Raw genomic sequence first — 115,343 nt, 5'->3', positions numbered from 1 at the left:
TTCTTCCCGGATCCGTTTAGCAAGTCCCGTGTAGTCGCTATCACTTGAAACAATGCAAAATCCGTCGACGCTTTTGCTATGCAGAATATCCATTGCGTCAATAATGAGCGAGCTGTCAGTGGAATTTTTCCCGGTTGTGTAGGAAAATTTCTGTATCGGACTGATTGAGTGATTGTTGACGGTTTCCTTCCAGCTGTTCATGCCAGAACTTGTCCAGTCGCCGTAAATCCTTCTGATGGTAGCTTTTCCGTATTTGGAAACTTCTTCCAGCATTTCCTTCATGAACTTCGCCTGCGCATTGTCGCCGTCGATCAATACTGCTATGTTGAATTTAGTTTCGCTCATCTGATTCACATTTAACTAAGTTGAGTCGCTACCCAGCCACCAAAAATCAGTGATTGGGTAAACATATGAGGTTCTCCAAAGCCAGCTTCTTTAAGCAACTCCGTAAGCCTTTCCTGCGAGATCGGAAACAGTGATTTTCTAATATGACCAATGCCGCCTTCCACCATTTCGGGCTCGAATCTTTTGCTCAACAGAAAAGCATGAAGCAACGACAAGTTGTATTCAAAAGACTGTCCTTCGCCAAATATATCAACCAATAGGAGAGGAGCACCTTTTTTCAACCGTTGGGCAATGTTTTTGAGCAAATGTAATTTTGATCCGTCGTCCGGAAGGAAATGAAAAACCAGAATCGAAAGGGCAGCGTCCCATTTTTGTTCCAATGGCAAATCGGTGACGAGCCCGGTGACGAGTTCGTAGTTATCAGAAGATCGCAGTTTTGTTTCAGCCTGAACAATCATTTCAGGTGACGGGTCCACACCAGTTATTTTCCAGGTATCTGAAAATTGCAGCAGGTTCACTATTTCGGCACCTGTGCCACTTCCAACAACCAGGACATTCTTATCATTATTAATTCCAAGATGGTAACCGAGCAAAGAAGGCAAAAGTCCCTGGATCGCATCATAATCAGGACACCAAAGCCGGATAGATTCGTCATAAGTTTTGGCTCTCGGCCCTTCAAAGATCTCGACTGTTTTCATAAAGTACCAACTTGCGCGATAAACTGATTTTGCTTCCTCACACAAGGTAGGTTTTTTGGCAGATATTTGATTTCCAACCGAAAACTTCTTTGAGGATGTTCATAGCGTTTCCGAATCGAAAAACTTATTTTTTTTCACATGATCGACACCATAAATTTGGGCTTTTGCAATTTATTCCAACATTGAAATGAACATTATATCGCATACCGTAAATGAAGTCCAGATTGGCGAAGTCACATCGGAGGGGCTGATTATTGAAACGGCCGAAGACGGACTGGACCTCCTTGGCAACCTCTATTACCAGGGATTTGACAGCATTATCATTCATGAAGAGAACATTGCACCTTCCTTCTTTGATCTGAAAACGGGTATCGCCGGAGAAATACTTCAAAAATTCTCAAACTACCGCATGCGCCTGGCCATCATCGGCGACTTTGAAAAATATCCTGGGAAAAGTATACGTGATTTTATATATGAGAGCAATAAGGGTGGGAGGGTTAATTTTTTGGAGAGTGTTGGGGAGGCTTTGGAGAGGCTTTCAAAAGTGTAGTGAGTCCTTGCCATATGGAATGTTTTCAAGTTCATTTAAAACCAGATCCTGGCCCAGATCCTTAATAAATCGTTCAACGTCGGATCTAACCTGCCTATCAAGACTACATTGGCAGTTAAAAAATATCCCCCCACCTCAATTTGCATTTCTCCAAATTTCTTCTGAACCTTCAAGCTCCTAATCAAATGTAACATATGAAGAATCTTGCAAGAAATGCCCTGTTATGGTGGGGGTCGGCGAAAGCTCCCCGAGCGGTGTTACATCTGCTAGGACACCTGTAGACAGGGCGCCCTTTTTCGAAGTTGAAACCTAAAAAATGTAACACTAATGAACACACAACCAAATTCCGACGAATCTCCGGATTCGCGGCACCTGGCTTATGGCCGGGAAGTCGCAGAGTTGCTCAGTCAAACGTCTGCCGCCGCTTGGGCCAATGACCTTTGGGACATTTATAGCGGCTACATGCTGGCCCAGAAAGAAATGGGTTACAATCACCGGGCAAGCGACATTTTCACGTCTTTTAAAGAGCTGCTATTTTTCTTCCAGCGGGTGGAGGCAGTGAAGGGGATGAGGTAGTTAGCTGCCCGTTTTCAATCGCAAAGCCAGGTGATCTTGATGATCGTCTGGCTTTGTTGTGATTATTATTCCTTAATATTAACTTCGGAAAGTCACTGGTTATCGACATATCGACAAAATTTCCGCATTATCAATCAACAAGCTATGAAAAAACACTTACTGCTCGCATTTGGAATGTTTTTGTTTCAACAATCAATCGCTCAGGAAATACAGCCATTACCCGGCAAAATGTTGACGGTTAATATGGGCACCAGCAAAACAGGAACGGGCGATTTGTATGGCATAGTTTTGGGTTTCGAATACGAGAAAATGTTTCGCCCCAAGCTATCCTGGTCGTCGGAACTGGGAATGACGATTCACGATGGATCTGATATGATGATCGTGACCTGGGATGACGGAACAAAGGAGGATTTATCTTTTCGCCACACCACCGCGGGAATCCAGCTTGCCGGAAAACTAGGCTACCATTTTGTCAAGTCAGCGCACATGGATGCGGGTGTGAAACTTGGCGGCCTTGTGCGTTACCAATCTTCATCGCTTCCCAACGATCGCACGATAGTCTTCCCCTTAGCCACAGGCTACCCATTACCGCTCACGCTCATTCGCAACACTGAGCCCCAGCGTACCGTCGCTGTCGGAGGCTTGTTACAACTTTTTGCACGATATACATTCGGAAAAAACATCGTGGCCGGACTTTCAACAGGTTTTCAGGCGGATTCGAACGGCGATGTGTTTTTCCCTTCATTCGCGCTGAGCATCGGGAAGCGGTTTTAATGAGCCTTCAAGCTTCGGGTATCTTCTGCACTGTGAGACGCTTCTATATGTGGGTGTAATGTGTAGCCCCTACAAAACCTTCCTGAATGTAAGATTGATCCTCGCTTTCATTGGTACAGCCGATTTGGCGATCCTGTGTTCCCAATATTTTTGCAGATCTCCCTTCATTAAAAGCAGTGAACCATTTCCCAGTTCCAGGGAATATTGTTGCCTGTGATTTTCCTTATTCCTGAAATCAAAGTTGCGCGCCTGCCCAAAACTGACAGACGCTATCTCGGTTTTCAGGCCCACGATCGTGTCTTTGTCACTGTGCCAGGCCACGGAATCGTTCCCATCGCGATAATAATTGAGCAGTACCCCATTGAAAATAATTCCGGTATAGTCCTCTACTTTGGTTTTGATTTCCCATAATTCATCTGTCCACGGAATTGGCGGTCTTTTGTCATCTTGCCTGATCGGGCGGTCTCCAAACCATGCGCATAGTCTCGGAGTGAGCACCTCTTTATCATACATCATCACCTTGGTTTGCTGCCAGGTAATGGTTTCGAGGAAGGTATTCAGGTAACGGTCGCTTTCTTTTCTGTCGAAAAAACCGTGCTTATATTCCATCAAATGCTCCGGAAGCAACAAGTGCTCCCGGTCATCAAATAGCTTGAACTGCTCCATTTTACGTTTCCTTACTGTTTCTTTTTAATCCGCTTCGGATCTTCACCTTTCGTTACTCTTCTAATACTTTCTACACTGGGAAGTTCTTCCGGCATAGTGCCTCCGAGCTCTTGGATAGTTTGGCGAACTTTCTGACCCACTTCAAAATGCGTTTTGTTCGCCTTCTGCTTTCCAGTAATGTTTTCCCTTCTTAGTTTGTCATCCGTTTGTGTAGTACGGAACAGATTTGCCGCAAGCTCAGAGCTGCCCATGTGGTCCAGAATGTGCTGGCTCTTTTTAAGTTGCTTTCGCTCATGTATGGCTTTGGCATCCATTCCGCCATACAATCCCATATAACCATGATTTTGAAAAATGGCGTAGTCAATCGGCTCAACAACACCGGCAATTCGGGCAGAGTCTGCAAGCAGTAAGTTGTGTCGTGTAACCTCTCCCCGCAGGAAGATCCGCTTTTCATTTTCGCCAGGGAGGTTTTTGTATTCCTCCATTTGGCGGATTTCCTGCAAGCGGGTTTGAACAGCAAAGTAGGTTTGGCCTAGCGCTACTACTTCTTTGGAGGGATCGGCGTTTTGAACGATAAGGTAACAGGCATACCGGGATAGCTTCACATTATCACTTTTCCGTTTTGCTCCGTTTCCCAGTCCGATCATTTCGTGCAAATCCCCGAAATGATCTGAAACGCTCTGTTCGCTGTTTTTGCATGCTTCTTTGGCTCTTTCGATAACTGCTTTGAAATATCGGTACTCCGTATATTCTAGTACTTTTGCAAGTTCACGGGCACTCCAATATTCGTTTCCTTCATCGTCTGTTCTTCTGACTTTTTCAAAAAGCGAGCGTTCTTGTCCTGCGGTCATGGTCATTTATTTAGGTGTGTAAAGTTTATTTCTGTCTCGAAAACAAAGTAAGAAAAAACCGTGCACTTACACAACTAAATTGATATTAATAAAAACAAATATTTGATATTAATAATATCATTCGGCCGCCTCACTATTTCCCCAAGTACCCATTGTCTCCCAGCCAATCTGCCATTCGCTGTGGCCAGGACTTGATGCTTTGCCATTGTGAGCGGTTTCCCATGTTGAAGCCGTGGTCGCCTTTGGTGTAAAGGTGTGCTTCCACAGGACGCTTGGCTTCGCGGTATTTGACGAACAAGCTGGCAGTTGTTACGCCACAGCAAGGATCATCGTTGGCGGCGAGCAGGAATGCTGGCGGTGCGTCGGCAGGGACAGTTTCGGGTATTCCGAGAGGGCCGGGGTACACCAGCATTTGAAAATCGGGTTTTCCATCAAGGCGATCGATCGGATCTTTGGCGGCGGGATCACCTTTTCCAGAAGCGTATGCCACCGCTGCTACCACTTCTCCGCCGGCTGAAAAGCCGAGCATACCTACCTTGCTTGGATCGATACCATACTCTTTGGCCCGGCTTCGCACTTGCCTCATAGCGCGCAATGCATCCTCGCGAGGCGCTTTTTCTAATGAATAAGGCGAGCCTTCTTCCCGCGGCAGACGATATTTGAGGATAAAAACAGTGATACCCAATTTGGCCAGATACTCGGCGGGCTCAGTGCCTTCTGCATTGTAAACCAGCAATCGGAAACCGCCGCCCGGGCAAACCACCACCGCCGTACCATTGGCTTTTCCGGCCGGCGGCAACACCACTTGCAACGATGGGTTGTTGATATTTTTAACCCAATAATCTTTCGCCTGCTCAGGCTCAGTCCTGCGGTTTTCGAAGCCTGGAACGCCGTTTTCCCATAATGGAAACACTTTTTTTGCTTCTTGTGCGAAATTGAATGTAGGGCATAATATAAAAGTCATCAGCACTGCAAGCGCCGTGGCGTCGAGTCGGAACTTCGGGGTTGTCATAAGTTAATGTGATTTAGTTGTCGTCCATCAGGTTGAATGGGCCTGAGTCAAAAGCCTAAAACAGACGGACTTTACCCGCCGGGTAGTAATCCGAAACTCCACATAACCCGGACGACGGGCTGCTTTCCCGTTTGCGGGAGGGTAACAGGGATGCCTTTGCTCAGCTTTACAAAAAGTACTGGCGGCGATCGTTCGACTCGGCCTATAAACGTTTGCAGCTGAGGGAAGAGTGCGAGGAAATCATCCAGGAAATTTTTATTGACCTTTGGACTAAGCGCGAAAACCTCCTCATTACGGTTTCTTTGGAAGCTTACCTTTTCGGTGCGCTGCGGTTTGGTATTTACAATTTTATCCGCTCACGGAAAATCAGCGATAGTTACCTGGATCATTTGTTACACACGGCTAATCCCGAGCAAAACTACATTGAAGACTGGCTGTACTATGAGGAATTGTCGCAGGCACTGGAAAAAAGCATTCAAAATCTGCCCGACAAATTTCGAAAAGTGTATCTGCGCAGCAGGAGTGAGAATATGACCTACAGGGAAATCGCGGCACAGCTGAATTTGCCCATGGACACGGCCTAACCCAAGGCTTTGGCCTTGGGGTGGACGCCCCGCACACAGACGCCCGCCCGCGCTAACGTCAGAGCGTGGACGCGAGTACTGAGGCGCGCTACTTGCATGTCGTGACGCATATACATGCCTGGTACCCAGGGTTGAAACCCTGGGTTGGGGGTGTTTTTTTCTTTTTAGTCAGGGCTGCCTGGCGAAATTGGCAGGGCAACTCGCGAAACCTCCTGGGCATTGCTGGCGCGTGTTTATTGTTTTTTGCCAAAGACGATGCAAGCCTTTTCGCGAAAGCAAAAGACGCGGCCAAGAAAGTCATTGATTCCAAGGCTTATGCATTGCATCCACAGTTTCAAGAGATCTTTATGGAGCATGAATGAGCTTTTCTCTGTTCCGCAGGTTGAGATCGATCGCTCCGGTGGCTCCATTACCCAAAACCCAAATTACTGGCACTTGCCAGGTTTTCAAAACCTGGCAAGTCTTATTTCATTTACACTTTATATAAGCATTAACACCTGATGGTGTTTTTAAATAAAATAAATTATTAAGTTTAACAGGTGAAAAATATCAGAACTTGTATCGGGTTATTGTTGGTGGGGGCCGTCAGCATGGCTTCTGTTTCAAAGCCGGAGCAGCCGCTGTTCAGGAAGGTAGGGGATCAAGGGGCTAGGGCAATGGAGGTCAGCAAGCAAGGGCCGGATTCCAGCAGATTTACCTACCAAACACTCGTTTCCGGGTTGGACGAGCCTATGGAAATGGCTATTTTGCCAAATTACGATCTGGTAGTGGCCGAGCGAAAAGGTGCCGTTCGCTATTTCAACAATGCTACCAAAGAACTTTCAACCATTGCGCAGTTCAATGTGTTCAGTGGCATCGAGGACGGTTTGCTGGGTGTCGCGGCCGACCCGGATTTTAAAAATAACCATTGGATTTACTTTTATTACGGCATAGCTGGCGACCGGCACGTGAGCCAGTTGGCGCGGTTTGAATTGAATGGGCAAAACCTCGATCAATCGTCCAGAAAGGTGTTGCTGGAAGTGCCCACCCAGCGCAAATATTGCTGCCATTCAGCAGGTTACCTTACTTTTGATAGCGACGGGCTTTTGTATCTGTCGATAGGTGACAATACCAATGCAGAAGAAATTGAAGGCCATAACCCGACAGACGAACGTCCGGGCCACGAGCTCGCAGACGACCAGGGAGCGACGGCCAATAGTAATGATTTCAGAGGTAAAATATTGAGGATCAAACCGAAGGCGGATGGAGCATATAGCATTCCCGACGGTAATTTATTTCCCAAGGACGGGTCAGCAGGCAAGCCTGAGATTTTGGCAATGGGTTTGCGAAATCCATTCAGGATATCGGTGGACCCGAAAACCAAATATGTGTACTGGGGCGACGTAGGCCCGGATACTGAGATTCCAGCCAGTGAAGGAAAGCTGAGTTATGACGAGATCAATCAGGCACGCAAGCCAGGATTTTTCGGTTATCCTTACTTTTTGGGCGATAATGAGGTTTTTCCAGACTATAATTTTGAAACAAAAAAAGAGGGGCCTGGAAAAGATCCGAAACGTCCGATCAATGATTCTCCTAACAACACGGGTGTGAAAGAGTTGCCGCCTGCGCAGCCTGCATTCATTTGGTATGGTAAAGTTCCTTCTAAAAAGTGGCCGCTGGTTGGTAAAGGCGGGGCGAGCGCCATGGCCGGGCCGGTGTATTACAGTGACTTATATCCCAATTCTCCATATAAGCTGCCGGACTATTACAATGGGAAACTGTTCATTTTTGAATGGATCAGGAAGTGGATCATGGCGGTGACCATGGATAGTAATGGCAACTATGTGAATATGGAGCCGTTTTTGCCGCAACTCAAAGTGGTAGCGCCGATGGATATGCAGATCGCGCCCGACGGAGCTGTGTATTTGCTTGCGTATGGTACCAACTGGTTCGCCCGAAATACGGATTCAGGTATCATCCGGGTGGAATATTCAGAGGGGAACCGCAATCCTGTGGCTGCATTGAAAACGAGCAAAACCATTGGCTCAGCGCCATTTACCGTCACATTGTCGGCCAAAGGTTCCAAAGACTACGACCCGGGCGACAAGCTTTCTTATGAATGGAAGGTAGGCGATAAAAAATTGACCGGACAGGAGTTGATACATACATTTACCAAAGCCGGAACTTACAATATCGTGTTGACCGTCTCCGACCAGAATGGCGGGAAAGGTACGGCTACGGCTGAAATTAAAGTAGGAAACACACCTCCTGACGTTAAAATCGCCACAAAGGCGAACCGGAGCTTTTATTGGGACAACACCACATTGGATTATCAGGTAAAGGTTGCCGACAAAGAGGATGGTAAAATTGATCCCGAAAATGTGAACGTAAGTTTCAATTATCTGCCATTTGGGAAAGATCTCGCCGGTGCACTGACATCTGCCGGTGAAAGCGATCTGCGTTTTGCGGCGACTCAGAAACTGTACGCGACACTGGATTGCAAGGCTTGTCACACCATGGAAACCAAGTCTATCGGCCCGGCATTGAAGGAGATTTCTAAAAAATATATGGGCAAGGAAGATGCAGAGGCCACATTGTCCCGTAAAATTATCACTGGCGGAAGCGGAAACTGGGGTACTTACCCGATGCCGCCACATGCGGATTTGCCGGAAAAAGATGCCAGCGATATAGCCGCATATATTTTGTCATTGGCCCAAAAACAAACCAAAACGCCGCTTGCCAATACCATTAAATTGACGGAGCACGAAGGCAAGGGCAACGAAGGAGCGTATGTACTGCTAGCTGCGTATACAGATAAGGGTGCAAATGGCATTGAACCGATAAAATCCAGCAGTCACATTGTCCTGAAAAATCCATTAATCCAGCTGGAAGACTACCAGGAGGGGAATGTGGGTGTGGTGATCGCGACACAGAACACAGGTTTCATTTCCTACATCGCCAACATTACGAATGGAAAGTACGTCCGTTTTAATGCGATTGATCTCACGCACATTACTGGTATACGTATGCGGGTGCAGGAGCAAGGCGCGGGCGGGACGATCGAGTTGCGGCAGGGAGCAAAAGATGGCCCATTATTGGGTGAAATCGATGTTCCGGCAGGTAAGGTACAAGATCCGAAAACGGATTGGAAAGATGTTTTGCTGAAAGTAAACCCGGTATCAGGGACGCATGATCTGTTTTTTGTTTTCAAAAATCCGGAGACAAAAAGTCCGCTGTTCCACATCGATCATATGTATTTTCAGAAATAACCTAACCCTTAATACAAAGCCAAAGATCCCGGAAGGGTCATTCTGGGCTATCTGGCCAATCATGGCGGCATGACTTTACCCTGGCTGCCGATCAAAACCGCGATCAACAAATATTCCCTCAGCCTGGTCAACAACGACACCCAACTCAAAACCTCCAAACTGAGAGAAGAAGCAGGCTTGCTGGGTGCGTGCCTGCTGGTACGGGACCGTTTTTTGGAGGTTTAGGGGTCTATGTTAAATTATAGTGAACATTTGCTGCTGTCCGGGTTCGGAAAAAAGGTATTTGGTACCTTTCCGAATCTAATACAGCAACCACTAAAAAATGAAACTAAGGCTACTTATTTTGACTTTGCTCTCGATCAGTTTTTACAGCTACGGGCAGAGAAACAAAACCAAAAATATCGTCATGATCTCCATTGACGGCTATCGCTGGCAGGAGATTTTCAACGGAGCAGATTCCGCTATTTTCTTCAATAAAAAATATCACAAACAGGATTCGGCTGCATTCTCGGCTAAATATTGGGCGAAAACAAAAGACGAAAGGAAGAAGAAACTGATGCCGTTTTTCTGGAATACGATAGCGACCCAGGGGCAACTTTATGGAAACCGTGAGTTTGGCAATGAGGTTTACGTCAGAAACAAATACTGGTTTTCCTACCCCGGTCGCAGCGAGACTTTGTGCGGTTTCTATGATCCTCAAATCAATAGCAACGAATACCCGGACAACCCGAATGAGAATGTGCTGGAATTCATTAATAAGCAAAAAGATTACGCCGGAAAAGTGGTCACATTCGCTTCCTGGGATGCATTATCGCGAATCGTGAACCGAAACCGTAATAAAATGCTTGTGAACATTCCAGGCGAAGACATTAAAGATCCCAAACTGACAGAAGCTCAGTCGCTTTCCAACGAGCTGCAATATTACATGCCCCAATACTTTGGCAAAGAGGTGCGATTTGACGCCAGTACTTACGCCATGACCCAGTCGTACATAAAAGTGCATCATCCCAAAGTACTCCACATCGATTTTGCGGACCCTGATAGTTTCGGTCACGCAGGCGAGTACGATTCGTACCTGGACGCAGCGCATTACCTGGACGCAATGATCGGTAAACTATGGAATACGATGCAGGCGGACAAATTTTATAAAGGCAGCACTACATTCATCATCTACCCGGATCACGGTCGCGGCGTAGGTGATCTTTGGACAACCCACGGAGGTTCAGGACCTCGCTCCAATGAAACCTGGATGACGGTAATCGGCCCGGATACCCCAGCCAAGGGCGAAATGAAAACGCAAGGGCAAATTTACCAGGATCAAATAGCTCAGACTGTGGCGCAATTACTGGGCTTCAAGTTCACAGCGAACCACCCCGTTGGCGAACCAGTGACCACCGTTTGGAAGTAGCGATCATGTACTAATCCTTCCTCACCAGCTTGATCACATAACCACCACCCGGTGCCAAATGTATTTTCAGTGCTGATTTATTGGTCAATGTATCGGAAGATATTTTATAATCCGCCGCGTAACGGTCTGCGTTGATCCCGTCTGCGCAGATCGTGGCGGTATAATTTGCATTGTCCAGAAAGTCGAGCGGCAGATTTAAGTCGCGGGCGGAGGAATCGGTCATTGCGCCAATGTACCAGTCGTTTCCCTTTTTTCTGGCAGTAATAATGTAGTCGCCCAGTTTTGCATCTACGATCCGGGTTGTGTCCCAGGTCGTCGGAATGCTGCCCAGCAATTCCATAAATGCGGGTTCGGCCAGTCCCTGGGAGGGGTTACCGTCGAAAAACTGTATCGGGCTTTCATATATAATGTACATCGCGAGCTGCTGCGTACGGGTAGTCATGGACATCACACTTTCCGGGATCGCCCTGAACCCTTTCGGCGTAGCATTATTGAGTAGCCCCGGCTCATAATCCAGCGGTCCGCTGAGCATTCTGATAAACGGCAGCCGCAGGTTGTGTTCAGGCGTCGGCTTGTCGCTCCACATATTGTACTCCGAACCCAAAACCGCCTCTCTGGCCACCGCATGCGGGAAAGTCCGGTTGAAACCGGCCGGTTTGAATGCACCATGAAACATGAGCATCAGTTTGTGACGGGCGCAGGCTTCGGCGATTTTGTAAAAAAGCTGCACCGCTTTCTGGTCGTCACGATTGATAAAATCGGTCATAATAAAGTCTACGCCCCATTTATTGAACTGATCGAGCGCAGGTTCCAGTTGCTTTTCCAATGTCAATGCAAGCGTCCACATACTGATTTTTACATTCCTGCTTTTGGCATAAGCAACAATGGTATCCATATTGATCTCCGGGTTGATTTTGAAAAGGTCATTATTGTCACTCCACCCGGCATCCATCATAATGCGTTCAAAACCAAATCGTTTGGCGAAATCAATGTAGTACTTATAAGTTTCGGTATTGATCCCGCTTTTGAAAGGCACGTTATATACATTGGAAGAAATCACCCATTCGTCCGTCGCTTTGCCGGGCTTCACCCACGACACATCCGCCACGCGGGAAGGCGACGCAAGCCTGTAAACCAGATCATTACCGGGCAAGTCCTTGTCTTCAACAGCTATAATCAAAACCCGCCAGGGGAAATCGCGGCTGCCCTTGGTGCGGGCCAGGAAATCGGCCCGTTTCGTCACAAACCTCAGGGAATACAGTTCGTGACTTTCTTCTTCTTTGAGCGGATAGGCCGCGAAATCTCCGATTAAAGCATTGCCGGAGTCGCACGTGAGGAACATGCCGGGATAATCTTCCAGGTCGGATTCAGTGATCACCACTTTTGGAGCTTGTGCCGGTGTAACCAAAACCGGTGTAAAAATCAGACTTTTAGTCGAGATGCTATCCAGGGACTTGACCGTGTACAGTTCCTCAAAACTGGTGTGGTACTTGTCCATATTGCCCGGCGGCGTTACCTCGGGGTAGTACACGGTCGGGTTAGTGGGAAATTGGAAGCGGGCGGTTTCTGTTTTAACCTGAATATCCTCTTTGAATGCGGTACTGATCCGGTATGCGACGCCATCATTGTAAACCCTGAAAATTACGGCAAATGAATTGGGCAGCGTCACTTTCAATTCCTGATAATGATCTGGTATATGCGTCCGTTTCTCAGGAACCGGCGAAATGATGGTTTCATTCACCAGTCTTTGTGCAAACTTTGGTTTTGCGAGGCCGTCCGAAAGTTTTTGCCCGCCAGAGAGCTCCATATCAATTTCCGACGGAGCAAGGAGCAATGTATTTTTATAATAAATGCTGTAAATGAGCTTCTTATTAATATTCACGGACAAGCGAATCGTCTGATCCGGCGAACTGATTTCCCTGACAGTAGCTGCCTCTGAAATCAGGCAGATTACGGTCAGTATTGTAGTTAAAAAGTAGGGTTGCTTCATGTGCTTTTCGTTTACCTTTTCGCAGGTTTGGCAAGAAAACTGAACGATGCAGAAAGATAAACGGATCATTGATTAAATGCTAATAACCAGGATTTTGGGCCGCAACGCCACCCGCGGCACGCCAGCGGATAACGTCGCGATTACGCACCTGTACTATTACTTTTTCATGACCTGTTCGTGCTCACCACAATGTTTCCAACCGGGATGCCCCGACCCCGGGAAACCATGGCCGGAACGAACGATGAATATGTTCATGAAGATGAAGGCGACGATTATGGTGATGGAAGCTATTTTGGTGAAAAGTACCAATGTTGGTCTTTGGGAAAAATTGCCGAATACATATCCCAGGATGAAAACCATACAGGTTACGAAAAGTAGTCTTGCGAGAATCAGAAATCCGAAAAACATGGCTTTTTGAGTTTAATTGGAACAAAATGAATGAATTGAAAGGCGGCGCATTACTTCAACAGCGCGTCGCTTTCTGCTTTCCCCCAATGTGGTGCGGTCGAAAATACGACATTGGATAGCTGCTGACTGACCTTTCCGGCCAGTTCCTTTGCCAGCCCTTTGTCGCCTCCCCACAGTTTGGGCGTGTAGAATTTGGTCCAGGCCTGTACGTACATTCCTCTTGGATTTTCGGGGTCAAGCGCCTGTGCTTTTTTGAGAAATTGGTCAGACAGCGTTCCGAATTCACGTCCCATCGTCATCGGGTTGATGAAGACTTTGGTACGGTAAATCATGCTTTGAACCACGTAAATCTCGGCCAGCGCCTTCTTGTCAGCTTTATCGGCCAGCGACTCGCTTTTTTTAATCTGTGCTTCACCTTTCACGCTGAACGGTTCGATCTTTTCACCGTCGTCTTGCAATAGGAAACCGGTTTTTGCATTGCAGAAAGCAGCATAGTAGTAAGGTAGCCAATCGGTTTTGGCGGCATTGCCGATTTGCACAAATGTCTTTTCAAGCGATTGATAGTCAGCCACTGTTTTGGCTTGATCGAGTTTTTTAACTACTCCGTCTAGTGGAGTGTTGCCCGACGTTTGCGCCCAGGTAATGAGGCAGGTACAGGCGAGCAAAATGATACTTAGCGTTAGCTTTTTCATGGTTTGAATTGGATTGATTGGTTATAAATTATTGTCCAAAAGGTCGTCGGTGCGGTCTACGCCCAGGCTCATGAATACGCCTATGAAGTAGGTGCGGGTGGCGGGTAATGTGACGGGCGTTTTGTACTGACCATTATAAGAGTAATTGTATCCAAAGATCTGGCGGGTACCGAGCAGGTTATTAACCCCGAATGCAAAACCCGAAAAATCCTTGATCTTCGATTTCTTGAAAAGCTTCATTAAATGCGCCACATGCAGGTTGAGGGCGCTATATGGGCTGGCTTTGCCTGAATCGTAGATGTTCGTTGCATCATCATTGCCCGGGCGGATGTCGTAGTAGGGGCGCCCGGTGGCGTAGGAGTAGGACACATTCACGCTGGTGTTGATGTTCTGGAAAAACCGCTTGATAGCGACCGTGAATGTATGTGGCGTCGTGAATGCAGGCCGAATGCTTTCCGGGTAGTTGAGGTAATTTCGTTTGCTGTCGAGATAGGTGTAGGTGACCCAGTAATCCAGGTTTTTGACTGTTTTTTTGTCCCGCCAGAACAGTTCAATACCTTTTGCATACCCGGTACCGTCATTGCTGAGCCCGGGATAGGTGCGGATCAGGTTTTTGTATTTTTTATAATAAATCTCTGTTCTGAAAAACCGGTTGTTTGCTTTTTTTGAATAATTCAGGACATAATGTTCAGCATTTGAAGAATTCAGGTCTCGGTTTTGGTACAGGTACACATTTTCCGGTTTTTGGTAAAAAATGCCATAGGCAAAATTGAGTTGTTCGCCGCGTGCAATGCGATAGCCCACACTCGCCCGCGGAGCTAATGTGGCTTTGCGGAGCAGGGAAGAGTATTCCAGCCTGGCGCCAACCCGGGCGGCAATGTTCTCGCTGATGCGAATGTCGCTTTCGGCAAAAGCGGCGGAAAGATGATCGGTCAATGGAGTGATTTTCTGATTGTAGTTCCACCGGTCGCGGAAGTAAAAATGCTCGCCGCCAAAGCGCAATGATTGATTTCTTTCAAAATTTCTGGTCAGTACCACCCGGCCCTGGGCGAAGTCGGATGTGGTAATGTGTGCGGCATTTTTTGAATCAAATGGAGAGGAGGCAATGCTGACCGGATCGTTTTGCAGATTCAATAATTGGGTCTGAATGTCGTCCTGATTGTAGCTGTACGTTGCACCGGCATCCAGTCGCCAGTTGCTGCCCAGCTCGTCGCGGTAGCTGAGGGTACCATATATATTCCTGCTTTTCAGCCTGAAATCCGACTTTAATGACACGCTGTCCACATCCGCATTCCGCATTCCGATCGTACTTTCTGCGTAAGCCAGGTAGACTTTGATGATCCCATCTTTACCTGTTTTCAATCTTACGTTAGCATTTGCATTGATATACTCCGGGCCGCGGTAATAGTCTGGTTTTTGCGGAATGATGGAGTTGTATGGGTGAAGGTTGGTGTAGGCGATCCCGCCGCCGAAGCTGCTCCGGTTGGATTTGGCCAGATGCTGGAAGCCCGCGCCTAAATTGGAAGGAAAGACACTGAAATTCGCCGCACTTTTTTCGGGCATGTCAATGCTTTCGAGAATGAGTGCGCTGCTCATCGCCTGGCCGTACAGCGCAGAGTACCCACCGGTATTGAACAGCACGCCTTTGAACAAAAACAGGTTCAGCCGCGCCGGTTGCATAATACCCGGAACGGACGTGTAATTGGGGTTTTTGAGTAGGATACCGTCAATGAATTGCTTGGTTTCTTCATTGGTTCCGCCACGGACAAACAAGCCTTCCCGTTCGCCGATCTGCTGAGAACCCGGCAACGATCGCAGCGCATTGGCAATGTCGCCTCCATTTCCCGCCACGGTGTAGGCGTCGATGGGAGTAAGGGAAGCGCCTTTGGCTTTGTCGCTCGCCTCGAAGCTTCCTGCGCTTACGGTCACTTCTTCGAGATCGTTGGCAGCGTCGGGTAACGTGATCAAAACGGTCAGAACAGTGTCTGAAAGCACTATTTTCTCGCTGTACGTTTTGAAACCCAGTGAAGAAACCTGCAATGTTTGCGGGCCTTTTAGCGCAACCGTGAAGCTGAACCGGCCGAGGCTGTCGGCGGTAGTACCGGCTGTGGTTCCTTTGAGGACGATGGCTGCGGAAGGAACGGGGCTTCCCAGCGAGCTAGTCACTTCGCCGGTGATCCTGGTCTGGCCCAATGCTGTCGCACTGATTATCGCAGCCAGTAACAGCAGAATGGTTTTGTCGATGAGTGTATTGATTTTCATGGCTTTGTTCTTTTTCTGAACAAAACTAGCTTCGAAAATGAATGGCTTTCGGGAGAGTAGATGAGCCGGCTAAATGCCGAGACAAACCGGTTAAATGTCGCGACTTAGTCTCAGCCTATATGAAGGATTTTGCGGAGATTTTCTTTGTAAGATTCGCTGACGGGGATCTCATTGGTTCCTATCTCGACAACATCACGCTTGATGGCAGTGATTTTATCCACAGCCACGAGGTAGGATTTATGAATGCGGATGAATGCAGGTTCGGGCAGTTTTTCTTCCAGGGATTTGATGGTCATTCTGGTAATGATCGGCTTGGTCGCCGTGGTAAGGTAGATTTTGACATAATCTTTCAATCCTTCCACCCAGGCCACTTTTTCTATCTCAACTTTGACGAGGGAATATTCAACGTGAACGAAGAAGTCGGTGATTTTTACGTCAGGATCAATGGGTAGTAATTTTGGTTTTTTCAATTGGAATAGCTCGTGGGCCCGGTTACAGGCTTTCAGAAACCGCTCCATACTGACGGGTTTGAGCAGATAGTCAACCACATTCAGTTCAAAACCTTCCAGCGCATATTTTTCGTAGGCGGTCACCAGAATTACGAGCGGAGGATCAGGTAATGTTTTCAAAAACTGCAAGCCGGTGAGACGGGGCATTTGAATGTCCAGAAAAACCAGGTCAATGCTTTCATTTTGCAGGATTTCAATCGCTTCCATTGCATTTCTGGCCGTTTTGACCAAAGTCAGATAGGGTACCTGCCGGATGTTGTCCACCAGAAGGTCAAGTACCAGTTTTTCATCATCTACGGCAATGCAGCGCATCATGTCAGCGTCAGATTTAGGGTCACATGAAAAGTTGAATCGCTTTTGTCAATGCGCAATTCATGTTTTTTAGGATAAAGCAAAGTGAGGCGGGTTCTCACATTTTCGAGGCCGATGCCCGAACTGTCGTCCTTCTGCGCCATACCCTGCTCATCATAATTATTGTTAACCTCAAACTGCAACGCGCCGTTCCTGATTTGTAGCCTTATATATATGTATGGATTTTCGATCAGCCCGACACCATGTTTGAATGCATTTTCAACGAACGGTACCAGCAGTAATGGTTCGATCTCGTGGCCGGCCGCAGTATCATCCACTTCTGTCTTAAAAGCGATATCGACTGTATCCCCAAAACGCAGTTTTTGAAGTTCAATGTAGCTGCCAAGGTATTCAAGTTCTTTGCTGACCGGCACTTTTTCGCCCTTTGTTTCATACAGCATATACCGCATCAGATCAGAAAGACGGAGCAATGCAGGTTCCAGATGTTCGGATTTGCTGCGGGCAAGTGATACCATATTAGTCAACACATTGAAAAGAAAATGGGGGTTGATCTGAGAGCGGAGAAATTTTAGTTCGGCTGCCAGTCGTTGGGCGTGCTGCTCTTTCTTCTGTTTTTCTTTTTGAATGCTATCGGCAACCCGTCGGTAAATGACGCTGGCCATGAACACAAAAACTGATGGCGCAAATACGAATTGTGCCGATCCCGACCGCAACACTTCGGGAAACTGACTGGCGACGATCTGGTATTTGATCATAAATGAAACGACGATCAGCAGTATCGAAGCCAATATGTACAACCACCAGCGCCAGCCATTCGCCAGTTTGGGATACAGGAAAAATGCATTGAAATAAAAGATCGCCATGTGAATGAACCCGGCCATTGTAATGAATGAACCTGGAATCCCGCCGATCATATAATGCTCACCAGCCGAGGAAAGTATATAAGGAAGCAGCAGAATGACAGTCCACACAAGCACATGGATCGCTATTTCCCACTTGACCGGTTTGCTGAGTTCAGCCATACTTAACATTCAGAACAGATAATCGGCAATATTAACTTTTTCCATTCACATTGTCTGAAAACAAGCATGTTCGGCTATTATTTATTTGGGTTACTAGTTGTTTAGCAATCTTTTTCTATATTTACGGGCACGTGCCCGTTTTTCAATCATTTTACGTAAAGTTGTGTGACAGAAGGGTTGGGCACGATGCATTGAAATCTTAAACCTTTTCAAAATATGTCGAGTTTTAAAACTTCCCGCCGACAATTTGTAACGACCGGCCTGGTGGCCATGGCCGGGTTATCTGTTCCGGATGCTGTTTTTGCCCGAAAACCGGGAGCGGCGGACAAGGTCAGGGTAGGGCTGATCGGGACGGGTTCAAGGGGTTCGGGGCTGGCGACTTTGATCAGGGATATACCAGAGCTTGCACTGGTTGCCTGCTGCGACATTATCCCGGAAAATCTGCAAAAGGGAATGAGCCTGGCGGAAAAAGGTGCCAAAGGCTATACCGATTATCGCAAGCTGCTGGAAGATAAGAGCCTTGACGCCGTGATCATCGCGACGCCACTTTATTTGCATTATCCCATGGCAGTGGATGCATTGAAAGTCGGCAAGCATATTTATTTGGAAAAATCCATGACCTATGACATTCCGCAGGCCATAGATCTGGTGAAAAAAGTACGGAGTTCGGGCTTAGTATTTCAAATCGGTTACCAGTACCGCTATTACGGTTTGTACCACAGGGTGAAGGAGATCATTAATCAAAACTGGTTGGGCAAGATCACGCATTTTGAATGTCAGTATAACCGAAATTCCAACTGGCGGTTTCCGGTAAATGATCCAAAGCAGGAGCGGGCGATCAACTGGCGCATGTACCGCGAATACTGCGGAGGCCCATTATCGGAACTATGTGCCCACGAAATTGATGTGGTGAATTACCTGCTCGACAGCCATCCGCTGAAAGTAGTAGGCCTGGGCGGCATTAATTATTGGAAGGACGGGCGCGATACGTATGATAACATCCGTACCGTGTACGACTATCCAAATGGCGTAAAAGCCAGCGTGACTTCGGTGCTTTCCAATGCGTATAACGGTTATAGCATACGTATTTTGGGGGATAAGGCGACGGTTGAAATTCTTCGAGATAAAGCATACATCTATCCCGAAACTACCAACAATGCCAAAGGCGTGGTCGACGGCGTGAGTGGGGCCACATTGGCGGTAACCACCCAGGGCAAGGGTGTAGAGGTAGCCTTTGGGAAACCGGGCGAAGAGGGCCTGGAACCGACAGTGTACGCGTTGCAAGATTTTGTTACCTGCATTAAAACAAAGAAAAAACCCATTTCCAATGTCGAAACCGGCCGCGACGGTTCGATTGCGATACATATGGGAAACGCCGCTGCCGACACGGAGTCGGTACAAATTTGGAAGCCAGAGTATTCGGTTTGAAAGGGCTGATTTGTCATCCTGAGCGCAGCGGCCGCCGCTGCGCTCAGGATGACAAATCAACGCTCAGGTGACAGTTGAAGCATTCGTTTTATCGCAGAATTTTATTTGGCAATGGATGTTTTTGTTCTTCAATGGCATTTACGGTAACGTTCTCGCTATTATTTTCGGAGAATATCATTGAAGCATCTTGATTCCTTGTAACATTGTTCTTGCTCAAAATATAGTACTGTAAAGCCGCAGAATGTCGATTGAAAATTTTCACAAGCCGCATTTGTGAAGGAGAATCTTTGTGCCCAAAAAACACCTTAACCCATCTTATATGCGATCAAAACCACTACTAATGAAAATGTCCGGAATCTTCATGCTGTTGTTGATTCTGATGGTACCCTGGGACCTCCGTGCCCAGAGCCTGAAAGACGTAACCGGGAATGTAACGGACAGTCTGACGAACCAGGGACTGCCTGGTGTGACGGTGATTGTGAAAGGTACCCAGCGAGGCACCACTACGAATGCGGAAGGCCAGTACTCCATCCAGGCGGCTCCTTCTGATGTGATTTCGTTCAGTTTTGTAGGGTATGTATTAAAGGATGTACCGGTCGGCAATCAGTCGGTGATCACGATCAGTATGCAGCCGAGCACCAATGCATTGGACGAGCTGGTAGTGGTAGGTTACGGAACGATGAAAAAAAGTGACCTGACGGGTGCGGTAATCCGGATCGACTCCAAAACCTTTAAAAACCAGCCTATGACCCAGCTGACCGACATGCTCACGGGAACTGTGGCGGGTTTTAATGCCAACCAGGCAACGACGGCTGCCGGTGGAAGTTCCATGCAGATCCGCGGCCCCAAGTCACTCAATGCATCATCGAGCCCTATGGTGGTGATGGACGGGGTGATTTTCAATGGAAATATTTCGGACATTAATCCGGCGGACATTGAAACCATGGACATTCTCAAAGATGCCAGCTCGGCGGCGGTTTTTGGAGCACGTGCAGCGGGAGGCGTGATCCTGATCACTACTAAAAAGGGGGTAACGGGGAAGCCAATGATCAATGTGTCGGCCAACGTTGGCGTTACCGAAACGACCAACGATTTCAAACCTTTCGACAAAGACGGGTACCTGACTTTCAGGAGAGATGTATTGCGGGCGACGAATCCGAACAATCCCGGATACTATTACGATAATCCTTCGGCGCTTCCTTCGGGCGTGACGCTGGAACAATGGCGGTCGGCAAGCAACAACCCGCAGACGGACAACACCCAGGAGTGGCTGGGCAGGCTGCGATTTTTTCCAATTGAAACCGAAAATTATCTGGCGGGAAAAACGGTCGACTGGTACAAGGAAGTGGTGCGGACCGGAAAACGTCAGAATTATGATGTCAGCATTGGCGGCGGTGCCAAGAATGTGACTTATTACTGGTCTCTGGGTTATCAGAAGAATGAAGGTTTGATCCGGGGCGATCAATTTGCCACGATCCGCTCCCGGTTGAATGTCGATTTCAAAGTGACGGACTGGCTGAATGTGGGTGTGAACTCACAATTTGCGGACCGAGACGAAAGTAGCGTGACTGCGAACCTGGCGCAAATGTACCTGATGAGCCCCTACGGATCGATGTTCGATGCCAATGGGGACGTATCGTGGTATCCGAACAGTTTTGCGGCTACTTCGAACCCATTGATCAACTACTATGGACAGGACAGGCTGAAAAAAGTGAATACGCTTTTCGCTTCCATGTATGCCAAATTGAAGCTGCCGTTTGGGTTTGATTACAAATTATCGTTTCAACCCCGCTACGAAACCTTGAAGGATTACAATTTCTGGAATTCCAAAACACTGGACGGCGGTGCCTCGCGGTCGGGTGGCTACGGGACCCGGGACGATGCGTCGGCTTATGAATGGATCCTGGATAATTTGCTTCACTGGAACAAAAAGATCGGCATCCATCAGTTTGACGTTACATTACTTTACAGCTCCGAAAGAAAAAGAGAATGGGCGTCAACGACCGGTAACCAGACTTTTGTGCCAAATCAGAACCTGGGTTTTCACGGTTTGCAATACGGAACCAACCCGACGGTAAACTCCAATGATACCCAGATCACCGGCGACGCCGCTATGGCGCGGTTGAACTATACTTTGGCAGATAAATACCTGTTTACTGCTTCGGTACGTCGCGACGGATTCTCTGCATTTGGTACTAAAAAACCGAGAGCAACTTTCCCGGCTGCGGCCATTGCCTGGAAAATCTCGGAGGAGAAGTTCTTCAATGTGGATTTGATCAGCCAGATGAAACTGCGTGTATCCTGGGGCGTAAACGGAAACCGGGATATTGGCCCGTACTCCGCACTCGCACAGCTGCTTTCGGCCATGTATTATGATGGTACCAATGTACAGGTAGGGGTGTACAATACGTCGCTTGCTAACCCGAACCTGGTGTGGGAGAAAACGAAATCCATTAACCTCGGGGTAGATCTGAGCCTGTTGAAAAACCGGATTGATATGAGCATGGAGTATTATGACATGACTACTACCGACTTGCTCATGAACCGCCTGCTGCCTGAAATTACCGGTTTCAAAAACATCACTTCTAACCTTGGCCAGCTTGGTAACAAGGGTTTTGAAATGACGATCAACACCATTAATACTGAAAAACGCAATTTTTCATGGCGAAGCGGACTGGTTGTTTCGTTCAACCGTAACAAGATCAAGCGATTGTTTGGAGACTATAAAGAGGTGACAGTAGATGGCAAAACGGTGAAGACTGAGTTGCCGGATTATTCCAATGAATGGTTTCCCGGCCAGGCGCTCGACCGCGTATGGAATTACGATGTGACGGGTATCTGGCAAACGAATGAAAAGGATGCAGCCGCAGTTTACAAGCTGCAACCAGGGGATTTCAAGGCGACCGACACAGACGGTAATGGTAAATACGAGGCGCTGGCAGACAAAATGTTCATCGGATATCGTCAGCCGAGAATGCGGATCGGGTTAAGGAATGAGTTTACTTTTCTGAAAAACTTTTCGGCATCCGTGTTCCTGCGCAGCGAGCTGGGCAACATTGCACCATTTGCGGAAGGACTTCGCACAGGTGGCTCCGACACTTACGACAGAAGGAATACCAACGATTTTCCATACTGGACACCCGATAATCCGACCAATGATTACGCCCGGTTGAACAACAATACCAACGTTTTTGGTGGCGGGATTAAGGTTTATAAAAAGATTTCCTACCTGCGTGTGCAGGACGTGAACCTGGCATACTCGCTACCCGCCACCTTTGCGGAGAAGATCAAAGTAAGCAATGTAAGGATCTTTGCTGCCGGCCGGAACATTTACACCATCACAAAATGGCCGGGCTGGGACCCTGAATCCTGGGATTCGAGCGGGAATAACATTCCTATGCCGCGCACATTTACAGTTGGTCTGAACCTGTCATTGTAATCAAGAGAAAACAAGAGATTTATGAAAAGTCTTATTCAAATATTCGCCGTACTTTTTGTACTGATCCTGACCCAGTCGTCTTGCAACAAGGACTGGCTCAAACCCGAACCGCTTTCTTTTTACAGCCCTGAGAATGTCTATACCGATAAAGCAGGCCTGGAATCACTGGTGATCACGATGCGTAAAGACCTTAAAAACGAATGCACCGGGACCATGCCCAACCTGGTTATGGAGTTCGCAGCGTCGGACCTGGCTGCACCCTGGTCGCAGCTGGATTTTTATAACCTTACTCCCAATACGGACCAGTACTACCGTTTCCTGGCCATGTTTACGGTCATGTATTCTTCTATCAAAAACACCAATGTGCTCATTTCGAGGGTTGATGACGTGGAATGGGCGTCGGAAGCGGAAAAGAATGCCATCCTTGCGGAGGCTTACTGGCATCGTTCGTACTGGTATTACCGGCTGGTGAATTCGTATGGAGATGTACCTTTTATTCAGGAAGAAATTCAGGGTGCGAAACTTGATTTCCAAACGCACAGCCGATGGACCATTTTGGAAAAAATACAATCAGACGTGGAGTTTGCGGCTGAATGGTTACCTGTGACACCAAAAGCCGGAGGGATTTCCAAAGGCGCTGCCAATCATTTACTGACCAAGATTTACCTGGCCAACATGCAATTTGACAAGGCCATTGAATCTGCTACGAAAGTGATCAATGGCCCATATTCACTGATCACCCAACGCTTTGGCATCGATGCGGCCAAAGGCTACCGCAATGTGATCTGGGATTTGCACCGTGCCAAAAATTTCAGTAATGCCCAGAATACCGAGAGCATCCTGAATGCGATCGACCGTTTCGAAGCGCCTCCTGCGGCACGTTCTGCCGGACTTTACACCATGCGGATGTACAATTGTCAATGGTTCCAGCCACAGGTGCTCGACAGCCAGGGCAAGCCGGGAATGGTTGCAAGTGGCCCAATGTATGATTCACTGGGAAGGGGCAATGCCAATGTACGCTTGACAGGATTTTATCAATACGACATCTGGTCGTACAAAGGCGATACCTGGCGCACGACACCGGATTTGAGGAGAAGCGACATTAACTGGGTGGATATTCATGAGCTTAAATACAACAACCCGGCCTCCGTGGATTTTGGAAAACCATTGAAAATCTCCAATCTCGCGGCGCAAGTGGATACGTTCAAACACGTGTATGCGATGCCACATTATATTATGTACAACCCGCAGGACGATCCGAAGGCGGTACCGATGGGTGGAAACGGCGACTGGTATATTTTCAGACTAGCGGATACTTACCTGTTGCGCGCTGAGGCATACTACTGGAAAAACCAGCTGGCACTAGCCGCCGACGACCTGAACAAGGTTAGGCAGCGTGCGAAGGCATTGCCGGTTTCAGCCAGCGAGGTAACCATTGATTTTCTCATGAATGAACGCGGCAGGGAGCTTTTTGCGGAAGAGCCACGCCACTCAGAGCTGGTGAGGGTTTCCTACATACTTGCAAAATCGGGTATCGGCGGTTATAGTCTGACCAATTTTAGTGAAAAGAATTTCTTCTTCGACCGGGTGACGAAATACAATACAACCTACGCGAAAAAGATCCAATTGTTGGGAAATACGGCTAATATGGCACCTTTCCATGTTCTCTGGCCGATTCCTTCGGCGATCATTACTGCAAATACGCAAGCTGTGATCAACCAGAATGTGGGCTACGACGGAGCGAATAAGAACATTGCGCCGCTAACTAAGATTGAATAAGCTGTAAATAGGTGGTGAGGGGTTGTTCAGGGTATTTTCTTAATTTTGAAACTCATCCTGAAAACTCCTCACGCATTGAATTTGATGAAGCCTGACTTTTTTTCAAAATATGAGTGGCGCTATCACCTGGCCATGATGCCGGTGATTTTCGCAGCAGGCAATTACTACTTCATTGGGCCGGATTATTTTACGAATGCTGGCAGTTTCCTGATTGGTACGGGGCTCATTTTTGTCCTTTACTGGTCGTCTGTCGTTGTTTTGACCATTGCCATTCGCAGGATTATCAGCTGGTACCCGAGCGTCGACCAAACACCGGGAAGGATACGAGCCATGTTTTGGCTGATAGGCTCTCTCACACTTCTTCTAACCATGATCTGCGTTGGGTTATACAGCAGCATCCCCGGGACGACAGTTACATTTACGTGGGCCTGGTTATGGCCTGCTATTATCTTTTGTGAGTTTGCCAATTTCCCGCTTTGCGCATTGCTGGGGCTGATATACACGCTGGATCAATGGAAAAAGAACCAGGCAGAAAGCGAAAAGCTCGAAAGGATCGCATCCGAGCAGCAATTTAATCTGTTGAAAGGCCAGGTTAACCCTCATTTTCTTTTCAATAGCCTCAATACACTTTCGTCGCTCATCGGTGAAGACCCGGAGCGGGCGGAACATTTTGTCGAAGACCTCGCCAAAATTTATCGTTACATGCTACAAGCCGCAAAAACCGATCTGGTTTCACTTAACGCAGAGCTTGGCTTTTTACAAACTTACATCCGGCTGCTGCAAGTGAGGCACGGGGAAAACCTCCAAGTGATGCAGCCTGCACATCATCCGGCAGACATTTATGTTCCGCCACTTGTGCTGCAAATAATGGTCGACCACGCCGTAAAACACAATATCATGTCAGCAAATAAGACGCTGACGATACATATTGAGGTTCTTGACCTTCAAAATCTGCGGGTACGCAACAACATTCAAAGCAAGATTCGCACAATCGGTACTGACAAAGTCGGGCTCGCGGCGCTTAACTCCAAGTATCTGGCATTGAGCAGCAGGCAGGTCCTCGTGGAAGAGACCGCCACTGATTTCACGGTCATACTCCCGCTGCTGTCTGACCGGGTACCCGTTTCTCAGGTCATTGAATGAGCGAATGACAGTTCACCAACTTATTTATGCAGTTGATACAACTATCCTGTCTTGCCGATTGACCTGATTTGGTTTTCACCGTATTTTTAAATTTCGGTTGTACATCCGCATGAAATGTAGGATGGAAATCCCGCGCACTGACCCGCTATGGAAAACTTATCGGTTGAAAATTTTTCAGGAACCTTAAACCCGCAAAGCCGTCGTTATTTCGTGCTGATTTTGCCGGTGTTGCTGCTGGTTTTCAACTATATCGTAAGCGGACCGGCTTATTTTACAAACTGGGAGATCTTTGGGGTAGTTACCATATTGAATGGTGCATTGTTTACAGCCGCTTTATTTGCGGTAAATCAGACCAATCAGGAGATATCAAAACGATATGAAGGTCCCGATCATACCCTAAAACGAGCAACGGTGTCGGTGTGCTGCCATACCATTATTTCCGCGTTTTTCTGGGTGCTGATCACCGCGTTGTATGTCCGGATGGATCTTTTTGGGTCAAAACTGAGTGGAGGTACGGTGGTCACTATGTTTCTGATCAGTCTGGCGGTGATATTGATTACGACGGGCCTGGAAGAAACTTACTATGCGATCGGGCGCTGGAAAATGCACGAGGTTAACAAGGAAAGGCTTCTCAAAGAAAATATCAACGGCCAGCTGGAAAGCCTCAAAGCGCAGATCAGCCCGCACTTTCTGTTCAATACATTAAATTCTCTTTCAGCACTCATCACGGAGGATCCTGGCAAAGCGGAGCAATTTGTGGACGAAATGGCCAGGGTCTATCGCTATCTTTTGCAAACTAATCATTCGTCGGTTGATCAGGGCGATTTCAGCCAGCTCACTACTTTGAAAAAGGAGCTTTCGTTTATTGAATCATACAATCACCTTTTGAAAACCAGGTACGGAGAGGGAATGAAGCTGCACATTCACGTAGAGGACCATTTTTTGCAGCACCGCATTCCACCGCTTACATTGCAGCTACTGGTCGAAAATGCAGTCAAACACAATGTGATACGGGTCAGCCGTCCGCTCACGATCTTTATATTGAGCACCACGGACGGGCAATTGATGATCCGTAATAATTTGCAAAAGAAAACCTTCACCGCCGGTGTCGAAAATCTGGAATCGACGCAGGTGGGACTGGCTAATATCATTTCAAAATACCAGCTGCTGGCAGAATATAAGCCAGGTTTGCCTCAGCCGCGCATCGAAAGCAACCATGAGTTTTTTACAGTTACCTTACCATTGATATCCTGATACCGTAATTAATATGAATGCCTTAATAGTTGAAGATGAAGATTTATCGGTTCGCAGGCTTAAAAAGCTACTTGGTGAAGTGGCGCCGGACCTGGAAATTGCCGGTGTTACCGACAGCATTGAAGGTACTGTGGAATGGGTGGAAAGTAACCGCACGGCCGGAAAGCCCGATCCTGATCTGATTTTTTTAGATATAGAACTTTCTGACGGACAGAGTTTTGAGATTTTTAACCGTACCCGTGTCAATAGCACGATCATATTCACGACTTCGTACGACGAGTATGCATTGCAGGCTTTTAAACTGAATAGCATTGACTATCTGCTGAAACCCGTGCACCGCGACGACTTGCTGCGGAGTTTGCAGAAATACGAAAATATGAAGGCCCAAAAAGCACCGGATTCCCTGGCGGGGATCAGGAAGCTGCTGGAAGATTTTCAGAAAAAGTCTGCGGTCGAGTACAGGCAACGTTTTTTGGTAAAACAAGGACAAAAATTGTTGTCCATAGAAGTAGGCGACATTGCCTATTTTTTTACCGATGACCGGTACAGCTTTTTCATGACCGAGTCGGGCCAGAAGCTATTGGTGGATTTCACCATGGACGAACTGGCCGAGGTACTTGATCCTCAGCGTTTTTTCAGGATTAACCGGGGTATGATGGTTACACACAAATCCATTGACAAAATGGACCCATACTTTGGAAACCGGCTGTCGCTCAGCCTGCGTCCGGTGCATTCAAGAGAGGCGTTGGTAAGCAGGGAGAAAGTAGGGGATTTTAAGGTCTGGATGGGGAAATAGTGTATTTAGCTCCAAATCCATTTCCATATGGCCACCACTGCTGCTGGTACGCCCCAGATGGATATTAACCAAAATACACCCGCCATACCTGCGAAAACGTACACCAGCAAATAGTTGCCTTCCAGATAAACGTCTTCGGGTTTGTTGGGATCGTAATAAAGCTTTACTTCCTGCCCGATCTGGTATTCAGGAGGATTTCGGCCCTCGGAACTGTGAAACACATGCTCTTTCCCATCCCTGGTGAAATACCGGACCGAGGGGGCGACGGGATACTTTTTACGGTCTATCCGGTGCATCCCTATGACAACGCCTTGTGTCGCAATGCCGTTCTTGACAAGGCTTTGGTTCCCTTGATATATATAGTAGGAAATGCCGGCAAACAATGCGCCAACGAGAAAAAAGAACAGGACAAAAAAGTCGCCAAAAGGTATTTTTTTGCTCATGACCAGATCCGTTTTTTAGTATATGGTTCTCTGTTGTGCCAGCGCGGATCAGAAGGGCTTGTAATCTTTGACATTCGCCTGTAATTCTTGCAACAGCGCTTTAAACCTTGCTTCGAGTGCTGCATTAAAGGGTTCTGACTCCTTAGCAGATTTAGAACTGAATGCCTTTAAAGGTGCCAGCTCACCCGTGATGGTGGCCCTGTATTTTCTATTTACACATTCTATGGTAAGAACGTACCGTACAGAGTAAACGCCTCCCGACGAGCCCTCGGAACGCGGAACTGTCAGGGAAAAGCTGCCCTGGCTGGCCAGATCACCTGTTTCTTTGTCGGCTACGAGCATTTTATTGTCAAGAGCAGTCTGTGCGAGATATAGGCGTGCACGGCGAAAAAGATCTGCCTGCGTCACATTGCCGCATTCAACAACTTCGGAGTAGGACTTATTATCCTCGTCGGGAAGCGATATGACGATCGGGTCCATGATAGCAGAGCGGTGGATAGATGTTTTGGCGTGAGCTGCTCCGGCGAAGAAGAGCAGCATGAGAAGCGAGGATGGTTTCAACATAATTAGTGTTTTGTGAATTTGTGATAGTCATGCAAATTTGTAAATATCAGAAAGATATCTACAAATAAACTTAGCTACCGGCTGAAACCTATTGACAAGCCGGTCCAATCATCCCCAAGACATTTATTGAAAACTTAATCCGTTCAGCTTTGCGGTCTCGTAAACGTTTACGAAATTGGCTGCCTGAATATGTCCGCTAAATATTTAGCAATAAAATTTACTGGATATTCCTAAACTCTTCAAGCCGGCCCTCCCGATATTCTGTCAGGAGAGCCGGCGTTTTTATGATCAGGGTATGAGCTTGTAAACAGCACCTTTTTCCTGTTCCAAAAGTCTGGTAAGGACGTACAATTCACCGGAAGTATCTTCACCGAAACTGTAAACATGCCAGTAGCCCGGGTCTCTGGAAATCGAAAGTTTTTCGCGGTTCCAGGTGTTATCAGTTCCTTTGGCCAGCAGCCATACCGGCCCCATCATATCGCCAAAAACATATTTTCCAACCAGGCCGGGGATCGCTTTGCCCCGGTACACGAAGCCACCTGTAATGCTAAGTCCTTCTGGGTGAGCATACTCGAAAATAGGGCTGATCGGTTTCTCAGGCTTTTGATCTTCGGCATTGAATGAATGTAGACCTTCAATGGATCTCCATCCGTAGTTCCCGCCTTTCGTAATGATGTCCACTTCTTCGTATTTGTTCTGGCCCACTTCGCCTGCGAAAAGCTGATTGGTTTGTCTGTCAAAACTCATTCTCCAAGGGTTTCTTAATCCGTATGCATAAATTTCGGGGCGGGCATTGGCCGTATTTTTGAATGGATTGTCTGCCGGGATTGCATAGGGCGCTTTGTTGACATCAATGCGCAGGATCTTGCCCAGCAGCGTATTCAGGCTCTGGCCATTGCCATGCTCGCCATGCTTGTCGCCGCCACCGCCGCCATCACCGCTCGAAATGTACAGGAATCGATCGGCCCCAAATTTAAGATCGCCCCCATTGTGGTTTGACTCCGGCTGATCAAAAACCAAAACTTTACGCATGGAAGATTTTTCAGCTAATTGAGGACTAGCCTTGCTGACGGTATATTCCCGCACTTCGGTCTCATGATCAACACCTTTCCGGCCATCCGATTTGACACTGATATAGACATAAAACCTGCCATTGGAGCCATAGTCGGGATGAAAAGCAAGACCTAACAAGCCACGTTCGTCATAGCCTTGTCTTTTCAAAACCTCGCTTGTGATGTCCAGAAACGGGATTGGGGCCAGTTTGCCGCTTTGAATGATCCTGATCCGTCCTTCCTGCTCGCAGACAAAAACAGTGTTAGGCAAACTTTTCGTCGAAGCAAAAGCAGTAGGCAATGTGAGCTCGTCGGTCACGAGCTGCAGCTTGATCTCAGGCGTTTTCACCTGAGCAAACGATGATGTCGAGACGGCGTACAGAAACGCAGTCAGAATGGGACTTACATACTTTTTGAGCATAATTGAAATTGTCTTTTTGAAATACCGCGTTATGCGCCTGATGGAGTAATAAACAATTGAACCAAAGTTACGTAAACGATTACGGAAACTCGGAGTGCGGTGGAAATTTTAGGCAGGATTTCCTGATTTCATGGAAGACTCCCGCACAATCAATATAGGATCGATGACGGTTTTCACGATTTCGGAAGTTTTTACCGAACCATTTTCAATCATATTATTGAGCATGATAAACGACTCCCGGCCCATCAGATAAGTTTGCTGATCGATGGTGGAGATCGAGGGGGTGGTATGCTCGCTGAAAACGTCGTTGCAGAAACCCAATACCCCGAACTGTTCCGGAATCCGGATCTTGTTAACCTTCAATTCTTTGAGGACACCTAATGCCGTGAAATCTTCGGTGGCAAAGATCGCATCCGGTGGCTCGGCGAGCTGCAAAAACTGCCTGGTAGCTTCTCTGCCCGACTCGATAGAAAGGTCGCCGATGTGCATCAGCGTATGATCAAGTGGGATTTTATTGGCTTGCAGGGCCGCTACGTAACCTTTGTAACGGTCATTGAATGTCTTGATAAACAGTGGGCCGGCGATGTGCGCAATTCTCTTATATCCCTGGTCGATCAGATGCTGCGTTGCCTGATAGGCGCCCCGATAAGCATCCAGCACCACCGTCGGAAATGATAAATCATCGGGTACCCTGTCGAAGAAAACGAGCGGGATATTTCTTTTTTGTACTTCCAGGAAATGGTCGTAGTTCAATGTGTTTCTGGACAATGAAACAATGATCCCATCCACCCGCGCGCCTATAAATGTCTGAATACCCTTCACTTCCAGCTCGTAGTCTTCATCACATTCGTGGATCAGTACAGAGTAGCCGTGCTTGCTGGCGAGCTTGGTAATGCCGTGGATCACCGAGCCAAAGAATGCATTTTCGGCAGTCGGAATGAGTACGCCGACGACATTGGTTTTCCCGGACCGGAGCGAAGAGGCGATTCGGTTGGGATTGTAGTTCAGCTTTTTGGCAGTTTCCTTAACTTTTTCCTTAGTGCTTTTACTAATTTCAGGATGATCGCTCAGCGCCCTGGAAACGGTCGCGGCGGTCATGTTCAGTTCAATGGCAATGTCGCTAAGGGTCGTACTTTTTTTCAATGAGTGAATGTATGAGTTAGTGAGTGAATGGAAGCAAGATAGCTTATTTCCCAAGCATACCTTTCAATTTGAGGAAATCGACGGTCTTGGGTAAGAACTACAATCATTAAAAGCACAAAATCCAGTTCATTTCATACTCTATTTTATTAGCCGGTAAATCACCTATTGTCATTGACAGGTAAAGTTCACAGTCGCGTTTCTTTACTAATGACAACATTCCCATAAAATTCGGAAGATAATTGTTAATTAATTTTGAACCTGATTTATCCTTTTTTTTAATATGACCCTTTGTAAAGTAGTTGCGTTTTCATTTTTAATTCTTGCCAATATTCTTTTCGTAAAGTCAATGGCGCAAACTGTTACCGAACTGAAAAAGTTTGAGGTAGCAGAAGCCAAGCAGGCGGTTGCGGTCGATGAGCAATTCTTTTATGTGATCAATAATAGTACGATCCGGAGATATGGTAAGAATAATGGCAAACTGACCGGCGAATGGGATGGTGAAAAAGAAGGGATCAAACATTTGAACAGCGGTGTCGTGATCAAGGGCAAATTGTACTGTGCCAATTCTAACTATCCCGAGATTCCGATGACCAGCTCAGTGGAGATTTTTGATGTAAAAACATTGCAACATATTGGTAACCATAGCTTTGGTATTGCACAACACGGCTCACTCACCTGGATAGATCAAAAAGACGGCTACTGGTGGATCGGTTTTGCACATTATGGCGGGAAAGAATCGAGCGAGGGCAGGGATGTGCGTTGGACTTCGCTCGTAAAATACGATGCGGAATGGCGGGAGACCGAATCGTGGGTTTTTCCCAAGAACCTGGTCGCACTTTTTACTCCCAAAAGCAATTCCGGGGGCGCATGGGGCACTGACGGACTGCTGTACTGCACTGGTCACGACCGTGAAGAAGTGTACGTGATGCAACTGCCTAAACACGGTTACACGCTCGATCATGTACGCACGCTTACCGCGCCCATCCAGGGACAAGGCATTGCAATAGACCATTCGGTCAAAGGACGAGTACTCTTATATGGAATCAACCGCTCCGCGAGTACAGTCACCTTGTCGGAGATCAGGTAATTATTAAAATTTATGAAAACAATTTTTAGCTTTTTTGCAGGTACTGGGTTGTTCCTGCTGGTTTCGGTTGTGCCTCTGCGTACGTTGGCGCAAAGCAAATCTGGTACAAACCATAACAAAACCCTGATCGTCTTTTTTGATGGATTAAGGCCCGACTACATCACACAGGAACAAATGCCCAATTTGTTTGCATTCAGGCAAAAAGCTTCGTTTGGGAAGCATCATCACAGCGTGTTTCCGACTGTTACTCGGGTCAATTCCGCTTCCTATGCCACAGGTTCCTATCCCGGGACGCACGGGATATTAGGTAACAGCGTCTATTTTCCTGAGGTTAATAAGGTAAAAAGTGTCGGAACTACGTACGAGGATCTTACCAGGGTCAGTAACGCGATTTCCGGTCCATTACTGACCGCCACTTCGCTGGGCGAGGTGCTGGACGCTGCCGGGGAAAGTATGATGGTGTTCAGCTCGGGTACCACGGGCCAGGCCTTTTTGCAAAACCATAAGGTAGGCCGGGGAGCCATTGTAAACCCCGATCTGATATTACCAGAGTCGTTTAAATCGCAGGTGATCGCCGAAGTCGGGGCACCGCCTGCTGATGGTACCGAGGATAGCGAGCGTCACAAATGGATCACCGACGCGTTGCTGACATACGGTCTGGCCGATAAAGGCCCGCTGGTGAGTGCAATATGGTTTTCCGATCCCGACGGTGCGGCGCACGAACACGGCATTGGCTCAGATCAGGCTGTGAACGCGATCCGGTTTGTTGACGGGCAATTTGGAAGAATACTGGAAGCTTTAAAAGCAAAAGGACTGGATGAAAAATATAATATCATCATCTCAACTGACCACGGATTTGTGACCCATATCGGTAAGCAAAGCTTGGCTAATTTTCTAATTCAGCAAGGTCTGAAAAAAAGTAAAGAATCGGAAGATGTAGTCGTTGCAGAAGGAGCTTTATATGTGAAAGACCATGATGAAAACGAGATCAAAAGAATAGTTGCTGCGCTTCACAAACAGGAATGGGTCGGCGCTATTTTTACCAAAGCAAAAAATAAAGGAGAAATGAAAGGCTGGGTCGATGGTACCATCTCATTTGACGCTATTCATTACGATCATCCGCAAAGATCAGGCGATATCCTCGTGGCGACAAACTGGAATAATGAGCAAAATAATAGGGGTTATGCTGGTACTGGCTATTCGGGTGGTGTGGCGGGACATGGCGGTTCCAGTCCTTATGAAATTAACATTGCATTATTTGCCAGCGGCCCCGATTTCAAAAAAACATTTACCGGCGAATTACCGACTTCAAATGTCGATATCGTGCCTACCGTCCTTCATATATATGGATTGCCGCAGCCATCGGTAATGGACGGCCGGGTGATGTCGGAGTTTCTGAAAAAGTCCGTGGTGAGCGCCGGTAAATTGAGAAAAGAAACTGTTACCACTGAGTGTAAATACGACTGGGGTACGTACAAGCTGGTTGTTGAAATGTCACTTATGGGTAAATACCGATACTTTAATTATAGCAGGACGCAACGAATTTCTGTCAGATAAATTTTACCATTTAAAAAGGGAAATTAATTGACCACCTGTGTATTTACGTTCTTTGCATTAAATTGAAATTAAAAAATTGAATATTGATTAAAGCTATTTGAGAGAATTGTTTGTAGCGGAAGTACTATTTTGATGTTAAATCATAATGATTACTTTTACAAAAATAATCCACTTGATTTACATCAATTATCTTATGAAAGCAAAAGCAATTAAATTCTTTTCACCAGAGGAGAATAGCACTATCACTAAGAAAGTACAGCCCAAAGTAGAACTTACCGGTTACATTTCAGGCACCGGAAAAATTGTCCTTCCTTCCAAAACTCTTGAAGAATTAGGAATTGAAGCGGCAACAACGAGCTTCAAAATTGGTACCCAAGAGGGTAAAAGAACTTTGAAATTCCTTTACCTGATCCCTTCTTCTGACCCAACCGGAACTTTTCCATTGGTAAAAAGCGGTCGTGGATTCACGATTCCTCTGGAAGTGATTTTGAAAAAAGGCGGAGTGGATTTTGAAAATAACAAATTCAAATTCACTGTTACTCCATTTAATTACGAAGAAGGTGTGGTGGGATACGAACTGGCACTTTCCAGCTCAGAACCCAAACCGGAATACACCGGCAAACCGAGAGGCCGCAAGAAGAAAGCGGACGTTATCGCTGAATAAGAACAAAAGGAAGTCTTAGCAATGGGACTTCCTTTTTGTTGAATCCTACAAGCCAATCTTTTTGCTATTTTGCATGCAAGGCCTCACCGGTGCCGGTGACTACATGGGTACCTGAGGCTGCGATGGGCTGCCTGTACCGCGGTTTCCGATCGCGGGGAAAAAATATAAATAATTTTCTGTTGATGTCCTATTTTAAGAAAGCTATTTGATATAAGTGTGAAGTACAAATTACACTAATCAAATTCTCACAATTAAAACAGCAGCAAAATGGAAGAGTTCATGTTAATTTTCAGACACGAAGACGGCGGTAAAATTGCTTCACCGGAACAGATGCAGATCTGGATGAAACAAACAATGGATTGGATCGGCGGAATCGCTGCCCAGAATAAATTCACAGTCGGAAACGGGCTGCCTTTTGATGATAGCCGGGTAGTTTGGCATAATAATGTCGTGACCAACGGACCTTTTGGCGACATCAAAGAAACCATCGGCGGCTACATTATTGTCAAAGCGGAATCGGTGGAAGAGGCCGTCGAATTTGCAAAAGGATGTCCCGTTTTGCAGGGCGACGGAAATAGCGTGGAGGTTCGGAAAATCGCCAGAGGAGACGGAACCCACTAAGTAACAAATGTCCCTGTCCCCGCAGGATTTCTGACATGGAAACTCAGCAATTAATACCTCATTTGTTTAGAACAGAGTACAGGAAAATTACAGCTGTACTCTGTAAACTTTTTGGTATTGAGCACATTGAAATTGCGGAAGATATTGCCAGTGAAACTTTTCTGGCCGCCGTCGAAACTTGGAGCTATAAAGGTTTACCTCCCAATCCCACAGCCTGGCTTTACGCAGTCGCCAAGAACAAAGCTAAAAATCATCTGACCCATTATTCTATTTTCAATGATAAGGTGGCGGGCCGCATATCCGAAGATGATTCCCTCATTTCCGAGATCGAAATTGATTGGTCGGAGCATCATATTACCGACAGTCAGCTGCAAATGCTCTTTGCGATTTGCCACCCGGTTATTTCCCCCGAATCACAAATAGGACTTGCACTACGCATTCTGTGCGGGTTTGGGATCGATGAAATTGCCGATGCTTTTTTGACCAATAAAGACCTTATTAACAAACGACTTTTCAGGGCAAAAGAGAAGCTGCGACTTGAAAAAGTGCCGATAGAATTTCCCGGCGCAACTGAAATTGACAACCGCCTGCAAAACGTCGCGACCACACTTTATTTACTTTTCAATGAAGGATATTATTCCGAAAGTAAGGACGCGGTTGTTCGCAAAGACCTGTGCCTGGAAGCAATGCGGCTGACTTACCTGCTGATCGAAAACGAACAAACCAATCAGCCGTCTATCAATGCATTAATGGCCTTAATGTGTTTTTATTCGTCCAGATTTGAGGCCCGGAAAAATGAAAACGGAGAAATGATATTGTATCACGAGCAGGACGAAAATCTTTGGAATGCGGAATTGATTTCGCGTGGAATGCATTTCCTCAGTAATGCTGCTACGGGCGATCAAATTTCAAAATATCACATTGAAGCTAGCATTGCCTATTGGCATACGATCAAGGCGGATACGCCCGAAAAATGGGAGCGTATCCTGCAACTTTTTAATCAATTGCTTTACATGGAATATTCGCCGATTGCTGCGCTCAACCGCACTTATGCGCTTTCCAAAGTGCATGGAAAAGCGGCGGCAATTGAAGAGGCGGAAAAGCTGGATTTGAAGGACAATCGTTTTTACTTCGCATTACTCGGCGAGCTTTACAAAGACATTGATAATTTCAAATCCAAAATGAATTTCCACCGGGCACTCGCGCTCGCCAAGACGCAAACTGACCGGCAAACCATTCAAAAGCAAATCGATAAACTTTAAACCGGCTCGGGGTACAATACGCCCAGGCGTAATGCGCGCAACCCGCTAAGTCCCTGCAAATCTTCCAGTTCGAGACGTTCTATTTTCGCATCCAGTGAATTTGTTTCCTGTAAAAACCTGATAAACGGCAGGTAATCGTCCAGGTCGCGTTCGTGGAAATAGATCAATGCAATGGTATCAGGCTGGGTAAGGCGCTCGTCGGTATCGCGGATATGTACCTTGTCAATACGCTTTTTGATCATTTGGTACCTGATATTATAAGCTCCTTCCACATCGAATTTCCGCTCATCTGCCCGGAAGCTAATGTCGATCATGTGGTTGTGAACGAAAATCAGCTGGGTGGTTTTTAACTTTTTAGGCGTCGTATTCTGCAATTGCTGGGTAAGCCTGGCCACCGCGATCATCGAAGAAAGTTGCCACAGCCGGAGGTTTTTCAGGTGAAAATGATTGAATGGCTTTCTCGGACTGATCGACTGCCCAATGTAAATATCGTACTCAATGCCATCTGTCCTGAATTTTTCAAAATAGCATGGATACGATTCCTGTAAAGTGTCTTTTTCGGATTCAAAATAATCATTTACCGCCGTATTGATCATCTGCATGGTTTCTTCCAGTTCGCGGCGGTTCCTGTTGACCCGTCCGCTTGCAGGACTGACCGCTTCCAGATATGAACTGACAATAGGCTCGGCAGCCGGATTTTCGCGGGAAAGATGTCTCAGGTATTCACGGGTATCCTCTGTCAGGAATGTATTGAGATTGCCCTCGCCGGTGCTGTTCAGTTCCCCCTGCACGAGTACCTGCCGCCACTTGCTGCAATTAAACCGCAATTCCTTCATGAGCGAAGAATTGTCGTGTTGATGCAATGTGGTAAGGGTCTCGTCGAGCAGGCTAATGTGATGATCGAGATCCGCATGGATGGCCAGGTTCCTTTCCAGCGTGGAGTTACGGATATCTATCGCGCCATAAAGCGGGTACACGTCTTCGAAATGAATGTTTTCCGTCACCTCGGGCAGGTTCTTCTTTTTCCGGTGGAGCGAATGCCAGGCCGACTCATTGAATTTCCATTGAACCGACGGCTGAATGGAAGTAAATTTCTCACGGATAATGCCCGCCAGTTCCAGATTGAACTCGTCAATGTAGATCTGCAAAAGCTGCGCGATGGGAGCGAAGGCAGGATCCAGTAAGGCCAGTGTTTTCTCGTCAAAACTTTCCCCGCGCCACGTATGCATGCCTAGTACTCCCACGAGCGTCTGATCAAAAAACAGGGGAATTAGAGCCAGCGACTCAACATTGGCATCCCTGAATGGATTCAGAAATGCCATTTGCATTTCATCTTCCCGGTTAATATCAGGCGAGAAAAATGAATTGGGATTGGACGCATAACCTTCTGCCTGTTTTCGGAATGCTTCCGGAGAGAGCCTTTGCTCGCCCCAGATCGAGAACAATATGCCGGTACCGGCTTGCTCGTAGCCATAAACCGCTTCGTTATTGACCCTCACAAAAGGGAAAAGATCAAACTCAATGCGGCTGTTCTGAACGAGCGTTTTAAGGGACAGCAAAACCTGCCGATAACGCTCGGGCGAATTGCCCGGACTACGGTTGAGCCTCAGCCTGGCAATACTTTCGACCGCCATTTTGGTCGTCACATCCGTTACATTCAGTACTGCGAAGCCCCGGAATTGGAACAGGTCAAGCGGTAGCGCATTTTCCAGCAGCAAGTGACCATTGTCCTGGGTAAAGTGATTGTAAAGTTCGACGAAATTCAATTCTGGGAGCTCGCCTTTGGCAGTCACTTCCACGAAATCGGCGTTTACAGTCACTTCGTAGTAGCGGAGTAAGCCCGATGGCTGGTGCATCCACGAATGGATCTGCTTGATTTTGACCGGTACCTCAAAATTATAAAGCCTTTGAAGGATCAATTTATAAACGGCCTGCAAACGTTCGGTTTTGTAGTCTTCGATCGCCCTGCTGACCTCATTATCCTCCGAGTCAGTGGGTTTCGCTTCCAGCAATTCATAAAGCAGGTCGGTGCCGTAAAAGACCCTTGGTACCAGTGGAAAACTCAATCCCCAGGCCACATTCTTTTCCGATGACAAAGCCGGAGAAAGGCTGGCGTAGACGTATTCAAAAAAGTCGCCGTACTGATTCACTTCGTCCAGCGGAATGTCTCCCTTGGGCAAGTCGTGCGTCCTGAAATATTCCAGGATGCTATGGTAAAAGGATGCTTTGATGCTTTTTTCTTCGTGCAGGCGCTTTTCGAGGCATTTTATAAATGGCATTAGTGAAATGCCTGCGTCGACTGGAAAGCCCAATGTCTTGGTGCCCGTAACTTGCATTAATTCGTTTTTCATGGTGGCTATGCGCTTGAAGCTCAGTATAGCCCAAATATAATACACGAACGCCAACCTGAAACTATTGGTACTTTACAAATACACAGGCACTTTACGATCACACGCCAAACTTGCGGATGTTATAAATGAAACTCACCAGAAAATAGCGTTTCAGCACTTTGCTCTGGACATCTTCCACGTAGGAATCCGACGTATTTCTCACCAGACTGCGATTTTGGTTCAATAAGTCAAAAACCTGCAAACGCACTTCGCCTTGCTTGCCTTTGAGAAATCTCCTGGCCAGCGCAGCATTCCAAAGCGTAAATCGTTGGTTGTAACCTGTCGCCCGGCCCGTAGTGGCAGTATAAGTAAGGTCGCTGGTTAACATCCAGTTAAATGGAAGCTGCCAAAGCACATCGGCAGTCGCATATTGTGACCAGTAGGCAGTGTTTTGTTGGGATGAAATGGAATATCTTGCCCGCTGGTAACTCATTCTCCCGCTGACGCCGTATTCTATTTTATCATTATAATTAGATTGAAGGCGAAGTCCCTGTCCCAATGCAAGGTTTTTGGCAAGGTTACTTTGATCGTTGATCAGCCCGGTACTTTTGGTAAAATTCGCATTAGAAGTCAGCGTAGCGGTCAGTTTCAGCAAATTGATCCTTCGGCTCAATGATAAAAAACCATTTGCAGACCAGTAACCTCCCGTGTTGACCGGCTGGGTAGTTTGTGCACCTGAACTGCTGATTCGGGTTGCGGAACTGATCCTGTTGCCGCTCTGATTCAGGCTTCCAAAGAGGAACACACTCTTCTCGCCAGAGCCCGTGGAACCATTGTAAGTCAGGGTCACATTATTATAGTACTCCGGTTTGAGCAGCGGGTTACCGAGCCTGATATTGAGGGGATTGGAGTTATCGGCGACCGGCTGCAACTGGGTAATGGACGGTGGCGTGACCCGGGTGCGGTATTGGAACCTCAGGGTACGGTTACTTGAAAATGTGTAGCTGAACAATGCGCTGGGCAAAAAATGCGTGTAACTTCTGTTCGCAATGGTATCCACAGAACGGTTTTCCACTTTGAGTCCCGCGTTTTGGAGATCAAAACCGAGTGCATAACTGTACCGTAGTCGCCTGATTTGCAAGGTAGTCCCCGCCTTATGGGTCGCAAAAACGCTGGCAAAATGATTGCTTAGCCCCAAATTCGGCTGATCGTAAGCACCGGTTTCTTCGTCAAGGTCAAAAACGTTCCTTCGCTGCATGTTGCGATTGTTCCCGTAAGCATAACGGAATTCTATTTTCTTGTTCAGCGACAATGGTTCTGTGTATGACAATGTCAGCGTATTTTGAAGGTTTTCACTGCTTTGCTTGTTGCGCTGTTGCACCTTATTCTCCACCGGATCCTGACCCAGCGAATCATAAAACTGCTGGTTGGAAAGGTTCATAGCCGCTACATCCTCATTACCCAGCACGGTATTCACATTGGCCGAAAGCGTGCGGCCCTCGCGTTTGAATTTTCGCATGAGCAGGAGGTTGTTGTAACCATTGTAATTGTCTCCATCAGAGTTGTATTTGGTGTTGCCGGTGTTGAGTGGAGTTCCGTTCGAGAGGTAGGAAGCGCTGTTGCTCAGGCTGTTGTACTTGGTTGACTGCAATCCAATATTCGGGGTAATACGCATACTGGTCAGCGAATCGAGCTGGAACTCGAAGCGACCATTGAACCGGTGCCTAGTCACTTTATTTTGAGAAAAATTAGTCTGATCGGTTGTAAAAGGCCTTTCCGGGAGGATGTTGTCCCTTTTGCTGTTTTGGTCGGTGGTGGTTATGGCCTGATTTGCAAAATAACTGACAGCTACTTCCGCTCTTTTACCCCATCTTACTTTTGCACCTTCATTCCGGTAATTGATCCCTGCGGCACGTATCTCGGTAATATTTGAAGGTGTTTGCGGGTTGACGTTACCCTCTCCACCGCCATCGCCGACCATTACCGGCCCGCCACCGTTAGCACCTTGTAATGTGAAATTCTGCTGGTTCAAATTGTTCGCCTGCCCGATCACAGATAGCTGCCTGCCTGGCCCGCCGTTACGGTTATTGAACCGGTTCACATTGAGCCTGCCCTGGTACCGGATATCTCCCTCGCCCGGACTTTTTCCCGCACCCAATGCATTCTGTCCAAAATATCCCTTACCCTTGTCTTTCTTAATGGTCAGGTTAATGGTGCGCTCGCGGTTACCATCGTCAACGCCGGAAAATTGTGACTGATCCGAAGATTGGTCGTAGAGCTGTACTTTATCGACAATATCAGCTGGCAGATTGCGGGTAGCCATTTTGGGGTCGTTGCCGAAAAATGGTTTTCCATCGACCATTACTTTGCTCACTGCCTGCCCGTTAGCACGAATAGTCCCATCGCGGGCTACTTCCACGCCCGGCAATTTTCGTAGCAACTCTTCCACCTGCGCATTGGGCTCGGTTTTGAACGATCCCGCATTGAATTCGAGTGTATCGTGCTTGATCGTAATGGGCGGACGTTCCTGCTTAACCACCACTTCATCCAGCATTCCAGTCTGTTCCTGAATGCGTATCGTGCCCACGTTCACCGGCGCCGATCCCTGTACCACGACCGGGCGGGAGACATTACGGTAGCCTACAAACGTAATGAGCAACCTGTACGCACCCGAGGGCACGTTTTTGATCCGGAAATGGCCGTCCCCATCCGTGAGCGTCGCGGTAACGTATGCTGAGTCACGTTCGGTGAGCAGCGACACCGAGGCAGTGCGTAATGGTTTGCCGGTCAGCGAATCCGTTGCGGTTCCGGTGATTTCAGCTTTGACAAGCAGCTTTTGAGCCTTTGCGCCAACACCGAGGCAGAGGCAAAGTAGTAAGACGTTCAGTAACTTCATTTGAAATGTATTTTCGGGGAAAAACTTAGTTACCTCCACCGCCGACTACACCTGAATTCATCATTTCCTGATGAAAATCAGCCATTGCTTTCTGGCGAAGGTCAGTTAGTTGCTCGGGCGTTACGTTTTGGGCGTTTGAGGGAGGCTGTACCTCTTTTATATCCACGGCATTAGTATTGATTTTCGTCGCCCGGAACTGTTCCTGGCTTCCTTCGATCAGCAGAACCAGTCCAGTTTCCGGCGTGAGTTCGTGCACTGGCGAGTAGGTAACAGGGATCTCTGTTGTGAACCAGACCGTGTAGGTTTCCTTGTTAAATGGGACGGTTGCTTTCTTACATACATGTCCTGCTATTTTTTTAGTCTGATCGGTGATTTGCCAGCCGGTTGCAGGTTGCAGAGGCTTCTCTGATCTGTAAGTTTTGGCCTCTTTTTCTTTGCCAATGATGAGAATAGTGATGATTTTTCGTGTGCCAAGGTCCACGTAAATATGTTCTTCAAACGGGTTGCCCATATTCGTTGTACGCGGAGGGCCACCTCCTGAAAGCCGGTCCTCAACAACTACCATGCGTTTGACCATGTTTTGCTCGTCGCGGTTTTCTTTCACCAAATTTCCTGCAAACAAAACCTTCTGGCCAAAAGTACGGGAATCGGGAACATCCGTCGGGAAATTAGGATCGCCCACTTTCACATCTTCCCCATTAATCTTAAACCGCAGGCGGCTCTGATCTATCTTGCGTGTAACCTCATAACTAATCTGCCCTGACGACTGTGAACGAGCAGGAAGTGTCGCTGCCAGGAGCATTGACAAGCATAAAATGACATACGTTTTCATAAAAATATCCGGTTTAATTGAACGCATCAAATGTCCGGCGATGCTATGTAAGTCACTGGTAAATAGTGTTAAATAGTGTTAAGTGGCTTTTTTGAATTAAATTTGTTAATTGTCAGTGACCAATGTCAGATCGTAGCGTATAGTAGTAAACATCAAATCATTTTTAATGCACACTATGACACATTCGCTCCCCGCATACAACACGACAATTTCGACCAGGATTTCATGGTCGGTTCGTATCGCAGATTTTCTTGAAATCTTTGCAAAATCAATGTCAGACAGGTTGTCCGTGCGCATCCTGACGGATATTAATAGCCGGACAGTCTTTTTTGAAGCGCAACTGGCTTTAATTCCTGAAATGTCAGTCTCCGAAGCTGAGCAACGCATCTCGATGTTGAGGAAAATCTTGCCATCAATGGAAAAGCTTGACACTGCCATTACAAAATTCAACCATCCCGAGATTGCCAAAAGCTTCAAATTGCAAAAGAAGGCGGTATTCAAAATTGAAGCTAAACTTCACCAGATTATCAATGCAAAGTCAGAAATGATTGAAACGCCGGAGTATCTAAAAAGCGGCATTTCTGACTTGGGCCTTGAATCTCTTCCAACCTCATTGTAATCTCCGAATGCCATTTAATAAGGGAGATATTATTGCTCTGGAATTTGAAATGCCAGATACGGGGAGGTGTCATTTAATTACTTATGTGAGGGAAATTCATATTAAGTCCGACAATGGTAATCCATTTAACAAACTTAAATCACAGGCATTAGAACGGCTGCTGGCTCATATTAATGTTGCTGTATTTGACAATTGACGGTCGACCATTGACCATTGTTCAGCATTTTTTGGTTAAAAGAATCTAAGTTAGTTATCTCTCGGTTAAAATGTTAGCCAGTGTTAAATAGTGTTAAACCCCAGAAAACGTGGTTTTTGACTTGTAGATTTGTGACATGAACAAAAGGATACGGTCGATTTTCTGGTTGATGACTGCGTGCATCGTCGCAATCAACGCTTTTCAGGGCTATTGGCTCTGGACGACTTATCTTTTGAACCGCCAGCAGTTTTTAACGACCGTTCAGGATGCCTGGTTTCAAGCCATGGAGGGACAGCAGGTAGCGTCGGCAAGGCAACTTTTTTTCCAAAAAGATGACAAGGAAGTTGCGGTTCCGGGACAGAAACCCCGGCTGCTGATCAGGTACAAGTCGCAGGAAGTCGAGCAGAACAGATATTTTTATCATACCGAAAAAGATGGCCTCGCTCTGCGCGATTTACAAACACCCGGGTTGCCGGCCACAAACACACCGCCCCTGGACCTGTCAGCCGACACATTGGCTTCCAGGCTCTCGAAAAGGGTTATGCGCGGTTGGGCGAAAAATGGTCGTATTGATCTCAAAAGATTTGAAAAAAATTACCGGGCTGAGCTCAAACGTCGCGGGATCGATGTTGAATTCAAGCTGGATTCACTTGTCATTAAGCCGGAAAAAAGAGAAGGATTTATGGTGGTTTTTGACAGTGAGACTTACAAATCACCTGACGATGGCGTGCTGAGGACTATTCCGTTGCCGATCAATCCGCTGAGGCATTTGTTTGTCCAGGCTAGTTTTTTGCAGCCGGTACCTTATCTGTTACAAAGAATGGGGTGGCTGCTGGGCAGCTCGGTCCTGCTGCTGATCCTGACCACGGGTTGTTTTATGCTAATGCTGACTACGATTTTGAGACAGAAAAAATTGGCCGAAGTCAAAAATGATTTTATCAACAACATGACCCACGAGCTCAAAACGCCGATTTCGACCGTCACAGCAGCCATTGAAGCGCTGTTACATTTCGGTGCGTTGAAAGATCCTGTCAAAACGAATGACTACCTCACGATCTCGCAAAATAATATGCACCGACTGTCGGACCTCGTAGAAAAAGTATTGAATCTGGCCGTCGAAGAAAAACAGGAGCTCGAATTGTATCCTGAGTCAATCAACTTGTCGGAACTCGTCGGTACCCTCGTCGCTGACCATCGCGTGAGAGCAGTGAAGCCGGTCAATTTTAAACTGGATATTCCGGAAGCGGCGACGGTGTCGGTGGATAAAGTTCACTTTGGCAATGTGCTTAACAATCTGATCGACAACGCCATCAACTATTCCGAAGAGCAGGTGGTAGTGCGAATGAACTACCGGCAGGAGCAGGATGGCTGGCAACTCGCCGTGGCCGACAATGGCATTGGCATACCAAAAGTATACCATACCGTTATTTTCGACCGGTTTTTCAGGGTACCGACCGGTAATCTGCACGCCGTGAAGGGGTTTGGTCTCGGGCTGGCGTATGTGAGGCAGGTGGTGGAGCGGCACGGCGGAAGCATTCGCGTTACGAGTGAGCCGGGAAAAGGAAGTGAGTTTATTTTAAAATTCTGAGTAATGTCAACGGTTTTACTGATAGAGGATGAGCCTGCCCTGGGGATGATTGTAAGTGACAGTCTGGGTGTGCGTGGTTTCAAGGTCATTCATGCTGGGAATGGGGCAGAGGGCCTGAACCTCTTCCGGGAGCACCAGCCGGACATAGTAGTGGCCGATGTAATGATGCCGGAAATGGATGGATTTACGATGGCCGAACTGATCCGTAAGGAAAATCCGAACATACCTATTATGTTCCTGACAGCCCGCTCGCAGACCGCCGATGTGGTCCGGGGATTTGAACTGGGAGGAAATGACTATCTGAAAAAACCATTCAGCCTCGACGAATTGATCGTGAGAATCAATGCATTACTGCGCTCCAAGCCAGCAGTGCAGGCTGTTTTGCCCGCATTGTTCAACATTGGCCGGTACCGGTTTGACCCGTCCAGACAAAAACTGATGCTGGACGGACAGGAAGTCCTGCTTTCGCACCGGGAAGCGGAGTTGCTCAGGAGACTTTACGAGCAGCGCAATCAGGTGCTGGAACGCAGCAGCGTCCTGACTGAGCTTTGGGGAGACGACTCATTTTTTAATGGGCGTAGCCTGGACGTTTTTATCACAAGACTACGCCGGTACCTGCGGGAGGATGCCAAAATTCAAATCATTAACATCCGTGGCATTGGTTATAAACTCATCATTTAACGTTCAGACCGGTTTAATGTTCTGATTGGTACAGAACAGGTTATTAGGGTCGTACTTGCCTTTGATTTTTGTCAACCGGTCGTAATGATCGCCATATGTTGCTTTCACACGTTCAGCTCCTTCTTCCATCATAAAATTAACGTAAGAGCCTCCTGCGGAAAACGGGTGCAACTCCTGCCAGTAATTTCTCGCAAAATTGCTGATCCTGTCCTTATTTGCAGCCTCGGGGTCGACTCCAAAAATCACCATTGCCCAGGTTGCATCGCGGTAATTCCAGGCGGTGGCATCTTTGGGAACGCGGGAAGCAGCCCCATTCACAGGATATAGGTGCATGCCTGAGAAGAAGTTGGGGATTTTATTGGCGTTACTAATGTGTATATCAATGACCTCAGGCGTGAGTTCTTTCACAAAATCACCCTTCCAGTACCATTGCATTCCCGGTGTGAAAAGATCGTCGAACAGGCTCTGCATCACCGGCATAGGTAGTAGTCCCACCATGTCAATGTCCGGCTTTTTGAAGGCGCGTATCGGTTCGAAAACGCTTTCGGCCTCATCCAGGTCTCCGGTGTAGCACCATACCACTCCGCACATAATTTCAAGGTGGTGCTCCTCGGGGAACATGGGTGCGGGAGGGATCTGATGGAATGCAAAAAAGCCGTTGATATTGTCAGGGGCCTGTTTAATGAAGTCCTGGTACCAGTTCATCATTTCAGTTGTGTCTTTCATGTTATAAAACATGGGCCCTCCATACACCGTGCCGATAGGGTGGGCGCGAAATAAAAAGGAAGTGATGACCCCGAAGTTGCCGCCACCCCCGCGGATCGCCCAGAACAGATCACTATTTTCGTCGGCCGATGCGGTGACTACACGGCCATCGGCCAGTACTACATTTGCTTCCAGGAGGTTATCGATGGTGAGGCCACATTGGCGGGTAAGGTGACCGAGGCCGCCACCCAGTGCAAGGCCGCCAATGCCCGTGGTGGCATTGATTCCTGACGGTACTGCCAGTGAAAACGGGTGCGTCGCCACATCCACGTCACCCAGTCTGCATCCGCCTCCAACCCGAACGGTACGGGCTTCGGCATTGACCTTAACAGTATTCATGGTCGACAAATCAATGACTAACCCTTGGTCACATACGCCGAGGCCCGCTCCATTATGTCCACCACCCCGCACGGCCAGCGGAAGACCGTGTTCCGCGGCGTAATTAACAGCTTTGCTGACATCTTCGTCGTCAACACATTGAATGATCAACGCCGGAAATTTATTGATCGAACCATTGTAAACCTTTCTGGCGGTCTCATAATCGGGATCCACGGGAGAAATAACTTTGCCGTGAAAGTGAGGCATGGACTGAACGGGGGCATTTGTTTCCATAATCAGGGGGACGTTTAAGTGAAATGAACAGGCATACTGAAATTGTGACGCCAATGGCGACATACCCTTTGATGTGACGTTGAGTGAACCGGATAAGCAGATTACAGAGCAGCTGATCGAACCTGTTCTTTCCGGTAGTTGAGTGGTGAGGCACCGAATTTATCCTTGAACACCCTGCTGAAATGCGAACTATTTTCGAAGCCACATTCCATCATGATATCATTAATGTTTTTCTTGGTCGTATTGAGCATGAGCTGGGCGTATTCCAATCGTTTGTTAATAAGCCACTTAGATGGTGTAGTGTAAAACAGGGACTTAAACTCCCGCTTGAATGTCGCCAGGCTTCGATTGGCAATCTTGGCGTATTCTTGCAACGAGAGATTGTACATATAATTCGTCTCCATCACTTCAAACAGTGACGTTTTCTGCCGGTCGGCCAGGTTATTCAGGTAAGAAACCAGCGCGTGATTGCGCTTGTTGCTCAGTATGGAATAGACCAGCTCACGGAACCGCTCTTCCAGCAATTCTTCGTCCGCAGGAGGCTGCTGTGTAAAAGAAGACAACATCACCTGCCGGAAGTCGGCAGTCATTTCGTTGACTTCCAGTTCAAAAATATAGTCGCTGGGATGGCTGATCAGCGATTTGCCCTTATAATATTTATAATAATCCTTAATCAGCGGTCGCAGGTAGCTGTCAGGGATATACAGGTTCATCGATCGCCAGCCCTCATCCAGATATAGCTCCTGGTTGAAAGCCCCTTTTTTGAAAAAATAGCAGTTGCCCTCTTCCAGCAGCCACGATTTGCCAGGACGGTGCAGGAGTTTTTTACCTTTGATCACAAAGGACAAAATATTGAAATTTGTAAAAATATCTACCCGCTTGACAGCCTGCGGACAGTCATAATAAACAAATGTCATTCCTTTGCAAGTCAGCTGCTTATAGACCTCGGGCTGGTATTTTAGAAATTCATATCCATTAATCATCGCGGCAGTTTTTTAACTGGTTATGAATGAGGGGGAGGGCACTGATTAAATCAAAATTAAACTAATTTTTTGAGCCATTCTTTGCTGTGAGAGTCAAAAAAATGACTGTGAGGGTCAAAATTTCAGAAAAATCCCGCAGGAACAGACGGAACGTTTTTACCACCCGTTCATTTGCGGGGCAGTTTGCCGATAGCCTCTCGTGATGCGGCCGAAAGCTCGCCCGTATGTGCGACATCGTTCACGGCTATCTGGATCGGGACGGATATTTCGGAAGGGATAATGGAATAATTGTAATCTTCACTATTGATCCTTTTATCGGCGAGCAACATGGTCAGTTCAGCGATACCTTCGAGATCCGAGATAATAGGTACCGGCTCAAAAGTGACGTTGTAATCGGTAATGTCGCGGTCGGCGTTGATGCAATTATTGAAAATATGAAAAACAGGCGCACTTTGCGGCGGTACTTCCATCGAAATGCCTTGTACCAGGATCCCATTCTGTGATTCAATACTTTCGGAAATGAAAACGGTGCCGGGAGGAAAGACGACAACTATCGGGCTACCGGTAGTATTGGCAAGCTGAATGCAGAAATGAACCGCAGATCCGCTTCCGAAGACACGCTTTTGCTTCCTTGCTTCGTCAATGCATTCCAGGTCCCAATGCGGCTTTCCTATTACTTTGATACCGGCGGGATAGGTAAATGTTTCACCGTAAGGCCGCATTTTGGATGTACCGAAGTCTGGGGCCGATGCCTTTAATTCGTCCGGGATCGGGGCAGAATGAATGCAGCCGAGCAAAGCGGCCACAACGAGAATAAGATAAATGTAGGATTTCATGGCTATTTTAAGTTGATGGTTCAAAATTAAACAAGGCTTGGTTTTCAACCATTTGGAATCCCGTTCAAGCGTAGTTACGGTGGTATGAAATGCTAAACTGAATGTATAAAGTGATTTTGGGCGGAGTTGGTTAATGACGGAGATCCAGGCGATTGAATATGCAATGCCTCGTATCCTTCAAACCATTTTTTCCTCAATTCATAATGATTTTCTTCCGTTTCAACTCATCTGTGATTGGCACGACGGGGTGTTAAGCTCAAATTTGTAGTGTTAACACAGTCCGGAATGTGCTCTGACACATCACAGTTTAAACTTATCGAAAGCCATGTTAAGAAAAATAATGAAATGGACGGGGCGTGTCCTGCTCCTGCTGTTGCTCCTTGTGATCGGTTACTATACCAAGGCCTACATTTCCGTCGAAAACAGACGTCAGAAAGTATACACTATCAAACCGCTCCACCTCGACATTCCCACCGACTCGGCGAATATCGCGCTTGGTAAAAGACTGGTAACGGTAAAGGGCTGCGACGATTGCCACGGAAAAGACCTGGGAGGCCGCACAATCTTCGAAAAGGAGGGAATGGGAAGGCTTGTTGCCAGAAATCTTACCAAAGGCGAGGGCGGACTACGTCCGGGATTCGGTACCGAAGACTGGATACGCGCCATTCGCCACGGTGTACAGCCCGATGGGAAACCGCTTATTTACATGCCAGCTGGTGATTATAACCAGCTCAGCGAGACCGATTTGAAGGCCATCATTGCATACTGCTCGCAAGTGCCGCCCGTAAATCGCAAACATCCTGATTCCGAAATCGGCCCCGGCGCGACCATAGCAACCGATCTGGGTGCGCTGAGCCTGTTTGAGGCGGAATCCATTGACCATACCTTACCACCTCCACCTGCACAGGAGGAAAAAGTAACGGCTGAATTTGGCAAATATGTAGCGCTGGTTTGCACACACTGTCACCAGCCCAATATGAAAGGAAAGCCTGAGGAAGACGGTACGCCGGATATTTCTTCAACAGGTAAAAGTGCAAAATGGACCGACGAGCAGTTTTTCCGGACATTACGCACCGGAAAGCGCCCGGACGGAACTGCGCTGAAAGCACCTATGCCCTGGCAAATGACCAGCGCATTCTCAGACACAGAAATGCGTGCACTCCGCATGTACCTGAGAAGCATATAGTACCCTGCCGATTGATCACAAATAGTATTAAACGACAATATCAGCCATGAAAGAATAGCTCTCAATTATTTTATCGCTCTTTTTACCAGGTTTTTCAGCCTGTAAAACGACTGACAATGCCATTAATCCCGAAACTGGCCCGAATGAGCAAAGCGGCACAGGCGTTGTTACCGAAGCAGGCAAGCCCGTTGGTGCGCCGGTGAGTGCAACCATAGAGCCGGGTGGTGGAAAGATTTTACGAGCCGGGTTTCTCACATTGGGTATCAAATTATAAATCGAACCTCTCTTAATGTCCCGTATTCTTGATGTTCTCGACCTTAATGTATAGCTCTATCATGGAAACCACTTTCAGTTTTTCAAAGATCCTGGCCTTGTAAGTACTCACGGAGCTCTCGGTAATGTGCAGGGTTTGGGCAATTTCCTTCGTCCAACGGCTGTCAAGAAGCATTTCCATTACTTCCAGCTCGCGCTGCGAAAGCGTTTCCAGTGGATTGGAGTGGCCTTTTTTTTCGAACGAGTTATTGATCAGCTGCCTCTGAGTGCGCTTGCTCATGAAGCCACCTACATTCATCATTGCATGTATCGCATCGCGGATATCATTGTTAGAGGCCGATTTGGAAATAAAACCACTGACACCGGCTTTGAGGTAGTGAATAGCATAAAGTTCTTCGGGCAGCTGGGTCAGCACAAGGATCGGAAGGTCCGGCTGGATTTCGCGGATCCTGGTAATCATGCGGAAACCGTCTCCCTGAGGAATCAAAACGTCCATAATCAACAGGTCCAGCGGGTTGGCTTCCAGTATTTGAATTGCATCGCCGAAAGAGGAGGCTTCATAAAACTCGAAAGAACTTTCGACTTCGCTGATCAGGTACCTTATGGCAAGCCGGACAATGCCGTGGTTTTCAACATGTAATATTTTTTTCAATGTCAGTGTGTTAAATTGCTGTTGTGTGAATAGTGCAGCCAAATTTACAATCCATGAATAAAATCGTTTGTAGAAATATTACTGCATACCGTATAGAGATTTCTGAATGCTATTGGCTTTTGGTATAGTAATTGCAGACAGTGAGTTATTTAACCATCCAAAAAATGAATACAGAGTATAATAATCGCATAAGGCAGGTATTTTTCTTACTGATCGTGGTGGCGCTGGCTATCCTGCTTTTCAAGCAATTATATTCATTTTTTCCCGGCTTTTTAGGCGCGCTCACGCTTTACATTTTATGCCGAAAATACTATTTCTACCTCACTATCAAGCGAAAATGGAACAAGAGTGCAACCGCTATTTTGTTCATGATTTTGTTCCTGAGCTGCATTGTTGCACCCGTTTACTTTTCACTGGATATGGTTTATTCCAAGATTGACAAAATTGTAAGAGAACCACATCAGGTCAACGACGCGATTGCCAAAATGTCGGCCAAGATTAAGGATTGGACTGGCCAGGACCTGCTTACCGAAGAAGCCACGGCAGATATCCGTAAAAAAGCGGCGGGGTTCATTCCAGCCATTCTCAATGGTTCTGCAATGATGCTTGGAAATCTGCTAATGATCCTTTTTCTGGCCTTTTTCATGTTCACCAATGGTTTGCCGGTAGAAAAGAAAATCCGTGAATTTCTTCCCTTACAGCCTAAAAACATCGATCTCCTGGCAGATGAGACAGTTGGAATGGTCCGCGCAAATGCACTGGGCATACCGCTCATTTCGCTCTTTCAGGGCTTGGTAGCCATGCTGGGTTACTGGGTGTTCGGGATCAAAGATTTCGTATTACTGGGCCTGATCACCGGAATATTTGCCTTTTTTCCGGTGATCGGGACTGCATTGATATGGATTCCGCTGGTGATATACCTGTTTTCTTCGGGCGAGAACGGTAAGGCCATCGGGTTGCTGATTTACAGTGCCGTTGTGATTGGTAATATTGACTATCTGGCAAGAATCACCTTCCTTAAAAAGGTTGGCGACGTGCATCCTGTCGTCACTATTCTGGGACTGATCGCGGGTTTGAAACTATTCGGTTTCTGGGGCTTTATCTTCGGTCCGCTACTGATCAGTTATTTATTGTTGCTGATTAAGATTTATAAAAGCGAGTTTTCGACCAAGTGACCTGTTATCAGATCTCAACATCCTTTTGGGATTCGATTTTGTAGTCTGCAAAATCGTTACTATTGTCCGACCATTTGTACACCAACCGTTCGAAGTGCAGGACAGGGCAGTTCCCGTGCGGTTAATTCTTTACTTACCATAATTCCAACAAGAAATGCCATCCGGGCTCTTTTCAGGCGCTCGGGGGCCTTGCTATACCAGTTGCTGGAACGGATTTTGTCGTGCTGGTTTTTTTTAGTAAGTGAATAATAAAATGAAACCTGACCAATTTTATAACAAGGCTTATACGTGGATCCTGAACACGGGACCTGCCTTTTTACTGGGGATTGTGGTACTCGTAACTGGCTTCTGGCTGATCAAAGTGGTGTCGAGGTGGCTTACGAAACAGATGTACAGAAAGGACATTGATCCGTCGCTTACCCCTTTTCTGCTGAGCCTGAGCGTGACTGCCCTACGCGTGCTGCTGATCATATCCGTGATGCAGATCGTAGGTATACAAATGACCGTCTTTGCCGCATTAATCGGTGCTATCGGTGTAGCGGCGGGCCTTGCGCTTTCCGGTACGCTGCAAAATTTCACCAGCGGCATCCTCATTCTGATCCTCAAACCTTTCCACGTCGGCGACAACATCGTGGCACAGGGACAGGAAGGGACGGTAACGGCAATCAGGATATTTTATACCATCGTAACTACCTACGACAATCGGACGGTGGTGATCCCCAACAGCAAACTTTCCAATGAAGTGATCATCAACATCAGCGGGTCCGGTAACCGGCGCCTGGACGTTGAGCTGAAATTCGGTAATGCCATTGAGTTCAACACAGTGAGGACAACGATCAATAATGTACTGGATCATGCCCAAAATGCCCTTAAATTGCCCGAGAGACGCATCGGAATTTCAAGTATAGAGCCAGACGGCTACAAAGTGATGGTCAATGTCTGGCTCGATTCGCACGGATATATTGACACGAAAATGGAGATTCAGGAAAAAATAATGGAGAGCCTGAAATCGTCCGGATTGAAGCTTCCGGGTATGTAAAATATTTTTTTAATAACTCTGCAGCGTTTTTCGGTGGTAACGTGTCTTAACTGATGAATGGGTCGGTGTGTGCCATTCTATTTTGGCACAGGCCACGCGACGTTAGGGAATACTATTAGCCATGAAAAGAATTTGTCCTTGTATAAATTGCCCTAGTATTTTTCTTCTTTCGTCACGTAATTTAGGTGTATTTTATTAACGACATGAAGACCAGGCAAATGCATACAAGATTTACAGCATTTTTGATTTTTGGAATAGGGATGTGTCTGGTATATCTCAACGGGTGCAGTAATGTGAAAGATCTGCCACCGGATGTGAAAAGCGACCTGCCCGATTCGATTATTAAGGTGTTTGACCGCGCATTCCCAACGGCTGAGGATGCTGTTTTTAAAAAGCTTGAATTTGAAAAGGAGAAGTTTTACGAGGTGAATTTTAAGGTAGGGCAGGACAGATTTTATTCCGTACTGAATACCAGTACTATTCTGAAATCATTCAGGTTACTCGACGAGGCGCCCGATTCTTTAAGAAAAAAGGTGGCGGAATTGCCACCTCCCGGCGGGGTCATGACAGATTTCAGGATACCGAGTTACGCAAGCCAGGATACGCTCATGGTTTCCAGATATAAGCTGGATGGTAAAGACTATACCGTAAGCTGGCGCTGGGCGGCCGGAGCAAGCGTAAGACTCGATATGGCGTTTCAGTTCAAACTCCATTATCAGCTGAATGCAGGCGATGTCAACAGGTTACCCGATTGGATCCTTGCCTATCTTCAGCAAAACAACTTAACGTTTTATCAAGCCTGGGTTTATGTAAAGGACGATAACACGGCTCGTTATGATTTTCATGCCCAAAGTGGGAACAGTTTGTATTTTTTTAGTTTCGATACCGACGGGACATTGGAGTACACGACATTTCCTGTCGCAACAAATTACCAAAGCCTTGCTCAAATGCCTGTTGAAATTCAAAATTATGTAAAGAATTCGCCAGTACTTTCGACACGTGGATTTTTTAGTGCGGCATCCAAATACGAGAGAGATGGTAAAACCGCATATAGCCTGGATATGGCCATACAACCCTCCCGGGAGGCTGATTTGTCTGGTTTTTACAGGATCATTTTTGATCAGAATGGTGGCTTTAAATGGTTCTTTTGTCTGGCTTTTAATCCATGATTTAATCAATGTTCGTAGCAATATAAAGTAGAATACATCGACTCAACCCCTGTTAATGAACCTTTTCCGCAGTAAAAAATACAGTTCGCTACCCGATCTGGTCCTTGCTTGTCAAAGGCAGGAGCCCAGTGCGCAGACTGCTTTTTACGACCGGTACAAATCTAAACTCCTGGGGGTATGCGTGCGATACGCGAAGACGAAGGCAGAGGCGGAAGATATTTTCCAGGAAGGTTTTATCAAAGTTTTCAAAAGTCTCAACGAAGTACGGGATCTTGGTGCGATCGACAGCTGGGTGAAATCGGTGGTGATCAGGACGGCGATTAACTATTACAACCGTACTACCAAAGAGCAGCAACTGCATTCGTCGCTCGACAACGTGCAGTATGAACAGGAGTCGGACGACTATGCAAAAATAATTGACCAGCTGAACGTGGAGGTTTTGCTGAATATGATCAGCCAATTACCCGATGGGTACCGGATGATCATCAATTTACATCTCATTGATGGCTATACACATAGTGAGATCGCGCAAATGCTTTCCATTTCGGATGGTACTTCACGATCGCAGTATTTAAGAGGAAGAAATTTACTAATGAAAAAATTACAGGAAAAAGGTATTACGCAATATGAAATCTCCTGAAGAGAAAATCGACGAGGCATTGCGAGAAGCCCTGAAACGCAAGTTTGATAACTTTGAAAGGGTGCCAGATCCTTCATTGTCGGAGAAGGTGTGGCGTGCCCTGAATATTTCCAATAGTCCCGGAATTATTCAGCAGACCATTATTCTTGGACTTTTGTTTCTGATCATTGTGACCGGCACATTATTATTTACTACCATTTCAGAAGATGAAAAGGAAAGTTTTGTAAAAGAAGGCAAGCCGTTTGTATCTAAGCCAAAAGTGCATCCTGGCCCCACAGAGCCGGCTGACCGCATCTCCTCAAAAATAGCCGTTGCGGCCGCAAACCAGAAATCTGCTAAAACCGGGTTGACTGAAAGCCATGTGGCCGGCAGCACAAAAGCTTCGTTTGAAAAGCAATTGAAAATGCGGACTGCGAACATATGGAGTGTCAGGAAATCTACGCCAATCAAAAAATCTGAAACGTTCAAAAAGTCTACTGGACATACAGTCACTCCAATCGCTGAATTTGAAAATACAGGCAATGAAGTTCTCGGCATTACAGCGAACGATTTGGCCGATATACCATCGGATAGTTCAACTGAAATAGATGTTAATGTTAATGAGTTGGAAAACAGACCGCTGCATTTGCCGCAGTTCGCCTGGAAGACAGACAGTATCATTTCGCTTTCGAAATCAAAAGAGCGGATTGATCAGGAAAATAAAAACGACTGGGCGTTCATTGTCAGCGGGGCTCCTTTACGGACATTTCAAACATTGACCATCGGACAAACGAATGGTGTTATCTATCAGAATTTCAGTTTCCCAACGCGTATTTCTGCCGAGACGCTGGGTTACAAATTCACCGCCGGGGTGGAGAAAAATGGATTTCAGTTGCTATTGAACTATGGCCGGTTCAGGCAGTCATTCAAATACGAAATTGCCCGTGACGAGTATCTCCTGCAACCCGACAAATCGGGCGAGTACAGGGTTGTACGCAAGGGTACGCCGGTGGAGGAAAACTCGGTATCTAACCTGCTGGGATTGAGCATTAAAAAACACATCGTGCGCAAGACAGCCTTCCTGCGGAACTATTTCGGCGACGTCGGCATGGAGCTGAACCGCGACCTTACTTCGGGCACCAACATGGTTTGGATCAATGCAGGGTTCGGAAGGGAATTGTTTGTAGATAGAAATACGCGGATTACCTTTGGGCCATACGTTGAATATAGTTTGATGAAATTGCGTAATGACAAAAACCAATTCCGCGTACAGCCTTATCAGATCGGTCTTTCGGTGGGGCTGAAATATCTTAAAAAGTAAACAGAGTACAGTTTGAAGTTTTTTGTAAAAAGAGCCCTTTGGGTGGCCATGTTTTTTTTAATGGCCACAATGCCGGTTGTGCGCTCCATCGATACCGGGCTCGGGCTGCACCAGTACGCGTCACACAAGGCAGCGCTGGCAGGCGACTTTTGGTTCCCCAACCCCTGGAAGTACCGGATTTTTTCTACCTGGATGGTCGAGCAATCGTATCAGGTTTATCTCCGCACAGTCGATAAGGTGATCCCGATCGACGGTATCATGAAAGTGCTGGATGTGAATAGCAGCAAACATTTCGCGGTTACTGCCGACTTGAAGCGGTTCAGTGAAAATGGTCAGGCCATCACAACACCGGAATATTTCGTTCAAAAAGAAAGCGCTGGCAGGTCCTCGTGGGAGGTTACGAAAGAATTCCATCGGTATTTCGTTGTTTTTATTCTGGTCAGGTCATTGATCGGCTTGCTAATACTGGCTGCGGCCTTCTGTTTCTTCCGGATTTTCATTTCAAATCAATGGATGGTCCTGCTGGGACTGGTTTTTCTGGACAATGGCATGAACAATGCATTCAGAGATACGGCATTCGGCTTTGATACCTATGTTGATCTGCTGCTTTTTCTGACGGCCATCGTCATCATTATCAAACGATATGCTCCGGCTTTTCTAATTCCGATCGTCGCCATCGGCATGTTGAACCGGGAAACGGCCATTCTCATTCCAATGCTGTATCTGATCATTAACTTTGTCAGAAACGGCAACAGGCCTAATATTCCAATGACTTTATGGGCAGGAGGGCTGGGTGTGCTGGCTGTCGGGATATTTTTCGGTCTGCGGGAATATTTCGGTTATGAGCCTTATATCGTGCCGTCGGGGTGGTTCAGGGTGGTCGAGAATTTTACGAACTATTCGGTGATCAGTGGAGAGTTTGCCATTATGCTGATCTTTCCGTTCCTGAGCATTATGTTTTTAAAACGGACCGATATAATTTTGAGAACGATCTGGCTGGCACTCATACCGATCTGGTTTGCTGTGCATTACTGGTCATTTGCGGTGCTCGAATCGCGTTATTTTTTAGTACCTTTTTCGCTGGCCATGCTACCAGTAGTGCTATACGAAATTGAAAAATCTTACCTGAATGGACAAAGATCTGGCAATATTTGATTTCGACGGGACCATTACTTCCAAAGATACTTTCCTTTATTTTCTCAAATACACGCATCCTGGCCTACGGGGAATGGTCAACGTTCTTCGGGTGACGCCGCAGCTGGTAGCGTACGGATTGGGTTTCATTTCTAATGAAACAGCCAAGAAGCATCTTTTCAGTTCTTTTTATAAAGGAATGTCCGCCGATCATTTCAATGCGCAGGCGGGCAGTTTTGTGAGCCATATCGACTCATTTGTCAAAAGCAAAGCGATGGAAAGGATTAACTGGCACCGTCAGCAAGGTCATCGGGTGTTAGTAGTTTCCGCTGGCTTCGATAATATTTTGATCCATTGGTGCAAAAAAGAAAACATCGAACTCATTGCCACCGGTGTAGAAATAGAATCCGGCTTGCTGACGGGGAATTTTGGCAGTAAAAATTGTTACGGCATTGAAAAGCTCAACCGCATCAAAGCGTTTCTCGACCCTTCTGATTATGGCAACATATATGTCTACGGTGATTCGAGGGGCGATCTGGAAATGATGCAGATCGCCACCCACCCGAATCACGACAAACGGATTTTTACATAATCCTGATAATTAATTCCAATGTCCGTAAAAGCAGAATAATACGAATACCAGGTACAGTGCCAGTGTTAGTTGTACTGGTTTGTCCTTGTATATCAATGTGGTAGGGTCACCTTCGCCCTGAAATTTGTCGATATCCGCAAGCTGCACAAAGCGGAACAAGCCGTAGACTACGAAGATCAGCGAGTATTTCAGGTAATCATGTCCCACCAGGCCGACGACATTTTTATCAATGGTATAGAACATGTAGCTGATCAATGTCATCGTCGAGCATGAATAAATGAATTTGTCCATCATGCCGATCGAATAGTCGGACAGCACTTTCCGGTGATTTTCTGCGTCCTGGGACAATACTTTCAACTCGCCTTTTCTTTTTACAAAGCCCAGCATCAGCGCAAGAAAAAAGGTTACTACCAGAATAAAATCCGAAGGAAGTACATTAATAGCCTTGCAACCGGCAATGATGCGAAGCTCAAAACCTAATGCAATGAAGAAGCAGTCGATGATGCTGATGTTTTTGAAATAGAGCGAATACAGCACATTGATGACGCAATATGCCAGCAATATCATCATCAGGATACCATCATTCAGCACGACGAGCAGGGTACAGCATAATGCCACGCAAATCAATACCAGCGCTATTCCTATCGGGCGGGACAGCTGCCCGGATGCCAGCGGGCGATGTTTTTTGACCGGGTGAAGCCGGTCAGAATCAATGTCTTTCAGGTCGTTGATCACATAAATGGCCGACGCCGCCAGGCAGTAGGCAAGGAAGGCAAGCGATGCATTTACAAACGCTGTTTGATCGAACAGTTTGCGGGAAAAAATTAACGGGGCAAAAATAAGCAGGTTTTTAATCCATTGATGAATCCGGATCTCACGGAGCACTGACGCAATCATAAAGTGAAGGGGTTGATATAAGAATTACTTGTACAAATTTAGACACATGTTCCGCTCGGAACGTTGCATTGCATTGGATGCTTCGCTTATCCTTTTTAATATCCGTTCATGTATTTGAAATCGCGGCTGTATATTACGTACTGTATATTGCATAGTACCTTGTAAAACATATATTGCCATGAAACTAAAATTACTGACCACTGGAATCCTGATGTTGGCATTGACATCCTGCTGGAACTCACACGATATTGCTATCAAAGTAGAGGATAGTAAGGACACCTATAAATTTTCGGCCAGTTTCAACCGGAGCAAGACCCCGCAGGTGGAGCGGGTGATCAACAAATTCATCGCCCCCACACACGTTGAATCGGATAATGGCTTGGATTTCACCACCATGCTGGATGATCGTACTGCGTTGGACATAGAGTCCTCACCCGGCGAAGTGATGATCAAAATGGATAAGACCGGGCACAATCAGGTTTCCTATATGCGGGTAAAAAGCATGTGTGAGGCCATTAAGGAGGTCATTTCGGAAAAGAAAAAGTAGAACGACATCGTCGCTCTTCGTTTTATTTTTTGCAAAACACTGAAAAAGAGCGGGAACTATTACTACACAGATTAGGGTTTGACGTTTAACGGGAATTTATTGTACTTCCTGGATAATTTAAACCCTACTCTTCGTGAAAAGACTTTACTGCATTTTGGCATTCTTCATGCCGTTTATCGCCAATGCGCAATGCCCAACCTCAGACCATATTTTAACCAGCCAGGCAGAAGTGGCCGACTTTCCGTTGACATTTGCAGGATGCGTTAATCATCCGGCCAGTTTGATCATTGATGGTCCGGATATAGTCGACCTGAGCCCGCTTAGCGGCATTGAAACCATTGGCGGAAGCCTTTCGGTGACAAATAATATACTATTGCCTCTATTGACCGGACTTGACAATGTCACCTCTGTTGGGGGCAGTCTTTACATTGGCAGCAACCCATTACTAACCAATTTGACGGGACTAGGAAGCCTGGCAACCGTTACCGACTCGCTGGGAATAACCGATAACGCAGCCCTGGTGTCGCTGGCAGGATTGGAAAATATTGTCAGCATCAGCCATCTCAATCTGGTCGAAAATCCGAAACTCGCTGATTTACAGGAGCTGGCGAACATTACTACGATCGACAATATATTTATTCATGACAATGCGCTTCTGGTCAGTTTGAATGGCCTGCAAAATCTGGTGACGATAAACGGGAACCTCAAAATTACGAAGAACAAAAAGCTGCTGAGTCTGGCACCATTTTCTAACATCACAACGGTAGGAGGGAACCTTATCATCCGAAACAACAACAAGCTTCCTGCGCTGACCGGCCTGGATAATATCACAACCGTTGTAAAAAATGTGGACATTGCCGGCAATAATAATTTGGTTGACCTTTTGGCACTGCACATTAGTAGCGTGGGCGGGTCGCTAAGTATCGTCAATAACGACTTATTGACGGATTTATCGGGATTAGAAAACATTACAACAGTACCGGGGTATCTTGAAGTGTCGTCCAATTTTGCACTTTTGAACCTTGCAGGCCTGGAAGGCATCACCTCTGTGGGAGGATCAGTGTTTATCGATTTTAATGATAACATTGCTTCGCTCACCGGACTCGATAATCTGGAAACGATAGGTGAAGAGCTCTATCTTGACTTCAATGATAACCTGCTAAGTCTGGCTGGATTGGAGAAACTGGAATCCGTCGGTGACTATGTCACCATTGCCGAACATGATAATTTGCTGAGCATATCGGCGTTGAGCAACCTGACGTCTGTTGGACGGGGACTTAACATTTTTTTCAACACCGTGCTTCCCACGCTCGACGGCCTTCAAGGCGTGACTTCCTATGGTAATGAAGTGATTATTTCCTTCAATGAGGCACTGGTAGACCTGGAAGGCTTGAATTCGGTGACTTCTATCGGGGAACTGGGGTTATTGATTTCAGCGAACTTCTCACTGGCGGATATTACTGCCTTGTCTGCACTGACCAGTATTGACGGAGACCTTCAAGTCACTTTTAATCCATTTCTGACCAGTTTGGCCGGGTTGGATAACCTCGAAGCGATCGGACCGGAAGGATACCTGGCTGTTGCTGTAAACCCGTCATTGGTCAATCTGGATGGGTTGAATAAAATTACGACGGTTGCGGGTCTTTTTATCGAGGAGAATGATGTACTGGAAAACCTGAACGGTCTCGCAAGCCTCACTTCGGTGACCGACACCGTGTCGATCAGCTTTAACGTGCTTCTCCCGGATTTGGACGGATTGAGTAGTTTGGGCACGATAGGTGGCGGTCTCACGATGGTGGGCAATGACTTACTTGTTTCACTGGCAGGAATGAGTGGCCTCAGCTCCATTGGCGGCATGCTGACGATCGTGGACAATCTGGAACTGGAAACATGCGCGATCAGCCCGGTATGTACCATTGTAAATAACGCAAGCCCTGATATGGTCGAAATTTCGGGTAATAAAACAGGCTGCGAAACGCGGGAGGAAGTAGTGCTGGCTTGTGCGGCACTGCCGGTGACGCTGGTCAATTTTTCGGCTGTTCAAGAAGGGCAGGGGACATTGCTTTCATGGTCAACGAGCAGTGAATCAAAGAGTTCGCATTTTGAAATTCAACACAGCGCCAATGCAGGATCTGATTGGAAGACAGCGGGGAAGGTCACGTCACACGGCGAAAGCAGTACGCTTGTCAGCTATCATTTCACACATGCATTTCCAGTGAATGGCGACAACTTGTACCGCCTCAAAATAGTGGACGCAGACGGAAGTTACGCTTACAGCAAGTTGCGGAATGTAACGTTCACGGATCTGGCCGATTTTGAGATCTACCCCAACCCGGTAACCAGCCGATTGTCTTTGAGGGTAAAAGACGTTTCAGCTTTGCGAAAAGTAGAGGTTTTGAACGCTTCCGGCAGCTCGGTATTCTTACAGGAGTCATCGACTTATTTTACGAACACGCCCTTGTATACGATAGAAGCCACCGGACTCCCCGCTGGCCTGTACTTGTTGCGTGCTACTGATAAGCATGGAAAAGTGGAGACCAGAAAGTTTGTCAGAAAATAACGTGAGCTGCTATTACGGCGTCAATGATAGTGATTTGAAACAAAAACCTCTGGTCGCTCAGGTAAGAACCTTCGCGGCCAGAGGCTGTAAAGCTTCCGGGGTGGGCAGCAGGGTTACTTTTTAAGCACCTTCATAATTGTTACTTCACCGTCATACCGCGTTGTTTTGATCATGTAAGTTCCGGCGGGCTGCTCACCAAAGTGGAATTCCTTGATGAGCGGTTCGATGGCAGTCAGGTTCTGCATGTTGCCCATCAATTCGCCTGATGGAGTGAAAATCTCTATATTTTTAATCATTCCCCAGTCTTTGACTTTGATCCGTACTTTTTCAAGGGTGGGATTTGGATAAATGACCGTTTCCATTCCAATCTCAAAATGAACGGCGAGCATTCTGCTATAATGGAAGGACTCGTCTTTGTATACAATTTTGAGGCGGTAGAAATTTTCTCCCAGTGCGGGATACTGATCTGTAAATGTATAATTCCTTGTTGAGCTGCTTTCTCCTGTGGTATATATCTTCCGCAAGGCCACCCATTCTCTTTCATCCGTGCTGTGCTGAAGTTCGAAATGGCTGCTATTGGTCTCAAAAGTGGTGGTCCACTTCAATATGGTTTCACGTCCGCTCTTCTGGGCCACAAAAGCGCTGAGTACGACTGGTGTGCTGCTGTTTCTTTCCATGGCTGTTAGGTTTAAAAGGTTGTTATGGATTGTTATGTGAATTGGATTTTGTTTTCGGACTTACGTCTGTTTAGTTGTAGTTAACTTTTATGGCTTTGTCTCCCACTGCAGTTTCAATTCCCAAAATATATATTCCTTTTGCAGGGAGAAGTATAGTATGTTCGGTTTTGGGGTTGGTAAACTGGTGCAGCAAATGTCCATTAATATCAAAAAGGGAAAGTATTTTGGTTTTAAAGGGCAGTTGAATTTGAATGCGGCTATCGGTTGTTGGGTTAGGAAATGCGACAAGCCTTTCGAGTCTCTCTTTTTCAGGAATAACTGACACGATCCTGCTGAGTGAAAACCTGCCATCAAAGTCAACCTGGCGAAGTCTGTAATAGCTGGTTGTTTCCAGGCTGGTATCGACAAACTGATAGGCCTTTTTTGATTTGCTATCACCTCCTCCGTCAACCCAGCCAAGGGCTTCGAATTTTTTCCCGTCAAGCGATTTCTGCACCTCAAATCCTGCATTGTCGTATTCCTCCGCAGTTTCCCAGTCTAATTGTGCATTCCCCGTGCTAGTAAGGGTACCAGCAAAATGTATCAGTTTTACTGGTAATGCCGACAGTGCTTGTGGTGTCATTGTTCCTAATACCCAGGAAACCGCAATGCCACCCGCCGAAGAACTGTTGGCAGCGCCATAAATACCGGCCGGAGAAATCGATTGGCCGTGGGAACTAGGCGCAACCAACATGCTCATGAACATTAGCAATAGCTTTTTCATGTCGCTGTTATTTTGAAGTGGCGTGTGTTGCATTGGCATCCTTTTTGAGACTGGCTTCCATAGCTTCGAACCTTTTGCTAAAGTTCGACAACTCGGCAACCTGTTTACGCAGCACGGCGATCTCTTCATTCTGATCTTTAAGTTCTTTCACAGACTCGATCAGGTGTGGTATCAAACCAATGTAGTTGACGGCTTTGAAACCTTCCTTGTCTGTGGTAACCAACTCAGGAAACAGTTTTTCTACTTCCTGGGCAATGAGGCCGGTTTGAAGGCTTTGATCGCGGGTTGCATCTTTCCAGTTGTAGTGATGTGCCTGCAAGCCGATGACTTTGGAGAGACTATGATGAATAGAGGTAACGTTAGTTTTTAGTCGCTGATCTGAGGTTTGAATGATGTTGCCACCAAGGTAACCGTTTCCTTGTCTGTTCACCCAGAAGTTCCAACTGCCTAGGTAAAAGCCAACTTCGTCGTTCGTTTTCATTCCCACAAACCCATCGGGATCATTATTTGAAGTATTGAAGTGAATCCCGGCTGTTTGTCCATTATGACGGATTCGTGGACGACCGCCAATGTCTAATAGATACTCTGGGGTTAAAACTGTGCTTCCGATGCCGGTGTTTCCATTTCGAAGAATTGTCATTGCATTCAAGCGATCATTAGCAGCTGTACCTCGCCCTATTTGAAAAAGCCTGTCGGTTGGTTGCCGAACATTGGGATCAGGGTTATCACCAGCTGTATTGAAACTTCCCAAAGCAACTGCTCCTCTTGCCTTCGTGATTGTATTATCACCGATTGCGACTGAGTAATTACCTGTTGTTAAAGCTGAAAAGCCCATAGCAATGGAATAACCTCCATTTGTTTCCGAATTGGGTCCTATGGAAACGGAATTGTATCCTTTCGCCTCACAACTAACTCCGAGAGCAATTGATCCGCCCGCTGATGCCTTTGCAATCGTTCCAAACGCCGTCGAATTGTCAGCATTTGCCTTTGCTCCGTTACCCATGGCTACCGACGCTCGCCCTGATGCCTCAGTGTCCCACCCAGATGCGAACGAATATTCTCCTATCAATGCTTCTTCCCACGAAGGTGATAATCCGGCTCTAAAAGCGGATTTTCGCGGATACCAAATCATTTTGGGTACATTGCCAACACTGGGTAAAATAGCTCCACCGTCTTTCACACCCGTTTGAACAATTGGATCGTCGTTTATCAGTCGATTGGCTTCGGCAGCGCTGAGTGCGAATGGTACACTCAGTAATTGAGTCGCACCCAAATCAGTAAAATCACTCCCACCAGCGACATCAAGTTCGACCTGCATAAAGTAACTGTCCGACTTCCAGTCAACTGCTGCCAATGTTCCGCCAGCACTACCCACTGCCACATTAAATATTCCAGCTCCATTAGTTTGTACATCGTGTGTTTCCTGAAACACGCTGGCACCGGCTGGGTCAGTTTTGCGAATGGTCACCCTAAGTTTTACGGTTGTGTTTATAATTGACTTTCCAGTGATGTCTCTTGCAACGCCTTGAAAATTAAATTGTTGAGGTGCTTGCGCTTGGAGATTGGTAGCAATAAGTAAAAATAAACCCAGAAAAACGGGACGACAAAATATTAGCCCTGAGTTCGATTGGAAAGAACTCCGCTGCCAAGTCAAAAACCATTTCTGCATTTGCAGCCACTGAGCTGCCCGGCATTTTAAAAGTAGAAGTATCTTTTTCATGTTCGTATCAGTATGTGATCGTTTTAGATTTTCAATGACCGAACTTAATACTTACATCATAGCTAATGCATTCCGTTAATCTAACGGTAGTGACTTAGTGATCAAACGGTAAATGGTCCGGGTGTAAAGTCGGGTGATCATCCGTATGCTCATGGATGCTGCCGGTGGATAATCGCCTTGTGCGAAAAATTTACAGTTGCCGTAAGATTGTGGTGTTAACGGGAGCTGCGGCTCTGATTACTTCATCTAATCATTATCAATATATGTACACACGATTACTATGCCGAAAGAGCATATTATTTATGATCTTTTGTATTGCTTTCTTTAACGGGCTTCACCTGAAAGCCCAGTTTTATAAGACCAAGCATTATATTCCGAATGCCACGTCTGATCACCAGGTTGACTTAGGAATTCTATACAATCCCCAACCTTATCTGATCACCAATACGCCGACGACTTACCATGGGAATCAGAACGTATACGCCATTGCGTATCTCCCTTTTATTGAAACGGAATACAATCCTGCAAAACCGGTTCAGTTATTTGGCTCTTATTACACAACTGGGATTGCGCTTGCATCTCCAAGGGATCCTGCGAAGGCGCTTTATGCTCCGGTCCATGTGGTAAACAACATTCCTAAAAGTGATCTGTTTTACCCGTTTGCGTCGACGATTCCATCCAATGCCAACCTTGTCAATTTCAAAGGTCCATTTAACAAGCTAAAACATTTGAATGAGCCCTCAGCTGGCTTTGTCAATCCTGTTCCAAGTGAGTATGGTATTACTGCGTTGGAGACCGCCCAGAAATTCACAAAGTTTTCACATGAGGTTTTGACAGATCAAAATGGGGTTGGATGGAATGGATTTGATAAAGATGGGCTGGTTCCTATTAGCATCGTAGTTAATACTTCTGTTGATGTAAGCTACTATAAACCATCGAAAGCAGTAATAATGTTGCATAAGAACGGATTAGGCAATATGAGTGTCACCCGGGAGGTAATTGGCCATGAGATTACACATGGTATGATTTTTCATAGCGGCAATTACAATCAGAATCTTGCCACTGAATCCAGAAGACAATTAAACGAAGGATTTGCGAATGTGCTCGGTCTCGCATTTAGCGACTGGCTTGAATCGCCCAACTTTGAAAGCCCTCATTGGAATATGTATTGGGAGACCGCTAATGCTACTCCATTCCCGTTTGATGATCCCAAAAGTATCGGATTCCCTAATACTTATAAAGGAGATCTTTATAAGGAGAATTGGCAGCTGGCCGGCTATGATGAACATGACAACGGGTCGGTATTACATTATGTAGTGGCGATGCTTAACCAGGGCCGCGCAGGGCACGTCGATGACAAAGATTCGAACCCAGCTTATACGGTTTTACCCCTCATTCCTGGTAACAAAGCAGAGACTTACAAGCTCGTACTCCGGGTTTTTTTGAAAGCGTTTACTGAAAAATTAACGGAAAAAGCGGAATACCCGGATCTCAGGATGGCATCGTTAGCCGCAATCGAGGATCTGGGATACCCCGAGGGATCACACGCATACACTCAGTTAAAGAACGCGTGGGATGCTGTTGGCGTCGGTCCTACGATTTACAATAAAACTTGCGTGGAGGCTTTCGGTGAAACTCTTTTGAATGGATCTACAGGTTTTGTCGCACAACAGGGAACCAAGTCGCCCGACCCTACCAGCGGAAGAGTAGTTGAGTTAGTTGAATGTAATCAGTCTAATCCGATCCAGACTTTCCTGGGGCCGAAACCGACCGATTATGTTCGCGACTGGGACAAGGATAATATTTATTCAGAGGATAATAATGTCTTTAAATCACAGGTTGCTGTCAGCATCCACAAATTTAGTCAAGTAGCGCGGGACTGGTTTAAAACCAAACTTGGCCTGAATGGCATGACCGGTGACGGCGGATTTGTGCTGAGCAACGAATTAAGCGACTTCAATGAAGAAAAGGCGCAGAGAACACACATCACAGAAGGAGCCAACAGGACTGCCAGATTTGTATATCCCTATAAGATGTTGTCAGCTTGCCGTGATGAAATTGCTTTTAATTATTGCAGCGGGGTAAATTTCTATGCGAAGTTTGAGCAAGTGAAAGTGATGCAGCCCAGTACAGATTGGTACGTGATTCACGCTGGTTTGCTGGATATATTTACACTCGCAATTAAGAAGGATTTTGAAAAGAAATTGCAAAATCCCGGCGCGGATAATATTCGGACACTTTACGAAGATATGTCTGACCCGGCACTTCTTATTAATTTCGAAAACCCCTTGGCCGACGGACGGCCCGTTGTATATCATGGTCAAAACTGGAACGCAGTTTCTCCTTGGAAGAATGCAAGCATACTGAAAAAGTTCTTCGATTTATTGGTTCAGGGAACGGATGACGATGGTTACAAAAACGGAGAGCCAGACAGTCCTACTTACTTTGTTTTCAAGGTCGAACAGGACTTGATTGTCAAAGTTTTGTGGGCTGCATTTAAAGATTCTCCTGTTGATTGCAGTCTGTATGAATTCCGTGACGCCACCCTGAAAGCCCTGCACGGCATGGGCATGCAGTATGACGGCAAATCCAAAGAACACATTGCCTTCTACGATGCCTGGGCGGCGGTGCTGGGCCTGCCCGATTACGCTTCGACTTTGAAGTATGAGCCTGTTGCAGGCAGCATGGCCTACCCCTGGACGGTCAAGGTGGGTGCCGAAGTGGAGTATCCGCTGTATGAAAGTCAGCGCTTGTTCGAGGTCAGCAAGAGTCCCAAGTTTAACCCCAATGAATTTCCCGTCCACCAGTTTGTCAGCAATGCTGCGCCGGATCTGGCCACATCGATGGTATACGGGCTGGTCAATTTGGAACCCGGGCAGACCTATTACATCCATTCCCGGCTGAGCAATGCGGGTGATCCACGCGATGGCTGTGCGGTGACGCCCGATCCTGCATTTTGTGAGTCATTGAAAGCCAAGAAGAAATGGGCTTATCCATATGAGTTCATCACCGACAAAGTCGCTATGGTTTCCAATGTGACCCCGCTTGAAGGGGAGCAAATACCTGCCTGGGATAGCCCGTTAAGCTGGGTGGGGGTACCCGGGGCACGCGGTGGCGCGCTCAATATCACCGACAATGCGTTGACCATGTCCAGCCACATCTTTCCCATTGAATCGTTTTACGATGCCGACCAAACCGCGGCAGTTATCCAGGCTTCCGTTGCGCTTTCCAAAGAGAAAAAGTATACGCATAGCATCGCCCCGTACCAGAAGCTGGGTTCAGAATGGGCGGTGCATGTGTTACCCAATGGCAGCTTGCTGTCCTTCACCGATGCTGAAATAGAGGCCTTTCCTTATTTATATGGCCCCTGGACGCCAGAAGTGATGTTCGAAACGGATTTGCCCAAGATCGTACCGGGCGCGGTGCCCGCCAACGGTGAGCACATATCCCTGCTGGCGCCGCCCTTTACGCTCACGGCCGACAAGATCGACCGGGCTGACGAGTACCAGTTTGAATACAAGGAACCTTACCACAAACAGGCTGCCATGCCCGAGCCTGCGTTTGGCTTTTTGATCAGTAATGTCCCGGCCATCACGGATTTACAGGAGATCAAATGGGCCTTTACGCCCGTCAGGAAAGCAGATACCCTCTTCATCCCCCAGGACGAAATGGGTGCCACCGAATGGCGCAGCTTTGTGGCTGATATGAGTTTGGTGCCTAAACCGGTGATTACTTCGAATATCTGTTTCAACATTGGAGATGGTGTTACAATTAAATGGGAGAAAGTCGAGTTTGCTACCCATTACCATTATGTGCTTAAAGAGCACGGTACAGGCATCATCATAGCCGAAGCGACCACCGACCAGCTCACCACCCCGACCATCGCCAACGCCAGTAACTACCCTGCTCCGGGCAAATACGTCTTTGAGGTCAGCGCGGGTTATAAGAATTCAAACGGTCAGTTCTTTTTTGGGCCCAAGGCATCACTTGCTTACGGGGTGCGGCCACCTGCACCTACGGCGATGGTACCCGACGCCAACAATAATGTGCCACTTGGTCCAGACAATGCCATTACCTTTAAATGGCAGCCAGGCGCCGACCCAAACCTGACAGGGAATCACACGTTCAGGCTTTTCAAGGAAGTGGGCAATGGTGTTGAAGGCATCGATGGCTTTGCACCGGCTACTATTTTGGGCAACCAGATCACCGTGCCTGGACTGGAATTCAATACCAACTATATCTGGGAGATCAATAATCTTTCAACAAAATCGAGTTGCCCGTCTGTCTTCAATGGAGCCAACTTTAGAACCGAGGATGACCCCGAAGAATTTGACCTGGGTTTTACCGTCATGGTAGAAGACCATAAAACCAGTACCGGCACTGACATTGTTGGTACCAGCCTGACCTACAAAGTGAAAGTGACACGCCCCGACGGTACCGTTGATTTTCTGGCAACAGACCGTTATTCGAATGCCGATTCATGGCTTCAGGTCGGTTTTACGCCAGGAGAACCCATTCTCTTCAACGGGGATCCGAATGGCCAGTTGACTGACCAGACCGGGGACTACATCATCGAGCTGGAAATCCTAACCGTTTGCGATAACTGCTCCGAACCGGCAGGAAAGCCTGAAATCACTATCATTGGCAAGGAATACAAGAAAAAGGTTAGCGAAAGTGATTGGACTTTAAATGAAGAATTCTTTCCAATCCCACAGGTCCAAACCTTCCCCGGGCGTGTGGTCGGTACTAAAAAGACACTGGTATTCCATTATGAACTTCCTTAATCAATTCTTATGAACATTCTCAAAGTACTTATTGCCATCGCATTGCTGCTGGCATGCTACCAAAGCAGGGCTCAGCAGGCCAATGACAAGAAAAAACGCATGTTTTTTTATCCCAGTAAGGATACACCGACTGCTCTGGCGATTAAAAACCTGAAAGTTTATCCCAATCCGGCCAGCCAACAAGTCCAGATCGAACTTCCGGAAACACCGGGTAAAGAAGGGTTTATGCTTGAAGTATCTAATATGAAGGGGCAATGTATGTTGTCCCAAAAATGGAATGGCGAAAAACTGAACGTCTCCCAGTTCCAATCCGGCATCTACATCGTCACGCTGCGAAAGGATCGCCAGTATTACTCCCAAAAACTAGTCGTTAAACGAGAGTAGCATAGCTATAAGTCAAAAGTCCAAAAGCCCGGATGTGATAGTCCGGGCTTTGTTAGTTCAACACCAATTTCTTCACCACCACACCACCATTCACCACCACCTTCAAAAAATAAACGCCTGATGCCATCTTTCCCGGGAGGAAAGGCTTTGGTGTTTCTTCAATAGTCAGTTTTTGGGTAGAATGAGTTCGGCCGGAAATGTCGATCAGGGTTAGTTCGGCACGGAGGCTTACTTTGTCTGCGGTTTTGATCTGCATTTGACTGGCGGAGGATGGGTTGGGCACAATTTGTATGTCGGATTGCAGGATTGTTGGGTCGTTGCCGAGAATAATCTCCCGCAGTTTGATAGCCCGAATGGCGGAATATTCAATTCTGCCATCCAATGCTACCATTTTGAGTCGGTAGTAGTAATCTGCTTTCACATCCAGGTCCGGGCTTTCCTGGTCTATATACTCGTAGTTTTTGACTTGCGTGGAATTGGGGCCTCCTTTCACCTGCCCGATTTCCTGGTAATCGACGGCATTGGTGGATCGCTGAATGATAAAGTGGGAAAATTCATTTTCAAATTCAGATATCCATTTGATTGTGACCAAATTGTCTGCATCGGCCGCTGTACTGAATGCTATCAGTTTGATGGGTTGTGGATGTGTGACCTTCACATGAAACACATCATTGACACAATTCTCAGAGTCCTTTACCGTGAAATCGGTATCGTCTTTGGGGCTAACCGTGATCGCCGATGTGGTAGCGCCGGTGTTCCATACATATTTTCCAATAAAAGATGCTTTCAATTCAACACTTTTACCCGCAACAATTTCGAAGCTGGACTCTTTATTGACGTCTTTTTCTATCGTAAACTGGTCATGAATGATCCCGTCGACACCGATCCATTTAGCATCCAGGCGGTTTCCTTCTACCTCCAAAATGAGCCCGCCGCCGCGCTCTGCATCTGAATGGTACATGGCTTTGTGCGGAAATCCGTCGGTAGTGTGGCCGAGCTGGCCTGCTGAACCTGCCACCACGTAAACTGTCCCGTTATTGGTCGCCGATTTTTTAATGTATGGACAAGATTCTGCCGAGCCGTCATATTTACCCGATGAAGAACTGACATTGTGAACAGCCGGATTGAAGGTATCACTCTTGCCGTAGTGGCCCTGGATTAGTCGCGAGCGTTCATAGTCGTGGCTATGGCCGCAGAGAATGAGATCCACGCCGTATCTTTCGAGGATGCGAATGAAATTTTCCCTGACTTTCATTGACTCAGGATCGGTGTCCGAGTTGTGTGAACCTTTTGTATACGGCGGATGATGCCAGTATGCGACCACCCAGTCCTTGTTTTTGTTCGCCGCCAGGTCTTTCTTGATCCATTCTACCTGCCTGCCTAGCGTGTCGTAAAGCCTCGTCGAATTATCCTCCCGGCCATAGGAATCCAATGACAAAAAATGCACATTGCCGTAATCCCACGAATAAAATGCCTCTGTTTCGGAGGGAACTCCGCCAGCTTCTCCCATCGTCGGCATGGTGAAAATCTTGTAGTAGGCTACATTGTGATCATTCTGCCGGTCGAAATTGTCATTATCGTAATCGTGGTTGCCTGGACTTGGAAACAATGGGTTCCGTTTCAGGAAACCTTCTTTGTAATGATTGAAAAAGCCAGACTGATACTCTGCGTCCCGACCAAACGGGTAAGCATTGTCTCCAAGTAACAGCCAGGCATTCATGTAGTTACTACCCAAATATGCGGCTACCTTGTCCCGTACTGTGCCTTGAATTGCCGAGTTCGTTCCACAGTCCCCTAATACGCCAAACCTGTACTTTCCAGTCGCTCCCGGGACTGGTGCCGTCTCAAAATAATTTTCCGGATCACCCTGATACACGGTCGTACTGGATCCAATCGAATAAAAATATTTAGTTTTTGGTTTCAGGCCCGTCAGTTTTATCTCATGCTCGGTCTCAGAAGCGTTGTTGTCGATCACTTCGTTGATAGCGTCAAGCGATAACCCATACTTAACCCGGCTATTGGTCGGCTGGTCTGTCCGCCATCGGATCACCATGGTGGTTGACGTTGCGGATTGAAGATACGGGCCGCGAATCAGCGTTTGTGCCAATCCGTTGAAGTTGAGAAGAAGAAAAAGCGAGAGCAAAAATATTTTCATAGATGGTCTGTTAGGGAATGCAGGAAAGATATCAGATCGGTTTTTTCTTGTTCGTTCAAATTCAGCGCCATAGTAGAAAGCGTCTGACGCGGAACATCTAATCCTAATCCTCCGCCACCGCCCTTGTTATAAAACTCAATGACTTTTTCCAATGAGCCAAAAGTGCCGTGGTGCATGTAGGGTGCAGTTTTTGCAGCGTTTCTGACAGTCGGTGTTTTAAATGCTCCTTTGTAATACGGTGTCGGTCTGATGTCAAAACGGCCATTATCGGGATCATTTACTGGTTTTTCCAAATCGTCGGTCAATGTTGTCCCCAATATTTCAAATTCTGTGAGCTTGTACAGTGGAGGGACCAGACCATTAAAAACGGGCGCAAAATGACATGTACCACATTGTGCCTTGCCCATAAACAGATTGAACCCATTTTTCTGACTTGTCGTCAATGCGCTTTTATCTCCGGCCAGATATTTATCGAAATCAGAATTGAATGGCTTTAATGTTCGGATGAATGCAGCCAATGATCGATACAAATGCTGCTCGGTGAGCTCTTGCTTTTTTTTGATCAAACCGGCCTTTCGAAACAGTTTAATGTAAGTCCGGTCTTTGGAAAGTGACGCCGCTATTTCAGCCGGATTGCCATTCATTTCCACTGAATCCTGCATAACCGTCGCAATTTGTTCCTCCAATGTTTTCGCGCGGCCATCCCAGAACTGATTATGCTGGTAGCCACTGTACAATAATGACGGAGCGTTTCGCCTGACCTCAGAATGATTATTTAGCCCAATGCTTTTGGGTAAACCGTCCGTAAAATACTGCTCGGGTTGATGGCAGGATGCGCAGCTTTTGGAACCATTACCGGACAATTTTGCCTCGGAAAACAGCTTTTTACCTAGTTCAACTTCCAGTTGGCTTGCAGGGACATTTTGGCCAAACGCCCGGTCTTCAAATGCATTGTAGATAAACAGATGCTCCGCATGATAATTCAGTATTCCGGCTGAATTGGTATCCAGGCCCATTCGGCTGATCATCAGACCCAAATGCTTTTGAAGCGGCAATGCATGATCGGTGAGGAACGAGAGCCTGTCAAATGAATCGAAATCGGGGTTTTGTTTCAAAAAATACAATGTGTTTTTCAGGTAATACTGTACACTGTCTTCTTTGGTTTTGGTCAAATACGGTTCGAGTGTTTTTGCAATACTTTGTAATGAAACATAGGATTCATCGATCCCGCTTTTCAGCAATGGTGCATCGAAGCCGCTGATACCGAGCGCAATGATCCGGATTAGTTGAATTCTTACACTTTCCAGTAACTGCTTGTCGCTTGCCTGAAACTGGTACAATAGGGAAGTAAGATCGTCGGCAGCCACATTGAGCAGGTTACATTGGAGCAGCAGCTCTGGCTTTTTTTTTGCCGGCGAATCCTCGTATAGCATCGCTTCCATATACTGCATGCCGGCAGGTTCCTGGTATTCGAGAAACGGTTCTTCTATCTCATTTTTGGGAGCACGATTGTAAATTCGTGACGAGGTAAAAAAGAAGTATTCGAGAAAATATTCAATCTTTTTGTAGGCCAGCCGACTATTCCTGAGTTCGCTTTTGGCTATCGTAACAGTCTCTGATCGTGTCGAATCGATGTTTTTTACTGCTATGGTCAGCTTCTTCAGGCTCCCGGCATATGCCTTACAGTCAGCACGGAACTGTTCGATGCTTTGGTGCACGCCTATACCGGGATTGGCACGGTCGGTAGCGGCCATGGCAATGACCAGTAGTGTGGCGATCAACACAAAAGTTTTTAAATGTGCGGCCATAAAAGCTAGGGGAGTAACGGCACAAGATACAAAGATTTTACAGCCGGAATGTGCTATATTTCCCGGGAGAAAAAGTTTTGAATCGATGCAATCAACCTTTCCACGCCTGGATATCGGCCCGCTTTCTGAATACCGCGACGACGACATTATGGTCGGCAGGTTCTCGGAATATTTGCAGGAACATCAGAACCTTGTCTTTCCACACCGGCACAGCTTTTACCATCTGGTACTTTTTACGGATGGGGGCGGGAAGCATACCATCGATTTTCACCATTTCGAAGTAGTGTCATATCAGATCTACTTCATGCTGCCGGGGCAGGTGCATTCATGGAATTTTGAGGGTGAAATGGAAGGATATGTTGTCAATTTCTCGGAATCATTTTTCCGTTCGTTTCTTTTGAAGCCTGACTATCTCGATTTCTTTTCCTTTTTAAATGGAGACAGCAGGCAGAATGTGGTGGAATTGGCGGTTGATATCAGGCCAAAAATTGCAGAACAATTTGAAGAGCTGCTGCGCCAGTACAGCCAAAGTCCTGCGCTGCGGGAGGATATGATCAGGGTGTTGCTCCTGCAACTTTTCCTGACCATCGAACAAAGCATTTCAACGCAGCAGCGGCAGAAAGGGGTTTTTCATAAGAATGCTGTGATTGGGAATTTTCAGAAATTGATTGAACGGAACTATACGAAGCATCGTCTGCCAGGCGAGTATGCGGAGATGCTCAATGTGACCCCCAATCACCTCAATGCACTATGTAAGGAGCATATCGGCATGCAGGCCGGTGAGCTCATCAGGAACAGGATCACTCTTGAAGCAAAAAGGCTATTGGTCAATCTGGACCTGACGGTCTCCGAAATTGCATACCAGCTCAACTTCAGTGACAATTCATATTTTACCAAATTCTTCAAAAAGGAAGCAGGGATGACACCGGAAGAGTTCCGGAAAAAGTCAGCTGATGAGTAGGTTAGTGCCTCAATTTTACTCAGGAAGCCGTTTTCTTAGACTCTGGTGTGATGAACAATGCAAGCCATGATCTCCTGGCGAGCCTGTAAAAGTAGGGTGTCAGAATGATCAGGATCGGGATGATACTGGCCAGAAAATAGTCAAGGTAGTTCGGAAAAACATTGACGAAGATCAGGAAATAGATCACCATAAATGCGACATAAAACGCATAGCTCATATACAATGCCCCCTGATAAAAGCCGGGCTCGGGAACCAGGTTTTCACCGCAATTAGGACAATGTTTGTTCATTTTGTCAAAATTTTTCAGGTTGTATGCGCTTTTTGTGATGAAGAAATCACCCTCGCCGCACCTCGGACATTTGTTGAATAAAACGCTGTATAATTTATTAGGCTTTGCCATGACTGTAACTGGTTTAAAGAACGGTTCCTGAGTGTCATTCAGGTTTTAACCTGGTACAAATTTCCCCAGAAATACAATCAGAAAGAAGGACCAATGTTATCTTTTATGGTAGAAATCAACGATTACGCAAGATTGTTGATGAAATGCACCATTTGCTGAGGGGCGAAAACATGGTCTACCGCATGGTGTGTCATGGCGTAATGCGGCATGAAAGGCATTTGTGCACTTTCCGGATCTTGCGCAATCGTTCTTCCGCCCGCTTCTTTGATCGTCAGCAACCCGTGGGTGCCGTCTTCATTAGCTCCCGACAATAATAATGCTACAATACCGGGCCCGTATACCTCCGCCGCGGATTCAAAAGTAACGTCGATGCTCGGGCGGCTGAAATTGATTTTTTCAGAATCGTCCAGCGAAAAGGAATGGTCTTTTTCAATTAATAAATGATAATCGGCCGGTGCGAGATAAAGGTGGCCCGGCGCAATCACGTCTTTGTCTTCGACCTCCCCGGTAACAGCGGTGCTTTTGGTAGAAAGCAGTTCGGACAAAGAAGATTCGGCAGAATTCCGGCGGTGGAGTACGAGGATAACAGGGAAGGGCAGTGCCGGTCTCAGCTGGGGAAGCAGCTTAAACAGTACTTCAAGGCTACCTGCGGACCCTCCGATCAGAAGGAGCTCACAGTGCTGGCTTACACTATTTTCTTCCATATTTTCTCCCGGTTCAGTTGCTTGAATTTATTTTGTATAGCCGAAAATTTAAGCGTTTCCTTGGTTCCCAGAGCCAGGTATCCCAGAGATCCCAGGCTGTCGTCGAAAAGTTTCAAAACCCTGTCTTGCAGGTCTTTGTCAAAATAGATCAGCACATTACGGCAAAGTATCAGGTCAAATTCATTGAATGAGCTGTCCGACACAAGGTTATGCGTTGAAATAATGATCTTTTCGGACAGCTCCTTGTCAAATTTGGCCTGACCGTAATTCGCGGTATAGTAAGTTGAAAAATCCCTGTGGCCGCCAGACGCAATGTAGCTCTCAGAATACTGCTTCATCTGGTTCAAAGGAAAAATCCCCTTTCTCACTTTTTCGAGTACGCTCGGATTCAGGTCTGTTGCGTATAGCAATGATTTTTTCAACAGATCAGCCTCTTTAAGCAAAATAGACATGGAGTAGACCTCCTCGCCGGTGGAGCATCCCGCATGCCATATCCTGATAAAAGGTTTTGTCCCGAGAATCGGCAAAACATCCTCTCTCAAAGCCTTGTAAAACAGCGGATCACGGAACATTTCAGTCACGTTCACGGTGATTTCTTCCACAAACCGTTTCAGGTAATGTACGTCCGTACGTACTTTATAACGAAGCTCGGCGAAGCTTGGGAATTTATCGAGCGAGCATAATCGCACAATCCGCCTTTTCAGTGACGCCCGTGAATAGCTCGTAAAGTCGTATCCGTAAATGTCGAACAGATCGGTCAGCAAAAGCTCTATGTCTTCATCTTCAATCATGCCCGTTAAATGTCACGCAGCAGCTGCAATAATTTTTCCACATCTATTGGTTTGGAAATATAACCGTCGGCCCCCGCTCTGAGGCATTTTTCCCGATCTCCCACCATGGCCTGGGCAGTTACTGCAAACACAGGCGTTTCTCGCCTGTTCTCTATCTTTTTAATCAATGGAATGGCTTCATATCCATCCATTTCCGGCATCATCATATCAATAAGTATGGCGTCGGCTGCTGCGTCGGTTTTGAGCAATGCCAGTGCTTCCGGTGCGCCAGAACAGGCCACACAATCGAACCCTTTGGCCTTTAATGTGGCTTTCAGGGCAAAAATGTTCCTCGCGTCGTCGTCTATGATCAGTACTTTCTTCTTATCCATCTTATGGATCTTGTTAATGGGAGGATATTTTACTAAAATTTCTCATAAAGCCAAACTCTCAGCAGCGACATCAGCTGGTCAATGTCCACAGGTTTGGTAATGTAATCGGAGGCGCCCGCATTGATGCATTTCTCCCGGTCGCCTGTCATCGCCTTGGCCGTCACCGCAATAACCGGCAAATTGCGCCATTTAAATTGATCCCTGATTCTCCTGGCGGTTTCATAGCCGTCCATCTGGGGCATCATCATGTCGAGCAAAACTACATCCACCGAAGGATTTTCTTCCAGTTTTTGCAGCGCTTCTTTTCCGTCCAGCGCCGTCAGCACATTCATTTTATAATTTTCAAGAGACTTAGACAGCGAGAAAATGTTCCTCACGTCATCGTCCGCGATCAGTACCGTCTTGTCTTTCAGAATGTCTCCCATACCACCCAGTTTTTTATTGTCTGAGTGCTGGCGGCCTGCCTTTTTGTTTTCTTCAACCACGTGCAGGAACAGGGAGACTTCATCGAGCATGCGCTGGTAAGAATGGGCTGTTTTGACAATAATCGAGTCTGCATATTGCTTGATCCGCAGCTCTTCCGACATGGAAAGGCTTTTTCCGGTGAAAATGATGATCGGGATATTCTCAAATCCGGGGTTCTTTTTAGCCTCCTCCAGTATTTCGTAAGCCTTTTTATCAGGTATGCCCATGTCCAGGATCACACAATCCGCCTCATTATTTTTGAGCGCTTCAATGCCGTCGGTAATGTCACTTTTAAGTTCCGAGTTAATGTCGAAAGTGCCCAGGAAGTAAGACAATGCTTTGGCGTGCATCGAATTGTCTTCAACGATCAGCACTTTTTTGGATTTTTTGCTGATCACATACTCGATCTTTCTGAAAATCTCTTCCATTTTGTCAAACGCCACCGGCTTGTCGATGAAGTCAACCGCCCCTTTCAGCAGACTTTCATTTTTCATGCGGTGCGACGACATAATATGCACCGGAATGTGCCTCGTGTCCGGCGTCGATTTCAGCTGGTCCATTACGTCCCAGCCACTGATGATCGGGAGCTGAATGTCGAGCAGGATACCCATTGGTTTGAAATTCTTCGCCAGCTGCAGCCCTTCGTCGCCCCTTACCGCCACTATCCCTTTGTAGCCCTGCTTCCGGGTATAGTCCAGCAGCGATTTCGCAAAAAGAGTGTCATCCTCGATGATCAGGATGGTTTTGTCCGTCTCCCTTATGTTATTTCTGTCGTCGGCAATGTTCTCGGGAATGACGGTACTGATAAAGCGTGCATCGTCTTCCGGTGTTTTTCGCGTATGATTTTCATCGGCCGCACTGATAAAGAACGACTTTTGCTCCGGCTCATCGAAAGTGTGGGCAATGGGAATAAAGAGCGTAAACTCGCTTCCTTCATTCACCACACTAGTCAGGGATATCTCGCCCCCGAGCAACTTAACGAGCTCTCGGCTGATGGACAGTCCCAGGCCGGTACCACCGTATTTCCTTTTGGTAGAGCCATCCGCCTGCTGGAACGCTTCAAAAATATGCTGCTGCTTTTCCGGTGCCACGCCTATGCCGGTATCGCGCACGGCGAAACATAACATTTTGGCATCACCCTCTTTCAGTTTCACATTGACATGCACTGAACCTTGTGCTGTGAATTTCAATGCATTGGATATAAGGTTTTTAATGATTTGTTCCAATCGCATTTTGTCTGTTTCGATAATCGCCGGAACATCTTTCTGTATCTTGATAGCGAAATCAAGCCCTTTTTCCTTAGCGACCGGAGCGAACAGTGAGCGAATGTCGTCCGTGATTTCTTTAATGGAAACATTCACATATTCCAGCTCCATTTTACCAGCCTCAATTTTCGACAGGTCCAGTATTTCGTCTATCAGCCCCAGCAAGCCATTACCTGAAGACTGGATTACTTGTGCGTACTCAATTTGCTCGCCGGAAAGGTTCTGCTCGTCATTTTCGGCTAGTAACCTGCTCAGCAAAAGGATTGAGTTCAGCGGCGTACGTAGCTCATGCGACATATTGGCCAGAAACTCTGACTTATATCGGGTGGTCAGTTCAAGTTCTTCCGCCTTTTTCTGTATTTCAAGGTTCTTTTCTTCCAGCAGCCCGCTTCTTTCTTCCAGCTCCTCATTGGTTTGTTGCAATTCCTCCTGTTGCACGCGCAGTTCTTCTTCCGATGCCTGCAATTTCTGAGACTGTGTTTCGAGTTCTGCATTCAGGTTTTCAAGCTCATTATGCTGCGTTTGCAGCTCTTCGGCCTGCGCCTGCGTTTCTTCCAGGAAGTTTTGCAGTTTGAGATAATCCAAAGCAGAATTAATACCCGTTGCCGTAGCTTCCAGATTATCTTCCAAGAATCTAATGACCAGTGGATCAGGCGTGTTCAAGAATCCAAGTTCGATCAGCCCGATACATTCATAGGAATAAGTCAGAGGCAGCAGTGCAAGAGCCGTGGGCTTGGTATTTCCCAAGGTCGAACTCACCTTCATATAGTTATCCGGTACTTCGTAGATAATCAATGGTTTTTTATTTTCAATCACCTGCCCGGCCAATCCTTTTCCAGGCTGGATGATTTCCGGGGCTTCCTGTGCCGCATAGCTGCTTGTCAATCTGTAATTCCAATCACTGTCGAGAATGTAGATCGTCCCCAGTTGCGCGCCCGCGTAGTCCGTAATGGTATTAATGAGATTTGTCGCCAGTTTCTTGACGATTCGCTCTCCCCGTATAGCATCACTGATGGCGACTGCGCCGGTTTGAAGCCAATTCCGGTTATTGAGATCGTCAAATGTTTTTTGTAATGACGACGTCATGGAATTCAACGCAAACGAAATCCTGCCAAGTTCGTCTTCGTTTTCGTCGGTGCTGCGGGCCGAATAATCACCATCCGATACGAGCTGGGCAACCTGCTCGATCCGGTTGATCCTCTGTCCAGTTTCTGCGTATTTTTCGGCCTCCCGCTCCTGTTGCGCAATACGCTTGCCCATGTCATTACGAATTCGCATGTATGCAAAAACGGTGATCATGATGGAGATCAGCGCGGCGATGACCAGTAAAACAGGGGTGTAGTTGATGTAAACCAGCTGTTCTTCGAGACGTTTTTCCAGTATTTTATCTTCTTCGGCCTTGATCCTGTCGACAGCCAAACGGAGGTCGTCCATTACCTTTTTCCCCCTGGCCATTTCCCGGTCGCGGGAGCCCGTGTCTGCCGAAAAGTTCGGGTCCTTTTTTGCCATATCAATGATCAGCTGCATCTGGCCAAATTTTGCCTCGTACAGCGCTTTCACTTCGCGCAGATTTTTTTGCTGAACCGGATTATCGATGGTCATTTCCGCCAGATTGTTGTAACTGGCGCTGGTACTCTCATAGGCACCTCTGTAAGGATCCAGGTAGGTTAGGTCATTGGTGAGCAAAAAGCCACGCTGGCCGGTTTCCGCATCTTTCATGTGTGAAATGATGCTCTCAGCCTCGATCAGCACTTTATTGGTATGATTAACCAGCTCCGAATTGTTGATCAGCTTTTGCGTACTGTAATACGAGGCCAGCATGCTGAAAATCAGCAGTAAAATAGAAAATGAAAAAACAATCTGTAATTGTTGAACGATAGAGTTAGACGCTTTTGTCATAGTTTTATTAGCAACTAATATTCTGTTTTTATTGGGGTTAAGGGGGATTCCTGCACCAGTGGAAGCACGAGAATGAACTGTGCGCCCTCATTTTCAATACTCTGCGCTGAGATCAGTCCGTTATGTTTGTCCATTATTTTCTTTGCGATTGCCAGACCGATGCCCGTTCCTTCGTAGCTGTTCAGATTATTAAGTCGCTGAAAGATCACAAAGATCCGGTCCAGGAATTTTTCGTCAAACCCGATGCCATTATCCGATATTACAATCCGGCAAAAATCGCCCGACGGTGATTCCGGGACATCGATATCTTTGGTTGGAATGATATCGGAAGAAATCGTTATCATGGGTGCGACATCTTCCTTGGAAAATTTCAACGCATTGCTGATGAGGTTTTGAAACACCTGCCGTATCTGGCTTGGGATGGCGTCGATAACGGGTAGCTGATCGATGCGGATCACGGCGTTTTTTACTCTGATAATTTCCTCAAAATCCAGCAACAGTTCCTCTATGAGCGCATTCAGGTCTGTTGGCTGAAAATGTGCCGTTACCGACAGCCGTGAATAATCCAGCAAATCGCTGATTAGGCGTGACATTCTTGCTGAAGAATTAATGCTGCGGTCCAGGTAAGAAACAGCTTCTGAATTTTCGCTCAGGTACTTATCTTTTACCAGGTGGCTGAATGTCTGGATCTTACGCAAGGGCTCTTTCAAATCGTGCGATACTACCCAGGCGAACTGCTGCAATTCATGGTTGGTCGTTTCCAGTTCCGTGTTTTTGTCGAGCAATTCCCTGGTACGAAGTTCAACCTTGTGTTCGAGCAGCTCATTGGTCATTTTCTGCTCATGGATGTCGGTAAATGTGCCGACCCATCGGATGATCGTGCCGTTCTGAAGAATCGGGATGATCTTTAACAGAAAATACTTATATTCTTGTGTATCAATGTGTTTTAATCTTGCTTCGCTGCTGAATTCAATGCCCTGTTCGAAATATTTCTCCCACTTTTCGCAAAGGCCGTCTTCCGGATGCGTTTCCGGGAAAACCGATGCATTGGAAGAATAGCGGAACCAATGCTCATTCACATATTCAATACGGCCGTCGACGCCAATGGTGAATGCGATCTGAGGAAGCGATTCGAGGATGAAACGCAGCTCATGCATCCGCGCTGCCAGTTCTTCCTGCGCACTTTTCCGGATTTCTACCTCCTGTTGCAGCGAATTTTGTATGGCTTTTAATTCTTGTTGCTGCTCGTAAAGCTTGTAAAAAGTCTTCACTTTCAGCAACAGAATGTCAGGATCTACGGGCTTGGTCAGGTAGTCGATCCCGCCAGACGAGTACCCACGGGTAATGAATTTTTTCTCGGTATTGACTGCAGATAAAAAGATAATAGGGGTGTCTTTGGCCTTACTGAAACCTGAGATGGCTTCGGCCACTTCAAATCCATCCATACCTGGCATCTGTACATCCATAATGATGACAGAATAGTTGGTTTTAAGGACTTTTTTTAAGGCTTCTTCTCCTGATTCGGCACTGTCGGTGGTGAAATTGTGGAGTTCCAGAATTTTTTTTAAAGGAAGGATGTTTTCCGGTCTGTCGTCGACAATCAGAATCATAGTTTTGGTAAAAAATGATAAGGGACTTCAATCATGTGCCAGTCCGGCACTGTAACAAGCACCTTAGGGTAAGGGACGTTTTGCTGGTGGTACCCACGAGTGTATACGAGCAGCAAAAATCGTTCCTGAATGTGTATTTAAAAGGGATTTTGTAACCTTTTTTACTTATTTCAGTTCCGGCACCTGGCTCAATGTTTCGCTGACCAGGCCCTTCAATTCCGTCACCCATTTCTGGACGGTGATCATTGGATGAACGTATGGTGTTTCAAAATCCTCAGCAATAGAGGTTTTTCCTTTCGCTTTCACCAGAGCGATCAAGTCTTCCACGATCGGATACTGAACAGAGTCGAAAGAAGTGGCCTCATTGTTCTCAGCCGTTTTTTCTAAAAAAGTATACATCTTCAAAAGTGACTCTCGATCCATATCGGGCAGTTTTTAGGGTTCAAAAAATACGGCTGTGGAAAATCTTCCCTGATTTGCATTTCCCTACTTGGCATAATTTTATAGGACAAGGTATCTTCAAATACATTATTTAGTCACCAACATCCATGCCAATGATCAGAACATTAGAAAACTGAATCGGCAATGGAGGTGATTTGAATTTAAAACTGGACGCTATGAAGAAAATTGCCAATAAAAAAGTTGTTGACCAGTCCAGGCTACATGATATCGTGGTGTACCCTGGGGAGCCTTACCCGCTGGGGGCAACCTGGGACGGGGATGGGGTTAGTTTTGCATTATATTCGGAAAATGCAACAGGCGTTGAGCTTTGCCTGTTTGACAGCGCTGACAGCGAAACGGAGAACGTCAAAATAGAGATCAAGGAAGCTTCGCATCACGTGTGGCATGTATATGTGCCGAGGCTAAAGCCCGGGCAATTGTACGGCTATCGGGTGCACGGACCGTTCGAACCGACTGTGGGGCTGCGTTTTAACCCAAATAAGCTGTTAATTGACCCCTATGCCAAAGCGATATCGGGTACTATTCAATGGCACGATGCATTGTTCGGTTACACCATCGGCGACCCCGATGAGGACCTGAGTTTTAATGGTCTCGACAGTGGCTCTTACATTCCCAAATCGGTGGTGGTCAGCCATTACTTCGACTGGGAAGATGTGCCTGCACCGGAAATTCCTTATCACGACACAATTATCTATGAAACCCATGTCAAGGGTTTTTCAATGCTACATCCGGACATTCCCGATGACATTAAAGGTACATATGCGGGCCTGGCGCACCCGTCGAGCATTGCCTACTTGAAAAAGTTGGGGATTAATGCTGTGGAGCTTATGCCGGTGCACCATTTTATCTCGGACCGCCATCTCCAGGAGCGGGGATTGTCCAATTACTGGGGATATAATTCCATCGGTTTTTTCGCCCCCGATGTTCGGTACAGCAGCTCGGGCACGATGGGCGAGCAGGTTTTGGAATTCAAAAACATGGTCAAAGAGCTGCACAAGGCCGGAATTGAGGTGATTTTGGATGTGGTTTACAACCATACCGGCGAGGGTAATCATATGGGGCCTACATTGTCGTTTCGAGGTGTCGATAATATGTCCTACTACCGGCTGATGGACGGGAGATATTATATGGACTATACAGGGACAGGCAATACGTTGAATGCGCGACTGCCTAGTGTGCTACGGCTGATCATGGACAGCCTTCGTTACTGGATCACTGAAATGCATGTAGACGGTTTTCGCTTCGATCTCGCGTCTACATTGGCTCGTGAGCTGCATGAAGTTGACAGGCTCAGCGCGTTCTTTGATATAATCCATCAGGACCCTGTCATCTCTCAGGTAAAACTGATCGCCGAACCCTGGGATATCGGTCATGATGGTTACCAGGTGGGAAAATTTCCGATCGGATGGGCGGAATGGAATGGGCGCTACCGCGATTGCATGCGCGATTTCTGGCGGGGGGCGGACAGTATGCTCGCCGAGTTTGCTGAGCGGTTTACAGGAAGTTCTGACCTGTACAAAGGGGAGTATCGCCGACCGACCGCGAGCATCAATTTTATCACTGCACACGATGGTTTTACACTCAATGATCTTGTATCGTATAATCATAAGCGTAATGATGAGAATGGTGAAGATAATACCGATGGTGAAGATCATAACCGGTCCTGGAATTGTGGTCAGGAAGGCCCGACCGATGATCCGATGATCATTGCCCTGCGAAATAAGCAAAAACGTAACTTTTTGACCACCTTGTTTTTATCGCAGGGTGTGCCCATGCTGGTAGCGGGTGACGAATGGGGCAGGACTCAAAACGGGAACAATAATGCGTACTGTCAGGACAATGAAATATCATGGCTGAACTGGGACCAGGCGGATGAGGAATTGCTTGGTTTTACTCAAAAACTGATCGCCTTTGTCAAAGAACATCACTCTTTCAGACGAAAGCATTGGTTCCGTGGTGTTCCTATTAAGGGCGTCGGGTTGGAGGACATTGCCTGGTTTTTGCCGGAAGGAACCGAAATGCCCGACGACAACTGGAACCATGATTACGCCAAGTCGTTGGGTGTGTTTTTGAACGGAAAGGGTATCCGGCATATGGACCCGAAAGGAGAGGCATTGTATGACGACAGTTTTTATATGATATTCAATGCACATTACGAACCGGTGAAATACACATTGCCACCCGAGAAATACGGTACTGAATGGCGGAAAGTGATCGATACGGCAGAATGTTGCGTGAGCGATGATGGTCAGATTTTGAAACCCGGTGATTCGGTAACTGTCGACAGTCGGTCTATAATGGTTTTTAAACATGCATTGGCAGAGCAAAAAATATGAATTCTAACAATTTGCAATCATTACCACCTAATCGCCGGCCGCCGGAGGGCCGTACCCCGGATCGCCGGCCGCCGGGCGTCCGATTTAATGAATTTGGTGAGGCTACCATTGTCGTTTGGGCTCCTCAGACTGAGCAGGTGTACCTTTTGAAATTGGAAAATGAAGAAGGAATACCATTGGAAAAGGAATTCTACGGATACTGGACGCTCACGACGGATCGGTTGAAGCCGGGAGACCTATACCAGTTTGTGCTCAATGATGATGTTGCCCTTCCTGATCCTGCTTCATTGTACCAGTCACAGGGTGTTCATGGTCCGTCTGAGGCATTTGACCTGAAAGGGTTTAAATGGACGGACAAGGGCTGGCGAAATCCGGAATTGAAAGAATACATCATTTACGAGCTCCATATCGGCACATTCACCGCGGAGGGAACATTTGCCGCCGCGGAAACGCGCCTGGATTACCTGGTGGAACTGGGCGTTACCGCCATTGAGATCATGCCGGTTTCACAGTTTGCAGGGCCGCGTAACTGGGGATACGATGGTGTGTTTCCATATGCGGTTCAGGATTCTTATGGCGGCCCGGCTGGCTTGCAGCATTTGGTGAATGCCTGTCACGGCAAGGGATTAGCAGTAATATTGGATGTGGTTTATAATCATTTGGGGCCAGAGGGGAATATTTTGGGACAGTACGGTCCTTATTTTACGGATAAATATCACACGCCCTGGGGCGACGCATTGAACTTCGACGACGCTTGGAGTGATGGGGTAAGGCACTACTTCATTGAAAACGCGATGATGTTGTTTCGTGATTTTCATATCGATGGCTTGCGGATGGATGCGGTTCACGCGATCAAAGATTTTGGCCCGGTACATTTGCTGCGCGAGATCAGCGGGCGGGTAGAAGAACTCACCGCGCAGACCGGGAACGCGCATTACCTGATCGTGGAAATGGACCTGAATGATACCCGGTTTATTAATCCTGCTGATCAGGGGGGTTACGGGATGGATGCACAATGGATCGACGAGTTCCACCATGCATTGAGAGTATCGTCGGGTCAGCAGCAAAGTGGCTACTACTCTGATTTTGAGCCCATTGTTTCGCTTGCCAAATCCTACCAAGATGCTTACGTATATGACGGCATTTACTCAGAGCACCGGAAAAGGAAGTTTGGCGTTAAGGCTGACGGTCGTCCTGGCGAGCAGTTTGTGGTTTTTTCTCAAAACCACGACCATATCGGTAACCGCATGCTGGGTGAGCGCACCAGCCTGTTGGTGAGTTTCGAAATGCAGAAATTGATGGCCGGCGCAGTACTGGTCAGTCCATATCTCCCTTTGCTTTTTATGGGTGAGGAATGGAGCGAAACTAATCCATTTCAATACTTTGTGAGCCATACCGATCCCGAACTGGCCGAAGCAGTCCGCAATGGCCGAAAGCGGGAGTTTGCAGCATTTCATTTGGAAGGCGATGCGCCCGATCCGATGTCTGAGGAGACATTTGATCAGTCCAAATTGCAGTGGTCACTACACGAAAGCGGGCTGCATCAGGTTATGTTTCAATACTATAAAACGTTGATCCGGCTGAGAAAACAACAGCCTGCGCTACACAATACGGACAGAAATGGCTTGACAGTGGATTATTCGAGGGAAAAAGAACTGATCATCATTCAGCGGGTTTCAGGCGACCAGCAAGTGGTGGTAGTCCTTAATTTTTCGAAATCGGTTCAGGAGGTATCCCTGCCGGTCAAACATTTCCTTTGGCATAAGCTGATAGCTTCATCCGATGCGAAATGGAATGGAACGGAGCAATTGTCGGAGCAGCTAGATTCCGGTGTTTTAATGGTCTGGCCGGAGTCTTTTACGCTGTATACCAATGTTATATATTCCTGATCTTGATCCTGATTTCCTGAGGGGCCACTTCGTCACCGCCGAAGTAGGGTAGCAGCTTATAGGCAATTCCTACGCCGCCGGAGCAGTGGCGCGGCATGATGGTTTCGATCCCGTGGTAGGTGAAAGCGTACGTATGGTCCCGGACCTCGATTTTGAAAGTGGTCGTTTCATTGAGTTCCGCGGTACCCAGTTCTTTTTCCTGACGCTGCCCGTTTACGTACGTATATGCGTAAATGTGCAGGGCGCCTTCGCGCCAGTTCCAGCCAAAGCGGGCACTGTTGCTCTGGTGCTGAGAGCTGCAATCTGAAAATCCGTACAGTTTGTTAATATCGTTCTGATTCTCCGGAATGGCCGATTTGTAAACGCAGCTACTGTCAAACACCGCCTGAAACTTGACTGAGCTGGCGGTAAATGGCGCGTTGAAGTTGTTGTCAACGTCGTGGTTTCCGGCTTTGATGGTGTAAGTAATGAAGTCATCACCAAAGCTCGGGGTATTGCCAATCCATTCGCAGGAAGTGAGATTGAGCAGGATGATTGCGGCTACAATGTATTTTTTCATGAAGGGGGCGTCCGTTGGGTAGTTTTCATTTCACATTCTGCTATTGAACGAGGAATAGTACGAAAAATTGAAAGAAAAAGGATAGAATTTGCGGGGTTTGACTTTGTAAAAGCGGCAGGTCGAGATCGTTAAAATAAAGGAGCGAAGTAGAAGGGTATGTGCCCATGCTCTTCTACTTCGCTCCTTGTGACAAAATTTTAGAAAAACAGCCACTACTACTGCTGTTGATTTTGCTGTTTTCTCAGGTTCTGGTGCTCTTTTTCGTTGTGGGTAATGTGGTTACCCTTCACCATTTCTTCTTCTTTATGCCTGCTGTCCAAATTGTCCTTGTTTTCAGGTCTTGGTCGGGAATTTTGGCTTTGTTGCATGGTTCCCGAGTTTTGTGACTGTTTCATGACAAACTGTAATTGGTTATGCCCTGAATTGTCTAAATACTGTGCCAAACTCAGGCCGGAGTAACGGCGGTCTCCCTTCGCGTACCTTCATAAAGTTCGTATTCCAGCAAACGACAATCGATTTTGCTGGTGTAGAACTCAATCCTGCGCTTTGCTTTCAGGCCGATCTTTTTGGCAAGATCGAGGTTTCCCGTAAAGACATACCCGTAATATCCTCTACACTTTTGTTTCATAAAATCACCGATCCGGGCATAGGTTTCTTCCAGTTCGACGATTTCGCCAAGCCGGTCGCCATACTCAGGATTAATGAAAAATACGCCCTTATTTTCCTGAGGAACTTCCGTATCCGCAAAATCACAAAGCTGGAATTCAATCATATCAGCCACGCCTGCGGCAATCGCGTTTTTGCGTGCATTGGCGATAGCGACATTACTATAATCCGTCGCAATGATGCGCAAACCCGGTACTTCAATAATTTGCGCTTCGAGTTTGTCCTGCTCGGCGTAATAGACTTCCTTGTCGTAACCGATCAAATGCATGAATGCATAATTGTCGCGGAAAAGGCCGGGGCGACTGTTAGTAGCGATCAGTGCGGCTTCGATGGCCAGCGTACCCGACCCACACATGGGATTAATGAACGCTGATTTCCGGTCCCAGCGGCTCGCCAGGATCGTAGCGGAAGCCAGCGCTTCCAGCATTGGCGCCCTTCCCGGAATTTTGCGGTAGCCGTGTCGCGCCAGCGAATCGCCGGAGGTATCGATGAATATCTCAGCATTTTCATTTTTCCAAAACAAATGGATCACTGAACCTGTCAGCTCAGGGCCCGTGGACGGCCTCGTGCCTTTTTTATCCCTGAAACGGTCCACAATTGCATCTTTTACCCGCAAATTGGCAAACATACTATTGTTGATCGTAGGGTTCTGAACATTGCTAGTAACCGAAAAATAACTCTCGTCGGGAATAATATCCTCCCAGGGCATTGTGCTCAGGTACCGGTATACATCGTCGGGATGATGCGCTGTGAAATTGCCGATGCTATACAAAACCTGGCTGGCGCAATACAGGTTCAGGTTCAGCCTGATACAATCATTGATCGTTCCGCGTAGCCTTAACCCGGTTATAAATACTTCATCCACAACGAATCCCAGGTCTTTTACTTCCTGTTCCAGGTATGGAGCAAGTCGTTTGTGACAGGTAATGATGATCGTGGCCGAAGTAGTGTAGAATGACATATCAGAATTTTAAATTAATCGCAACAAACGACAAACTTACCGGTTTACTTTCAGGTTATGAATGTCTTTCGTTGATTAATTCATGATTCATCCGCGCACCGGCCATGGTTCCGGCAGCCATTGCCATCGATAATCCGCGGAACATCGACGTGTTATCGCCCGCCGCGTAAATTCCCGCGACATTGGTTTTTTGTGCTTCGTCCACCTGAATGTAACCTTGCTCACTAATGTTGCAACCCAGGTTTTGTGGAATAGGGCAATGTTGTTCAAATGGCGGCCGGGCATACAATGCTGTTAGTTCCTGCTGCGATTGATCTTCAAAAACAATGGCTTTGAGATATCCATTGTCGTGTTGGATTTCCCGCAGCTTTTTTTCATTGATGCTGATGTCCAGCGAAAGGATTTTTCCACGTACGGCCGAATCAAATGTGGCCGGGCCATTGGTGAAAATGGTCAGATGATTGGTCCAGTTTCTGATGAATTTTCCAAAATCAAGTGCCATATCTCCGTTGATCAATATACCGGTTTCCTGACCGCGATATTCGTAGCCGTGGCAGTAAGGACAATGTACCACACTAATTCCCCAGGATTCGGCCAGGCCCGGAATCGGCGGCATAAGGTCTTTTACACCTGTTGCGAATAGCAATTTTTTCGCAGCGAATTGCCTCTCCTGGGCTGTGGTGACAATAAAATGATTGTCTGTGCCGGTAACCGAAGTCGCCAGATCGTCGAGCCAGATCACGGTCGGGTAGGCCATTACCTGCTTTCTGGCTTCGGCGGAAATTTCCCCCGGGCTTCTTCCGTCATGCGTGATCAGGTTATGTGCGTGCGGGGTTTGTCTGTTACAAGGTTTGCCGCTGTCGATGATCAAAACATTCTGCATTGCGCGACCCAGCGTCATCGCCGCAGAAAGACCTGCATAGCTGCCGCCAATGATCACTACGTCGAAGTTCTTGTATTCGGTCATTATTTGAAGTGTTTGTTTGTCTCAAATGTGAGACATGGGTAGATAAATTTTTTTCAGATCCCTATGCCGCGACTGAACGAAAACCAGGCAAATTTTTTAACATCCTGCTGATTCATTTGTGTCTGGTTCTGAGACGCAATGCAGGCTGTAACGATACCGTTATACAGATTTTGAATCCATTCGGAGGACAAATGTGCGCTGATCAGCCCGGTGGTCTGTAATAACTTTAAATGCGAATTCCAGAGCTGAAAAGTCTGCTCAAACTTGACACAATCCTTATTACTTGTTTCGTGAGCGTGGTCATGCAACTGGTGCAGCTTATGCAAGAAAGTATGTTTGGTACCGCATTGAATGCCGGCATAAAACATGTTTTCAAGCTGAATAACAGGGTCTTCTGAACTGTTATAGGCTTGTGTCATTGCAATTGCGCACGACCTCCGGATCTCTTTTTCGCACCGCTGCATCAGCTCTTTCCGGTCTTTGAAATACCTGTGCAAAGTACGGCGGGTTGTCTCCGCTTTTTCCGCAACCTTCTCCAATGGGGCCGATAAGTCCTCATTGAAAATCAAAATGGCCGCCTCGATAATGCTTTGCTCGGTATCTTTCATACAACACAGTTATAAAACAAAGGTATGTAAATGTCTCACATTTGAGACATTTACATACCTTTTAATTTTGGAATAATGTTTATTGCTTGATAATGAATGGGCTTATAATGTGGCCATACCACCGTCGACGATCAATTCTGTGCCCAAAATAAAGCTGGAATCGTCGGATGCAAAGAAAGCAGCGGCTTTGGCGATCTCTTCGGGGGTACCAAACCGACCGACGGGGATCTGACTGAGAATGCCTTCACCCATTTGTTTCAGCTGTTCGTCGGTAATGCCAAATTTGGCGGTACTGTGAAGCGGGGTAACGACCGGACCGGGGCTGATCGCATTGACACGGATCTTTCTGGAAAGCAGTTCAGCTGAAAGGTTTTTGGCCAGTGAAAGCAATGCGGCTTTCGAAGCTGCGTAAATACTTGCGCCGGGCATACCTACGTGCGCATTGATGGATGTGTTCAGAATAATGGAGCCGCCGTCGTTGATCAGTGGAAGCAGGGCCTGAATGGTAAAGTAGGCGCCTTTGAAATTGATATCGAAACTCTCTTCGTAAAACTCTTCGCTTACCTGATCGACTGATGAAAATTTGGCAATACCTGCGTTGATAAAAAGTATGTCAATCTTTTCAGCATGCGCTTTTACTTCTTCCTGTAAATGTTGAATGTCGGCAAATTTGCTTGTATCTGACACAATTCCGTAAGCTTTTTCACCCAGCGCTGCCGTCGCCGCACCAATGGACTGGGGGTTGCGGCCTGTGATAATGACGTTCGCTCCTTCATTGATAAATTCACTTGCTGTGGCAAAACCAATTCCACTATTGCCACCTGTAATAACTGCTACTTTATTTTCAAGACGTTTCATGATCTGTCAATTTTCGTTGTTTTGTAATGATCAATACAAAACTAAAACAATAATTTGTAATGATCACTATAAAATGAAATGTATATTTTCAGAGGCTGGAAACGACTACCTCCATCGCCGCGTGGAGCAGGTTTTTGTTGGAGTTGGTAGCGGCTACAACACGTACGCCCATGAGGTTGGTAAACACGTAGGCGGCCAGTATTTCGGGGTTTTTATCCCTTGAAATCTCTCCGTTGGCTTGTCCTTTCCTGATGAGAGTCTGCAATATTTCCTGAACCTGTTTTTCATTATCCGAAGCCACGGCAAGGATCTTTTCATCGACATTGGCGAGCTCGGTGACGGTATTTACCATGAAACAGCCCTTTTTTTCGGGATCATTCAATGTGTCTTCTACCAATGTATCCAGCAACAGTTTGATGGTATCTTTGACGGGAACCTCCTTGGTGCTCACATCTTTCATCCAGTCGTGCTGTGAACGCAGGTAGCTCTGGAGTGCGGCTAAAAACAGTTGCTGCTTATCGCCATAGGTATCATACAGGCTGGGCGCATTGATTTCCATCGCCTTCACAAGGTCGGACATCGAAGTACCGGAATATCCTTTTTTCCAAAATACCCGTAATGCCTTTTGGAGGGTAGCGGCTTCGTCGAATTTTTTAGGTCGTGCCATAAGGCGTAAATTTTGTAATAATCATTACAAGTAACAAACTTCGGATAAAAAATGTGCAAAGTCCGTAACAATCTACCCGCCATTCATTACCGATTACTAAGAAAAACAGACAACTTACTTAACGGTTTTATCAATGGGTCATTTAATTGTACAATTTGCGCTGGTAACTCATTTTCATAGTAAATGTATCCCTGTGGTTTTTTTGAGGCAGCTTAAAATCGGTGTCGTTGTTTTGCTGATGACGGCAAAGCAAAGTTGCCTGGCGCAGTTGCCGGATTTCAATGTACAGCTGCTCGATGAAAGCAATGGGATACAGACTACGGACATTTCGACATTGGTCCGCGACAAACAGGGGTTTCTATGGATGATGTCTTCGCGGCATTTGCAGCGTTTTGACGGTCAGAATGTCAAACGCATTGAAACAGAAGGAGAGGACCTCACCGATGTAACGGCCGATACTTCAGGTACGATTTGGACTGTGACAGATTCGGAGATCAGGCGGTACGTAAATGATTTGAAGGGCTTTGAGAAAATAAAGACAATCGGTCCCAAAATTGAGCGGCTCAACAAACTGTACAAGCTGCATGTGACGCCCGATAACCGGGTGTGGGCGAACGCAGGAAAGGGGCTGTATTGCTACGATCCGGCAAAGAATGCATTCATTTTCCACCCCTTGCCAGGCCTCGAAAAGCACTATTTCTACCGCCGTATATTCAGCCAAAGAAGCCATCAGCTGTATCTGGGCGATGTTCATACCATTTTTTGTTACAATACAAGAACCCGAAAAGTCAGAAGTGCACCATTTAAGAATGTCAAATCCGTAGTACCCATTACGGACGACATTGCCTGGGTTACGGACAGTCGTTTACAGACTCACGAAATCAATTTTGCGACGGGTACGGTCAGCAATGTACACGGAAAAGATCAGCACCGCGCCTCGGTATTTCCAGCCGCAAGCCTGATCAGTGTAATTCCGTTCAAGTCCAATACCTACCTGGTCAATACTACCAAAGGATGTTATCTGTTTGATCGTGAGACGGGTGTTCTCAAAAAGGCACTCATCAATGATTCGGGAAAACAACTGCCCAACGACGAGAACTACGCCGATTTTTACGACAAAGAAGGTACCCAGTGGATTCTCTGCCAGGAAGGAATTATGTTTTTCAGGCCATTGGAACATAATATCGGCTGGTTAAGAGGATTTTCGCACGTGGAGAAGGGTTGGAGCAACATTGTCCGGGCCATTACTGAGGACGATCGGGGGAATGTATGGCTCGGTACGGCTTCGGGCCTTTCGAGCATGAACCTGGCAAGCGGGCAAATGAAATCGGTTGATCCCAAGGCGGTGACTCGCCAATTGTTTCCGGGCGGAGCGATTCGCGGGCTGATTTTTGACGGCAAAAACCTCATTGTTGGACCGGAAACGGGCAGGCCATTCATTTTTGATCCCGTGCGGGAAACGTTCATGGATGTGCAGTATCCGGCAGGTGAGGAAGGCCAAAACCTCAAAGCAAAGCTTGATACCGAGCTGATCGCAACGATTTACCCTTTAATTTCCGGCCATTTTTTAGTAGTCGGCGAAATGTCCTGCTACTTGTTGGAGAAGGGCACCTACCGGATTAGTGAAAGGAATTTCAAGGGCGCTGAAAACAACATTCAGGCGGTTAAAGAAGACAAAAACGGTAACTTCTGGATGGGTTCCTACCGTGGGCTTATGTATGTGGACAAGGATTTCAAAACACATTTCCAGGACGCTGCATTTTCGCCCGGCTATCTGGTCAGTTCAGTGCTGATACGCAATGATTCAACGGTTTGGTGTGGTTCGGTTGGGCTTTATGAGGTGGTCAGAAGTAAAAATAAACTAAAAAGAAGACTCATTTTTCCCGAGTTACGTAACCAGCGGATCACCGTTTTGCATCAGGACAAAGGCGGCAGGATCTGGATTGGCGGGGACGATGGCTTGTATCATTTGAATGTGAAGGGCAATAAGTTGGAATGGTTTGACATTTGGGATAATATTCAGAACAAACGACTGAATGCCAACAGTTTGCTGGAATCGAGGAGCGGATATTTATTCATCGGAGGTTTTAACGGACTGAATTATTTTGACCCGGAAAAAATTGAATCGCGTGAAGAGAAGCTGAATGTCAGCATTACCGCGGTGAGGATCAATCAGGACGATTCCCTCTTTATGCTGAAACAAGCGCCGTTGCAATTGAGCTGGAAGCAAAATTCGTTTGAATTTCAGTTTGTTACGGCGTATTTTAGAAACCCGCAAAAGCTTATTTACAGGTACCGGCTGGTGGGACTGGACAATGGCTGGACATTGAATGGGCGTAATAACAGGGTGAGGTTTTCGGCGCTGCCGCCGGGTGAATATACTTTCACAGTGGCCGCAAGCCTGGATGGTGTTACCTGGCATGAAACCCCGCGGCCTTTCTCTTTTGAAATTATGCGTCCGTTCTGGAAGCAGTTGTGGTTCATTGCATTGTGTGTGGTAGTGGCAGGTGTACTGGGCTACTGGCTATTCAAAAGACGGGTGACGGCGATCCGGAGGCAAACGGCTTTGCGTGAACAGGTTGCGGAGATGGAAATGAAAGCACTGCGGGCCCAAATGAACCCGCATTTCATTTTTAACTGCCTGAATTCGATTAACCGGTACATTGTTAAAAGCGACAATGCGACCGCATCATTGTACCTCACCAGATTTTCCAAATTGATCAGGCTGATACTTGACAATTCAAACAGTAAAAAAGTGCTGTTATCCAATGAGTTGGAAGCATTGAAATTGTATATTGAAATGGAGAGGATACGGTTCGATGAAAAGTTTGAGTACCATATTAACCTGGGTGAAGAAGTTAATGCCGACTCGGTGGAGGTGCCGTCGCTTATCATTCAGCCGTACGTCGAGAATGCGATCTGGCATGGTTTGCTGCATAAGGAAACGAGCGGGAGCCTGTGGGTGCATGTGAACATGCTGGACGATAATATGCTGGAATGCGTGGTGGAGGACAACGGAATAGGGCGGGAAAAGGCCAGGGATTTCAGAAGTAAATCCGCAACAAGCAAGAAATCGCTGGGGATGAAATTGACCGAGGACCGCATTGCGGTTTTGAACCAGTATGCGCAGACGAGTGCGAGCGTGGAGATCATTGACCTTGTCGATGGCGATCACAAAGCTGCGGGGACACGTGTTGTTATTAAAATTCCGGTTTAGATCGGGATTTATTTCGTTGAGAATAGTTAAATCACTTTTTACAAGGCCTTGAAATGATAAAATGTATCATCATTGACGACGAAAAAAACTGCGTTGAAATGCTCGAATGGCTGCTGAAAACTTATGCGCCTTCGGTTTCGATCGCAGCCATGTGCAACTCGGCCGAAAAGGGTATTGAGGAAATCAAAAAGCACCGGCCCGATGTCGTTTTCCTGGACATTGAAATGCCCAGAATGAATGGGTTCGACATGCTGGAAAAATTCGACAAGCTTTTCTTTGATGTGGTTTTTACTACGGCTTATGACAAATTTGCTATTAAAGCATTCAAATACAGTGCATTGAATTACCTGCTCAAACCGATCGATCCCGACGATCTGAAAGAAACCATTCGCAGGATCGAAGAAAAAGGAAGCACACCTTCCCGGGAGCAGCTGGATTTGCTTTTTCAAAGTGTAAGACAAATGAAGCCGACGCCACAGCGCATTGCCCTCACGACGGGCGACGGGATGATATTTGTGACCACCCAGGACATTATATACTGCGAGGCGGAGAGTAATTACACAAGTGTGGTCCTTTCCGGCGGGAAGAAAATAGTGGTTTCCAAAGTGCTCAAAGACATTGATGAAGCCCTGAGCGGCCCGGACTTTTTCAGGGTGCATAATTCTTTTCTGATCAATCTCAACAGGATCAAGAAGTTCGTCCGTGGGGAAGGCGGATATGTGGTGATGGACAATGATGTTACAATCACCATTTCCCGGTCGCGCAGGCAGGAATTCATGGATATGTTCGCACGGTTTTAAGTTTCCCACATTCTGCTCAATAAAAACGCAGACTACTCAATAGTCTGAAGGAAGGTCTTGTGGCCAATATAATTTTGTCATGGCAAAACAGAAAGCCTATCCTGCTTCTGAAACCAAATATGTTGTAACAATCTTATTCTAAACAAGGCCATGAAAAATCTTTTTAAAAACGTTCGTCTCGGCAGCCTCTACCTGCTTGTTATCGCTACAATGGTGTTTTCCTGCAAAAAGGATGACGAACCGGTACCGCAGGGCAACCTGATTTTTTACACTAATTATGACCAGGAAAAATTCGACCGTATCGATGTGATCGTCGATGGCAATGTCCTGGGCACACTTTCAAAGTCCATTCCCACACGGCCTGAATGCGGGGCAGCAGGCTCACCGTCAGTGGTTAGTCTGAATTTACCAATCGGGACTTATGTGGTGTCTGGCAAGCGTTACAAAGGCAATGACCTGGTAGGAAACTGGAAGGCAAGCTCGGCTACGGTAACGGCTGAGGACTGCAAAAGGATCCGGTTTGTGGACTGACTGCCAGTCCGCCGATGAAGCAAACAGTTCCGTGGCATTGTCGCGGAACTGTTTCATTTTATGTAGTACCCTGTACTATTTCATTGAACAAAGCCTATATTTACCTGTCAAAAATTTATTATTAAAATTGCCTGCATACCAATAGTAACAGCAGGCTGCCGCAGACTTATGAGATTGCCGGGTGCCATATGATGGTGTTGCACCGATCTTCTGAGTAAAACTAAACCTTGAATGGAAAAAGAAAATACCGCTTCTGGAGTGAAGGAAATAGCGAGGCGTGCGAATGTCTCCACCGCAACAGTAGACAGGGTGCTTCATAACAGGACCGGCGTTTCCGAAAAGACTAAAAAACGGATTAACGATATCATCAAGGAGCTTGACTATCAGCCTAATATCCTGGCCAGCAGGCTTGCCTCGAAAAAAATCATTACCCTTGCAGTCATCATTCCGAGCGTTTCGGAGGAAACTGATTTCTGGCTCGCTCCACTGAGCGGGATACGTCGCGCGGAGACGGAGATCAAGCAATACGGCGTTCAGACATTGACTTTTTTCTTCGATCTGAATGATAAAGAGTCGTTTGCAGAACAAATCAAACTGGTACTGGACCAGGACGTGCATGGCATTCTTATCGCGCCTTCCTTTATCGAGGAAACGAGGGAATTTGCGGCACAATGCGCCAAGCGTAAAATTCCGTTTGTGTTCATCGACTCTGACATTCCCGATCTCCAAAGCCTTTCCTACATAGGCCCGCATCTGTACAAGAGTGGGTACGTAGGCGCGAAGCTGCTGACTTACAGGCTGCAAAGTGATGCTAAGGTGCTCATTATCAATATTTCCAAAGAGACCGATAACTTCAATTATTCCGAAATAGAGGAGGGGTTCAGGGCTTATTTCAAAGATCATGTGCAGCCCAACGATATCATCCGGGTTGACATCAGTGAAACGGATTATCAGTCGGTGGCGCGTCACCTCACTTATCTCTTCCATTTAAATAAGGATATAGGGGCTGCTTTTGTGACCAATTCCCGCGTCCATACCGTTGCCTCATTTCTTAAAAACAGTCACCGTACCCACGTATCGCTGATCGGCTATGATTTCGTCAAAGAGAATGTGGGTTATCTTGAAAACAATGTCATAGATTTCCTGATCTGCCACAGACCGGAGGACCAGGGCTACCGGGGCATGATGGCGCTACACCAGACACTGGTGATGAACGCCGCGGTGACGAGGCTGAGTTACATGCCGATCGACATTGTGACGAAGGAAAATTACGAATTCTATCAAAATTGAGATAAAGCAACATATATAATGTCTTTTAATTCAAAGGCGCTGGAATCCAAAGTCCTTGAAATTTGGGACAAAATTTTATCTATATAAATTAGAAAAAATAGAATTAATTAAATCTTTTCTATCTTTACGGGCACGTGCCCGTAAATTGCCAGCCACGTCAAATTTCTTCCACCGACCAGACCCTTTTACATTGGAAAACATTCAAAGCAAACTGCTCACATGGCTTAAATCACTTGGCCCCGGAATGATCACGGCAGCGCTGGTTTTCGGCCCGAGCAAAATGACGATCACTTCGAAAATGGGGGCATTATACGGCTACTCGTTGCTGTGGCTTGTTGCCGTCGCGATTTTCTTTATGGCGATTTTTACTGCGATGGCGACCCGGATAGGTGTATCGACAGAGATGTCGCTGCTGGCGACGGTCAGGAAGAAATGGGGCAAGGGTGCGGCGATTGCGATGGGTATTGGTGTCTTCTTGGTGGCCACATCGTTTCAGGCAGGAAATTCGGTTGGCGTGGGCATAGCGGCCGGTGAGCTCTTTCACACATCGCCTGTCTTGTGGATCATCTTTTTTAATCTGTTTGCGATCTGTTTGTTGTTTTTCCGCAGCTTTTATTCAGTACTCGAAAAAACAATGATCCTTCTGATTGTTGTGATGTTATTGTCGTTTATCACCACTTTTTTTTGGGCCGAACCAGATTCCGGCGAAATGCTTCAAGGCCTGGTAGCGCCTCATGTGCCCGAGGGCTCTTTGGGTCTGATCATTGCATTTACTGCGTCCTGCTTTTCCATCGTAGGCGCCTTATACCAGTCTTATCTGATCCAGGAACGTATCCGGGCCAACCCGGCATTGAAGAATACCCAAAATGACAGTACCAGCGGCATCATTTTGCTGGGTGTCATGTGTTTTATAGTAATTGTGTGTGCAGCAGCCATCTTGAAGCCAAAGGGGATCACTGTCAATTCTGCCAGTGATATGGCCAAGGCATTGGAGCCGCTTTTTGGTAGCAATGCATCCGCTGTTTTTCTGATCGGTTTGTTTGGAGCGGCATTCTCGTCGGTGATTGGCAATGCTTCGGTGGGCGGTACTTTGCTGGGAGACGCGCTGGGTTTGGGAAATAATTTCTCTTCAAAATCAGTACGTTATCTGGTAGCATTGGTGATGGTGATTGGCGCTTCGGTAGCGATCCGCTTTGGCAAGCTGCCGCTGGAACTGATCGTGTTTGCGCAGAGCGTTACCATTTTCGTGGTTCCTTTTATTGGTACTGCAATGTATTTCATTGGAAATGATAAGAGTATCATGGGAGATAGGGTTAACAGCACATTTGTGAAGATTTTTGGCGCATTGGGGCTGATCATTATCTTCTCACTGGCTATCGTGAACAGTAAAGAATTATTTTTTAACAATCCGCTTTTTAAATAATGACCGGAACAGCATCATTGGAAGAAAAATGGCTTAGTCCCTCAGCCGCCTTGATTGAGGATATGAAGAGCATCAAAGGGGACATTATGATCCTTGGCGCTGGTGGGAAAATAGGGCCTAGTATCGCCCGGCTTGCCCGCCAGGCGATCGAGCGCGCCGGATTACCTACCCGTGTCATCGCGGTTTCGCGTTTCAGTGAGGAAGGATTGGTTGATGCCCTGAATGCGGAGGGTATCGAGACGATCGTTGCTAACCTCATGGATGATAGTCAGTTGCAGGCACTTCCCGAAGTGGAAAATGTGCTGTACCTGGCCGGTACTAAATTTGGAACATCCAATAATGAACCTTATACCTGGGCGATGAATACCTACCTGCCTGGGCGGGTGGCTGAGAAATTTCATAAGTCAAAAATTGTCGTGTATTCAACGGGTAATGTGTACCCGTTCACTACGGTGGCTTCGGGTGGCGCTACGGAGGAGTTGCGCGCCGATCCCGTGGGGGAATATGGGCAATCATGCCTGGGCCGAGAGCGACTATTCCAGTACTTTTCGTCCGTCCATGGTACGCCGTTGCTGATTTACCGTCTCAACTATGCGATTGATTTCAGATATGGGGTTTTACTGGAAGTGGCCAAATCTGTTTTGAATGGCAAGCCGATCGATCTCAGTACCGGGCATGTGAATGTAATCTGGCAGGGCGATGCGAATGAAATGGCGATCCGTTCGCTGCTGCATTGCGAGGCGCCGTCGAAAATATTGAACATTACCGGCCCGGAGACGGTTTCGTTGCGCTGGCTTGCGAAGGAATTTGGACGTATATTCAATACCGAACCACAGTTTGTAAATGAAGAGCAGGCGACGGCTTTGCTGAGCAATGCCGCGGAGTCGTTCCGGTTGTTTGGCTACCCGCGCACGACGCTGAAACAAATGATCGGTATTACGGCCCAATGGTTACAGGAAGGCGGACAGACTATTAATAAACCTACTCATTTTCAGGAGCGAAAGGGTCAGTTTTAATGTAAAAAACTGCGTGCAGGAGAATGAAAATGTATTTGAAATAATAAAATTGAAAGTAATGCTTAGAGAAGAATTGAAGAAGCTGCTGTTTGAGGGAACGGTGATTCCTGCGCATCCGCTTGCATTGAATGCGAACCTGCAACTGGACGAAAAAAGGCAGAGGGGCTTGACCAGATATTACATGGCGAGTGGGGCAGGAGGAGTGGCGATAGGCGTGCACACTACCCAGTTCGAGATCCGTGATCCGGAGGTTAACCTGTTTGAAAAAGTGCTCCAAATCACTGCTGATGAGATAGATACGGCGCATCTGAACAGGCCGTTTATTAAGGTAGCCGGTGTTTGCGGATTGACCGATCAGGCTGTAAATGAAGCCAATATTGCCGTGAAATATGGCTATGATATGGGCCTGGTGAGCATGGCTGCATTCAAAAACGAGCCTGAGTCGGACATTATTGAGCACATTAAAACCGTCGCGCAAATCATCCCCGTTTTTGGCTTTTACCTCCAAGCTGCGATCGGCGGCCGGGTGTATAGCTACGATTTCTGGCAACAGTTTGCTGAAATCCCGAATGTGCTGGCCATTAAAGTGGCGGCTTTTAACCGGTACCAGACGCTGGACGTGGTGCGGGCAGTTTGCAACTCGTCACGAAAAGACGAAATCGCATTGTACACCGGTAATGACGATAACATTGTCGCCGACCTGATCACACCTTACCGTTTTAATATCAATGGTAAAATAGTCGAGAAAGGCTTTGTAGGAGGGCTTTTGGGACACTGGGCGGTGTGGACGGAAAGGGCAGTCGGGCTGCTTTCGACCATTAAAACGACCATTAAAAATAAGGAAGACCTCTCTAAATTATTGACCCTGAATGTAGAGGTGACTGATATGAATGCTGCTATTTTTGATCCGTCGCATGACTTCCACGGGTGTATCACGGGTGTACATGAGGTGTTGCGTAGGCAGGGATTGCTGGAAGGAATATGGACGCTGAACCCAAAGGAAAGCCTTTCGCCGGGACAATCTGAGGAAATTACGAGGGTGACGGAAGCTTACCCGCACCTGATCGACGATGATTTTGTGGCGAGACTTGGCAAGTCTTGAAGACTTACCAAGTCTCATTCCTCAGATCTGTTTGATCGCCTTGAAGATCTCAGCGTGAGGCTGTTCTCCTTCAAAAGTTTTCACCAGATTCCCTTTTTTGTCATAAATAGCAATGTACGGGAAGGAGCGGATCTGGTAGTAGCGCTGCACCAGGTAGGAAGTCCCTTCCGTTCCTACTTTGATATTTGGATAAGAGCCTAAGCGATACTGGGTTACAAACGGTTTCAGCATATCCATCGCCTGAAATGTCACCATAACGACCTGCTTGTTGGCGATGACATTATAGTTTTTGATCATGTCTTTAGTAAAATCCTGACAATGATCACAGTCCGGCGAAAAGTAGATTAATACGACCGGGCCGGCTGCAAGCTGTGAGGACGTAAACTGCTGGCCGTTGGTAAGGCGGATCTGAAATGGCGCGATTTTACCCGTGCCAGCGGCTGATTGAGAGTAACTTGTGATGCTGGCTGCCAGCATCAAGAAAAGGATAGCTAATTTTCGGTTCATTATGTTGCGACTCATTAATTCTAAGAATCTGCAAGATATTAATCTTTTGAAGTACTAGCTCTCTACCTTTTCAGTTACTTTTTCAAAAATGTTACGTAGTTGGAACGTATGTCTTTTGGAATGAGCGATAATGAAGGAAAGCCATTCAACCCGCGTGAGTTCTCCCAAATTGGGAAAACGAAAGCTCATGCAGGTCAAAGTCAGGTCCTCGGTACCGGCGACTGCTGCGATCTGTGATCTTTTCTTTGTAAAGCTGGCCAGTAATTGTTGCTGGTCATGCGGGCCTTCGGAAGGTATAATGAAGGATGGCGCCTGCATTTTCGTGCTGAAATCCAGAAAAATAGAATTGATAATGGCTACTTTTTCATCGCTTGCGCGCTTTTCATGGGCTGTGGGGCCGAGTAATATATCGGGCAGGCCGGCTTCCGATTTCAACACATGTTCGGCGACCTGTCCGGCGGTCCAGCTACCCTCAAACGGCACGATATTGACCTGTTCGGCTTCAAAAGCCGATAATACTTTCAGAAAGTCGTGGGTAGTTTCGTCGAGGTCTTTTAGGATGTCAGTGGTTTTCATGATTTGTTGATGATTAGCGTTGCACGTTCAGTTTTCCGAGAAGTCCTTGATTTTTGCCAGCGCTTTGTCCCAGGCCGCCGACATCATCTCGAAATATTCGCTACCCATATCGCTTTCAATATCCAGACGAATGTTGTCGCCGTTTTCCGTTAGCCAATAGCATTCGCGGAAGCCTTTTACAAGCTGTGCATCAGGGCTTTCGAAATCTTCAATTCCATTTCTTATCATTCCGGTGTATTCGATAATGAGCTCTTCTCCGGGTTTGTTGGACTCGATAATGCCAATGATACCGCTTTTGCTATCGTCCTGAAACACGACTTTGCTTCCCTCGTTCCAATCAGTTTCAGCATAAGTTCCAGCGCTGAATTCCGCATACCACTGGCGCGAATAATGGTCGTCCATTAAGACATTCCATATTTTTTCTTTGGGAGCGTGAATGTCAATCGATTTTTTAATGAGCATCGTTTCCATGTTGTTTTGGTTTTTAGTTTGAAGTAAATTGATTTTACAGGCTTTTATTTTTCAAGACTTTCATGTGGTTCAGGCTAAGTAAGTTCTGTGGATCAGTAACTATGCAAACGTACTGGTATTTATCGAAAAAAATGGGGTGTAAACATGTCAAATAAAGGGGTTGAATGCGACATAGTATTTGTTTACTTTTGGTTTATGAAGCATATATCAGTTCTTGTTCCAAAGGGCGATGCAGCCCTCGGAACCATTGAAGGGCCTTTTAAATTCTTTTCCTTCGTCAATGATTTTCTGACCGCTATGGGAAGAGAACCTGCTTTTAAAGTGCAATTGGTAGGTTTATCTTCGGAAATTCAAAAATATAGTGGTGTCTTTGGCGTCTCACCCGATGCTACCATCCACAATCTCGAAAAAACAGATCTGGTGATCATTCCGGCGGTGAATGGAGACCGGGATAGTGTGATAGAGATGAACCACGAGTTTTTTCCATGGATTACCAAGCAGCATAATACCGGCGCGGAAGTGGCCAGCCTTTGCGTGGGAGCCTTTTTGCTAGCAGCAACGGGTCTTCTCAATGGTAAAAACTGTACGACACACTGGATGTCGGCAGGAGATTTCAAAAGGATGTTTCCGGAGATCAATCTGATGGATGACCGCATTATTACCGATGAAAATGGTGTCTATACCAGCGGAGGGGCCAATTCTTTCTGGAACTTGCTGGTTTATCTCGTTGAAAAATATGTGGACCGCGAAATGGCGATCTACACTACCAAGTTTTTCATGATCGAGATCGACCGGAACACGCAGTCTCCTTTTATTATGTTCACCGGCCAGAAGGGACATGAAGATGAAACCGTCAGAAAGGCTCAGGAATTTATTGAAAAGAGTTTTCAGGACAGGATCACAGTCGATCAGCTATCGGAAATGTTTGCAGTTGGACGCCGGAGTTTCGAGCGCAGGTTCAAGAAGGCGACTTCCAATTCTGTGATTGAATATATTCAGCGGGTCAAAATCGAGGCCGCCAAAAAGAGCTTTGAGGTGAGCCGGAAAAATGTTACGGAACTGATGTACGAGGTAGGTTATACGGACACCAAGGCTTTTCGTAGCACATTCAAAAAGATTACCGGGTTGTCGCCTGTGGAATACCGCAATAAATACAACAGAAGCGCCATGAGTGCCTGATAATGCTCTTAAAACCTTGGGGCTGATCCTCAGTTTTAAGAGCACAATGTTTCGTTTTGTATGTTTTCGAAGTGTAAAATGTCACGCAGAATAGGCAGTTTCTGACTGTTTTTTGTGATAGAAAATATAGGAACCGGCAATCAGTACGAGCCCAATAATAAGACCTGCCCACATTTTCGGACCGTCGCCAAATGACAAATGCGAGTAAATAGCGCCGATCAGATCGTATGAAAGCCCCGCATAAGCCCATTCTTTCAGCTTTGGATAACCCGGAATGAGTATTGCAATAATCCCCAGCAGCTTTGCAACACCAAGAAAGGGTACCAGATAAACCGGGTAGCCAATCCTTGTAATGTGCTCCACTGCCTCCGGTGCCGAAATAGCATCGAATACTGAGCCTATTCCGAGCAATGCGGCCACCAGGCCAGTGAAAACCCAGTAGATAGTTTTGGTTTTTTTCATGGTAATAAGTAGTTAAAAGGTAGAATGGAGGCAAATTGACTGCGTTATTGGTACTTGACAAGCCTTACCGAGCTGCCTTTGCGACGAGGACTGATATCATCCATAATTTCAGCGGCGAAACCGAAATCATGTAATAACCGGATCAGGGAGGATGACCTGATATGAGGACTGTCGCACCTGACCGTCAGGACTTTGTCGCAGTCTTCAAGGTCGAAACAGGCACAATACCCAACGAATGACCTGTGAATCTGGTCAATCAGGAGCTTGGCTTGAACGTGTTGCTGCACATTTGTTTTAAAAACTTCTACCATGTCGCTATCGTTGTTAACAGGCTTCAATCTTTACTTTCTCATGAGTGAATGTGGCGCGGGCCGTCACTCAATAGGTTGAAATAAAGCCACATATATGTTTTTGATCGGCGGATATTTCAGTACAACAAACTAAACAGGATTAGCTCAATAAAATAGATGCGATTTGCGACATTAAAAGGGGGGGATTGTGACAATCGGGAGTTTTTGCGGGAGGAGGTAGGAAGATTGTCATTGATAATGGGCCCAGGGCTTCCGATTTGCAGGTCCACGCGCTGTATGCTGGCCAGGTATCAATTGAGATCAAAACGGGGGTGGGACTGCATTTGATCCGGGACCTTGCCAAAGCGATATCCTGCCATATCTCCGTAAAGCCCAATGCGGACAGGGGAATGGCGTTCAGGCTCGCATTCATCAATAATGCTGCTAAATTGCCACGTCTGACTTTAATGCCCTGATGTAGGTCGTAAAAGTGCCGTAATCAACGGGCAGAATGGAGGACTGGTCGGGGAATGTATGGCCGAACAGGCCAACAAAAAGTGGAATGGGCAGGGTGGCATCGGCGCCGATGTCGGTGGTTTTCAATTCTAAGGTTTTCAGAAAAGTCCTGTTCACATGAATGCTGAAATCGGACCAACCGCAATGAAATGTGGATGCGCAGGTATTACAAGTCCAGAGCTGATTGCTGTTCTCATCACCACCGCTGATTTCCTGAATTTGAAAGTGCTTCCCCGCCAGACTGATAAAGCCCTCTGTTTCACTTGCGTAAAATGATTTTCGGAAATCAACGCAATCTAGGCCAACGATTTGTCTGAACCTTGGGAACGCGCACGGGCATGCAAGTGAATTGTAGAAATCGAGCGTTTCGTCGAGGTACTGCCAGAGCTTGTCCGTATTTTCCTTAATCATCTGGACACGATCGGGGCCTGCCGTCCTATTTTCAGTGGGAGTGGTGGTACTGAATATTTTCTGAAAGAAATTCATTTGCGCCGGAATTTGCAGTTGGATGTGCGCGCAATAAAACGGTTTGGCATAATAATCGGTCAAAACATTTATCCAACGGGTTCAATTTCCCCAGGCAGTTATTACAAGGTTTCTTGGCCCGCCCTGATCACGGTGTTCGCACAAGTAGATGCCTTGCCAGATACCTAATGCAAACTTCCCGTTTCGGATCGGTATCATGACAGAGCTGCCTAATAATGAGGCTTTCAAATGCGCCGGCATATCATCCGAGCCTTCGTAGTCATGCTGATAGTCAGGATCATTTTCAGGGACAGCCTTGTTGAAATACATTTCAAAATCTTTCCTCACCGTCGGGTCCGCATTCTCATTAATGGTCAGAGAGGCGGAGGTATGTTGAATGAAAACCTGACATATACCTGAATTGATCCCGGAAATCTGCGGTAAAGCACGCATTATTTCACCGGTAATCAGGTGAAAACCCCTTCTTTTCTCCCTCAATTGAATGCTTTGCTGGAATATATTCATATTGTGTCTGCCGCTTTTTACCTGCAAGAAAACACAAATCCGCTTATTTTAGTACCCGAAAATAAATATGTGTGACTCCTGGGGATTCCGTGAGGCTGTACTTTTCAAGTTCAGTTTGTTCTTTACTAATTGTTTCAAATAGTCGGGTGCCGCCATTGAGCAGGACATGGGCAATGTGAATATGCAGTTCGTCAGCAAGACCTTTTTTCAGGTATTGCTGAATGGTACCCGCGCCGCCCATGATCCATACATTCTTGCCGTCCGCAGCTTTTTTGGCCGCATTCAATGCATCTTCCGGCCCGGTGGTAATGTAGGTAAATCCATCCACAGCAACCTCGGGCACCTCATTAATCAAAACGAACGTGGGTACTTTGAAAGGACTGGTACCTCCCCAGGCTTCCGGAATGGCGGTGGCGTAGGTACGTCCGCCCGTGATGACTGACCCGGAGCTGCTCAGTAAATCATTCACAAGTTTTTCATCCGCCGGTGTCTTGTCTTTAAAAAGCCAATCGTGCAGCCGCTCGCCACCGATGCCCAATGGTGTCTCCAATGATACTTGCGGGCCGGCCGTGTATCCGTCCAGGGACATGGTGATGTCCATAATTACTTTTTGCATGGCTGATCCGGTTGATTTTCAAAGCGAGCTAACTACATGTATTTCATTGCAGGATAATTAAGAAGTCTCCGCCAAAGCGCTATCTGACCAATCACATTCGCTTCACGATAGGAGATAAAGGTGATGAGATCGTACAGCGGGAACGTCATATCAGGCCCCATTTGAATGGCTTTTCCAAGCTCTTCGTCCGTCAAATTGATAAGGGCTTCTTTCAACAACGGGGAAATGGCTTCCCAATCTTTTCTGAAAACATCCAACGAAGGGTATTTGACATCATCCTGAATCCCCTTGTTGTTTTTGAAAAGCTCAGAGGAAGTTTGCTGCTGGTCCACACCCAGTATCCGGGCAAGTTCATAGCGCTGCTCTACCAGGCTGCCCGCTAGCCAGGCAATGTGATTGGCTTTGGTGTTCAGCCGGTTATGCGTATCGTCGTCAGAAATTCCGTCGAGGACATTTCTGAAATAGGTCGTCTGCATATCATATAGTGAAATGATAGCATACAGTTTGCTGCTTTTTAAGTTTTCCATTTGATTTTTAATTGTTGAAATAATGAATTAAGAAACTTACTCCTGGATGACGGAAAGGATATTTCCGGCAGGATCGGTAAACCATGCGACTGTCGGTCCGTCGCCTCGTGAAATGTTATTTGCGTCTGTTTTGAGACCCGGATAGTCGTAGCTCTCAAATTTTACCCCGCGTTCTTTCAGCGTTTTTACGGCTTCTTCAATGTCGGTGACAGGAAAATTGAGCACCGTAAATGTTGCTGGCTCGTGATTGGGCTTCTCGTAGATAATGACCTCGTAGCCGCCGAAAATGTGTAATTTGAGAAGTGGCATTTCCGCCATATCTGAAACTTCAAGATCCAGGATGTCTCCATAAAACTGTTTTGCACTGGATAGGTTATCTACCGAAAACCCACTGAATGCTTTGGTTTTTCTAAACATGATGATTTTTAGTTTGTCGTGAATAATGATTCTAAGCAATTTCCGCATCGTAGGCAGTCTCCGGTTTTTTGTAAACCAATGAAAGCTGATGGTAGGCTGCTGATTGCATGGCGATCAGGGTGACGATCAAACCGACGATTCCGGTAACAATAAATAGAAGTGCCAGCCCGCGGTCCGTCCCCGTGCCAAACCAGGAACCGATAAGCCCGGCTCCCCGGCCGGTGGTCATAAATGGAATAAAAACGTACTTGGCGATAGGACCGATCATGAACGCCGTCAGTGGAGATGCAGCCTGCTCAATGCTTTGCGCAAAACCAAAAACACGGCCCTGACGCTCGGGTGGTATTACTTTCTGAAGAATGGTTTGCTCAGTGGCTTCTACCACCGGTATGAGGCATAAGTAGGCGAACATGCCCACGCCCAGGAGCACAATGGAGGCCTGCACGGGAAAAATGATACATACGATCCACATGGCAATGTTGGAAAGAAACAGGGTTCTCAGTGGTTTTGGCCCAAGTCCTTTTTTGGCGACAATGAGCCCGCCAACAATAAAACCCATACTCAGCACTCCCCAGAGCAGCCCCCAGGTTTGTACGGAAACAAGAGAAAGGCCGTAGGCGTCCATCAGGGACATAAATACGCCGCCGAGGAAGTTGTTGAAAGTATTGAAAAATATCAACCCGAAAAGTCCCGGCACCAATCCCACAGCCGCGATCGTACCACGGATGTCAATGCTTTCCATGTGCGATTCGGTGTGTACAATGCCTTTTTCAGGAATAGAGACCGTGGTTAAGTGGATTAGCACCAGGACCGTGAGCGCAACAGCAAGTATCATCATCCACTGAATGCCCATGAAGCCGATCACCAGCCCGCTGAAAATAGAAGCGATCAAAAACGAAACACCATTCACAGTGCCGACCATGCCGTTTGCTTTATCACGGCTTTCCTCCGGGATCAGAATGGTGACGACCGTTGAAAGCGCAATCGAGCGAATGTTACCGGTAATGGCACCAAACAGGCAGAGCGTAATGAAAAGCCATAAATAAACGCTGGAATCGTCCTTGAAAGTGGTTGCCGGAGTGGTCATATAGATCACCAGTGCCAGCAAATACAGAATCAATGTTGCGATGCCGGACAGCATCATGGAGGTTTTCTTTTTGTACCGATCTACGAGAGATCCCAGAAAAAATCCTGAAATAGCGACAGTAGCGAGGTACACACCCGCCATAACCGATGTGGCCAGCACTGACTTCGTTTCCAGATAGACCCAGAATGTAACAGCAAACCAGACCGAATTGTTGGTCAGCGAAGCAGCAAGGGAATTAGCCAGTACGGCATAAAAGGTTTTCATGGCTTTTTTTCGGTTACATCTTGAAATTGAGACAATTTCCAATCCCGATATGCAAAATTACCCAATACCACTTTTACAGTAGGTGGCAGTATAGGACAATTTAAGGGTGGAATTGTGCCAATGAAAGAGATAGCCGTCAAAAGACGTTATGCGATCATTTTGGTTCTACCCTTTTCGGCGTGGCCGGTATAGTACCCTGCGGCTGGTTCGGCGACTGTATGGATTGTATCTGTGATGGTGATCTTTGAGCATGCGTTGGCTGCGTCGTGTTGATCGGCTGGCCTGGTGTGTTTTGATGTGTCGGTGATACCGGTTGCATCGTTGTGGTGGTAGTGCTGGTTTGAACAGGGGTTACTGTCGAAGTCTGGCCGGTAGCGTTCGTGGTGCTGGCCGGATTCTGTTGCAGCTGCTGAATAACTTCCGTTTCTGATGTAGAAAGTACCTGCTGAGGCTGGGTAGCCGCATCTGGCTGATATCTTTCCGGGAAGGTCCTGCTATCCTGATTGGTACTAACTTTTGGTACCTGGCCCGGCTGTGTGGCCTGTGCAGGCTGTGGCGTTACGGGCACCCCTGAAATCTGTACGGCGCCTGCGGGGGCGATTTGTCCCGTAGGTTTTGGCTGATAACCGGCAAAAGGCCTGGCAGACTGCCCAGCAGCCGGTCTGGCGATTTGCCCGGTAGGAGCGGGCTGGGTTCTGGATTGTGCGGTGGAATGTTCCGCGGTAAGGGTAAGGAGGAAAGCGGCTGTTATCAGGCTTGCAATTTTCATGTGTGTCCTGTTTTAATGGATCAATAATTTCAACGCTATGCTTGTACTAAGGTAGTTATTAAAATTATTCCACAAAAAATCAGCCTTTATTTAAGCAGACTCCCTCGACCAGAGAAATGATTCGCTCACGTAATGTGAACTATTTCTTCGGTCAGGGGAGATTTTGCTCATGGCTAATAGTATTTTCTAGTCTCTCGCCCAGAAGAACGGAGGCTGTACGCCCAGCGATCGCAGATACACATATCCTTGTGCGCGGTGGTGGATCTCATTGTCTATCAGATAGAGAATTGTGGCGTAAATGGTATTCTCATATTGACCAAAAGCCGATTCCACTTCCTGAAAACGAGCTTCTGGAATTTGTGGCCATAAATGGTCGATGTATTCGGTAACCAGGTCCCACAGCTGCAAAATCTCTGCTTTGGTCGCAGGTGCGGGTGTGCTGTGATCCAGTACCGGCTCGCTGAAAGTCCAGTCGCCGTAGGCAACGCCGCGGATGCCGGGAGCTGCCAGACCAATCATTTCCATAACCAGTTCGGAGAAAGTGCGCATGCCGCCAATCGAATAATCATAAAGTTTATCCTCAGGAAATGCCTCAATAGTCTTGCGGGTAAGGCGACGATGGCCCTGCCAGTGTTCCAACAATGTCTTGGACGAGATAACGCCCGCAATAAGATCGATTTCGCTGTTTTGAATGCTTTTAGTTTCCATGTCAAAGGTCTTTTTATGTTTAAAGTTTGATAACAATACAAACTAAACACACCCAAGTGACAGCCGTATGTCAGCAGGTTTTTTGCCATGGAAGTTTTTTTTGAAAATCGACGATTGACCGCCGACTATCGACAAAACAGACATTCAATGGTCAATGGTCATCGGTCCATGGTCAAATTCCCATCAAGCTTATACACCTTCCCTTTGACGGTCGCGAATGTGGCTACTTTGTTGCCGTACCGTACTTTGCAGGCGTTTCCAGTTTTTGAGAGAATGTGGATCGTTGTCAGTTTGCCTTCTTTCCATTCCAATGTCAATTCAAATCCGCCCCTGGCGCAAAGTCCGCTGATCTTTCCGTCGGGCAAGCTGGCTGGTAATGCGGGTAGCAAGTGAAGTTCGCCCAAATGACTCTGTACCAACAGTTCCAGTATCCCTGCCGCGCCGCCAAAGTTTCCATCGATCTGGAATGGCGGGTGCGCATCGAAAAGATTAGGGTAGGAGCCTCCTCCGGACATTTTTTGGGATGCATCGATCACTGGATTAAACAGTTTGCGGATCATCGTATAAGCATGTTCGGCATCGAGGAAGCGGGCCCAGTAGTTGATTTTCCACGCCAGGCTCCAACCCGTACCATCATCACCCCTGAATTGAAGCGATTTTTTGGCAGCCTGGATCAGGTCAGGTGTTTTGGAAGGCGTGATTTCTTCGCCCGGGTATACGCCCCAGAGGTGGGAAACGTGCCGGTGATGACTTGCAGAATCGTCCAGGTCGGTCATCCATTCCTGTAATTGTCCGTACTTGCCAATGTGGTTTGGGGCTATTTGTTCCATTGTTTTGCCAAGCCGTGACGCAAATTCAATGTCGGTTTTCAGTATCGCGGACGTCGCAATGCAGGCGCGGAAAAGGCCACGTATGATCTGATGATCCATCGTAGGACCCGCAACGAGTCCGCCATTTTCGGGAGAATTGGAAGGCGAGCTGATCAGTTTTCCGCTGACCGGATCTTTCACCAGAAAATCCAGGAAGAATGTCGCCGCGCCTTTCATGAGCGGGTAGGCCGTATTTTTCAGGAATTCTTCATCCTGCGTAAACCGGTAATGTTCCCAGAGGTGCAGGCTCAGCCAGGCACCGCCCGTCACCCATATTCCATGATCCGAGGCATTAATAGGCGCTGCCCCACGCCAGATATCAGTGTTATGGTGCAGGACCCAGCCTTTTGCATTATAATGTTCCTTCGCAACCTCGCTACCGGTTTGCGACACATCCCTGATCATTGAAAACAAAGGCTCATGGCATTCACTGAGATTCGTCATCTCCACCGGCCAGTAATTCATTTCTGTGTTAATGTTGACGGTATACTTGCTGTCCCACGACGGATTGAGCTTGTGGTTCCAGATACCCTGTAAGTTGGCTGGCTGGGTACCTTTCCGGCTACTCGAAATCAACAGGTAGCGGGCAAATTGTACGTAAAGTGCAAGCAATGAGGGATCGTCTGGCTTTTCCTTAAAGCGTATCAGACGTTCGTTGGTAGGTAATGATGAATTGGTTTTGGAGGGAAGGACCAGGTGAAACCGGTTATATAATGACTGATAGTCAGTTAAATATACTTTCCTGGCCTGGTCGTAACCCGGTGCATTTGCTAGTATCCGGGCAGTTTTTTCGGACGGATTACCATCGACTTTGTTATAGTTCACAAAATTAGTGGCCGCAGTGAGCACTATGGTCGCCTGTGTGGCCTTGTCGACAGTAATCTTTCCATCAAGCTGGGTAAGGTCGCCGTCGGTAAGGACCTTGATCCTGGCCACGCCCTGCAACACTCCTTTGTCAACTTTTACTTCCAGCATCAGCTCATTACCATTCCCGGAAATTTTTTTAGCGGCGTGCAGTGCGTCTGTCCGAACCGAAAATCCAAGTTTACCTGCTTGACTACCAGTTAGTTTAATATAAATCGCTTTCGCCGGGTAACTTGCAAAAACCTCTCTTGAATAATTGACACCATTTGAATGATAAGCGACTTTGGCCAACCCGGTTGTCAGGTCCAACTCTCTTTGGTAGTCTGTGTAATCGTTGTGACCTGGAAAATCAATGTACAGATCGCCAAAAGCCTGATATGCCATTTGGCGCAATGGTTGCCCCATAAATTGTTCTGTCGCCAGGTTTTGGGCATCCTTTTGCTTCCCATCATTGAGCAGCGAACGAATTTCGCCCAGGTATTGATAAGCACCTTTGTGCGCATAACTCCTTGGTTCACCGGTCCAAAGGGTTTCTTCATTAAACTGTATCTGCTCGGTAGCCACGCCGCCGAAAACCATTGCGCCCAACGTGCCATTACCGATGGGAAGCGCATCCTCCCACTGTCCGGAAGGCTTTTTGTACCAAAGTTTTTGATCATACTGGCTAAAAGCGGCCGAAAAAGTAAAAAGCGAAAAGAGGATGACAGAAAGAATGTGTTTCATATTTTTTTGAAGTATTGCCTGTGAATCCGACGTGCTTTTCCAAACTCTTCCCGTACAACAAGATATTATTTGCTGAATGTCGATTCTTACGGGCATGCTTTTTGAAGAGAAATGGGCATCATTAAACAACTGAAAACATGGCTACTACAAAAAGTAACACACGTCAAAGTGATACAAATGACGCTTCTACCAGCACCAGAGATCACGATACAATCCGTTCCTGGGTGGAAAAAAGAGGTGGTAAACCTGCTACCGTTAAAGGTACCGGGAATTCGAAAGGTGATACAGGGATCCTTCGCATAGATTTCCCCGGATATACGGGCAAAGACACGCTGGAAGAAATCAGCTGGGAAGATTTTTTCGCAAAATTCGATGAAAGTAAACTGGAATTTCTTTACCAGGACAAAAGTAGTGACGGAAAAGAAAGTCGCTTCAACAAATTCGTATCAAGTAATTGAACCTGAGTCGGAAATCAAGCGTAATGTAAAAAAAACAAGAAGGCCGCAGCAATGCGGCCTTCTTGTTTTTTTTGCTCCGGGGCGTCTGATATGAGCAGTACTACCTATTAAAATGAGCATCAATTCCTATTCCTGGCCGTGGTTTGTCCTTCTAATTTTGTATCGTTCAATTAACACAAATTAGTCGGAAACAACTTGTTACATTAGCCATGAAAACGTATTCCAAAGAATTACTCAGAAACTACTTTTCCGGCGCTGTCATTGCGCTGGTACTAAGTCTCGGGTGTCAAACCGGTAAAAAAGCCGCGTACACGAAGAATGTAAATTACAGCGAGTGCGCAGGACACAAGACATCAAATTGTCCGCCACCTGCGGTTATCAAGGAAAAGTTAGATTTAAAAGGGACAGAAATCGTGGCCTTACTTGGGACTTTCAGATAATTCCTTCATTAAAACCATTATCAGTTTACATTCAAATAAATCATTTAGCCATGAAAAAAATTCTTTTTGCCAACATGCCTTTTGACGGGCATTTCAATCCATTGACGGGTATTGCCATGCACCTCAAATCGCAGGGGCACGATGTAAGGTGGTACTCGGCCAGTTTTTACGAGGAAAAAGTTAAAAAACTGGACATTCCATTTTATCCATTCAAGAAAGCGGTTGAATATGACCAACATAGCATGGATGAGGTATTTCCGGAGCGGGTCGAAATTCAAAGCCAGATCAAAAAATTGCAGTTAGACATCAAAAATTCCTTTGTTTTAAGGGCTCCCGAATTTTTCGAAGACATTCAGGAAATCAACGAGTCCTGGTCATTCGACCTCATGATTTCGGACGTTGCTTTTACGGCTATCCCTTTTGTAAAAGAGGTTTTGCA

105 protein-coding genes (2 of these 105 running past the window's edge) are annotated in these 115,343 nt (G+C 46.8%); 49 read left to right on the top strand and 56 right to left on the bottom strand.

The annotated features are described in order from the left end of the window. Nucleotides 1-345: the 5' end (the start) of an NYN domain-containing protein gene (locus ON006_RS11700; protein ID WP_244819971.1), read on the bottom strand. Its footprint begins 510 nt before the window's first position; the window shows 345 of its 855 coding nt (coding positions 1-345); its start codon is at nt 343-345; the stop codon falls past the left edge of the window. An 11-nt stretch (nt 346-356) separates the two neighbouring features. After that, the gene (locus ON006_RS11695; RefSeq protein WP_244819970.1) at nt 357-1,043 is read right to left on the bottom strand and encodes a class I SAM-dependent methyltransferase; all 687 of its coding nucleotides are present in this window, start codon (nt 1,041-1,043) and stop codon (nt 357-359) included. Between the two features lie 187 nt (nt 1,044-1,230). Between ON006_RS11695 and ON006_RS11690 the strand changes: the two genes are divergently transcribed. The 3 genes from ON006_RS11690 (at nt 1,231) to ON006_RS11680 (ending at nt 2,943) form a co-directional block, all read left to right on the top strand. Further along, nucleotides 1,231-1,593, top strand: coding sequence for a DUF4180 domain-containing protein (locus tag ON006_RS11690; RefSeq protein ID WP_244819969.1), 363 nt, complete (start codon nt 1,231-1,233; stop codon nt 1,591-1,593). Nucleotides 1,594-1,920: 327 nt separating this feature from the next. Continuing rightward, entirely contained in the window at nt 1,921-2,169 is a 249-nt protein-coding gene (locus ON006_RS11685; protein WP_244819968.1) for a hypothetical protein, read from the top strand. Nucleotides 2,170-2,313: 144 nt separating this feature from the next. Continuing rightward, entirely contained in the window at nt 2,314-2,943 is a 630-nt protein-coding gene (locus ON006_RS11680; protein ID WP_244819967.1) for a hypothetical protein, read from the top strand. Nucleotides 2,944-3,012: 69 nt separating this feature from the next. Here ON006_RS11680 and ON006_RS11675 read toward each other — a convergent pair whose 3' ends face one another. The 3 genes from ON006_RS11675 to ON006_RS11665 form a co-directional block, all read right to left on the bottom strand. Beyond that, entirely contained in the window at nt 3,013-3,609 is a 597-nt protein-coding gene (locus ON006_RS11675) for an alpha-ketoglutarate-dependent dioxygenase AlkB family protein (protein WP_244819966.1), read from the bottom strand. 11 nt (nt 3,610-3,620) lie between these two features. Then, nucleotides 3,621-4,460, bottom strand: coding sequence for a DNA damage-inducible protein D (gene dinD / locus ON006_RS11670; protein WP_244819965.1), 840 nt, complete (start codon nt 4,458-4,460; stop codon nt 3,621-3,623). Nucleotides 4,461-4,593: 133 nt separating this feature from the next. Next, on the bottom strand, nt 4,594-5,472 hold the full coding sequence (locus ON006_RS11665; RefSeq protein WP_244819964.1) for an alpha/beta hydrolase: 879 nt from the start codon (nt 5,470-5,472) through the stop codon (nt 4,594-4,596). 131 nt (nt 5,473-5,603) lie between these two features. On the opposite strand from ON006_RS11665, the gene ON006_RS11660 reads away from it, so the two are divergent. The 6 genes from ON006_RS11660 to ON006_RS11635 all read left to right on the top strand — a co-directional run bounded on the left by ON006_RS11660 (nt 5,604) and on the right by ON006_RS11635 (nt 10,712). After that, complete coding sequence (locus ON006_RS11660; RefSeq protein ID WP_244819963.1) at nt 5,604-6,056, top strand: sigma-70 family RNA polymerase sigma factor; 453 nt, start codon at nt 5,604-5,606, stop codon at nt 6,054-6,056. 65 nt (nt 6,057-6,121) lie between these two features. Then, the gene (locus tag ON006_RS11655) at nt 6,122-6,418 is read left to right on the top strand and encodes a hypothetical protein (RefSeq protein ID WP_244819962.1); all 297 of its coding nucleotides are present in this window, start codon (nt 6,122-6,124) and stop codon (nt 6,416-6,418) included. Next, nucleotides 6,411-6,557: a RagB/SusD family nutrient uptake outer membrane protein gene (locus tag ON006_RS11650; protein WP_244819961.1), complete on the top strand. Its 147-nt coding sequence runs from the start codon at nt 6,411-6,413 to the stop codon at nt 6,555-6,557. The genes ON006_RS11655 and ON006_RS11650 overlap by 8 nt, the downstream gene beginning before the upstream one ends. 38 nt (nt 6,558-6,595) lie before the next feature. Further along, the gene (locus ON006_RS11645) at nt 6,596-9,304 is read left to right on the top strand and encodes a PQQ-dependent sugar dehydrogenase (RefSeq protein WP_244819960.1); all 2,709 of its coding nucleotides are present in this window, start codon (nt 6,596-6,598) and stop codon (nt 9,302-9,304) included. Between the two features lie 69 nt (nt 9,305-9,373). Continuing rightward, complete coding sequence (locus ON006_RS11640; RefSeq protein ID WP_244819959.1) at nt 9,374-9,529, top strand: hypothetical protein; 156 nt, start codon at nt 9,374-9,376, stop codon at nt 9,527-9,529. Between the two features lie 97 nt (nt 9,530-9,626). After that, nucleotides 9,627-10,712: an alkaline phosphatase family protein gene (locus tag ON006_RS11635; protein WP_244819958.1), complete on the top strand. Its 1,086-nt coding sequence runs from the start codon at nt 9,627-9,629 to the stop codon at nt 10,710-10,712. A 10-nt stretch (nt 10,713-10,722) separates the two neighbouring features. On the opposite strand, the gene ON006_RS11630 is transcribed toward ON006_RS11635, so the two are convergent. Beyond that, nucleotides 10,723-12,702 (bottom strand): glycoside hydrolase family 97 protein, encoded by a 1,980-nt coding sequence (locus ON006_RS11630; RefSeq protein WP_244819957.1) that lies wholly within the window; start codon nt 12,700-12,702, stop codon nt 10,723-10,725. A gap of 204 nt (nt 12,703-12,906) precedes the next feature. On the opposite strand from ON006_RS11630, the gene ON006_RS11625 reads away from it, so the two are divergent. Beyond that, on the top strand, nt 12,907-13,080 hold the full coding sequence (locus tag ON006_RS11625) for a hypothetical protein (protein WP_244819956.1): 174 nt from the start codon (nt 12,907-12,909) through the stop codon (nt 13,078-13,080). 80 nt (nt 13,081-13,160) lie between these two features. Here the strand turns inward: ON006_RS11625 and ON006_RS11620 are convergent, their stop codons facing one another. The 4 genes from ON006_RS11620 to ON006_RS11605 all read right to left on the bottom strand — a co-directional run bounded on the left by ON006_RS11620 (nt 13,161) and on the right by ON006_RS11605 (nt 17,907). Further along, complete coding sequence (locus ON006_RS11620; protein ID WP_244819955.1) at nt 13,161-13,802, bottom strand: hypothetical protein; 642 nt, start codon at nt 13,800-13,802, stop codon at nt 13,161-13,163. A 21-nt stretch (nt 13,803-13,823) separates the two neighbouring features. After that, nucleotides 13,824-16,064: a TonB-dependent receptor gene (locus ON006_RS11615; protein ID WP_244819954.1), complete on the bottom strand. Its 2,241-nt coding sequence runs from the start codon at nt 16,062-16,064 to the stop codon at nt 13,824-13,826. Between the two features lie 110 nt (nt 16,065-16,174). Further along, on the bottom strand, nt 16,175-16,888 hold the full coding sequence (locus tag ON006_RS11610; RefSeq protein ID WP_244819953.1) for a LytR/AlgR family response regulator transcription factor: 714 nt from the start codon (nt 16,886-16,888) through the stop codon (nt 16,175-16,177). Continuing rightward, nucleotides 16,885-17,907, bottom strand: coding sequence for a sensor histidine kinase (locus ON006_RS11605; protein ID WP_244819952.1), 1,023 nt, complete (start codon nt 17,905-17,907; stop codon nt 16,885-16,887). Before ON006_RS11605 ends, ON006_RS11610 begins: the two co-directional genes overlap by 4 nt. Before the next feature lie 216 nt (nt 17,908-18,123). Between ON006_RS11605 and ON006_RS11600 the strand changes: the two genes are divergently transcribed. From ON006_RS11600 to ON006_RS11575, 6 genes are all read left to right on the top strand, one after another. Continuing rightward, the gene (locus ON006_RS11600) at nt 18,124-19,335 is read left to right on the top strand and encodes a Gfo/Idh/MocA family protein (protein ID WP_244819951.1); all 1,212 of its coding nucleotides are present in this window, start codon (nt 18,124-18,126) and stop codon (nt 19,333-19,335) included. A 340-nt stretch (nt 19,336-19,675) separates the two neighbouring features. Further along, nucleotides 19,676-22,774, top strand: coding sequence for a SusC/RagA family TonB-linked outer membrane protein (locus tag ON006_RS11595; protein ID WP_244819950.1), 3,099 nt, complete (start codon nt 19,676-19,678; stop codon nt 22,772-22,774). A gap of 21 nt (nt 22,775-22,795) precedes the next feature. Beyond that, nucleotides 22,796-24,553: a RagB/SusD family nutrient uptake outer membrane protein gene (locus tag ON006_RS11590; RefSeq protein ID WP_244819949.1), complete on the top strand. Its 1,758-nt coding sequence runs from the start codon at nt 22,796-22,798 to the stop codon at nt 24,551-24,553. Between the two features lie 45 nt (nt 24,554-24,598). Next, nucleotides 24,599-25,696, top strand: a complete 1,098-nt coding sequence (locus ON006_RS11585; protein ID WP_244819948.1) for a sensor histidine kinase — start codon at nt 24,599-24,601, stop codon at nt 25,694-25,696. 147 nt (nt 25,697-25,843) lie between these two features. Further along, on the top strand, nt 25,844-26,950 hold the full coding sequence (locus tag ON006_RS11580; protein ID WP_244819947.1) for a sensor histidine kinase: 1,107 nt from the start codon (nt 25,844-25,846) through the stop codon (nt 26,948-26,950). 13 nt (nt 26,951-26,963) lie between these two features. After that, entirely contained in the window at nt 26,964-27,746 is a 783-nt protein-coding gene (locus ON006_RS11575) for a LytR/AlgR family response regulator transcription factor (RefSeq protein WP_244819946.1), read from the top strand. A 5-nt stretch (nt 27,747-27,751) separates the two neighbouring features. On the opposite strand, the gene ON006_RS11570 is transcribed toward ON006_RS11575, so the two are convergent. The 4 genes from ON006_RS11570 to ON006_RS11555 form a co-directional block, all read right to left on the bottom strand. Beyond that, complete coding sequence (locus ON006_RS11570) at nt 27,752-28,189, bottom strand: DUF3592 domain-containing protein (RefSeq protein ID WP_244819945.1); 438 nt, start codon at nt 28,187-28,189, stop codon at nt 27,752-27,754. 48 nt (nt 28,190-28,237) lie between these two features. Then, entirely contained in the window at nt 28,238-28,753 is a 516-nt protein-coding gene (locus tag ON006_RS11565; protein ID WP_244819944.1) for a DUF4468 domain-containing protein, read from the bottom strand. Between the two features lie 288 nt (nt 28,754-29,041). Beyond that, on the bottom strand, nt 29,042-30,226 hold the full coding sequence (locus ON006_RS11560; protein WP_244819943.1) for a PQQ-dependent sugar dehydrogenase: 1,185 nt from the start codon (nt 30,224-30,226) through the stop codon (nt 29,042-29,044). 108 nt (nt 30,227-30,334) lie between these two features. Continuing rightward, complete coding sequence (locus ON006_RS11555; protein ID WP_244819942.1) at nt 30,335-31,369, bottom strand: LacI family DNA-binding transcriptional regulator; 1,035 nt, start codon at nt 31,367-31,369, stop codon at nt 30,335-30,337. Between the two features lie 280 nt (nt 31,370-31,649). Here ON006_RS11555 and ON006_RS11550 point away from each other — a divergent pair, with 280 nt between their 5' ends. The 5 genes from ON006_RS11550 (at nt 31,650) to ON006_RS11530 (ending at nt 36,560) form a co-directional block, all read left to right on the top strand. After that, a complete protein-coding gene (locus ON006_RS11550) occupies nt 31,650-32,456 on the top strand; it encodes a hypothetical protein (RefSeq protein WP_244819941.1) in 807 nt (268 codons plus the stop codon). Nucleotides 32,457-32,468: 12 nt separating this feature from the next. Beyond that, the gene (locus tag ON006_RS11545) at nt 32,469-34,013 is read left to right on the top strand and encodes an alkaline phosphatase family protein (protein ID WP_244819940.1); all 1,545 of its coding nucleotides are present in this window, start codon (nt 32,469-32,471) and stop codon (nt 34,011-34,013) included. Between the two features lie 193 nt (nt 34,014-34,206). Then, nucleotides 34,207-34,677 (top strand): hypothetical protein, encoded by a 471-nt coding sequence (locus ON006_RS11540; RefSeq protein WP_244819939.1) that lies wholly within the window; start codon nt 34,207-34,209, stop codon nt 34,675-34,677. Between the two features lie 279 nt (nt 34,678-34,956). Continuing rightward, on the top strand, nt 34,957-35,298 hold the full coding sequence (locus ON006_RS11535; protein ID WP_310590189.1) for a YciI family protein: 342 nt from the start codon (nt 34,957-34,959) through the stop codon (nt 35,296-35,298). A 35-nt stretch (nt 35,299-35,333) separates the two neighbouring features. Next, nucleotides 35,334-36,560: an RNA polymerase sigma factor gene (locus ON006_RS11530; RefSeq protein WP_244819937.1), complete on the top strand. Its 1,227-nt coding sequence runs from the start codon at nt 35,334-35,336 to the stop codon at nt 36,558-36,560. Here ON006_RS11530 and ON006_RS11525 read toward each other — a convergent pair. The 3 genes from ON006_RS11525 to ON006_RS11515 all read right to left on the bottom strand — a co-directional run bounded on the left by ON006_RS11525 (nt 36,557) and on the right by ON006_RS11515 (nt 42,618). Beyond that, nucleotides 36,557-38,911, bottom strand: a complete 2,355-nt coding sequence (locus ON006_RS11525) for a GAF domain-containing protein (RefSeq protein ID WP_244819936.1) — start codon at nt 38,909-38,911, stop codon at nt 36,557-36,559. The two genes, ON006_RS11530 and ON006_RS11525, sit on opposite strands and share 4 nt — an antisense overlap. A gap of 97 nt (nt 38,912-39,008) precedes the next feature. Then, nucleotides 39,009-41,786: an outer membrane beta-barrel protein gene (locus tag ON006_RS11520; protein WP_244819935.1), complete on the bottom strand. Its 2,778-nt coding sequence runs from the start codon at nt 41,784-41,786 to the stop codon at nt 39,009-39,011. A gap of 25 nt (nt 41,787-41,811) precedes the next feature. Beyond that, the gene (locus tag ON006_RS11515) at nt 41,812-42,618 is read right to left on the bottom strand and encodes a GLPGLI family protein (protein WP_244819934.1); all 807 of its coding nucleotides are present in this window, start codon (nt 42,616-42,618) and stop codon (nt 41,812-41,814) included. 175 nt (nt 42,619-42,793) lie between these two features. On the opposite strand from ON006_RS11515, the gene ON006_RS11510 reads away from it, so the two are divergent. The 3 genes from ON006_RS11510 (at nt 42,794) to ON006_RS11500 (ending at nt 45,702) form a co-directional block, all read left to right on the top strand. Then, complete coding sequence (locus ON006_RS11510) at nt 42,794-43,237, top strand: hypothetical protein (protein ID WP_244819933.1); 444 nt, start codon at nt 42,794-42,796, stop codon at nt 43,235-43,237. A gap of 332 nt (nt 43,238-43,569) precedes the next feature. Beyond that, entirely contained in the window at nt 43,570-45,021 is a 1,452-nt protein-coding gene (locus ON006_RS11505) for a sensor histidine kinase (RefSeq protein ID WP_244819932.1), read from the top strand. 3 nt (nt 45,022-45,024) lie between these two features. Next, nucleotides 45,025-45,702 (top strand): response regulator transcription factor, encoded by a 678-nt coding sequence (locus tag ON006_RS11500; protein WP_244819931.1) that lies wholly within the window; start codon nt 45,025-45,027, stop codon nt 45,700-45,702. A gap of 3 nt (nt 45,703-45,705) precedes the next feature. Here the strand turns inward: ON006_RS11500 and ON006_RS11495 are convergent, their stop codons facing one another. The 3 genes from ON006_RS11495 to ON006_RS11485 form a co-directional block, all read right to left on the bottom strand. Continuing rightward, a complete protein-coding gene (locus ON006_RS11495; protein ID WP_244819930.1) occupies nt 45,706-47,079 on the bottom strand; it encodes an FAD-binding oxidoreductase in 1,374 nt (457 codons plus the stop codon). Between the two features lie 101 nt (nt 47,080-47,180). Beyond that, nucleotides 47,181-48,062, bottom strand: coding sequence for a helix-turn-helix domain-containing protein (locus tag ON006_RS11490; RefSeq protein WP_244819929.1), 882 nt, complete (start codon nt 48,060-48,062; stop codon nt 47,181-47,183). A gap of 167 nt (nt 48,063-48,229) precedes the next feature. Beyond that, entirely contained in the window at nt 48,230-48,898 is a 669-nt protein-coding gene (locus ON006_RS11485) for a hypothetical protein (RefSeq protein ID WP_244819928.1), read from the bottom strand. 325 nt (nt 48,899-49,223) lie between these two features. Here ON006_RS11485 and ON006_RS11480 point away from each other — a divergent pair, with 325 nt between their 5' ends. Next, nucleotides 49,224-50,084: a c-type cytochrome gene (locus ON006_RS11480; protein ID WP_244819927.1), complete on the top strand. Its 861-nt coding sequence runs from the start codon at nt 49,224-49,226 to the stop codon at nt 50,082-50,084. A gap of 27 nt (nt 50,085-50,111) precedes the next feature. On the opposite strand, the gene ON006_RS11475 is transcribed toward ON006_RS11480, so the two are convergent. Together ON006_RS11475 and ON006_RS11470 are read right to left on the bottom strand one after the other, a co-directional pair. After that, on the bottom strand, nt 50,112-50,297 hold the full coding sequence (locus tag ON006_RS11475; protein WP_244819926.1) for a hypothetical protein: 186 nt from the start codon (nt 50,295-50,297) through the stop codon (nt 50,112-50,114). A gap of 73 nt (nt 50,298-50,370) precedes the next feature. Continuing rightward, on the bottom strand, nt 50,371-51,009 hold the full coding sequence (locus ON006_RS11470) for a response regulator transcription factor (RefSeq protein ID WP_244819925.1): 639 nt from the start codon (nt 51,007-51,009) through the stop codon (nt 50,371-50,373). A gap of 164 nt (nt 51,010-51,173) precedes the next feature. Between ON006_RS11470 and ON006_RS11465 the strand changes: the two genes are divergently transcribed. The 7 genes from ON006_RS11465 (at nt 51,174) to ON006_RS11435 (ending at nt 58,058) form a co-directional block, all read left to right on the top strand. Further along, the gene (locus ON006_RS11465) at nt 51,174-52,184 is read left to right on the top strand and encodes an AI-2E family transporter (protein ID WP_244819924.1); all 1,011 of its coding nucleotides are present in this window, start codon (nt 51,174-51,176) and stop codon (nt 52,182-52,184) included. A gap of 253 nt (nt 52,185-52,437) precedes the next feature. Then, on the top strand, nt 52,438-53,223 hold the full coding sequence (locus tag ON006_RS11460; RefSeq protein WP_244819923.1) for a mechanosensitive ion channel family protein: 786 nt from the start codon (nt 52,438-52,440) through the stop codon (nt 53,221-53,223). 203 nt (nt 53,224-53,426) lie between these two features. Continuing rightward, nucleotides 53,427-54,392, top strand: coding sequence for a hypothetical protein (locus tag ON006_RS11455; RefSeq protein ID WP_244819922.1), 966 nt, complete (start codon nt 53,427-53,429; stop codon nt 54,390-54,392). A 55-nt stretch (nt 54,393-54,447) separates the two neighbouring features. After that, entirely contained in the window at nt 54,448-55,032 is a 585-nt protein-coding gene (locus ON006_RS11450; RefSeq protein WP_244819921.1) for an RNA polymerase sigma factor, read from the top strand. Next, nucleotides 55,019-56,332 (top strand): hypothetical protein, encoded by a 1,314-nt coding sequence (locus tag ON006_RS11445; protein WP_244819920.1) that lies wholly within the window; start codon nt 55,019-55,021, stop codon nt 56,330-56,332. Before ON006_RS11450 ends, ON006_RS11445 begins: the two co-directional genes overlap by 14 nt. 12 nt (nt 56,333-56,344) lie before the next feature. Next, on the top strand, nt 56,345-57,487 hold the full coding sequence (locus ON006_RS11440) for a hypothetical protein (RefSeq protein WP_244819919.1): 1,143 nt from the start codon (nt 56,345-56,347) through the stop codon (nt 57,485-57,487). Continuing rightward, complete coding sequence (locus tag ON006_RS11435) at nt 57,462-58,058, top strand: HAD family hydrolase (protein WP_244819918.1); 597 nt, start codon at nt 57,462-57,464, stop codon at nt 58,056-58,058. Before ON006_RS11440 ends, ON006_RS11435 begins: the two co-directional genes overlap by 26 nt. A 9-nt stretch (nt 58,059-58,067) precedes the next feature. Here ON006_RS11435 and ON006_RS11430 read toward each other — a convergent pair whose 3' ends face one another. Next, nucleotides 58,068-58,955: a decaprenyl-phosphate phosphoribosyltransferase gene (locus tag ON006_RS11430; RefSeq protein WP_244819917.1), complete on the bottom strand. Its 888-nt coding sequence runs from the start codon at nt 58,953-58,955 to the stop codon at nt 58,068-58,070. Between the two features lie 178 nt (nt 58,956-59,133). Here ON006_RS11430 and ON006_RS11425 point away from each other — a divergent pair, with 178 nt between their 5' ends. Beyond that, the gene (locus ON006_RS11425) at nt 59,134-59,502 is read left to right on the top strand and encodes a hypothetical protein (protein ID WP_244819916.1); all 369 of its coding nucleotides are present in this window, start codon (nt 59,134-59,136) and stop codon (nt 59,500-59,502) included. 133 nt (nt 59,503-59,635) lie between these two features. Next, the gene (locus ON006_RS11420) at nt 59,636-62,062 is read left to right on the top strand and encodes a T9SS type A sorting domain-containing protein (protein ID WP_244819915.1); all 2,427 of its coding nucleotides are present in this window, start codon (nt 59,636-59,638) and stop codon (nt 62,060-62,062) included. Between the two features lie 113 nt (nt 62,063-62,175). On the opposite strand, the gene ON006_RS11415 is transcribed toward ON006_RS11420, so the two are convergent. The 3 genes from ON006_RS11415 to ON006_RS11405 form a co-directional block, all read right to left on the bottom strand. Continuing rightward, the gene (locus ON006_RS11415; RefSeq protein WP_244819914.1) at nt 62,176-62,739 is read right to left on the bottom strand and encodes a T9SS type A sorting domain-containing protein; all 564 of its coding nucleotides are present in this window, start codon (nt 62,737-62,739) and stop codon (nt 62,176-62,178) included. A 70-nt stretch (nt 62,740-62,809) separates the two neighbouring features. After that, the gene (locus ON006_RS11410; RefSeq protein ID WP_244819913.1) at nt 62,810-63,502 is read right to left on the bottom strand and encodes a T9SS type A sorting domain-containing protein; all 693 of its coding nucleotides are present in this window, start codon (nt 63,500-63,502) and stop codon (nt 62,810-62,812) included. A gap of 7 nt (nt 63,503-63,509) precedes the next feature. Then, a complete protein-coding gene (locus ON006_RS11405; protein ID WP_244819912.1) occupies nt 63,510-65,222 on the bottom strand; it encodes a tail fiber domain-containing protein in 1,713 nt (570 codons plus the stop codon). A 302-nt stretch (nt 65,223-65,524) separates the two neighbouring features. Between ON006_RS11405 and ON006_RS11400 the strand changes: the two genes are divergently transcribed. Then, nucleotides 65,525-70,006 (top strand): M4 family metallopeptidase, encoded by a 4,482-nt coding sequence (locus tag ON006_RS11400; RefSeq protein ID WP_244819911.1) that lies wholly within the window; start codon nt 65,525-65,527, stop codon nt 70,004-70,006. Nucleotides 70,007-70,015: 9 nt separating this feature from the next. Next, the gene (locus ON006_RS11395; protein WP_244819910.1) at nt 70,016-70,390 is read left to right on the top strand and encodes a T9SS type A sorting domain-containing protein; all 375 of its coding nucleotides are present in this window, start codon (nt 70,016-70,018) and stop codon (nt 70,388-70,390) included. 52 nt (nt 70,391-70,442) lie between these two features. Here the strand turns inward: ON006_RS11395 and ON006_RS11390 are convergent, their stop codons facing one another. After that, nucleotides 70,443-72,545: a purple acid phosphatase family protein gene (locus ON006_RS11390; protein ID WP_244819909.1), complete on the bottom strand. Its 2,103-nt coding sequence runs from the start codon at nt 72,543-72,545 to the stop codon at nt 70,443-70,445. Continuing rightward, complete coding sequence (locus ON006_RS11385; RefSeq protein ID WP_244819908.1) at nt 72,542-74,353, bottom strand: cytochrome-c peroxidase; 1,812 nt, start codon at nt 74,351-74,353, stop codon at nt 72,542-72,544. The genes ON006_RS11390 and ON006_RS11385 overlap by 4 nt, the downstream gene beginning before the upstream one ends. A gap of 85 nt (nt 74,354-74,438) precedes the next feature. Between ON006_RS11385 and ON006_RS11380 the strand changes: the two genes are divergently transcribed. Continuing rightward, on the top strand, nt 74,439-75,314 hold the full coding sequence (locus ON006_RS11380; RefSeq protein WP_244819907.1) for a helix-turn-helix domain-containing protein: 876 nt from the start codon (nt 74,439-74,441) through the stop codon (nt 75,312-75,314). A gap of 19 nt (nt 75,315-75,333) precedes the next feature. Here the strand turns inward: ON006_RS11380 and ON006_RS11375 are convergent, their stop codons facing one another. The 7 genes from ON006_RS11375 to ON006_RS11345 all read right to left on the bottom strand — a co-directional run bounded on the left by ON006_RS11375 (nt 75,334) and on the right by ON006_RS11345 (nt 83,242). Continuing rightward, nucleotides 75,334-75,714, bottom strand: coding sequence for a DUF983 domain-containing protein (locus tag ON006_RS11375; RefSeq protein WP_244819906.1), 381 nt, complete (start codon nt 75,712-75,714; stop codon nt 75,334-75,336). A gap of 122 nt (nt 75,715-75,836) precedes the next feature. Beyond that, on the bottom strand, nt 75,837-76,418 hold the full coding sequence (locus ON006_RS11370) for a chemotaxis protein CheB (protein WP_244819905.1): 582 nt from the start codon (nt 76,416-76,418) through the stop codon (nt 75,837-75,839). Then, nucleotides 76,400-77,209 carry a CheR family methyltransferase gene (locus ON006_RS11365; RefSeq protein WP_244819904.1) on the bottom strand — a complete coding sequence of 270 codons (810 nt, stop codon included), beginning with the start codon at nt 77,207-77,209 and terminating at the stop codon, nt 76,400-76,402. The genes ON006_RS11370 and ON006_RS11365 overlap by 19 nt, the downstream gene beginning before the upstream one ends. Before the next feature lie 5 nt (nt 77,210-77,214). Continuing rightward, on the bottom strand, nt 77,215-77,580 hold the full coding sequence (locus ON006_RS11360; RefSeq protein ID WP_244819903.1) for a response regulator: 366 nt from the start codon (nt 77,578-77,580) through the stop codon (nt 77,215-77,217). A gap of 32 nt (nt 77,581-77,612) precedes the next feature. Continuing rightward, nucleotides 77,613-81,209 carry a response regulator gene (locus tag ON006_RS11355; protein ID WP_244819902.1) on the bottom strand — a complete coding sequence of 1,199 codons (3,597 nt, stop codon included), beginning with the start codon at nt 81,207-81,209 and terminating at the stop codon, nt 77,613-77,615. Between the two features lie 14 nt (nt 81,210-81,223). Continuing rightward, nucleotides 81,224-82,819, bottom strand: a complete 1,596-nt coding sequence (locus tag ON006_RS11350; protein ID WP_244819901.1) for a hybrid sensor histidine kinase/response regulator — start codon at nt 82,817-82,819, stop codon at nt 81,224-81,226. A gap of 165 nt (nt 82,820-82,984) precedes the next feature. Continuing rightward, the gene (locus tag ON006_RS11345) at nt 82,985-83,242 is read right to left on the bottom strand and encodes a 3'-5' exonuclease family protein (RefSeq protein ID WP_244819900.1); all 258 of its coding nucleotides are present in this window, start codon (nt 83,240-83,242) and stop codon (nt 82,985-82,987) included. A gap of 194 nt (nt 83,243-83,436) precedes the next feature. Between ON006_RS11345 and glgX the strand changes: the two genes are divergently transcribed. Next, complete coding sequence (gene glgX / locus ON006_RS11340) at nt 83,437-85,617, top strand: glycogen debranching protein GlgX (protein WP_244819899.1); 2,181 nt, start codon at nt 83,437-83,439, stop codon at nt 85,615-85,617. Beyond that, a complete protein-coding gene (treZ, locus tag ON006_RS11335; RefSeq protein ID WP_244819898.1) occupies nt 85,614-87,506 on the top strand; it encodes a malto-oligosyltrehalose trehalohydrolase in 1,893 nt (630 codons plus the stop codon). Before glgX ends, treZ begins: the two co-directional genes overlap by 4 nt. Here treZ and ON006_RS11330 read toward each other — a convergent pair. The 7 genes from ON006_RS11330 to ON006_RS11300 all read right to left on the bottom strand — a co-directional run bounded on the left by ON006_RS11330 (nt 87,493) and on the right by ON006_RS11300 (nt 92,792). Further along, on the bottom strand, nt 87,493-88,065 hold the full coding sequence (locus tag ON006_RS11330) for a hypothetical protein (protein ID WP_244819897.1): 573 nt from the start codon (nt 88,063-88,065) through the stop codon (nt 87,493-87,495). The two genes, treZ and ON006_RS11330, sit on opposite strands and share 14 nt — an antisense overlap. 215 nt (nt 88,066-88,280) lie before the next feature. Next, nucleotides 88,281-88,460 (bottom strand): hypothetical protein, encoded by a 180-nt coding sequence (locus ON006_RS11325; protein WP_244819896.1) that lies wholly within the window; start codon nt 88,458-88,460, stop codon nt 88,281-88,283. A 50-nt stretch (nt 88,461-88,510) separates the two neighbouring features. After that, nucleotides 88,511-89,692 carry a THUMP domain-containing class I SAM-dependent RNA methyltransferase gene (locus ON006_RS11320; protein WP_244819895.1) on the bottom strand — a complete coding sequence of 394 codons (1,182 nt, stop codon included), beginning with the start codon at nt 89,690-89,692 and terminating at the stop codon, nt 88,511-88,513. 55 nt (nt 89,693-89,747) lie between these two features. Then, entirely contained in the window at nt 89,748-90,659 is a 912-nt protein-coding gene (locus ON006_RS11315; RefSeq protein WP_244819894.1) for an NAD(P)/FAD-dependent oxidoreductase, read from the bottom strand. Between the two features lie 53 nt (nt 90,660-90,712). Further along, on the bottom strand, nt 90,713-91,267 hold the full coding sequence (locus ON006_RS11310) for a TetR/AcrR family transcriptional regulator (protein ID WP_244819893.1): 555 nt from the start codon (nt 91,265-91,267) through the stop codon (nt 90,713-90,715). Between the two features lie 102 nt (nt 91,268-91,369). Beyond that, nucleotides 91,370-92,125: an SDR family oxidoreductase gene (locus ON006_RS11305; RefSeq protein ID WP_244819892.1), complete on the bottom strand. Its 756-nt coding sequence runs from the start codon at nt 92,123-92,125 to the stop codon at nt 91,370-91,372. An 88-nt stretch (nt 92,126-92,213) separates the two neighbouring features. Next, on the bottom strand, nt 92,214-92,792 hold the full coding sequence (locus ON006_RS11300) for a TetR/AcrR family transcriptional regulator (protein ID WP_244819891.1): 579 nt from the start codon (nt 92,790-92,792) through the stop codon (nt 92,214-92,216). A gap of 133 nt (nt 92,793-92,925) precedes the next feature. Between ON006_RS11300 and ON006_RS11295 the strand changes: the two genes are divergently transcribed. The 7 genes from ON006_RS11295 to ON006_RS11265 all read left to right on the top strand — a co-directional run bounded on the left by ON006_RS11295 (nt 92,926) and on the right by ON006_RS11265 (nt 102,171). Beyond that, nucleotides 92,926-96,009, top strand: a complete 3,084-nt coding sequence (locus ON006_RS11295) for a sensor histidine kinase (RefSeq protein WP_244819890.1) — start codon at nt 92,926-92,928, stop codon at nt 96,007-96,009. Between the two features lie 53 nt (nt 96,010-96,062). After that, entirely contained in the window at nt 96,063-96,809 is a 747-nt protein-coding gene (locus ON006_RS11290) for a LytR/AlgR family response regulator transcription factor (protein WP_244819889.1), read from the top strand. 150 nt (nt 96,810-96,959) lie between these two features. Continuing rightward, complete coding sequence (locus ON006_RS11285; RefSeq protein WP_244819888.1) at nt 96,960-97,340, top strand: hypothetical protein; 381 nt, start codon at nt 96,960-96,962, stop codon at nt 97,338-97,340. A gap of 231 nt (nt 97,341-97,571) precedes the next feature. Then, nucleotides 97,572-98,630 carry a LacI family DNA-binding transcriptional regulator gene (locus tag ON006_RS11280; protein ID WP_244819887.1) on the top strand — a complete coding sequence of 353 codons (1,059 nt, stop codon included), beginning with the start codon at nt 97,572-97,574 and terminating at the stop codon, nt 98,628-98,630. A 190-nt stretch (nt 98,631-98,820) separates the two neighbouring features. Further along, on the top strand, nt 98,821-100,053 hold the full coding sequence (locus ON006_RS11275; protein ID WP_244819886.1) for an Nramp family divalent metal transporter: 1,233 nt from the start codon (nt 98,821-98,823) through the stop codon (nt 100,051-100,053). Continuing rightward, entirely contained in the window at nt 100,053-101,069 is a 1,017-nt protein-coding gene (locus ON006_RS11270; RefSeq protein ID WP_244819885.1) for an NAD-dependent epimerase/dehydratase family protein, read from the top strand. The genes ON006_RS11275 and ON006_RS11270 overlap by 1 nt, the downstream gene beginning before the upstream one ends. A gap of 58 nt (nt 101,070-101,127) precedes the next feature. Then, nucleotides 101,128-102,171, top strand: coding sequence for a dihydrodipicolinate synthase family protein (locus ON006_RS11265; RefSeq protein WP_244819884.1), 1,044 nt, complete (start codon nt 101,128-101,130; stop codon nt 102,169-102,171). A gap of 21 nt (nt 102,172-102,192) precedes the next feature. Here ON006_RS11265 and ON006_RS11260 read toward each other — a convergent pair whose 3' ends face one another. Genes ON006_RS11260 through ON006_RS11250 form a run of 3 tightly spaced genes read right to left on the bottom strand, consistent with a single transcriptional unit; the run spans nt 102,193 to nt 103,725 of the window. Further along, nucleotides 102,193-102,678, bottom strand: a complete 486-nt coding sequence (locus tag ON006_RS11260; RefSeq protein ID WP_244819883.1) for a peroxiredoxin family protein — start codon at nt 102,676-102,678, stop codon at nt 102,193-102,195. A gap of 54 nt (nt 102,679-102,732) precedes the next feature. Next, nucleotides 102,733-103,254, bottom strand: a complete 522-nt coding sequence (locus tag ON006_RS11255; protein ID WP_244819882.1) for a DinB family protein — start codon at nt 103,252-103,254, stop codon at nt 102,733-102,735. Between the two features lie 27 nt (nt 103,255-103,281). Next, a complete protein-coding gene (locus ON006_RS11250) occupies nt 103,282-103,725 on the bottom strand; it encodes an SRPBCC family protein (RefSeq protein WP_244819881.1) in 444 nt (147 codons plus the stop codon). A gap of 195 nt (nt 103,726-103,920) precedes the next feature. Here ON006_RS11250 and ON006_RS11245 point away from each other — a divergent pair, with 195 nt between their 5' ends. Then, nucleotides 103,921-104,904 carry a GlxA family transcriptional regulator gene (locus ON006_RS11245; protein ID WP_244819880.1) on the top strand — a complete coding sequence of 328 codons (984 nt, stop codon included), beginning with the start codon at nt 103,921-103,923 and terminating at the stop codon, nt 104,902-104,904. 81 nt (nt 104,905-104,985) lie between these two features. On the opposite strand, the gene ON006_RS11240 is transcribed toward ON006_RS11245, so the two are convergent. From ON006_RS11240 to ON006_RS11190, 11 genes are all read right to left on the bottom strand, one after another. Further along, nucleotides 104,986-105,366: a DoxX family protein gene (locus ON006_RS11240; protein WP_244819879.1), complete on the bottom strand. Its 381-nt coding sequence runs from the start codon at nt 105,364-105,366 to the stop codon at nt 104,986-104,988. A gap of 44 nt (nt 105,367-105,410) precedes the next feature. Beyond that, nucleotides 105,411-105,677: a hypothetical protein gene (locus ON006_RS11235; protein ID WP_244819878.1), complete on the bottom strand. Its 267-nt coding sequence runs from the start codon at nt 105,675-105,677 to the stop codon at nt 105,411-105,413. 423 nt (nt 105,678-106,100) lie between these two features. Further along, nucleotides 106,101-106,658 carry a hypothetical protein gene (locus ON006_RS11230; protein ID WP_244819877.1) on the bottom strand — a complete coding sequence of 186 codons (558 nt, stop codon included), beginning with the start codon at nt 106,656-106,658 and terminating at the stop codon, nt 106,101-106,103. Between the two features lie 81 nt (nt 106,659-106,739). Then, on the bottom strand, nt 106,740-107,162 hold the full coding sequence (locus ON006_RS11225; RefSeq protein WP_244819876.1) for a secondary thiamine-phosphate synthase enzyme YjbQ: 423 nt from the start codon (nt 107,160-107,162) through the stop codon (nt 106,740-106,742). A gap of 43 nt (nt 107,163-107,205) precedes the next feature. Beyond that, on the bottom strand, nt 107,206-107,778 hold the full coding sequence (locus ON006_RS11220; RefSeq protein WP_244819875.1) for a dihydrofolate reductase family protein: 573 nt from the start codon (nt 107,776-107,778) through the stop codon (nt 107,206-107,208). Nucleotides 107,779-107,810: 32 nt separating this feature from the next. Then, nucleotides 107,811-108,305, bottom strand: coding sequence for a DinB family protein (locus tag ON006_RS11215; protein ID WP_244819874.1), 495 nt, complete (start codon nt 108,303-108,305; stop codon nt 107,811-107,813). 36 nt (nt 108,306-108,341) lie between these two features. Next, nucleotides 108,342-108,722, bottom strand: coding sequence for a VOC family protein (locus ON006_RS11210; protein WP_244819873.1), 381 nt, complete (start codon nt 108,720-108,722; stop codon nt 108,342-108,344). Between the two features lie 31 nt (nt 108,723-108,753). Next, a complete protein-coding gene (locus ON006_RS11205; RefSeq protein ID WP_244819872.1) occupies nt 108,754-110,073 on the bottom strand; it encodes an MFS transporter in 1,320 nt (439 codons plus the stop codon). A gap of 154 nt (nt 110,074-110,227) precedes the next feature. Continuing rightward, nucleotides 110,228-110,842, bottom strand: coding sequence for a hypothetical protein (locus ON006_RS11200; RefSeq protein WP_244819871.1), 615 nt, complete (start codon nt 110,840-110,842; stop codon nt 110,228-110,230). 186 nt (nt 110,843-111,028) lie between these two features. Then, nucleotides 111,029-111,550 (bottom strand): DinB family protein, encoded by a 522-nt coding sequence (locus ON006_RS11195; protein ID WP_244819870.1) that lies wholly within the window; start codon nt 111,548-111,550, stop codon nt 111,029-111,031. 158 nt (nt 111,551-111,708) lie between these two features. Then, nucleotides 111,709-114,006 carry a glycoside hydrolase family 95 protein gene (locus ON006_RS11190; protein ID WP_244819869.1) on the bottom strand — a complete coding sequence of 766 codons (2,298 nt, stop codon included), beginning with the start codon at nt 114,004-114,006 and terminating at the stop codon, nt 111,709-111,711. A 137-nt stretch (nt 114,007-114,143) separates the two neighbouring features. On the opposite strand from ON006_RS11190, the gene ON006_RS11185 reads away from it, so the two are divergent. Together ON006_RS11185 and ON006_RS11180 are read left to right on the top strand one after the other, a co-directional pair. Further along, nucleotides 114,144-114,464 carry a hypothetical protein gene (locus tag ON006_RS11185; protein WP_244819868.1) on the top strand — a complete coding sequence of 107 codons (321 nt, stop codon included), beginning with the start codon at nt 114,144-114,146 and terminating at the stop codon, nt 114,462-114,464. 490 nt (nt 114,465-114,954) lie between these two features. Then, on the top strand, nt 114,955-115,343 hold the 5' end (the start) of the coding sequence (locus ON006_RS11180; protein ID WP_244819866.1) for a glycosyltransferase. The gene runs 931 nt beyond the window's last position; 389 of the gene's 1,320 nt are visible here — the first part of the coding sequence; the start codon lies at nt 114,955-114,957; its stop codon lies beyond the right edge, outside the window.

It is taken from the genome of Dyadobacter pollutisoli, from assembly GCF_026625565.1.
Taxonomy (GTDB): Bacteria; Bacteroidota; Bacteroidia; order Cytophagales; family Spirosomataceae; genus Dyadobacter; species Dyadobacter pollutisoli.
Note: the sequence above shows the minus strand (reverse complement) of the source record. Positions and strands in the feature narration are given on the sequence as shown.

What these genes read in the sequence shown, in the direction of transcription:
- ON006_RS11695 (WP_244819970.1), bottom strand. Translation starts at nt 1,043, where the DNA reads ATGAAAACAGTCGAGATCTTTGAAGGGCCGAGAGCCAAAACTTATGAC.
- ON006_RS11690 (WP_244819969.1), top strand. Translation starts at nt 1,231, where the DNA reads ATGAACATTATATCGCATACCGTAAATGAAGTCCAGATTGGCGAAGTC.
- ON006_RS11685 (WP_244819968.1), top strand. Translation starts at nt 1,921, where the DNA reads ATGAACACACAACCAAATTCCGACGAATCTCCGGATTCGCGGCACCTG.
- ON006_RS11680 (WP_244819967.1), top strand. Translation starts at nt 2,314, where the DNA reads ATGAAAAAACACTTACTGCTCGCATTTGGAATGTTTTTGTTTCAACAA.
- ON006_RS11675 (WP_244819966.1), bottom strand. Translation starts at nt 3,609, where the DNA reads ATGGAGCAGTTCAAGCTATTTGATGACCGGGAGCACTTGTTGCTTCCG.
- dinD (WP_244819965.1), bottom strand. Translation starts at nt 4,460, where the DNA reads ATGACCGCAGGACAAGAACGCTCGCTTTTTGAAAAAGTCAGAAGAACA.
- ON006_RS11665 (WP_244819964.1), bottom strand. Translation starts at nt 5,472, where the DNA reads ATGACAACCCCGAAGTTCCGACTCGACGCCACGGCGCTTGCAGTGCTG.
- ON006_RS11650 (WP_244819961.1), top strand. Translation starts at nt 6,411, where the DNA reads ATGAATGAGCTTTTCTCTGTTCCGCAGGTTGAGATCGATCGCTCCGGT.
- ON006_RS11640 (WP_244819959.1), top strand. Translation starts at nt 9,374, where the DNA reads ATGACTTTACCCTGGCTGCCGATCAAAACCGCGATCAACAAATATTCC.
- ON006_RS11635 (WP_244819958.1), top strand. Translation starts at nt 9,627, where the DNA reads ATGAAACTAAGGCTACTTATTTTGACTTTGCTCTCGATCAGTTTTTAC.
- ON006_RS11630 (WP_244819957.1), bottom strand. Translation starts at nt 12,702, where the DNA reads ATGAAGCAACCCTACTTTTTAACTACAATACTGACCGTAATCTGCCTG.
- ON006_RS11625 (WP_244819956.1), top strand. Translation starts at nt 12,907, where the DNA reads ATGCCCCGACCCCGGGAAACCATGGCCGGAACGAACGATGAATATGTT.
- ON006_RS11620 (WP_244819955.1), bottom strand. Translation starts at nt 13,802, where the DNA reads ATGAAAAAGCTAACGCTAAGTATCATTTTGCTCGCCTGTACCTGCCTC.
- ON006_RS11615 (WP_244819954.1), bottom strand. Translation starts at nt 16,064, where the DNA reads ATGAAAATCAATACACTCATCGACAAAACCATTCTGCTGTTACTGGCT.
- ON006_RS11610 (WP_244819953.1), bottom strand. Translation starts at nt 16,888, where the DNA reads ATGATGCGCTGCATTGCCGTAGATGATGAAAAACTGGTACTTGACCTT.
- ON006_RS11605 (WP_244819952.1), bottom strand. Translation starts at nt 17,907, where the DNA reads ATGGCTGAACTCAGCAAACCGGTCAAGTGGGAAATAGCGATCCATGTG.
- ON006_RS11600 (WP_244819951.1), top strand. Translation starts at nt 18,124, where the DNA reads ATGTCGAGTTTTAAAACTTCCCGCCGACAATTTGTAACGACCGGCCTG.
- ON006_RS11595 (WP_244819950.1), top strand. Translation starts at nt 19,676, where the DNA reads ATGAAAATGTCCGGAATCTTCATGCTGTTGTTGATTCTGATGGTACCC.
- ON006_RS11590 (WP_244819949.1), top strand. Translation starts at nt 22,796, where the DNA reads ATGAAAAGTCTTATTCAAATATTCGCCGTACTTTTTGTACTGATCCTG.
- ON006_RS11580 (WP_244819947.1), top strand. Translation starts at nt 25,844, where the DNA reads ATGGAAAACTTATCGGTTGAAAATTTTTCAGGAACCTTAAACCCGCAA.
- ON006_RS11575 (WP_244819946.1), top strand. Translation starts at nt 26,964, where the DNA reads ATGAATGCCTTAATAGTTGAAGATGAAGATTTATCGGTTCGCAGGCTT.
- ON006_RS11570 (WP_244819945.1), bottom strand. Translation starts at nt 28,189, where the DNA reads ATGAGCAAAAAAATACCTTTTGGCGACTTTTTTGTCCTGTTCTTTTTT.
- ON006_RS11565 (WP_244819944.1), bottom strand. Translation starts at nt 28,753, where the DNA reads ATGTTGAAACCATCCTCGCTTCTCATGCTGCTCTTCTTCGCCGGAGCA.
- ON006_RS11560 (WP_244819943.1), bottom strand. Translation starts at nt 30,226, where the DNA reads ATGCTCAAAAAGTATGTAAGTCCCATTCTGACTGCGTTTCTGTACGCC.
- ON006_RS11550 (WP_244819941.1), top strand. Translation starts at nt 31,650, where the DNA reads ATGACCCTTTGTAAAGTAGTTGCGTTTTCATTTTTAATTCTTGCCAAT.
- ON006_RS11545 (WP_244819940.1), top strand. Translation starts at nt 32,469, where the DNA reads ATGAAAACAATTTTTAGCTTTTTTGCAGGTACTGGGTTGTTCCTGCTG.
- ON006_RS11540 (WP_244819939.1), top strand. Translation starts at nt 34,207, where the DNA reads ATGAAAGCAAAAGCAATTAAATTCTTTTCACCAGAGGAGAATAGCACT.
- ON006_RS11535 (WP_310590189.1), top strand. Translation starts at nt 34,957, where the DNA reads ATGTTAATTTTCAGACACGAAGACGGCGGTAAAATTGCTTCACCGGAA.
- ON006_RS11530 (WP_244819937.1), top strand. Translation starts at nt 35,334, where the DNA reads ATGGAAACTCAGCAATTAATACCTCATTTGTTTAGAACAGAGTACAGG.
- ON006_RS11525 (WP_244819936.1), bottom strand. Translation starts at nt 38,911, where the DNA reads ATGAAAAACGAATTAATGCAAGTTACGGGCACCAAGACATTGGGCTTT.
- ON006_RS11520 (WP_244819935.1), bottom strand. Translation starts at nt 41,786, where the DNA reads ATGAAGTTACTGAACGTCTTACTACTTTGCCTCTGCCTCGGTGTTGGC.
- ON006_RS11515 (WP_244819934.1), bottom strand. Translation starts at nt 42,618, where the DNA reads ATGAAAACGTATGTCATTTTATGCTTGTCAATGCTCCTGGCAGCGACA.
- ON006_RS11510 (WP_244819933.1), top strand. Translation starts at nt 42,794, where the DNA reads ATGACACATTCGCTCCCCGCATACAACACGACAATTTCGACCAGGATT.
- ON006_RS11505 (WP_244819932.1), top strand. Translation starts at nt 43,570, where the DNA reads ATGAACAAAAGGATACGGTCGATTTTCTGGTTGATGACTGCGTGCATC.
- ON006_RS11500 (WP_244819931.1), top strand. Translation starts at nt 45,025, where the DNA reads ATGTCAACGGTTTTACTGATAGAGGATGAGCCTGCCCTGGGGATGATT.
- ON006_RS11495 (WP_244819930.1), bottom strand. Translation starts at nt 47,079, where the DNA reads ATGGAAACAAATGCCCCCGTTCAGTCCATGCCTCACTTTCACGGCAAA.
- ON006_RS11490 (WP_244819929.1), bottom strand. Translation starts at nt 48,062, where the DNA reads ATGATTAATGGATATGAATTTCTAAAATACCAGCCCGAGGTCTATAAG.
- ON006_RS11485 (WP_244819928.1), bottom strand. Translation starts at nt 48,898, where the DNA reads ATGAAATCCTACATTTATCTTATTCTCGTTGTGGCCGCTTTGCTCGGC.
- ON006_RS11480 (WP_244819927.1), top strand. Translation starts at nt 49,224, where the DNA reads ATGTTAAGAAAAATAATGAAATGGACGGGGCGTGTCCTGCTCCTGCTG.
- ON006_RS11475 (WP_244819926.1), bottom strand. Translation starts at nt 50,297, where the DNA reads ATGGTTGCACTCACCGGCGCACCAACGGGCTTGCCTGCTTCGGTAACA.
- ON006_RS11465 (WP_244819924.1), top strand. Translation starts at nt 51,174, where the DNA reads ATGAATACAGAGTATAATAATCGCATAAGGCAGGTATTTTTCTTACTG.
- ON006_RS11460 (WP_244819923.1), top strand. Translation starts at nt 52,438, where the DNA reads ATGAAACCTGACCAATTTTATAACAAGGCTTATACGTGGATCCTGAAC.
- ON006_RS11455 (WP_244819922.1), top strand. Translation starts at nt 53,427, where the DNA reads ATGAAGACCAGGCAAATGCATACAAGATTTACAGCATTTTTGATTTTT.
- ON006_RS11450 (WP_244819921.1), top strand. Translation starts at nt 54,448, where the DNA reads ATGAACCTTTTCCGCAGTAAAAAATACAGTTCGCTACCCGATCTGGTC.
- ON006_RS11445 (WP_244819920.1), top strand. Translation starts at nt 55,019, where the DNA reads ATGAAATCTCCTGAAGAGAAAATCGACGAGGCATTGCGAGAAGCCCTG.
- ON006_RS11435 (WP_244819918.1), top strand. Translation starts at nt 57,462, where the DNA reads ATGGACAAAGATCTGGCAATATTTGATTTCGACGGGACCATTACTTCC.
- ON006_RS11430 (WP_244819917.1), bottom strand. Translation starts at nt 58,955, where the DNA reads ATGATTGCGTCAGTGCTCCGTGAGATCCGGATTCATCAATGGATTAAA.
- ON006_RS11425 (WP_244819916.1), top strand. Translation starts at nt 59,134, where the DNA reads ATGAAACTAAAATTACTGACCACTGGAATCCTGATGTTGGCATTGACA.
- ON006_RS11415 (WP_244819914.1), bottom strand. Translation starts at nt 62,739, where the DNA reads ATGGAAAGAAACAGCAGCACACCAGTCGTACTCAGCGCTTTTGTGGCC.
- ON006_RS11410 (WP_244819913.1), bottom strand. Translation starts at nt 63,502, where the DNA reads ATGAAAAAGCTATTGCTAATGTTCATGAGCATGTTGGTTGCGCCTAGT.
- ON006_RS11405 (WP_244819912.1), bottom strand. Translation starts at nt 65,222, where the DNA reads ATGAAAAAGATACTTCTACTTTTAAAATGCCGGGCAGCTCAGTGGCTG.
- ON006_RS11400 (WP_244819911.1), top strand. Translation starts at nt 65,525, where the DNA reads ATGATCTTTTGTATTGCTTTCTTTAACGGGCTTCACCTGAAAGCCCAG.
- ON006_RS11395 (WP_244819910.1), top strand. Translation starts at nt 70,016, where the DNA reads ATGAACATTCTCAAAGTACTTATTGCCATCGCATTGCTGCTGGCATGC.
- ON006_RS11390 (WP_244819909.1), bottom strand. Translation starts at nt 72,545, where the DNA reads ATGAAAATATTTTTGCTCTCGCTTTTTCTTCTTCTCAACTTCAACGGA.
- ON006_RS11385 (WP_244819908.1), bottom strand. Translation starts at nt 74,353, where the DNA reads ATGGCCGCACATTTAAAAACTTTTGTGTTGATCGCCACACTACTGGTC.
- ON006_RS11380 (WP_244819907.1), top strand. Translation starts at nt 74,439, where the DNA reads ATGCAATCAACCTTTCCACGCCTGGATATCGGCCCGCTTTCTGAATAC.
- ON006_RS11375 (WP_244819906.1), bottom strand. Translation starts at nt 75,714, where the DNA reads ATGGCAAAGCCTAATAAATTATACAGCGTTTTATTCAACAAATGTCCG.
- ON006_RS11370 (WP_244819905.1), bottom strand. Translation starts at nt 76,418, where the DNA reads ATGGAAGAAAATAGTGTAAGCCAGCACTGTGAGCTCCTTCTGATCGGA.
- ON006_RS11365 (WP_244819904.1), bottom strand. Translation starts at nt 77,209, where the DNA reads ATGATTGAAGATGAAGACATAGAGCTTTTGCTGACCGATCTGTTCGAC.
- ON006_RS11360 (WP_244819903.1), bottom strand. Translation starts at nt 77,580, where the DNA reads ATGGATAAGAAGAAAGTACTGATCATAGACGACGACGCGAGGAACATT.
- ON006_RS11355 (WP_244819902.1), bottom strand. Translation starts at nt 81,209, where the DNA reads ATGACAAAAGCGTCTAACTCTATCGTTCAACAATTACAGATTGTTTTT.
- ON006_RS11350 (WP_244819901.1), bottom strand. Translation starts at nt 82,819, where the DNA reads ATGATTCTGATTGTCGACGACAGACCGGAAAACATCCTTCCTTTAAAA.
- ON006_RS11345 (WP_244819900.1), bottom strand. Translation starts at nt 83,242, where the DNA reads ATGGATCGAGAGTCACTTTTGAAGATGTATACTTTTTTAGAAAAAACG.
- glgX (WP_244819899.1), top strand. Translation starts at nt 83,437, where the DNA reads ATGAAGAAAATTGCCAATAAAAAAGTTGTTGACCAGTCCAGGCTACAT.
- treZ (WP_244819898.1), top strand. Translation starts at nt 85,614, where the DNA reads ATGAATTCTAACAATTTGCAATCATTACCACCTAATCGCCGGCCGCCG.
- ON006_RS11330 (WP_244819897.1), bottom strand. Translation starts at nt 88,065, where the DNA reads ATGAAAAAATACATTGTAGCCGCAATCATCCTGCTCAATCTCACTTCC.
- ON006_RS11325 (WP_244819896.1), bottom strand. Translation starts at nt 88,460, where the DNA reads ATGAAACAGTCACAAAACTCGGGAACCATGCAACAAAGCCAAAATTCC.
- ON006_RS11320 (WP_244819895.1), bottom strand. Translation starts at nt 89,692, where the DNA reads ATGTCATTCTACACTACTTCGGCCACGATCATCATTACCTGTCACAAA.
- ON006_RS11315 (WP_244819894.1), bottom strand. Translation starts at nt 90,659, where the DNA reads ATGACCGAATACAAGAACTTCGACGTAGTGATCATTGGCGGCAGCTAT.
- ON006_RS11310 (WP_244819893.1), bottom strand. Translation starts at nt 91,267, where the DNA reads ATGAAAGATACCGAGCAAAGCATTATCGAGGCGGCCATTTTGATTTTC.
- ON006_RS11305 (WP_244819892.1), bottom strand. Translation starts at nt 92,125, where the DNA reads ATGAAACGTCTTGAAAATAAAGTAGCAGTTATTACAGGTGGCAATAGT.
- ON006_RS11300 (WP_244819891.1), bottom strand. Translation starts at nt 92,792, where the DNA reads ATGGCACGACCTAAAAAATTCGACGAAGCCGCTACCCTCCAAAAGGCA.
- ON006_RS11295 (WP_244819890.1), top strand. Translation starts at nt 92,926, where the DNA reads ATGGGTCATTTAATTGTACAATTTGCGCTGGTAACTCATTTTCATAGT.
- ON006_RS11290 (WP_244819889.1), top strand. Translation starts at nt 96,063, where the DNA reads ATGATAAAATGTATCATCATTGACGACGAAAAAAACTGCGTTGAAATG.
- ON006_RS11285 (WP_244819888.1), top strand. Translation starts at nt 96,960, where the DNA reads ATGAAAAATCTTTTTAAAAACGTTCGTCTCGGCAGCCTCTACCTGCTT.
- ON006_RS11280 (WP_244819887.1), top strand. Translation starts at nt 97,572, where the DNA reads ATGGAAAAAGAAAATACCGCTTCTGGAGTGAAGGAAATAGCGAGGCGT.
- ON006_RS11270 (WP_244819885.1), top strand. Translation starts at nt 100,053, where the DNA reads ATGACCGGAACAGCATCATTGGAAGAAAAATGGCTTAGTCCCTCAGCC.
- ON006_RS11265 (WP_244819884.1), top strand. Translation starts at nt 101,128, where the DNA reads ATGCTTAGAGAAGAATTGAAGAAGCTGCTGTTTGAGGGAACGGTGATT.
- ON006_RS11260 (WP_244819883.1), bottom strand. Translation starts at nt 102,678, where the DNA reads ATGAACCGAAAATTAGCTATCCTTTTCTTGATGCTGGCAGCCAGCATC.
- ON006_RS11255 (WP_244819882.1), bottom strand. Translation starts at nt 103,254, where the DNA reads ATGAAAACCACTGACATCCTAAAAGACCTCGACGAAACTACCCACGAC.
- ON006_RS11250 (WP_244819881.1), bottom strand. Translation starts at nt 103,725, where the DNA reads ATGGAAACGATGCTCATTAAAAAATCGATTGACATTCACGCTCCCAAA.
- ON006_RS11245 (WP_244819880.1), top strand. Translation starts at nt 103,921, where the DNA reads ATGAAGCATATATCAGTTCTTGTTCCAAAGGGCGATGCAGCCCTCGGA.
- ON006_RS11240 (WP_244819879.1), bottom strand. Translation starts at nt 105,366, where the DNA reads ATGAAAAAAACCAAAACTATCTACTGGGTTTTCACTGGCCTGGTGGCC.
- ON006_RS11235 (WP_244819878.1), bottom strand. Translation starts at nt 105,677, where the DNA reads ATGGTAGAAGTTTTTAAAACAAATGTGCAGCAACACGTTCAAGCCAAG.
- ON006_RS11230 (WP_244819877.1), bottom strand. Translation starts at nt 106,658, where the DNA reads ATGAATTTCTTTCAGAAAATATTCAGTACCACCACTCCCACTGAAAAT.
- ON006_RS11225 (WP_244819876.1), bottom strand. Translation starts at nt 107,162, where the DNA reads ATGAATATATTCCAGCAAAGCATTCAATTGAGGGAGAAAAGAAGGGGT.
- ON006_RS11220 (WP_244819875.1), bottom strand. Translation starts at nt 107,778, where the DNA reads ATGCAAAAAGTAATTATGGACATCACCATGTCCCTGGACGGATACACG.
- ON006_RS11215 (WP_244819874.1), bottom strand. Translation starts at nt 108,305, where the DNA reads ATGGAAAACTTAAAAAGCAGCAAACTGTATGCTATCATTTCACTATAT.
- ON006_RS11210 (WP_244819873.1), bottom strand. Translation starts at nt 108,722, where the DNA reads ATGTTTAGAAAAACCAAAGCATTCAGTGGGTTTTCGGTAGATAACCTA.
- ON006_RS11205 (WP_244819872.1), bottom strand. Translation starts at nt 110,073, where the DNA reads ATGAAAACCTTTTATGCCGTACTGGCTAATTCCCTTGCTGCTTCGCTG.
- ON006_RS11200 (WP_244819871.1), bottom strand. Translation starts at nt 110,842, where the DNA reads ATGAAAATTGCAAGCCTGATAACAGCCGCTTTCCTCCTTACCCTTACC.
- ON006_RS11195 (WP_244819870.1), bottom strand. Translation starts at nt 111,550, where the DNA reads ATGGAAACTAAAAGCATTCAAAACAGCGAAATCGATCTTATTGCGGGC.
- ON006_RS11190 (WP_244819869.1), bottom strand. Translation starts at nt 114,006, where the DNA reads ATGAAACACATTCTTTCTGTCATCCTCTTTTCGCTTTTTACTTTTTCG.
- ON006_RS11185 (WP_244819868.1), top strand. Translation starts at nt 114,144, where the DNA reads ATGGCTACTACAAAAAGTAACACACGTCAAAGTGATACAAATGACGCT.